Below are 113,700 nucleotides of genomic sequence, written 5' to 3'. Positions count from 1 at the left end.
AACCCGGAGGCGCCTTCGCCTCTTCGCCGCTGTGGGCTTGCTGTGCCGGTCCGCCGATGTCCGGGGTGCTGGTTTCCTGGCTGTTGTCCTGGCCGTGGACTGCGTCCCGGAGCCCTCCCATTGCCCGGAGGGCCCTGACTGCTCAGAAAGCCCGGGCGGGAGGATCGACGGCTGCCGGGCAGGCAGCGCAGGGAGGACGCGGGTGGGTTCCTCGGCAAGCTCTGCGGGTGCGGATTCGGGTGACACTAGGGCGTGCCGAAGCGCCACTTCCAGGTCTCCGGCGGAGGGCCGCTCCAGCGGCTCGAGGGCCGTCATGGAGGCCAGCAGGTGCTGCCATTCCGTGGGCAGGTCGTCAGGGATTTCCGGCGCCCGGTGCAGCCGCGCGACCGCCGATTCCACAGCGCTGCCAGGATACTCGACTGTGCCCTTAATGCATTCCAGCAGCACGAGTCCCAGCGAATAGATGTCCGACGCGGGGGATAGCGGGGAACCCATGGCCTGTTCGGGGCTCAGGTACGCTGCCGTGCCCACCATGGTGCCGGTGGCCGTAAGCCGGGTACCGTCCACGATGCGGGCTATGCCGAAGTCTGTCAGTTTGGGCCGCACCGGCTCGCCGGGACGAACCTGGATGAGGAGAATGTTGGCGGGCTTGATGTCGCGGTGAATGATGCCCAGACCGTGGACATAGGCGAGGGCATCGGCCACCCCGGCGCCGATGACGGACAGTTCATCGAGCGGAACGCAGCTGTGCCGGATGCGGCTGCGCAGGTCCTGGCCCTCCACGAGTTCCATCGTCAGGAAAGGCCTGGGCTGGTCAGGGACGCGGGTATCCACACCGGCGTCGAACAGGGTTACGAGGCTGGGGTGGTTCAGCGTGGCCAGGAGCCGGATCTCGGCTTCCTGCCGCTTGAGTTCATCGGCATCCGCGGCCTGCGGCGCGAAGAGCTTCAGGGCCACGTCCCGGCCGAGGTTCTGGTCGCGGGCCGTATAGACCGACGACATGCCGCCGCGGCCGATCACCTCACCCAGCCGGTAGCGCCCGCCCAGTACATCCGTAGTCACCCCGCTGGGCGATTCTTCCAACACGTTGCCGTCCTTATCAGCTCTGGCTCGGTGTTAAGGATAATACGTGTACTTAGTACTTGAGGTTGTCGGGTGATTCTGGGCCGGATGGCGCAGGGCGGGGGCGCGGCTTCGCCGGCGGTCCAACATCTGGAAGTCCAGATGCCGGACCGCCGACGATAGGCGTTTATTGCTGACCGGAAAGGACCGGACTGTTAGGCCTTCTTCCTCCGGATCACCAGCAGTGCTCCGATAGCGAGCAGGACCAGGGCGAGCGGCAGCAGCCCGGCGTCAGCTCCGGTGTTGGCGAGCGTCTGCTGTGCAGTGGCTACGTTTCCGTTGGCCATAGTTGCGGCGCTCGCCGGCGCGGAGGCGCCTGTGGTCACCGAACCGGCGGGCAGGATAGCGGCGCCCGTCGTGGTGCTCACTGTGCCAGCGCCCGCAGCGGCGCCACCGGCCGAGCCGGCGCCGGAACCGCTGCCGTCGGTACCGGTGGTGCCGGTGCCGTCAGTGCCAGTTCCATCACTGCCGGTGCCTTCAGCTCCCGTTCCGGCTCCGTCGGTGCCGGTTCCATCCGTTCCCGTGCCGGCGCCCGGATCAGAGCCGTTGCCGGTTCCATTGCCCGGTTCAGTAGCGGGAGGCGTCGTCACGGTTCCTGTGCCAAGGCCGATGCCCAGATCGACACCCAGCTCCACCAATGCACCGGTTCCCGTGCCGAGCCCGAGGTCGACAGCGCCTTCGGCGCCGGTTCCCAGGGAACCTGTGTTGCCGAGATTAAGGTCGACGACGGCTGCCAGGTCGGGGACGGTGGTGCCTGTGCCTGTGCCGGTGGTGTTGCCGAGGTTGACGTCGAGAGTAGCTGTCACGTCGGTTGCAGGAACAACGGTGTCGGTTCCTGTCACCGCGGTGTTGCCGAGGTTGACGTCGAGGGCGGCGGCTGCGTCGGTTGCAGGAACAACGGTGTCGGTTCCTGTCACCGCGGTGTTGCCGAGGTTGACGTCGAGGGCGGCGGCTGCGTCGGTTGCAGGAACAACGGTGTCGGTTCCTGTCACCGCGGTGTTGCCGAGGTTGACGTCGAGGGCGGCGGTGGCGTCGGTTGCAGGAACAACGGTGTCGGTTCCTGTCACCGCGGTGTTGCCGAGGTTGACGTCGAGGGCGGCGGTGGCGTCGGTTGCAGGAACAACGGTGTCGGTTCCTGTCACCGCGGTGTTGCCGAGGTTGACGTCGAGGGCGGCGGTGGCGTCGGCGGCGCGAGCGGTGGTGTCTGTTCCGGTGCCGGTGGTGTTGCCGAGGTTGACGTCGACCACGGCGGTGGCGTCTGCGGCGGGAGCGGTGGTGTCTGTTCCGGTCACTGCGGTGTTGCCGAGGTTGACGTCGACCACGGCGGTGGCGTCTGCGGCCGGAACAGCGGTGTCGGTTACGGTCACTGCGGTGTTGCCGAGGTTGATGTCCGCGGCTGCTGCCACTTCGGCAGCGGGGGCAGTGGTGTCTGTTCCTGCGACTTGGGTGTTGCCGAGGTTGATGTCCGCAGCGGCTGCCACGTCGGCCGTGGGAACGGCGGTGCCCGTTCCGGTTGCGGCGTTGCCGAGATTCACGTCGGCGGCGGCAGCCACGCTGGCTGCGGGAGCAGCCGGAGCGGTACCAGTGGTCGTGTTTCCAAGGTTTACGTCCACCACGGCCGTGGCGTCAGCCGCGGGGGCTGCCGTCCCGGTTGCGGCATTACCGGGGTTCACGTCCACCACGGCCGTCGCGTCCGGTGCCACGCCGGCAGTGCTGCCGTTCGAGGCGCCGCTGTTGAGGTTGAGGTCGGCATTAACGCTGACCGCAGAAGAATTCGACGGCGCTGGGCCACCCAGCAGACCCAGCGACGTCGAAGCATTGAGGTCCGCCGAAGCGGCTTCAGACGCGACGTTGACCGCGCCCGTAGCAGTGGCGTCCGCGGCGCTCGCCGCGGTTGCGCCGAGGGCAAGTAACCCTCCGGCAAAGAGGGTGCCTAGTAGGCCCCTGCGAATTGTCTGGTGCATTGTGATGTCTCCTGAAAAGTTGTTGTCAGGTGCTCATGGCGACCTGATTGGCCGTGTGTCTGCCCCAGGGAGGCAGAAAGGGCCCAACTAGTCAGGAGAGGAGCCGGGGTCGATGGCCACCGGCGAAGGAACATGCTGAAGGGGTCCGCTGACAGGGACAAAGCCCATGAGCGGCAGGTATTCAAACGGGCTGTTCAGCCAGGCGGCAGAAGCGGACGGGCCACCAGAGGACGTGCCGCTGCCCGAGCCTGAGGCCGGCGATGGAAGAAGTGCCTCGTGCGATGGTGTGTTGTCTCCACCTGAAGGTGAGTCTCCGCCCGCAGGAATCTTCGGAGCGCCCGCGGGGTTAGCTGCAGCAGCTTTGGGCGCGGGGGCGTGGCTGAAGGGAGCATGAGGCCTGACGGCCAGCTGCGCAGGAACCGCGGACACCACAGAAGGCACGCCCGCAACGCCCAGCGGCGCCCCTGGACTTGCGGAAAGTTGTCCCGTGAGGTCAACTGCGGGTAGCCGCTTCGGAACCGGGACTGTGCCCGCCACGACGTCGGCGACGGGGGCAACGATCGGAGCCGTCAGAGAAGGTGTTTGCGTGAGTACTTCGGTGACCTGATCTACGGGAAGCTCGACGGGCAGGGCCTCAGTCACCGGGCTCACGGCGTCGGTTACTGGTTTCACGACCTCGGTTACGGGCTTAACAACCTCGGCCACCGGCGTCACGACAGCTTCGGCCGTCTCCGTCAGCGCTCCATCAGCGACGGAGGTAACGGGATCGGTAACCCCGGCCAAGGCGTCGTCGGGAATCGCCCCGCCAAGGGGCAGTCCGCCGAGGGCGTCGTCAATGGGCCCGACAATGTCCGTCACGACCGGGGCAAGGACGGCCACAGGTGCCGGCGCCGCAGGCGTGGAGGAAACGGGAGTCACCGGTGGAGGCGCAGCAACCGAAGGCTCTGGGGCCGGCGCAACTGTCGCCGGCAATGCTGCCGGGATGGCGGCGGGATCGACGGCTGGAAGAGGCGGGGGCACTACAGCCAGCGTGGACTGTGCAACGGCCCGGGCTTCGTGCGCTTTCGAGGAGACCAGCGCACCAACGCGTCCCGCCACGCTGTCAGCACTGCCTTTGACGGACGAGACAGCCGAGGAGGTACTCCCGCCCAGCGAGTCGGATCGGTGTGAATCGGCATCGGCGGCCGGGGCAGATACAGCCAGCCAGGCCACAGCAGCGGCGCCGGCTAACAGAACCGGGCGCAACGGGCGCAGCGCAGACCACGACAAAGTCGCAATGGTCATGCTTAACACCCCCAAGCTCACCGATTGAATCGACGATCGACTACAGCCTAAGCCTGCCCCAAAGTGAGAGTCCAGACCCGGGAGAATAATTATTCCGATTCGATGAAGCCCGGAAGAGGTACTCAGTGGGCGTCGTTGGGGTACGCGACACCGAGCTGGGCGCGCACGCCGTCGAACAGCCGCATCGTATTAAGCGAGTCCTCGAGGGGCATGACCTGGCTCTCCGTCAGGCCCTGCTGGATGCACCGCGTTACTTCACGAAGCTCGTACGTGTAACCCCGCCCCGTCACCTCAAAGTGTTCCGTCCGCGGCGTTTCCTGTCCGATCCCCACCACCAGCTTTTTCGGGTTGTTGATCGAGCCGAGTGTCTGCAGATACCCCAGGCTGCCGGCAACCGTTGCGGTCCGGGGTCCGTGGGCCAAAAGGGACGAGGTGAGCTGTGCCTGCGCACCGTGGTGGTAACCCAGCGTGAGTGCATTCTGGGCGTCAACGCCGTCGTCATTCAGGGTGCCCATGGCACTGACCGTCTGCGGGAAACCCAGGGTGCCGAGGGCCCACAGCAGCGGGTAGACGGTGATGTCGAGCAGGGCGCCGCCGCCGTCCTGGACGGCCCAAAGCCTGGCGGTGGGGGAGTAGGGGGCCGGGAAACCGAGGTCTGCCGTGACCCACTGGACGGTTCCCAGTTCGCCGGAATGTGCGATCTCGAAGGCCCGCTGCATGCTGGGCAGGAAGCGGCTCCACACGGCTTCCATCAGGAAGAGCTTCTTATCGCGGGCGACGTCGATCAGCTCGGCAGCCTCACGGGCATTGATGGTGAACGCCTTTTCGCAGAGCACATGCTTGCCGGCCCGGAGAGCAGCCAGCACCACCCGGTGGTGCTGGGCGTGGGGCGTGGCCACGTAGACCACGTCCACCGAATCGTCGGCGAGAAGCCGTTCGTAACCGTGCTGTCCGCCGTCGTCCCCGTAGGCCACGGCAAAGCCGAACTCGCCCGCGAACGCGTCCGCGGTGTGCTGGGCCCGGGAGCTGACGGCGTACAGCTCAGCGTCTTCGAGAAGGACCAGGTCCTGCGACACCAGGGAGGCGATCCGGCCGGTGGCGATGACACCCCACCGCAGCCGGCGACCCGTCGCGGCAAGGGGATCCTGGTTGGACTGGCTGAAAAGCCACGGCTTGGCGATCGGTGACGTCATGACGCCATCCTCTCACCCGGGTGCGAGAGCGTCGGGTCAAAACCTGCGGGAAGTGATAGAGCGTCGGGTCAAAACCTGCGGGAAGTGATAGAGCGTCGGGTCAAAACCTGCGGGAAGTGATAGAGCGTCGGGTCAAAACCTGCGGGAAGTGATAGGGCGTCGGGTCAAAACCTGCGGGAAGTGATAGGGCGTCGGGTTAAAACGTGGGGGAGGTGCGGGAGGGTTGTGCCCTGCCCGCACCTCCCGTGCAATCTGCTCCGACGCTGGCTTGTTAGACCGACGCTGCCTGCACCGACGCCGGCTCTGCAGCTCGGCCGCGGACGGGTTCCTCGGTGAGCTTGCCCTGCTGGAGGCGGAACCGGCGGTCCGTCTTGTTGGCGAGCGTGCGGTCATGCGTGACCACGAGGATGGTGGTGTTGTGGTCGCGGCTGAGCGAGCTGAGCAGTTCGATGATGTGCTCGCCCGTCTGCTCGTCGAGGTTGCCCGTCGGCTCGTCGGCGAGAATCAGCTTGGGTTCATTGGCGAGGGCACGGGCGATGGCCACGCGCTGCTGCTCGCCGCCGGAGAGCCGGTTGATGCGGCGGCCGTGCTTGTCCGGATCGAGCTGCACCTGCTCCAGCAGCGCCCGTGCCCGCTCGGCCCGGACGGACTTCCGCACCCCGGCGAACTCCATGGGCAGCATGACGTTGTCCAGCGCGGAGAGGTTGGGGACCAGGTTGAACTGCTGGAACACGAAGCCGATGTCCCGGCGCCGGTATTCGGTCAGCTTGCCGTCCGGCATGGCCGCCAGGCTCACACCGTTGACGACGACGTCTCCGCTGGTGGGCTTGTCCAGCGCACCCAGGAGGGAGAGCAGCGTGCTTTTGCCGCTGCCGCTCTTGCCCACAATGGACGCCAGCGTGCCCTGCTCCAGCTCGAAGCTGACGCCGTTGACCGGCTTAATGGTGCGGTCGCCGGACTTGAACGTGCGGACCAGATCCTTGACTTCAATCATGGCTATTCTCCTCGGAGGACTTCGATGGGGCGGATGCGGGCGGTGAGCAGGGCCGGGACCAGGGCGCCGATGATGGCCACGCCGAACACTGCCGCGATGCCGGCGGCGAGGATCTCGGGGGACACACTCGCGGTGACGGAGGTCAGCAGCTGGGAGGCGCCGCCGAACGGTCCGCCCTGGCCGCCGGGGAATCCACCGGCACCGCCGGCGAACCCGCCGCGCCCGGTGGGTGCCGCCGTCGTGCTTGTACTGGAGCTGACCAGGGCGGAGGCGATGCCGCCGCTGGCGAACGAGGCGATGACGGCGCCCACGACGCTGCCGAGGGCCACCAGGACCAAGGCCTCGAGCACGAATTGCAGGCCTATGGTGCGGTTCGGTGCGCCGATCGCCTTGAGGACGCCGATTTCGCGGCGGCGCTCGCGGACCAGCATGACCATGATCAGCAGGATGATCAGGCCCGCGGTGCCAAGTGCCGCGATGAACGCCACCAGGGAGATGTTCTTGACGCTGTCCAGCGAGGTGACGGCGGTTTCAAGGTTGCGCTGGCCCTGCGTGACGTCAGCCTTGTCGGTGCCGAGCGCGTCCTGCAGAGCCGTTTTTGCGGCGTCGACGTGCTCCATGCTGTCCACTGTGACGATCATCGTGGACAGCTCGCCGGGCAGCTCCGCCAGGGTCTGGGCCGTGGGGAGCGTGATGTAGAGGGCGTTGTTGCCGAACGCGGTGCCGGCGTCGAAGAGGCCGGCGACGGTGAAGGTCTTGCTGTTGATGCTGAAGGTGGAGCCGACCTTGAGGTTGTTCTTTTCGGCGAGGGTGGTGCCCAGCAGCGCCTTGGTGGACTCGGCCGTGTAGTCACCCAGGCCGGTGCCCGAGGTCAACGTCAGTGCCTTGCCGGTGCTGTCCACCTCTGCACCCGTTCCGGTGGCCGTGATGGGAAGGGACCGCGCAGGCTGCGTGGTCCCGGTGGTGCCCGTGGTCCCGGTTATTCCGGTACTTCCCGTGGTCCCGGTGCCGTCCTGGTTGCGCGCGCCGAGCGTTCCGGCGTCGACGGCGGCGGTGAGGCTGGTGGTCAGCGTAGTGGTGGTCTGGCCGCCGGGGCCGCCCTGCCCGCCGCCGGGGCCGGCCTGGGTGCCGGCTGCCGCCTGAGCGGCGGCTTCGGTGGCGTTCCGCAGCCGCAGCGCTTTGGTTCCGACGACGGCTGTCACGTTGGGGACGCCCGCTGCGGTCGCCGCCTGCTCGGCAGTAAGCGGCTCGCCGCCGCCTTCGAAGCCCTGGCCGCCGGCCGGGTTAACCGTCAGCACGGTCCCCACCGAAGCGTTCAGCTCCTGGACTTTGGCGCCGACGGCCTGGTTGGCCACCAGCATGGCCAGGGCCAGGCCAATGGCGACCGCCAGCACGGCCACAACCGCGGCTGTTCGGACCTTGTTTCTAAACGCATTGCCTACACTTCGGGCGAGGACGCTCACTGCACTCCTTGGGATCACATGCCGGGGGATTGGCCGGCTTCGGATCCCACACTGGTGCCCGCTGCTGTGCAGGAAACGGGCTGAACCTATGTTTCCGCTGTGAGGCCCGGCGGGCGAAAAAGAAGGGCCCCGGCCCTCCCGGGTGACCTGGTCACTTGCGGGAGGGCCGGGGCCCTGTGGTGTCTGCGGTGTTACTTGGTGATCGGGCCGAGAACCGGATCGTCCACGTAGGCCGTCTTGACGTTTTCCTTGGTCACGATGACCGGCTCCAGCAGGTAGGCGGGAACGGTCTTGACCTTGTTGTTGTAGGACTTGTCGTCGTTGATCTCGGGCGTCTTGCCTGACTGGATGTCCTTGACCATGACGATCGCGTGCTCAACGAGCTTGCGGGTGTCCTTGTTGATGGTGGAGTACTGCTCGCCGGCCATGATGGACTTGACCGATTCCACCTCGGAGTCCTGCCCGGTGACCACCGGAAGCGGCTTGCCGGCACCCTTCACCGACGTCAGGACGGCGCGGGCCAGGGTGTCGTTCGGGGAGAGCACACCGTCGATCGCGGCGCTGGTGTACGTGCCTGCGAGCAGGGTATCCATGCGCTTCTGGGCGTTCTCTGCCTTCCAGCCCTGGGTCACGGCCTGCTCGAAGGACTTCTGGCCGGACAGCACCTTCAGTGTGCCGTCGTCGATCTTCGGCTGCAGCACGCTCATGGCGCCGTCGAAGAACACCTTGGCGTTGGCATCGTCAGGGGAACCGGCGAAGAGCTCGACGTTGTACGGACCGTTCGGCTTCTTGGCCTTCATGCCGTCCAGCAGCGCCTTGCCCTGCAGTTCGCCCACCTTGAAGTTGTCGTAGGCCACGTAGTAGTCCACGTTCGGGGTGTTCAGCAGCAGCCGGTCGTAGGCGATGATGGTGGCGCCGGCGTCCTTGGCCTGCTTCAGCTGGGTACCCAACTGGGCGCCGTCGATCGCGCCGACGATGATGACCTTGTCACCCTTGGTGATCATTGCGCTGATCTGGTTCTGCTGCTCCGAGACGCCGCCGTTGGCGAACTGGACGTCCGGCTTGAACCCCGCCTGGCTGAGGCCGTCGTTGAACAGCTTCTCGGCAAGGACCCAGTTCTCGCTGGTCTTCTGTGGAAGTGCGACGCCGATGGCGGAGTCCTTGGGGAACGCCTCGCCGCCGGAGCTGCCGCCGCTGGTTGTGCCGCTGTCTGAACGGCCGCAGGCGGTCAGCGCCAGTGCCGCAATGGCAGCGATTGCTGCCGCCTTTCCTGCCTTACCAATCATTCGCATTTGCTCGGTTCACTTTCTATAGGGGTGGGAAATGCATCCAGGGAGGGGCGGTGCTCAGGCTTCCCGGGAGATGGTTTCTTTGGTGGAGGTCACTTCGTCCGGCTGGTTGGGCGCGCCGCCGCTGGGGCGGTTGAAGCCCTGGGTCAGCATGCCGATGATGGAGCGCTTGCCCTGGCTCTTGTTGTAGACGTCGAAGGCGACGGCGACGAGCAGGACCAGGCCCTTGATGATCTGGGTCAGGTCGGCGCCGACGCCGAGCAGCTGCAGGCCGTTGTTGAGCACGGCCATGACCAGGCCACCGACGATCGAGCCGATCACGGTGCCAACACCGCCGGTCACTGCTGCGCCGCCGATGAAGACTGCGGCGATGGCGTCGAGTTCCCAGCCGACGCCGTCGAACGGTCCGGACGCCGTGGAGCGGCCCACGAAGATCATGCCGGCGAGGCCGGCCAGGATGGACATGTTCATCATCACCAGGAAGTTGACCTTCTTGGACTGGACGCCGGAGAGCTCGGCCGCGTGGCGGTTGCCACCCACGGCGTAGATGTGGCGGCCAACAACGGTCTTGGAGGAGATGAAGCCGTAGATGAGCACCAGGACGGCCAGGATCAGGCCCGGGATGGGGAAGGACGTGCCGGGCCGGCCGGTGGCGAACAGGTATGTCGCGTAGAGAATGGCGCCGCAGACCAGCACCAGCTTGGTGATCATCACCCAGCCTTCGGGGACTTCGGCACCGAGGGCCTTGGCAGTGCCGCGGGCGCGGAGTTCGCCGAAGATCACGAACGCGACGGCCAGGAGGCCGAGCAGCATCGTCAGGTTGTTGTAGCCGGTGTTGGGTCCCACCTCGGGCAGGTAGCCGGATCCGATGTACTGGAAGTCCGCCGGGACAGGGATGGTGTTGGATTTGCCGACGAACTGGTTGAAGCCGCGGAACAGGAGCATGCCGGCCAGCGTCACGATGAACGCGGGGATACCCACATACGCGGTCCAGAACCCTTGCCAGGCTCCGATCACGGCACCCAGGACGAGACCAAGCAGAATGCCGGCGTACCAGGGGACATTCCAGTCCTGCATGATGAGGGCCACCGTGACGCCGACGAACGCCGCAACGGATCCGACCGACAGGTCGATGTGGCCGGCGATGATCACCAGGACCATGCCGATGGCCAGGATCAGGATGTAGGAGTTGCCGTTGAAGAGGTTGATCACGTTGCCGGGCGTCAGCGTGCGGCCCGCCGTGGCGAATTGGAAGAAGATGATCAGGGCGACCAGTGCGAAGATCATGCCGAATTGGCGGGTGTTGCCGCCAAACAGCTTCTTAAGCGCGTTCATTTTGTCAGTCCTTGTTCTGGAAGGTTCTGGAGGGTTTCCAGAGGGTCAGGCGTTTTTCGGGCGGAAGTCATGAGTTTCATGAGGCTTTCCTGGCTGGCGTCGTCTTTGTCCAGGACTCCGGTGATGGAGCCCTCGAAGATGGTGTAGATGCGGTCGGAGAGACCCAGCAGTTCGGGGAGCTCGGAGGAGATCACGATGACGCCCTTGCCCTGATTGGCGAGTTGCTGGATGATCCCGTAGATCTCGTACTTGGCGCCGACGTCGATGCCGCGGGTGGGCTCGTCCAGGATCAGCAGGTCCGGGTCGGTGAACATCCACTTGGCCAGGACCACCTTCTGCTGGTTCCCGCCCGACAGCTTGGCCACGCCCTCCTCCACGGACGGCGTCTTGGTCCGCAGCGACTTGCGGTACTGCTCGGCGATCGTGAATTCCTTGTTCGCGTCCACGACGAAGTGCTTGCTGATTTTGTGCAGCGCGGCCGAGACAGTGGTGGTCTTGATGTCGTCCAGCAGGTTCAGGCCGAGCGACTTCCGGTCCTCGGTGACGTAGCCCAAGCCGGCGTCGATGGCCTGTTTGACGCTCTTCAGGTGGAGCTCCTTGCCGTCCTTGTAGATCTGGCCGCTGATGAAGCGGCCGTAGGAGCGGCCGAACACCGACCGTGCCAGTTCGGTGCGGCCTGCGCCCATCAGCCCGGCGAAGCCAACGATCTCGCCGCGGCGGACGAAGAAGTTGGAGCCCTTGCAGACCAGGCGGTCCTGGACCTGCGGGTGCCCCACGGTCCAGTCCTTGACCTCGAACAGGACGTCGCCGATCTTGGGCTCGTGGTCCGGGAAGCGCGACTCCAGCGTGCGTCCCACCATGCCTTTGATGATCCGGTCCTCGTCGACGCCGTCGGCCTTCACGTTGAGCGTCTCGATGGACTTGCCGTCGCGGATGATGGTGATGGAGTCCGCGATCTGCTCGATCTCGTTGAGCTTGTGGGAAATGATGATGGACGTGATGCCGCGGCCCTTCAGGCCCAGGATCAGGTCCAGCAGGTGCTGGGAGTCGGATTCGTTGAGGGCGGCCGTGGGCTCGTCCAGGATGAGCAGCTTTACCGACTTGTTCAGGGCCTTGGCGATTTCCACCAGCTGCTGTTTGCCGACGCCGATTTCCTTGATGGGGGTGTCCGGGTCCTCGCGCAGGCCCACCCGGGCGAGCAGCTCACGGGAGCGGGTGCGGGCCTCGGCCCAGTCGATCACGCCGCGCTTGACCGGTTCGTTGCCCAGGAAGATGTTCTCCGTGATGGAGAGCTCGGGGATGAGCGCAAGCTCCTGATGGATGATCACGATGCCCGCGTGCTCGCTGGCCCGGATGTCCTTGAACTGCTGCACGTCGTTTTGGTACACGATGTCGCCGTTGTAGCTGCCGTAGGGGTACACGCCGGAGAGGACCTTCATGAGCGTGGACTTGCCGGCGCCGTTTTCCCCGCAGATCGCGTGGATTTCCCCGGCCTTCACCACCAGGTTCACATCGGACAAGGCTTTAACGCCGGGGAATTCCTTGGTGATCGAGCGCATCTCCAGGAGAACCGGCTCGCTTTGCGTGTTGAGGGACGTCATTTGCCCTTACGCCTCCAATGCATTGACTTCGTTGTCTTCCCTGCAAACCACAGGGCCGTCTGATGAAAAAAGTAGATGGCGCATGCCCTTGTCGTCAAGTCTTTAACGCAACGGCGGGATAACGAAACGCTACGTGCGCCGGATTCCGGCGTGCTGGAAGACCAGGGATGCGGCGCCCAGTGCCTCCGCGCGATCGTTCAGTGAGGACATGGTCAGCGTGGTGGTTTCGCCGATGACGGGCACGGCGTGGCGCACCAGTCCGCGCCGGATCGGATCCAGCAGGATGTCGCCCAGCCCCGCCAGCGGGCCGCCCACCACGATGACCTCGGGGTTGATCAGATTGGCCACATTCCCGAGCGCCCTGCCCACTGCGAGGCCCGCGTCATCCACCACTCGCAGGGTGGCCGCATCCCTCGCCAGCGCCTTGCGGACGATGTCCTCGGGCGTGAGCGGACGCTCCTCGCCCCGGCTCAGCAGCTCGATCATGGTGGTGGTGGAGGCGATGGTTTCCAGGCACCCCCGGTTGCCGCAGCGGCAGATCAGGCCGTGCTCGTGGATGGTCGCATGGCCGATTTCGCCGGTGATCCCGACGTTGCCGTAGTACGGGTTGCCGTTGAGGATCAGGCCCGCGCCGATGCCTGAGCCGATCTTCATGAACAGCAGGTTGCTGATGCCGCTGTGCGGTCCCCACGTGACCTCGGACAGGGCGCCCAGATTCGAGTCATTGTCAATGAATATCGGGAACTGGAACGCCTCCTCGAGGCGTTCCTGGATGTCGATGCCCACCCACTCGGGCAGGATTGCCCCCTGCGCCACAGTGCTGGTTCTGCGGTCGATCGGGCCGGGGATTCCGACGCCGGCACCCACCACCGCGGTGCGCTCCACCCCGCTGTCCGCCAGCAGCTTGTCGAGCAGGGCGACGGCCGCCTGGATGCCCTGTTCCGCCTGGTGGCCGAGGGGAAGGAGCACCGATTCCTCGGCGATGATGTGGTAGCTGAGCGAGGCGAGAACCACTCTCAGGTGCCTCCGGCCAAAGTCGATGCCCACGGCCACTGCGCCGTTGCTGTTCAGCCGGACGTTCAGCGCGCGGCGCCCGGAACTGGTGGTCGGCTCCGTGGAGGCGAGGCCTGAATCCTGCATGATTTTGACGATGTTGGACACTGTCGCGGTGGACAGGCCCGTCTGCCGCGCCAGCTCCGCCTGGGTCGAAGGGCCGTTCAGCAGGCACTCGATGATCCGCTGCTGGTTCAGGCTCCTGAGGGCGGACTGCGACCCGGGGTTTTTGGTTCGGCTCCTCGTTGAGCGCGATGGTGAGGGCATGAAATGAACATTGCACCATCGGCAGCCTTGTAGTCAAGAAGTTAACGCAATGCGCCGGCATACGGAAGTGCGGAGGCGCCGGGCAATCTGTCCCGCGGGCAGCGCAGGGCGGTGCAAATGGACCGGATCACCGGCCGCCGTCCGCGGATACGCTGGGTGAAACGACGTCCGGTGTTGGGCGGACGTCCACGAAGACTTGAGGTGATCACGGTGAAGCTGGCGCTGATGCAGGCGAACTCCAGTGTGTTGGATATCGAACGGAACTGCGCAGCCATCGACCGGGCGGCTCAGGCGGCCGCTGAAGAGGGTGCCGCCGTGCTCCTGACCCCTGAACTTTTCCCGGTGGGCTACGCCCCGCTGCGGGTCAGGGCAGAGCTTGACCCCCAGGCGCTGCCCGGCATCCGGAAGACCCTTGCCGGTATCGCGGCCACGCACGGGATCGCCCTGGTCTACAGCCTGCCGGCCGTGACGGCCGAGGGGGAGTGGCGGATCACCGCGACGGCCTTGGACGAGCGCGGGGCCGAACTGCTGAGCTACGCGAAGGTCCACCTCTTTGGCCCAGAGGAGCGCAAAGCGTTCAGCCCCGCGGAAGCAGCCCCCGCCGTCGTCGATCTGGGTGGCATCAAAACTTCGCTGGCCATCTGCTATGACGTGGAGTTTCCCGAAACCGTGCGCGCCGCTGCCACGGCCGGGGCCGATCTGCTCCTGGTTCCGACGGCGCTGGCGCACGGCTTCGACTCGGTGCCGCAGGTGCTGCTGCGGGCGCGTGCACTGGAGAGCCAGCTGACGGTGGCCTATGCCAACCACTCCGGGGATGAGGACGGCTGCACGTTCCTGGGCGGAAGCGTCATTGCCGGCCCCGACGGCGAACTGCTCGCCGCCGCCGGTCCCGGCCCGGAACTGCTGTTCGTCGAGGTCAGCGCCGAGGCGGCCCGCCGGGCCCGGGATGCCGTGCCCTACCTGCGCGAGCGGAGGCCGGACGTTTACCGCGCCTGGGATGGGACCGGACGGCCTTAGTCAGGGCCGGCCGGCAGCTCGTCGACGTACTGCAGTGCAATCCAGAGTTCGGCCCGGACCTGCGCCTGGTTCAGGTCGGTGTCCAGCAGTTCGGCCACCGCGTTGATCTGCCGCCTGACGCTGTTGCGGTGCAGGCCCAGCGCCTTGGCCGTGGCATCCCAGTTCCCGTTCTCGCCGAGCCACGCCCGCAGCACCGAGAGGTGGCCGGCCCGGCGTTCGCTGTCCTGGCTGAGCACAGGCTCCAGCAGCCGGCCCGCCAGCATGGTTCCGGCCTCCTGCCCCAGGAGCCCGGCGACCGTCCACGTCACTTCGCCCACCCGGGCGCTCCTGCCGGTGGTCTGGACGCGCTGCCGCAGGGCGGTCACCCGCTGGTAGGCGCTGCTCAGGTCGGTGAGCTCGCTCGCGTCGCCAATGACCAGCCGCCAGCCGAGCTTTTCCACTTCGGCCAGCAGTGCCTCGTCCACCCTGAGCCGGGTGATGGCGGCGAAGCCGTAATCCGTGAGCTCCACGAGCTTGGTGTCGAACAGGCGGCGCCACTGCAGCAGCTCCCGCACCGGGCTCTCCGCGGTCCGTCCGGCAGCCTGCCCCACCCTGATTCCCTGCACAACGCGCAACGCGCCGGAGCGCGTGGAGGAAGTGCTCTGGGCCAGCAGGTCCCGGAGCCCGTTGATGTGCCGCGCCCCGCCGGAGGCCAGGCTGTCCGGGTGAAGCAGCAGCGACGTCGCCAGCTGGCTCGGTGCCAGGGAGCCGCTGGTCCGTTGCCGGACCAGCAGTTCAAGAAGTCCGACGGCGGAGGAGACAACGTTGTTTTGCGCCGGGGTCAGGGGCGCATCAGTGCCCAGCACCAGCGCGCCAAGGTTGGCGTCGCGCGTGCTGCGCAACGGGTGCCCGAAGACGAGCGCTGATCCAGGGACGTTGTACGAATCCATCTCCACCCGGGGCCCGCTGCCGCCCAGCAGCCGGTCAAGCAGCGGCTGCAGGGTGGCGGCCTCGACGCCGGAGCCAGCCCGGGCGCGCACCCGCCCGTCCGCGCCGACCAGCATTGCCCAGACGGGGACGCGCTGGACCAGCGCGGTTAGGAGCTCGTGTTCGGGCCGGGCGGACAGGACGGCGCGCATCAGCTGCCGGTTCGTGTCCGCGAGGTGGCGGAACACCTTGGCGTTCTCCGACTCCAGCAGCTGGGAGAACTCGAGCCCGATGGCAGCGAACGGGACCGTGCTGGGCACTCTCACCAGGGTCAGGTTGTGCCGGACACAGGCCTCCACCACCGCGTCCGGGACCGCGCTGAAGTACGGTTCCAGGCCAAACCCCAGTGCCCCCACCCGGGCCTTCACCAGGCGCCCCACGTAGGCGTCAACCCGGCCGGCATCACCTGCGTCGCCGACGAAGGGCAAGCCTGCCGTGAGGAGGAATTCGCCGTCGAGCAGGTACGGTGTGGGGTCCTCCAGCTCACTCGGCTCAACCCACCGCAGCAGTCCCGAACCGTTGCCGCCGTCGTGAAGAACGGTGAGCTCCGGCGGCAGCTTCGCCAGGAACTGTTCCAGGGTGACGACGCTCAGCCGCTCCGCCGCAGCACCGGCTGCCGGAACCGTCCGCGTCCCTGCCTCAGGCGACATCCGGCGCACCGTTCCCGGGCTCCTCGTAATCCGGGCACTCGTGTGCCTGCGGCAGGCGGTAGGCCCGGGGGCAGGCGCGGGGCGATCCTGTTGATGATCTCGTCCCCATGGCTTCCGATCGCGGCGCCCCACTCATCGGCGCTCGCGGCCCCGCTCCGGGGATCGCCGAACAGGACGGCCGTGTCGCCAACAATGACGCCGCCCGGCTCTGGACCCAGATCCACCATGAACTGGTCCATGCACACCTTGCCGATCACGGGAACCCTCCTGCCGCCCAGCTGAACCACGCTCCGGCCGGAAATTCCTTTCGGGATGCCGTCGGCGTAGCCCAGCGGGATCAGCGCCAGGGACCTCGGCTCATGGGTGATGGCCTGGTGCTCATAACTAACGCCGGTGCCGGCCGGCACTTTCTTCACCAGCACCACGGGGGCGGTCACCGACAGGGCGGGCCGGAGTCCATAATCGGCCGGATCCAGGTGGTCCGCCGGAGCGAGACCGTAGATGGCCAGGCCCGCCCGCACCATGTCGAACGCGAATTCCGGCCGGTCCAGGATGTTCGCCGAACTCGAAACGTGCCGCAGTTGCGGGTCCAGTCCTGCCTCGCGCGCCTGGCGGACGGCCGCCTCGAAGGCGTCCACCGCGGCCGCGTTCCCGGGGTGGGCGGGAACGTCGGCCCATGCCAGGTGGGTCCAGATGCCGCGCACCACCAGGTGCCCTGCGAGTTCCGCTTCCCGCGCTGCCGCCACCAGGCCGGGCCAGTCCTCGGCGCGGGCTCCTCCACGGCTCAGACCGCTGTCCAGTTCGAGGTGGACAGCCGCGGGTCTCCGCAGGGACCGCGCGATGCCCGCCACGATATCCAGTTGGGTGACACTGCCCAGGGAGATGTCGACGTCGTGGCTGACCGCCTCGCGAATCGTTTCGCTGGACGCGGTGGCGAGGTACAGCCACGACAGCACCGGTGCGGTGATGCCCGCCTGGCGCAGCGCCAGGGCCTCGGTGAGCTGCGCGGTACCCAGCCAGTCGGCGCCGGCGGCAAGGGCTGCCCTGGCGACGTCGATCAGGCCGTGGCCGTAACCGTTGCCCTTGACCACGGCCATGAAATGCGGCGCCGGTGTGAGTGCCCGGAGGGCCCGGACGTTGTCTGAAATGGCGGACAGATCAACGCTGACCTGCCCGGAAAGGACCGCCTCAGGCGTCCCCGTCTGTTGTGCATTACGTCTCATGCCAGAACACTATAGGTCATTTTGCACAACCGTGAGATCCGGCTCACACCCTAGGCTGGAAGCACGGAAAGCCCCCAACTACCCACGAACGGACGTCAACGATGACTGTGCCCACCCAAGCAGGAGAGCGGCCTCCCATGCAGGCCGGCCGCCCCGGACTGGCAGCCCAGCTGCTTCGCCGCAAGCCGATCGGACAGATGGTCCAGGAAGCCGAATCGGGCCACGGCGGAACCCGCCTGGTCCGCAGCTTCGGCGTTACGCAGCTGACGATGATCAGCGTGGGCGCCACCCTCGGCACCGGCATCCTGGTGATCCTGGGCGAGTCAGTGCCGCTGGCCGGTCCGGCCATCTGGATCTCATTCGCCATCGCCGGCCTGGCCGCGCTGCTCTCCGCCGTGTCCTACGCCGAAATGGCCGGCCTGGTGCCTGCCGCGGGCTCCAGCTACTCCTACACGTACGCCACCATGGGCGAGGGCATGGCCTGGATCTGCGGCTGGTGCCTGGTACTCGAATACGCGGTTTCCGTCGCCGCTGTGGCAGTGGGCGCCGGCCAGTACGTGAACGAAACGCTGGCCGTCTTCGGGCTGGCCCTGCCGGACGGGGTGTCGCAGCCCCCGGGCGACGGCGGCCTGGTCAACATCCCGGCCATGGTGATCGTGGTGCTGGCCATGGTCCTGCTCGTCCGGGGCGCCAAAGAAAGCGCGTGGATCAACACGGCGATCGTGTTCATCAAGGTGGGCATCCTGGTCTTCTTCTGCGCCGTGGCCTTCACCGCCTTCAACGGCGGCCACTTCGAACCGCTGCTGCCGATGGGGGCCGCCGGCGTCTCGGCTGCCGCCTCCCGCGTGTTCTTCTCCTACATCGGCTTCGATGCCGCCTCCACCGCGGGCGAGGAAGCCCGCAACCCCAAGCGTGACCTGCCCCGGGCCATCATGCTGTCCATGCTGATCGTCACCACCATCTACGTGCTGGTTGCCGTGGCAGCAATCGGCGCCCGCCCGTGGGGCTGGTTCGACGGCACCGAGGCTGCACTGGTGAAGATCCTGGAGGAAATCACCGGCCAGCCGTGGATCGCGCTGGTGTTCGCTGTTGGTGCTGTGCTCGCCATCGCCAGCATCGTGCTGACCGTCCTCTATGGCCAGACCCGCATCCTTCTCTCCATGTCCCGCGACGGGCTGGTTCCACGCATCTTTGGCCGCGTGTCCCACCGCACCGGCACCCCGGTAGCTGGAACGCTGATCGTGGGGACCGCCGTCGCCCTCACCGCCGGGCTGGTTCCGCTGGGTGCGCTCGCTGACGCCACCAGCATCGGAACCCTGTTCGCCTTCGCCCTGGTGAACCTGGCCGTCATCCATCTCCGCCGCACCCGGCCGGAGCTCACGCGGACCTTCCGGGTTCCGCTCTTTCCGCTGACCCCGATCCTGGGCGCGCTGATGTGCGTCTACCTGATGGCCAACCTGGGCGCCGAAACGTGGGTGACCTTCGGCGTCTGGATGCTCGTGGGACTGGCCGCCTACTTCGGCTACGGCAGGCGGCACTCGCGGGTGGCCGCGCTGGGCCTGGAGGAATACCGTGAACTATCCGGCCGGAACTTTTCCCCTGCTCCCGCATCCGCTGAACAGACCATCTCCCGCCACTAAGACAACACACGAGACCACGGAGACAGACCTTCCATGACAACCGCTACCGAACTGCCGGCATCCGACCCGTCCAGTGCCGTCACAACCGCACCCGGACTTCCCGGGGCAGGCGCGCCGGACCAGGCCCCGGTGACCATGCTGAACCCGGACTTCCCGTTCAGTTACGACCACTACCTGTCCCACCCGGGCGGACTGGGTTCGGTGCCGCCGGAACTGCACGGCACCGAAGTTGCCGTGGTGGGCGCCGGGCTGTCCGGGCTGGTGACCGCCTACGAACTGATGAGGCTCGGGCTGCGTCCGGTGCTCTACGAGGCTGACCAGCTTGGCGGACGGCTGCGCACCGCCAGCTTCCCGTCGGCACCGGACGTGGTGGCAGACCTTGGCGGCATGCGGTTCCCGGTTTCCGGCAAGGCGTTCTACCACTATGTGGACCTGCTCGGACTGGAGACGCAGGACTTCCCCAACCCGCTGGCCCCGGCCACCTCCAGCACCGTGATTGAGCTGGCGGGCCAGAAGCATTACGCCACCACGTCGGCCGACCTGCCGCCGTTCTTCCGCGAAGTGGCCGACGCCTGGAAGGCGGCCGTGAACGACGGCGCGCAGTTCACCCAGATGCAGGAGGCCATCCGGGCGCGGGACACCGCCCGGATCAAGGAACTCTGGAACGAACTCCTTCCCGAGCTCGACGAGGAGACCTTCTACGGCTTCATCGCCGGCAGCCAGGCCTTCCGGAAGGCGGGCTTCGCGCACCGCGAGGCGTTCGGACAGGTTGGCTTCGGCACCGGCGGCTGGGACACCGACTTCCCCAACTCCATCCTGGAAATCCTGCGCGTCGTCTACACCGACGCCGACGACCAGCACTGCCTCATTGCCGGGGGAGCGCAAAGGCTCCCCGAGGCACTCTGGCGCCACGCGCCGTCGGGCATGGTGCACTGGCCGGACGGGACGTCCCTGGCGTCCCTGCACTCCGGTTCCCCGCGCGGTGCGGTGGAACGGATCAGACGCGACGCGGACGGCAACCTCCGCATCCGTGAGCGGTGGGGGAGGGAAGCCTCTTACCCGGCAGTGGTCACCACCTGCCAGTCGTGGCTGCTGTCCACCCGGATCCACACCGAGGAGGCGCTATTCCCGGCGGAGCTGTGGACGGCGATCGAGCGCTCGCACTACATGCAGTCGTCCAAGACGTTCGTGATGGTGGACCGGCCGTTCTGGAAGGACATCGATCCGGAAACCGGCCGGGAGGTGCTGTCCATGACCCTGACGGACCGGCTCAACCGCGCCACTTACCTGTTGGACAATGGCCCGGACCGGCCTGCCGTGATCCTGCTGTCCTACACCTGGAACGACGACGCGCTGAAGTGGCTGGCGCTCGACGCCGACGAACGCGTGGAGCTGATGCTGCACTCGCTGGAGCAGATCTACCCCGGTGTGGACATCGCCAGCCACATCGTGGGCCAGCCGATCACTGTCTCCTGGGAGGCCGACCCCAACTTCATGGGCGCGTTCAAGGCGAACCTGCCCGGGCACTACCGCTACCAGCAGCGGCTGTTCACGCACTTCAAGCAGGACAAGCTGCCGGAAAACCAGCGCGGCATCTTCCTCGCCGGCGACGACGTGTCCTTCACCGCCGGCTGGGCCGAGGGCGCCGTGACCACCGGGCTGAACGCGGTGTGGGGCGTGGTGAACCACCTCGGCGGCTCATCGGCACCCGGCAACCCCGGCCCCGGCGACCTGCTGGACGAGCTGGGCCCGATCAGCCTGGACTAGCCTGATCAGCCTGGCGGGCCCAACTAGGTAGCACTTGAGGGCGTTCCCAGCGCTGGGAACGCCCTGTGCTGCTACCTACTTGCCTGCGTGCATCTCGCGGTGCGCTTGGGCGAGCTCGCGGTAGCGCGCGGCGTTGGCCTTCACGCCGTCGAACTCCTCATCGGTGAGTTCGCGGCGGACCTTGGCCGGGACCCCGGCCACCAGCGAGCGGGGCGGGACCACCGTCCCTTCCAGCACGACGGCGCCGGCCGCCACGAGCGAGCCGGCGCCGATCACCGCGCCGTTGAGGACGGTGGCGCCCATGCCGATGAGGCAGTCGTCCTCGACGGTGCAGCCATGGACGACGGCGCTGTGCCCGAGGCTGACGCGCGCCCCGACACTGCAGGGGAAGCCCGGGTCGGCGTGCAGGACCACGTTGTCCTGCAGGTTGCTGCACGTGCCCACGGTGATGGCCGCGGTATCGGCACGCACGGAGACGCCGTAGAACGCGCTGGCGTCCTCGGCGAGTGTGGCGCGGCCGATGACGGACGCCGTCGGCGCCACGAAAACGGAGGGGTGGATGTCCGGCGTGTCACCGGCGAAGGAGTAAATGGGAGCCATGCCACAAGCCTAGGACACCCCGGCCCGATGCCCCTTCCTTTGGAGTTTTTGTCCATTTGTCGCGACTTCCGGGGCGTCTAGGTCGCGACAACTGGACAAAAACTCAACCGGAGGGGGTGAGGGTGCGGGCCAGCTGGATGAAGTCCGCCGCCACGGCGTCCCAGTCTGAGGCCGGGGCCAGGTCCGTGGCCTGCCCCGGCCCATGCTCGGTGGCCCGCGGAACGAACGCGGTGGCCAGCCCCGCTGCCCGGGCAGCGGCAAGGTCACCGTTGTGGGCGGCAACCAAGATGACTTCGCCGGGGTCGAGCCGAAGGACCGATGCGGCGCCGAGATAGGCGGCGGGGTCGGGCTTGTACACCCGGAGCAGGTCAAGCCCCACCACTACATCCCAGGGGAGCCCGGCGTTCTTGGCCATGTTGACCAGCAGGGCGGTGTTCCCGTTGGACAGCGGCCCGATGACGTAACGGCTCTTCAGCCGGTGCAGGCCAGCGCGGACGTCCGGCCACGCGGGCAGACGCTCCCAGGCGCGGTTGAGTTCCTCGAGGTCCTGTGTTGCGAAGCCGGCGGGGGAGTGCCCGCTCCGCTCGAGGACGCGCTTCAGGTTTTCCAGGTGCAGTTGGTCCAGCGGCACGTAGCCGCGTTGGCCGGAACGGACCATTTCCATGGACGGCTGGTACTCCGCCCGCCATTTGTCCGCCAGCTCGAACGGGTCCAGTGCGGGCCCGTGCCTGTCCGCGAACCTTTCAACCTCTGCGGCAACGCCGGACCGCCAGTCGACCACAGTTCCGAAGGTGTCGAACAGCACAGCTTTGAGCTGCCGCCCCGTGGACGGTGAAACGAATGCAGGCGAATCGGAAGCCGCCATGGGATCTCCTGCCGGGGCGTCCGTCAGTGTGCTCCGCCGACGTTGAGGACGACGACGCCGGCGACCACCAGTGCGATCCCGAGGACCTTGATCAGGTTCAGTTCCTCGCCGAGGAAGACGGCCCCGATGGCCACGATCGCAACCGTTCCGAGGCCTGACCACAGGGCATACGCCACCCCGACCGGCACACTCTTGATCACCTGCGACAGCAAGGCAAAGGCTATGCCGTAGGATGCCAGGCACCAGACGCTGGGCCAGAGCCGACTGAATCCTTCTGTCGATTTCAGGAGGCTGGTGCCCAGGACCTCCGCGGCAATCGCCAGTGCCAGATACACGTAGCCCAAGAAGCTGTCCTTTCGTATCGCGGTGGCCTTGGCTGGCGTGCTGCCGGCGCTGTGCACCTAAGACACAGCGCACCCAAAGGCGCTGTGCACCTAAAGGCGTTGCGGCACCCAGGCCACTCCCATCCTAGGGGCCCGCGGAACAACGAAATTACCCGGGGGCCCGCGAGAGCTCCTGGCCGAGGATCCGGGCGCCTTCGCCGAAGGCGCCCGGATTGGGACCCGCATAGTTGAGCCGGATGAACGGCCCCGCCGGTTCGGCGGGGAACCACTCCGTTCCGGCGGCAATGATCACGCCGGCACGTTCGCAGTTGCGCGCCAGCTGTTCGACATCGGTCCCGTCGGGAAGGCGTGCCCAGAGGTTCAGCCCGCCCTTGGGGACATTCTCGATGTGGGCGTGCGGTGCGTGCTGGATCAGGCTTGTGAGCAGGAGATCGCGGCGGGACTGAAGCTGGTGCCGGAGGCTTCTCAGGTGCGTTTGCCAGGCCGGCTGCGTGACAACGTCGAGTGCCGCGGCCTGGAGCAGGCCACTGACATACATTGACTCTGCTGCCCGGTCGGCCAGGATGCGGTCGCGCGCCGGGCCACGGGCGATGACGGCGGCCACGCGGACAGCGGGGGAGACGCTCTTGGTCAGCGAGCGGAGATACACGACGTGGCCGGAATCGTCGCGGGCCGCCACGGGCTGGGGTGTGGTGGTGATGCCGAAGTCGTGTGCCCAGTCGTCCTCGAGGAGGAAGGCACCGTTTCTGCGGACGACGTCCAGCACCTGTTCTGCGCGCCGGGCGTCCCACTGCGCGCCGGTTGGATTGGCGTAGTTCGGCTGGGCATAGAACATCCGTGCCCCCGTCTCCTCGAAGGCGCGGGCCAGCTCGTCCGGGTCCGGTCCGCCGGCGCCGCTGGGCACGGGAATGACCCGGACGCCGGCCTGCGCCGCGGCCAGAATGGCTCCCCAGTAGGTCGGGGACTCCAGGAGCAGCGGCTGCCCGTAGCCGACCAGTGCCCTGAAGATGGAGCTGAGGCCGCTTTGGCTGCCGGGAAGTACGACGACGTCACTCGGGGTTGGCGGGGCAACGCCGGCCGGGGTGGAACTTCCGAGCTCGTGGGCAAACCAGGACTGCAGTTCGGGCAGCCCCGCCGCCGGGGGCCGGGACAGCGCTGCCTCGCCGCGGACCGCCCGCGTGAGCGCTGCACGCACCAGCCGCTCGGGCAGGAGCTCACGGTCCGGATAGCCGGAATGGAAGGCGATGACATCGTTCGGTGCGGTGCGCATCGCAGCAGAGCCGGGACGAAGCGGCGCCTGCGGTGAACGGAGGGCCGCCGTCTGCCAGCCGTAGTCCGACGGCCGCGCGGTCCGGATGGCGCGCACGAACGTCCCCACGCCTGGCCGGCTTTCGATGACGCCCTCCCGCGTGAGGGTCTGCAAAGCCTTCTGGACGGTCACCGGGCTGGCCTGGTACTCCGAAACGAGCGACCGGGTGGACGGCAGCCTCGATCCCGGCGCCGCCGCGGCGACCCATTGCCTCAGCCGCGACGCAATCCGAGAACTGCTATCGTTGTTCATGAGAGACAATAGTAGCGCTACTGTTCCAGTCCGCCCAGTGATATCGTCCCGGGCCGGATCATCCCCTGCCGGATCGTCCCCTGCCGGGCCCGTCCGCAAGCGCGCCGGAATCTGGTGGGGCCTCCTGGGGGTGGCGGCTTTCTCCTTCACCGTTCCCTTTACCCGCCTCGCGGTCGAGGGGCTGTCGCCGCTGTTCATAGGCTCGGCCCGGGCAGTGGTGGCGGCTGTCCTGGCGGCCGCCGCCCTCGCGCTGACGCGGCAGCGGCTGCCCCGCGGCACCGAGTGGCTGCGCCTGGCGATGGTAGCCGGCGGGGTCGTCGTCGGGTTCCCCATGCTCACGTCCTTCGCACTTACCGCTGCGCCGGCCAGCCATGGGGCCGTGGTGATCGCTCTACTCCCGGCCGCGACGGCGACGATGGCGGTACTCCGCGGCCGTGAGCGTCCACGGGCAGGGTTCTGGATCGCGACCGGAGCAGGCGCCGTTGCCGCCGTTGGGTTCGCCCTGGCGCAGCCGGGTGGCTTCGGGCAGTTGCAGTGGACGGATCTGCTGTTCTTCGGTGCCGTGCTGGCCGCGGCCGTGGGGTATGCCGAGGGCGGTCTGCTGGCCCGCGAACTTGGCGCGTGGCAGACCATATCGTGGGCCCTTGTCCTGACCGCGCCCGTGATGGTCGGTCTCGTGGCTGTTTCCGTGTCCCAGCAGCCGCCCGCAGGCACGCCGGCGCAGTGGGCTGCCTTCGCCTACCTCGGCGTCGTCAGCATGTTCCTCGGGTTCTTCGCCTGGTACCACGGCCTGGCCATCGGCCCCATGGCGCAGGTGAGCCAGGTGCAGCTCGCCCAGCCGGTGATGAGCATCTGCTGGGCTGCACTGCTGCTCGGCGAGCAGCTGACCTGGGCCACCGTCGTCGGCGGACTCGCGGTCATCCTCTGCGCCGGCGCCGCCGTCCGCGGGCGGCTGCGGCCGCCCGCATCCTAGCGGGAACTGTCAGGTCCGGCGGCAGTCAGGGAAGGGCGACGGCAATCGGCGCACCCGGTTTCGCCACCCGCTCAAGCTCGCGCACGACGTCGTCCGCCTGGTCCGCCGTGAGCCCCTCCAGTGACTGGACCGCCCAGACCGCCGGGAACGTATTCGCGGCGAAGGGCAGGCGCGCGGGCTCCGCCACGGACACGCTCAGGCGGCGGGCCACGGCGTACCGCACGTTGCCGTCGAACGGATCAACGCCCGTGTAGTGGATGCCGGCCTGGACGAAGCGCAGGCCGTCGTCGCCCGGGCCGCAGCACACGTCCAGCACGGCGTGCCTGCCCTGGGCCTTGAGCAGGGCGATGAAAGGTTCCAGTGAGGTTTCTGTCAGCAGGGTCATCGTGTTAACCAGTCTTGGTTAAAACCCGCTGCGTGTGAACCGTCCCGTGGACCATAACCGCCGCGGGCATTCTGCCCGCGGCGGTTGAGTTCAGGCCGGTCAGTTGAAGACGACGGTCCGGTTGCCGTCCAGCAGCACGCGGTGTTCGGCGTGCCACTGCACGGCCTGGGCGAGGGTGCGGCCCTCCACGTCCCGGCCCATCTGCACGAACTGCTCCGGCGTCCGGGCGTGGTCCACGCGGATGACTTCCTGCTCGATGATCGGTCCCTCGTCCAGCGCGGCGGTGACGTAGTGAGCGGTGGCGCCGATCAGCTTCACGCCGCGGGCATGGGCCTGGTGGTAGGGCTTGGCGCCCTTGAAGGACGGCAGGAAGGAGTGGTGGATGTTGATGGCCTTGCCGGTCAGCTCGGTGCACAGGTCATCCGAGATGATCTGCATGTAGCGGGCCAGGACGGTCAGTTCGACGCCCTCCTCGGCGATGATCTTGCGCAGCTGGTCCTCGGCCTGCTCCTTGGTGTCGGGCGTCACCGGGATGTAGTGGAACGGGATGCCGTAGAACTCGGCCAGGCCGGCCAGGTCCCGGTGGTTGGAGACGATCGCCGGGATCTCGATGGGCAGGGTGCCCGAGCGCTGCAGGAACAGGAGGTCGTTCAGGCAGTGGGCGGACGTGCTGGCCATCAGCAGGGTGCGGACCTTGCGGCCGACGGGGTTCAGGTTCCACTGCATGCCGAAGGCTTCGGCCACCGGCTCCAGGGCAGCAACCACTTCGCTCTGGGAGGCGGTGGTGGTGGCTTCCACGCGCATGAAGAAGGTGCCGGTGGACTCGCTGCCGTACTGCTGTGAGTCCGTAATATTGCACCCCGCCACGAGCAGGGCGCCGGCAACGGCGTGCACAATTCCGGGGCGGTCAGGGCAGGACAGGGTTACTACGTACGATTTGGCGAGCTGGTCTTCATTCACGAAGAACAGCCTACCCGCGCGTCGGTCCCGGTTTTGATAGTGTGGTGGCGTCGCAACTGGCGTTTGGGTGGCTAACCACCAGGGAGCGGCACTCACGAAGACCACGGATCGTACGCCTGGGCCGAGGGTCATGTTTTGCCGGTAGCGCTGCGCTTCTCGAAGAGCAGCCACCCACTGCGCTGCGGCGCCCTAAGAGACCTGCGTCCGGATGCGTTTCCGGATGATGGTCATCGACGGGCGGAGCAACGTTCCAGCCGGTAGCCTGACCTTTAGCAGTGCCCATCCCTAGCCAGGAGTTCTTCGTGACTACTTCACCGACTTCCGTTAGCACCTCCTCCGTCAGCAACCAGCCGCTGGCTGAACTCGATCCCGAGATCGCCGCAGTACTGGACCAGGAACTCGGCCGCCAGCGCGGCACCCTGGAAATGATCGCCTCCGAAAACTTCGCGCCCCGCGCGGTCATGGAAGCCCAGGGCTCCGTTCTGACCAACAAGTATGCCGAGGGCTACCCGGGCCGCCGCTACTACGGCGGCTGCGAATACGTGGACGTCGCCGAGCAGCTGGCGATCGACCGAGTCAAGGACCTGTTCGGCGCCGAATACGCCAACGTCCAGCCGCATTCCGGCGCCCAGGCCAACGCCGCAGCCCTGCACGCCATGATCACCCCGGGCGACAAGATCCTGGGCCTCTCCCTGGCCCACGGCGGCCACCTTACCCACGGCATGAAGCTGAACTTCTCCGGCAAGCTCTACGAAGTTGCCGCCTACCAGGTCGAGGAAGACAACTTCCGGATCGACATGGACAAGCTGCGCGAGCAGGCCATCGCCGAAAAGCCGGAGGTCATCATCGCCGGCTGGTCCGCCTACCCGCGCCACCTCGACTTCGCAGCCTTCCGCTCCATCGCCGATGAAGTCGGTGCACTGCTCTGGACCGACATGGCGCACTTCGCCGGCCTGGTCGCCGCCGGACTGCACCCGAGCCCGGTGCCGCACTCCGACGTCGTCACCTCCACCGTGCACAAGACGCTTGCCGGCCCGCGCTCCGGTGTGATCTTGGCCAAGGAGCAGTGGGCCAAGAAGCTCAACTCCGCCGTCTTCCCGGGCCAGCAGGGCGGCCCGCTCATGCACGTCATCGCCGCCAAGGCCGTGGCCTTCAAGATCGCCGGCACCGCTGAATTCAAGGAGCGCCAGGAGCGCGTCCTGGAAGGCGCCAAGATCATCGCTGACCGCCTCAACCAGTCCGACGTTGCCGAGGCCGGCGTCTCCGTCCTGACCGGCGGCACCGACGTCCACCTGGTGCTGGTGGACCTGCGCAACTCACAGCTGGACGGCCAGCAGGCCGAGGACCTCCTGCACTCCGTGGGCATCACCGTCAACCGCAACGCCGTGCCGTTCGACCCGCGCCCGCCGATGGTCACCTCCGGCCTGCGCATCGGCACCCCGGCCCTGGCCACCCGCGGCTTCGGCGCCACCGAATTCACCGAGGTGGCCGAGATCATCGCCACCGCGCTGAAGTCCGGTTCCGCCACCGACGTCGAGGCCCTGCAGGCCCGCGTGGACAAGCTCGCTGCCGACTTCCCGCTGTACCCGCAGCACGAGCAGTGGTGATCCGTGACTGAAACCGCAAAAACCGCGCAGATCCTTGACGGCAAGGCTACCGCCGCTGCCATCAAGGCCGAGCTGACCGAACGCGTGGCCGCACTCAAGGCCAAGGGCGTCACTCCGGGACTGGGCACCATTCTGGTGGGGTCTGACCCCGGCAGCACCTGGTACGTGGGCGGCAAGCACAAGGACTGCGCCGAGGTGGGCATCAACTCCATCCGCCGCGACCTGCCCGAGGAAACCACCCAGGACGAGCTCCTGGCCGTGGTCCGCGAACTGAACGACAACCCGGAATGCACGGGCTACATCGTCCAGCTGCCGCTGCCCAAGCACATCGACCAGGACGTCATTCTGGAGGCCATGGATCCGGACAAGGACGCCGACGGCCTGCACCCGATGAACCTGGGCCGGCTCGTGGCCAACATCAGCGGCCCCATGAAGTCCCCGCTGCCCTGCACCCCCAAGGGCTGCGTGGAACTGCTTAGCCGCCACGGCATTGACCTGAAGGGCAAGCGCGTCCTTGTGGTCGGCCGCGGCGTCACCATCGGCCGGCCCGTAGGCCTGCTGCTGACGCGCAAGGACGTCAACGCCACGGTCGTGCTGGCGCACACCGGCACTGCCGACCTGCCCGCCGAACTCCGGCAGGCCGACGTCGTGATCGCCGCGGCCGGCGTGCCGCACCTGGTCAAGGCGGAGGACCTCAAGCCGGGAGCCATCGTGCTCGACGTCGGCGTGAGCCGTGTTGACGACGGCACCGGCAAGGCCGTGGTCACCGGAGACGTGCACCCCGACGCCGCCGACGTCGCCGCCTGGCTGTCCCCGAACCCGGGCGGCGTGGGTCCGATGACCCGCGCCATGCTCCTGGCCAACGTGGTGGAAACCGCGGAACGCCAGGCGGGTATCGCGTAGCCTGCTGAGATGGGCCCACCCCCGCAGGGTTCCCTGACCGGGCTTGCCAGGTTAGGGCGCGGGTGGGCCATAGGGCGTCTACTCCTCCGGGAGTAGGCGCCCTACGCCGTTAAGCCGACGACGCGTGCGGCCTTCCCGGCTAGGCTCGGACCTATGCAGCGCCGTTTCCGGGGACCGCCCACAGCAGCCATCGTGGTTGCCGTGGCCATCTTCGAGGTGGTGGGCACCGTCTTCGCTTCCGCCCGGCAGCCGGACCACCGGCCGCTGGATGCCCTCGCGTTCGTCCTGCTGCTGGCGGGACCGGCCGCCCTGTCGCTGCGGCGCCGCGCCCCGCTGGTGATGCTCCCGGCCGCCGCGGCGTCCGTGGCGGCATACCTGGCCCTTGGCTATGCGTGGGGTCCGGTGTTCCTGGCGCTGGCGCTGGCGATCGTGCTCTCCGCCGCGGCCGGGAAGCGCTGGCAGACCTGGGCCGTGGCCGGCGCATGCGCAGCTGTCCTGGTGGCCGGCGCGGCAGCCAGCGGCGACGAGTTCGCGGTGATCCGGGCCTTCGCCGGCACGTCGTGGCTGGCCATTCTGGTGCTGATGGGGGAGGGCATCCGGCTGCGCACCGAACGCGTCGCGGAACGGCACCGCCAGCGGGAGGCACGCGAGCAGGCCGCCCGCGACGAATACCGGCTGGCCCTCGCCCGCGACATCCACGACGTCGTTGCGCATTCCCTGTCGCTCATCAACGTCCGCGCCTCCGTGGCGCTGCACCTCGGGGAAAAGGACCCTGACCAGTTCCGCCCCGCGCTGGAGGCCATCAAGGCGGCGAGCAAGGATTCGCTGGCCGAGATTCGCCAGCTGCTGGGCGTGCTCCGCGAGGATGCCCCGCTCAGCCCCGCGCCGCCGCCGCGGCTGGACCGGATTCCCGGGCTCGCCAACGACGCCCGCCGGGCGGGCCTCGAGGTCAGCCTGACCCAGCCGGAGGCGGCTGCCGCGCAGCAGCTGCCCGGTGCCGTCCAGGAAGCGGCGTACCGGATCGTCCAGGAGGCCCTGACCAACGTGGTGCGGCATTCCGGCGCCCGGAAGGCCGCCGTCGTTCTCGCCTTGGAGGGCACGACGCCGACTTCCGGAAGTCAGCTCACCGTGACCATTGACGACGACGGCGCCGGGGCCGCCGGGGTGCCGGAAGGCAACGGAGTGACTGGGATGCGGGAGAGGGCGGCCGCCCTGGGCGGTTCCCTGCACCTTGCGACGCTGAACCTTGCGCCGCCCCACCCCGGCTGGCGGGTCCGGGCCGTGATTCCGGTGGCGTGGCCGCCGGCCGGACCTGAACGGGAGGCGCCGTGATCCGCATCCTGCTGGCCGACGACCAGACCCTCATCCGCGCCGGCTTCCGGGCCCTCCTGAACGCCGAACCGGACATGGAGGTGGTGGCCGAGTGCGGCACCGGCCGCGACGCCGTCCGCCTGGCCGCCCGGGAGCGGCCCGACGTGGTGCTGATGGACATCCGGATGCCCGGCACGGACGGACTGGAGGCCACCCGGAAAATCATGGCCGACCAAGGCCTCACCGGCACCCGCATCATCATCCTCACCACCTTCGAACTGGACGAATACATCGCGGAGGCGGTGCGCGCCGGGGCGGCAGGGTTCCTGGTGAAGGACACCGAACCCGAGGAGCTGCTCCGCGCCGTCCGGGTAGTGCACGACGGCGACGCCCTGCTCTCGCCGTCGGTCACCCGGCGCATCATGGCGCAGATGGCGCTGCAGTCCCGGGCGACCGCGGCTCCGGTGTCGCTGGCGAACATCACCGAACGCGAACGTGAGGTCCTGCGGCTCGTGGGGGAGGGCCTGAACAACGCGGAGATCGCGGAACGGCTGGTGATCACGCCGCTCACGGCCAAGACCCACGTCTCCCGCATCATGACCAAGCTGCTGGTCCGCGACCGCGCGCAGCTGGTGGTGCTGGCCTACGAATCGGGCCTCGTCCGGCCCGGCTGGGCGGGCTAGGGCTGCAGATCCGGCTGAGCGGGCCAGGGCTGGAGATCCGGCTGCGGCAGCAGACCCTCTTTCGCAGACGCCCAATCACCTCCTGCACCAAATCCACCGATCCTCTCTCACCTCCTGCAGCTTTCCTGACGACCATCTATCACTAGGTACAGGCGAACGAGGTGCTCGGGCCGGCAAGGAGTGAGAGAGGGTGCGCTTGAAACCGGTAGGAAGTGAGAGAGGGTCGGGTTGAAACCGGCAGGGAGTGAGAGAGGGTCGGGTTGAAACCGGCAGGAAGTGAGAGAGGGTCCGTTGGTTGGGCGCAGCAGGCCCGGGACTCCCGGTGGAGTACGCGGGGCACTAAAGGTGACTCCCGGCGTCGGACGACCCGCTGGCGTCGGACGGCCAGACTCGAACCAGAGCCGAAAGCCGGCCCTTACCGAGATTTTGGGAGCATGACATGACTTCATCCCTAGCCACCACGTTCGCGGTCCAGTCCGCGCAGCTGCTGGCCGATCCCGTCGCCCACGGCCCGTGGGCCGGCGGATTCTCGCCATGGTTCCTGCTGTTCCCGCTGTTCTGGATCCTGGTGATCGGACTGTTCATCTTTTTGTTCCGGCGCACGTGGCGGCGGAACCACGAGTGGGCCACCGCCCGCGGCGGCGAAAGCGTCCTGCGTGAGCGTTACGCACGCGGCGAAATCGACGAGACCGAATACCGCCAGCGGCTGGAGGTCCTCCGCAGCGACGCGCGCGGGGGCAACCGCCGGTAACGCCAACCGCCACGGGGGCGCGCGGGGGCAACCGCCGGTAACGTCAACCGCAACGGGGGCCCACGCCCGCCGGGTTCCCTGGCCGAGCTTGCGAGGCAAGGGGGCGGGCGGCAGGGTCAGATATCGCCCAATAATGCCGCCGCAATGGGCGATATCTGACCCCGCGTTGCTGTTCCGGGTTTTTTGAGATTTAGCTATTCCTTTGGCCAACACCGCGTACTAGCGTAATGGGGTGCCCGAACTCCATTCCGCCGAAGGAACGTCCAAGAAGCCCGTGCCCCACAAAGACGAAGGGCCCGATAACGAGACAGGGGCCGCCCAAGACGCCGGGCCCGCCGCGCCGCGGTACGTGATCACCGCCGAGAACCTGACCAAGACCTACGGCGATGTGACCGCCGTCGACGGCATTTCCTTCAGCGTTCCGGCGGGGGAGTCGTTCGGGCTGCTCGGGCCCAACGGTGCGGGGAAGTCCACCACCATGAAGATGATCGGCGGGGTGTCCCAGCGGACCTCCGGGAACCTGACCATCATGGGCCTGGACCCCGAGCAGAACGGTCCCGAGGTGCGCGCACACCTGGGTGTGGTGCCGCAGCAGGACAACCTGGACGAGGAACTCAAGGTCCGCGACAACCTGCTGGTCTACGGCCGCTACTTCGGACTGCCCATGAGCTACCTCAAACCCAAGGCGGACGAGCTGCTCGAGTTCGCCCAGCTGACGGACAAGGCCAAGTCCAAGGTGGACGCCCTGTCCGGCGGCATGAAGCGCCGCCTCACCATCGCCCGCTCACTCATCAACGAGCCCCGCATCCTGCTGCTGGACGAGCCCACCACGGGCCTGGACCCGCAGGCACGGCACATCCTCTGGGACCGGCTGTTCCGGCTGAAGGAGCAGGGCGTCACCCTGATCCTCACCACGCACTACATGGACGAGGCCGAGCAGCTGTGCGACCGGCTGATCGTGGTGGACAAGGGCCGGATCATGGCAGAGGGCTCGCCGGCCTCGCTCATCCGGGACTACTCCACCCGCGAAGTCCTGGAGCTGCGGTTCGGCTCCGAGCGCAACGCCAGCATCGGTGCCGAGCTCGAGGGCATCGGCGAACGCCTGGAAACGCTCCCGGACCGCGTGCTCATTTACACGCACGACGGCGAGGCGGCGCTGGAGGAAGTCTCCGCGCGCGGGCTGCGGCCACTGACGTCGCTGGTGCGGAGGTCATCGCTGGAGGACGTGTTCCTCCGGCTCACCGGCAGGAGCCTCGTTGACTGAGCCGTCGCCTGCTGTGCCGGCCGGCGGGCGCGCCGCCGGGGCAGCCGCCGGGCCCGCCGCCGTCGGGAATTCACCGGAGGGCCCGACGGCGGGACGCACCCTGCGTGCCCACCCGCCGGAGGTGTCGGCCGCCAGGGCGCGGCGCTGGGGCGCCTTCTACTACGCCGAGCAGGTCCTGCGCGTCATGAAGGGCTACGGCTGGTCCATCTTCCTGTACAGCGTGGGCCAGCCGGCGGCGTACCTGTTTGCGATGGGAGTCGGCCTGGCCACGCTGGTGGATACCAGCAGCGCCACCGCGTTCGGCGGGGTCAGCTACATCGCCTTCATCGCGCCGGCGCTGCTCGTCTCCGCCGCGGTCATGACGGCAGCCAACGAATTCACGTTCCCGGTGATGGACGGCTTCAAATGGCGCCGCGTCTACTACGGTCCGCACGCCTCCCCGCTGACCCCGGAGCAGATCGCGGCCGGTCAGATCATCGCGGTGACCCTGCGGTTCCTGCTGCAGTCCGTCATCTACTTCGTCATCGTGGCCATGTTCGGGGCATCACCGAGCGGCTGGGGCTGGGGCTCCGTGCTGGTGGCAACCCTGGCCGGGCTTTCATTCGGGCTGCCGCTCATGGCGTACGCGGCGCACATCAAGGAAGACAAGGGCCAGTTCGCCATGGTGATGCGGTTTATCGTCATGCCGCTGTTCCTGTTCTCCGGCACGTTCTTCCCGCTGGACACGCTGCCGGTGCTGGTCCGCTGGGTCGGCTGGATTTCGCCCATCTGGCACGGCACCGAGCTGGGCCGGGTGATGACCTTCGGCTACGAGGAATCCCCGGTGCTGACCATCATCCACGTCGTGTTCCTGCTGGCCCTGGCGTGGTTCGGCTGGGTCCTCACCAAGCGCCAATTCGCAAGGAGGATGGGGCAGTGACAGTCCTGACCCAAGGCCACGCCGTCACGGACGACGCCCGGAACCGGCGCTTCGGCCCGCTGTACTCACGCAACGCCCGCGCGGTGATCGGGCGCGGGCTGATGGCCACCAAGAGCAGCAACTGGCTGGTCATGCTGTCCGGGTTCTTTGAGCCGGTGCTGTTCCTGATTTCCATGGGCGTCGGGATGGGCGCCGTGGTGGGTTCCGTCGCCGGGCCGGGCGGCCAGGAAATCAGCTACGCCGCGTACATCGCACCGGCGCTCCTGGCGGTTTCGGCCATGAACGGGGCGGTGTACGACTCCACCTGGAACGTCTTCTTCAAGATGAACTTCGCCAAGCTCTACCAGGGAATGCTGTACACCTCGCTCGGACCGCTGGACGTGGCCATCGGCGAGATCTTCCTTGCCCTGCTGCGCGGCCTGCTGTATGCCACCGGATTCACGGCGGTCATGGCGGTGATGGGCCTGATCACCACCCCGTGGGCGCTGCTGATGATTCCGGCCTCCGTGCTGATCGCGTTCGGGTTCGCCAGCTTCGGCATGGGCATCACCAGCTTCATGAAGACCTTCCAGCAGATGGACTGGGTGAACTTCATCATGCTGCCGATGTTCCTCTTCAGCGCCACGTTCTATCCGCTGAGCGTCTACCCCGGGTACATCCAGTGGCTGATCCAGGCCATGCCGCTGTGGCACGGGGTGGAACTGCTGCGGCAGATCAGCGCGGCCTCCTTTACCCCGGCCACAGCCATCCACGTGGGCTACTACCTGGTGATGATCGTGCTGGGCCTCATGCTCACCACCGGAAGGCTGCGGAGCCTGTTCCTGAAGTAGGCAGGTGTTCGCCGCCGGTGGAAGCGTCCTGGGGCGCTCCGGGGATTTGAGAGAATAGCTTCATGCAATCTCTGGGCAGCTCCAAGTCGTCATCCACCCCGGGCCGGGGCGGATTCTCCATGTTCCGCATCAGCGGTCCGGGCCTGCTGGTCCTGGTCACCGCCTTCCTGGTGGCCGTGATCTTCGCCGCCAACCAGAACGACGTCGTCGGCTGGGTTGTTGCTGTCATCGCGCTGTTCTGGCTGGCGCTTGCCTCCTTCGTGGTTTTCAGCATCCAGCGGGCGGCCAAGAAGGCCGGCGCCAAGATCAACGAGGCGCACAACGCGTTCAACGCCGCCACCGGCCGTGCGCCCTCGGCCGCTTCGGCCGACCACGGCGGAACCCGCCTTGTCCGCGAACGCAGCGAGGCGGAGGAACTCCGCGACATGAAGCTGGACCACTCCTTCAAAATCGTGCAGGTTCAGGTGCGTGTGGTGGAGCAGGAACGGGCCAAGGGCGCAGCCGCGGACCAGGACACAATCCGCCGTGCCCTCGAGACCATCGAGATCACCGCCACCAACGCCCGTGACATGATCAAGTCATCCGGCGGCTCCGGCGAGCCCGTGACCGGAACCATCATCGACTAGAGTGGAACGGGTGAGCTCGGCATTGAAGAAGGACCACCTTCGCATCGCAACAGTCAACGTCAACGGCCTCCGTGCTGCCTACAAAAAAGGCATGTCGGAGTGGCTCGCGACCCGCGAAGTGGACATCCTGACCCTGCAGGAAGTGCGTGCACCTGACGCCATCGTCCGCCAGCTCATCGGCGAAGGCTGGTACATCCTGCACGCCGAAGCCGAGGCCAAGGGCCGCGCCGGCGTGGCCATCGCCTCCCGCGAGGAGCCCCTCGTCACCCGTGACCACATCGGGGACGACTACTTCGCCACCGCCGGCCGCTGGGTGGAGGCGGACTTCCGCGTCCGCGACGCCGCAGGCAACGCCTCGCAACTTACGGTCGTGAGCGCCTACGTGCACTCCGGCGAGGCCGGCACCCCCAAACAGGACGACAAGTACCGCTTCCTGGATGTCATGAGCACCCGCCTGCCCGAGCTCACCAAGCACAGCGACCACGCCCTGGTCACCGGTGACCTGAACGTCGGCCACACCGAGCTGGACATCAAGAACTGGAAGGGCAACGTCAAGCGTGCCGGCTTCCTGCCCGAGGAGCGCGCCTACTTTGACCGCTTCTTCGGTGAGGAGATCGGCTGGAAGGATGTTCACAGGGGCCTGGCGGGTAACGTCAACGGCCCCTACACCTGGTGGTCACAGCGCGGCCAGGCCTTCGACAACGACACCGGCTGGCGCATCGACTACCACCTGGCCACCCCCGACCTCGCGGCCGCAGCAGTGCAGGCCGTCGTGGACCGGGCACCCTCGTGGGACACCCGCTTCTCTGACCATGCCCCGCTGGTAGTGGACTACCGGCTCTAGTTCCAAAGGCCCCGACGAATGACCTCCACTTCCACCGTGACCGACGCCGCAGCTGTGCAGCCCGAAGCAGCCAACGGAACCCAGCCGGCTGCCGGCATCCGGCACCGCATCCTGTCCGGCATGCAGCCCTCCGCCGACTCGCTGCACCTTGGCAACTACCTCGGCGCCCTCGTGAACTGGGTACGGATGCAGGACGAGTACGACGCCGTCTTCTTCATCCCCGACCTGCACGCCATCACCGTCCCGCAGGACCCGGCCGAGCTGGCCCGCCGCACGCGGGTGACCGCGGCGCAGTACATCGCCGGCGGCGTGGATGTGGACAAATGCACGCTGTTCGTCCAGTCCCAGGTGCCCGAACACGCCCAGCTGGCCTGGGTGCTGAACTGCATCACGGGCTTCGGCGAAGCGTCCCGCATGACGCAGTTCAAGGACAAGTCCCACAAGCAGGGCTCCGAGCACGCCAGCGTGGGCCTGTTCACCTACCCCATCCTGCAGGCCGCGGACATCCTGCTCTACCAGCCGCACGGCGTCCCCGTCGGCGAGGACCAGCGCCAGCACGTCGAGCTCAGCCGCGACCTCGCTGCCCGCTTCAACTCCCGCTTCGGCGAGACCTTCACGGTGCCCAAGCCCTTCATCCAGAAGGAATCGGCGAAGATCTACGACCTGCAGCACCCCACGGCCAAGATGTCCAAGTCCGCGGAATCCCCGGCGGGCCTGATCAACCTGCTCGACGAGCCCAAGGTCACGGCCAAGCGGATCAAGTCGGCGGTCACGGACACGGAGACGGAGATCCGCTTCGACCGGGAGGCCAAGCCCGGCGTGTCCAACCTGCTCACCATTTACTCGGCCATCACCGGTAAGTCCGTGGACGCCCTCGTGGGCGAATACCAGGGCAAGATGTACGGCCACCTTAAGGTGGACCTTGCCGAAGTGGTGACCGAGCGGCTGACGCCGATCCGCGAACGCGCCAACGAGCTGCTGGCGGACCCGGCGGAGCTGGACCGGCTGCTGGCCCACGGCGCCGACAAGGCCCGCGCGATCGCGTCCGCCACGCTCCAGGATGTCTATGCCAAGACTGGCTTCCTGCCGTATGCCGGAGCCCGCTAGCGAGATGCCGGCCCCCAAGCCCGCCAACAGCGGAGTCAGCGACGGAATGAGCCTCGGGGTCATTCTGGGCTTCCCCCCTGACATCGCCGAGGAACTGCAGCGGTGGCGGGCTTCTTTCGGGGACCCCATGGCCACCGTCATTCCGGCGCACATCACCCTCGTCACCACCACGCCCACACATGACTGGGATGCTGCCCGGGACCACGTGCGCGAGGTGGCCCGGACACAGGCCCCGTTCATGGTGACCATCTGCGGAACGGGGTCCTTCCGGCCCGTCTCGCCGGTAGTGTTCATCAACGTGGAGGACGGCTTCCAGCAATGCGTCGACCTGCACGAAAAGCTCCAGACCGGACCGCTCGAACGCGAGCTGCCCTTTGCCTACCACCCGCATGTGACCATCGCCCACGACGTCGCGCCGGAAAGCCTCGATGAGGCCGAAACGGTGCTGAAGGACTACAGGGCAACCTTCCCGGTGGTTAGCATGGGACTCTACGAGCACGACACCGACGGTATATGGCAGCTACGGGAAGAGCTTGACTTTGGTACCGAACCAGACGACGAACGGGACGCCCTCCGAGCAACAAACGCCGACGGAGCCACCGCTCCCCACTGAGCGTGCGCGGCTCAAGCTTGAGGTCATCCGCAAGCAGGTGGAATGGGGCAAGGCCCGCAGGTCCGGCCAGGGGACGTTTCCCCAGCTCATGGCGCTGGTCCAATGGCTGCAGGCCAGGCTGAACGCCTTCCGGCCCATGCGGGCGTGGCAGCACTACACGCGGCAGCACGGCCCGCTGATGAGCGCGGGCACCGGTTTCAACATGTTCTTCTCCATCACCGGCCTGCTGACCACAGGCTTCTCCATCGCTGGCCTGGCGCTCCGCGGCCAGCCCGCACTCCTGGACCGGATCGTTGCCAGCGTGGCCGAAAGCGCCCCGGGCCTGCTGAAGGTCGACGGCGGCGACGGGCTGGTGGATCCCAAGGACCTCCTCAACCCCGACGGCCTGGGCTGGACGGCAGTCATCGCCGCCGTCGTCACCGTCATCACTTCCCTGGGCTGGATCGCCGGCCTCCGCGAGGGCCTCCGCGGCGTGATGATGCTGGGGCCGCTGAAGCTCAATCCCGTGGTCATGAAACTGCACGACGCCGGAACGCTGCTGCTGCTCGGCGTCGCCCTGGTCATCAGCTCGGGTGCGTCCCTGGTGTTCGGCACCGCGGCGGGCTGGGCGATGGAGCAGCTCCGCCTGGACCCCGCAGTGGCCGGGCCGGTGGCGGCACTGATCAAGATCGCGGTGCCGCTGGTCCTGAACTGGATCACGGCGCTCATCATGTTCCGTCTGGCCGGCGGCCTCAAACTTTCCAGGCAGGCGCTGCTGGAAGGGACCATCCTTGCGGGCGTGGGGACCACGGTCCTTCAGGTGTTCAGCACCGAACTGCTGGCCGGCGCCGGGCGCAACCCCATCCTGGCGCCCTTCGCCATCATCATCGGGCTGCTGATCTGGTTCAACCTGGTCAGCCAGGTCTATCTCGTTTCCGCGGCCTGGTCGGCCATCCGCGAGGAGGACGTGAAGGCCGCTCCGGCGGCGAAAACCACGGGCTGGGGGTCACGGCAGGTGCAGCCCGGAAAGACGCCGGTGGAGCGGCACCACCCGGCCGAGCACCCGCGCCCCGTGGGCGTCAGTGTCCGGCGTCGAGGTACTGGTCGGCCCACGCCGCGATAATCTTCGCGGCCCGCGCGGCCTGCCCCTTGCCGGTGAGCAGGTGGTCGCTGCCCTCCAGCGAGACAAAGTTCCGCGGGTGGCGGGCGGTCTGGAAGATCGTGCTGGCGTTCTCGATGCCCACGGTGTTGTCCGTGGGGGAGTGCAGCACCATCAGGGGTTTGTGCAGCCGCCGGATGCAGTCCGTGAGGTCGGCGTTCTCCAGGTCCTCCACGAAGTGCCGGCGGATCTCCACCCGCTTGCCGCCCAGGTCCACCTCGGCGCTGCCCTCGCTGAGGATCTTGTCCAGGGCCGCGTCGAAGACGTGGGCGACGTGCTTGGGGGAGAAGGGTGCCCCAACGGTGGCAACGGCATCCAGCTCCGGGATCTCGGATGCGGCAGCGAGGACGGCGGCGCCGCCGAAGGAATGCCCCACCAGCAGTGAGATGGCGCGGCCCTCGGCCCGCATGAACTCCGCCGCCCGGACGGTGTCCGCCACCTTGTGGCTGAAGGACCCCGCGGACCACTGCCCGGCGGAGCCGCCGAGGCCCACGTTGTCGAAGCGGAGCATGCCGATGCCGTTGTCCGCCAGAGCCTTGCAGATCCGGGACGCCGCGGGGCTGTCCTTGCCCAGCGTGAAGCCGTGGGAGAAGACGCCCCAGCCCTTGACCGGCCCGTCCGGCACGTCGAGGATGCCGGAGAGCAGTTCGCCGGTGGTGCCTTCGAACGAGACTTTTTCGGAGTGGTGCATCTGTTCCTCCTTAAAACGACGGCGGCGCCGCTCACCGTACGTTTCCGCACGTGGTGAGCGACGCCGTCGTCCGCGTTGAATCCTTAGATCTTGCGGGCCAGGATGGCCTGCTTGACCTCTGCGATGGCCTGGGTGACCTGGATGCCGCGGGGGCATGCCTCCGAGCAGTTGAAGGTGGTGCGGCAGCGCCACACGCCTTCCTTGTCGTTGAGGATCTCCAGGCGCATGTCGCCGGCGTCGTCACGGGAGTCGAAGATGAACCGGTGGGCGTTCACGATCGCTGCCGGGCCGAAGTACTGGCCGTCGGTCCAGAACACCGGGCACGAGGACGTGCACGCGGCGCAGAGGATGCACTTGGTGGTGTCGTCGAAGCGCTCACGGTCCTCGGCGGACTGCAGGCGTTCCTTGGTGGGCTCGTGGCCCTTGTTGATGAGGAACGGCATGACCTCGCGGAAGGACTGGAAGAACGGCTCCATGTCCACGATCAGGTCCTTCTCCACCGGCAGGCCCTTGATGGGCTCGACCGTGATGGGCTTGGACGTGTCGAGGTCCTTCAGCAGGGTCTTGCACGCGAGGCGGTTGCGGCCGTTGATGCGCATGGCATCGGAGCCGCAGACGCCGTGGGCGCAGGAGCGGCGGAAGGAGACGCTGCCGTCAATTTCCCACTTGATCTTGTGCAGGGCGTCCAGCACGCGGTCCGTGCCGTACATCGTCAGCTTGTAGTCGTCCCAGCGGGCTTCGGCGGAAACCTCGGGGTCGTAGCGGCGGACGCGCAGCGTGATGTCGAACGTCGGGATTTCCCCGCCGCCGCCAACACCGGCGGGAAGTTCGATCTTGGAGGCTGGCTCAGCAAGTTCAGCGGACATATTAGTACTTCCTCACCATCGGCTCGTAGCGCGTAAAGACAACCGGCTTGGTGGCAAGCCGGACACCGGCGATTGCCTCCTCCGCGGAACCGTCGGCCGGTGCGTGGTCTTCTTTGTACGCCATGGAGTGCTTCATGAATTTTTCGTCGTCGCGGTCCGGGAAGTCCTCGCGGAAGTGGCCGCCGCGGGATTCCTCGCGGTGCAGGGCAGCAACCGTCATGACCCGGGCCAGTTCCAGCAGGAACCCGAGCTCAACGGCCTCGAGCAGGTCAAGGTTGAAGCGCTTGCCCTTGTCCTGGACGTTGATGCGGGTGTACCGCTCCTCGAAGGACTCGATGTCCTTCAGGACCTGGTTGAGCGTGTCAGCCGTACGGAACACCTGCATGTTGGCGTCCATGGTGTCCTGCAGTTCCTTGCGGATCGCGGAGACCTTCTCGGTGCCGTTCGCGTTGCGGGCCACATCCAGCAGGCTGATGGTGAAGTCTTCCGGGTTCTCCGGGAGCTCCACGAAGTCAGCCGTCTTGGCGTACTCGGCGGCGGCAATGCCGGCGCGCTTGCCGAACACGTTGATGTCCAGCAGGGAGTTGGTGCCCAGGCGGTTGGAGCCGTGCACTGAAACGCAGGCCACCTCGCCGGCGGCGAACAGGCCCGGAACCACGGTGTCGTTGTCCTGCAGGACCTCGGTGGCGATGTTGGTCGGGATGCCGCCCATGGCGTAGTGCGCCGTCGGGAAGACGGGGACCGGCTCCGTGTAGGGCTCCACGCCGAGGTAGGTGCGGGCGAACTCGGTGATGTCCGGCAGCTTGGCGTCGATGTGGGCCGGCTCAAGGTGCGTCAGGTCAAGGAGCACGTAGTCCTTGTTCGGTCCGCAGCCGCGGCCTTCGCGGACTTCGTTGGCCATGGAGCGGGCCACGATGTCACGCGGGGCGAGGTCCTTAATGGTGGGGGCGTAGCGCTCCATGAAGCGTTCACCCTCGGAGTTACGCAGGATGGCGCCTTCACCGCGGGCGGCTTCGGACAGCAGGATGCCCAGGCCGGCGAGGCCGGTCGGGTGGAACTGGAAGAACTCCATGTCCTCCAGGGGGATGCCGCGGCGGAACGCGATGCCCATGCCGTCACCGGTCAGGGTGTGGGCGTTCGAGGTGGTCTTGAAGACCTTGCCGGCGCCGCCGGAGGCGAACACCACGGACTTGGCCTGGAAGACGTGCAGCTCGCCGGAGGCGAGGTCGTAGGACACGACGCCGGCAACGCGCTTCTGCTTGAACGGCGTGCCGTCCTCGCGCACGGCGTCTTCCTCGACGGTCAGGAGGTCCAGGACGTAGTACTCGTTGTAGAACTCAACGTTGTGCTTGACGCAGTTTTGGTACAGGGTCTGGAGGATCATGTGGCCCGTGCGGTCGGCGGCGTAACACGCGCGGCGCACCGGAGCCTTGCCGTGGTCGCGGGTGTGGCCGCCGAAGCGGCGCTGGTCGATGCGGCCCTCGGGCGTGCGGTTGAACGGCAGGCCCATCTTCTCGAGGTCCAGCACCGCGTCGATGGCCTCTTTGGCCATGACCTCGGCGGCGTCCTGGTCAACCAGGTAGTCGCCGCCCTTAATGGTGTCGAAGGTGTGCCATTCCCAGTTGTCTTCCTCGACATTGGCCAGGGCTGCACACATGCCGCCCTGCGCCGCACCCGTGTGGGAGCGGGTGGGGTACAGCTTGGTCAGTACTGCTGTTCGCGCACGCTGACCGGACTCGATCGCGGCGCGCATCCCGGCGCCACCGGCACCGACGATGACGACGTCGTACTTATGGACCTGCATACCAGACGCTCTTTCTCTCAAAATTCGCAATAAAACAGCGGGCGGTCGAAGCCGTCTCCGCACAAAATTGCGGCCCGCCAATGGATGGCGGGCCGCCACGGGATGCTACGCGGGGCAGAAGCCGCCGGGCAGCTGGACACCGTCCACTACGGGGCACGGGTTGAAGGTGAAGATCACCAGGGTGCCGAGGATGATGATGACGGCGGAGGCTGCGTAGAGGACCATCTTGAGCCAGAAGCGGGTGGAGTCCTTCTCGGCGTAGTCGTTGATGATGGTGCGGACGCCGTTGGTGCCGTGCAGCATGGCGAGCCACAGCATGGCCAGGTCCCAGAACTGCCAGAACGGATCTGCCCACTTGCCGGCAACGAAGCCGAAGTCGATGGCGTGGATGCCTTCGCCCACCAGGAGGTTCACGATGAGGTGGCCGAAGATCAGCACAACCAGGACCACACCGGAGAGGCGCATGAACAGCCAGGCGAGCATTTCGAAGTTGCCGCGCGAGTTGCCGTTGCGGCGGTACTTCGGGGCGATCCTGCCGGACTCGGGCTTGCCGCCGATCTGACCGCTGCGCGGGGACTGGATCTCAGTTGCAGACATGGCTTAGTGACCTCCGAGCGCGAGGGACAGGTGGCGGATGGCGAAGGCGACCATGGTGACGACCCACAGGCCCAGCACCACCCACAGCATCTGGCGCTGGTACTTGGCGCCCTTCTTCCAGAAGTCGACGGCGATGATCCGCAGGCCGTTGAAGGCGTGGAACACGATCGCTGCGACGAGGCCCGTTTCACCCAGGGCCATCAGCGGGTTCTTGTAGGCACCGATTACTGCGGTGTAGGCCTCAGGCGACACCCTCACCAGCGAGGTGTCCAGCACATGGACCAACAAGAAGAAAAAGATCACTACACCAGTAATGCGGTGTCCAACCCAAGACCACATGCCTTCACGGCCGCGGTACAAGGTGCCAGCTGGTTTCGTCGGCACTGAATAAACCTCCCTGCGACACAGCGGCGCTGGCGTGGGATCCACGCGGGGGGAACGCCTACTGCGAGAGCACTCGTAGCTCAGGCCTAAATCTAGGCTTCGCTCACAGCTTATTCAATTCAGGCGTTCCTTGCCCGCCAGCTACTGTACGGATTTTCGGCTATTTTGAGACCAAGACCACATCTGTTGCCACTGTATCCGGATGCTGCCCGGCCGTGAAAGGCCGCCTTGAGGTGCGTCGGCTAAAGTAGGGCCTGATGAGTAACGACAAAGTGACAAGCCAGGATTCACCTCTCAGCCGTTTTATCGCTGTGATTCCTGCGGGCGGTGTGGGGACCCGCCTCTGGCCTCTGTCACGTGCAGCAGCTCCCAAGTTCCTTCACGACCTGACCGGTTCCGGCAGCACGCTCCTGCGTGCCACCTACGACCGCCTCGAACCGCTGGCCGGAAACCGCGTCCTCGTGGTCACCGGCGTGGCGCACCGCAATGCCGTGTGCAGCCAGCTTCCCGAGGTTGAGGACGGCGACCTCGTGCTCGAGAGCGAGCCCAAGGATTCCGGCGCCGCCATCGGCCTGGCCGCAGCCATCCTGCACCAGCGCGATCCCGACGTCATCATGGGGTCCTTCGCCGCGGACCACGTGATCAGCCCCGACGGGCTCTTCCAGGACACCGTCCGCGAGGCCATCCACACCGCCGCCGCCGGCAAGATCGTGACCATCGGCATCAAGCCGACGCACCCCTCCACCGGGTTCGGCTACATCCGGTCCGGGGATTCCCTGCGCATTCCGGGAGCCCCCAACGCCCAGGCTGTGGTGGAGTTCGTGGAGAAGCCGGACGAGGACGTTGCCCAGCAGTATGTGGACAGCGGCGACTATGTCTGGAACGCGGGCATGTTCGTGGCGCCCGTGTCCCTCATGCTCAAGCACCTGGAAGCCAACCAGCCCGAGCTGTTCACCGGCCTGCAGGAAATCGCCCAGGCATGGGACACCCCGCAGCGTGACGAAGTCACCGCCCGGATCTGGCCCACCCTGCCCAAGATCGCCATTGACTACGCAGTCGCCGAGCCCGCAGCGGCAGCCGGGGACGTCGCAGTCGTGCCCGGCTCCTTCCGCTGGGACGACGTCGGTGACTTCGCCTCCGTGGGCCGGCTGAACAGCGCCAAGGAAGTGGACGAGGTGACCGTCCTCGGCGAGGGCGCACGCGTCTTCACCGAAAACGCCAGCGGCGTGGTGGTCTCGGACACCAAGCGCGTCATCGCGCTGATCGGGATCAAGGACGTCGTCATCGTGGACACCCCGGATGCACTGCTGGTGACCACCAAGCAGCACTCGCAGCGGGTGAAGCAGGCCGTGGACGCGCTGAAGGCCAGCGGCGACACCGACGTCCTCTAGCGGGCACCGCCTTCCAGCCACACGTAAACCGGAGACGGCCAACACGTAACGCGGAGAAGGCGATGCCGCTAATCTTTCCGGCCTCGCTACAGTTGAGGTGTGCGCAATTACACTACTGAAGCTGAGCCCACCGCCCTGGTGGGGCCGTGGCTCGAGCCCCTGCTGCCGGAACTGATCGATTTTCGCCGTGACCTGCATGCGCACCCCGAACTGTCCTTCAGGGAATTTCGGACCACGGACAAGCTGGCCGAGCGGCTCGAGGCTGCCGGCCTCGAGCCCCGCCGGCTCGAGGGCACGGGCCTGACCGTCGACATCGGTGAGGGGCCGATCGCCACCGCGCTCCGCGGTGACATCGATGCCCTGCCGATCATCGAGGAAACGGGACTCCCGTTCGCCTCAAAGAACCACGGCGTCACCCATGCCTGCGGCCACGACGTCCACACCACCACCATGCTGGGCATCGCCCTGGTGCTGCACCGGATGCACCAGGAATCCCCGCTGGGCGGGACGGTGCGCATCATCTTCCAGCCCGCCGAGGAAACCATGCCCGGCGGCGCGCACTCCTGCATCGAGCAGGGCGTCCTGGAAGGCGTGCCCCGCATCCTGGCGCTGCACTGCGACCCGCGCATCGAAGTGGGCAAGATCGGCACCCGCATCGGCGCCATCACCTCGGCGTCGGACACCATTCGGATCGAACTCTCCGGCCGCGGCGGTCACACCTCCCGCCCGCACCTCACCGAGGAGCTTGTTTTCGCGCTGGCGCAGATTGCCGTGAACGTGCCGGCCGTCCTTTCCCGCCGGGTGGATGTCCGCAGCGGCGTCTCGGTGGTGTGGGGACACATCTCCGCCGGGTCCGCGCCCAACGCCATTCCGGGCACCGGGTACATGGCCGGCACCATGCGCTGCCTGGACCGCGATGCCTGGCACAGCGCCGGCGAGCTGCTGGACGAAGTGGTGCACCAGGTGGCCGCTCCCTACGGAGTTGACGTGCGGCTGGAGCACACCCGCGGCGTTCCTCCGGTGGTCAACTCCGAACATGAGACGGCGCTGATCGAGGCCGCTGCCCGTGCCGAGATCGGCGAGAGTTCGGTGGTGCTGACGCCACAGTCCATGGGCGGGGAGGACTTCGCCTGGTTCCTGGCCGAGCTGCCCGGGGCCATGATGCGCCTCGGCACCAAGACCCCCGGCGGCGAGGAATACGACCTGCACCGCGGCGACTACATCCTGGACGAGCGGGCCCTCGGCTACGGCATCCAGGTCCTCACCGCCGCCGCCCTCCGCACCATCCGCGACCTCTAGACCCGCCCCGGCTAGGCACGGCCCGGCACACCCCACCTGAGCGCGAACGGACACCTGATATGTAGATCGGGTTGTCAATAGGCATACGTGAGCGGTTCCTGGGATTTTTCTTTCCTGGGAGCCGCTCACTTTTTGCCGGGCGGGTCGTAGCCTCGGGTGACTATGGCGGGTCATTGTTCGACAGGCATTGTCAGACTGACATTCGCGGGTTGGTTACCGCATGACGATTGTTCGGCTGGAGGCGTATCGGTGTCTAAGATCGAGCGTCGCCGGTGTTCCGTCTGCTCATAGGCGTGTCCCGAGTTAGCTCCGCGTGCCTGCCACGCCACTTCCACCACGTCTCGGCCGGCAGGTCAGGCTACGTTCATCCGTTCTCCTTGCTGGAGTGGGGCGGCCAATGACCAGCACCAGCCGGCGAGCTCACGGGCAATTGCGATGTTGGCCTTCACCGACATTTTGTGGCGTTCATCGAAGTGTTCCCACTTGTGGTGGAGCCGGTGGTTCCCTTCGAGAGCGCGGATGCGGGTCGCCGGGCCGACCACATCGAGCTGGCGAAGCAGCCGTTCCCCAGGCCGTGCGTAGGGGCGCCGGTGGACCCACGCGGCCTCGATGAGTAGTTTACGGGCGTATGTGTTCCCGGCCTTGGTGATCGGGCCCTGATGCCGGGACTGGCCGGAGGAGCTTTCACTGGGAACCAGCCCGAGATAGGCGCCGATGGACGAGCCGGTGAAGCGGGTCCAGTCCCCGATCTCTACAGCCAGCCCGAAGGCGGTCGTCATCTGGATGCCCCGCAGGCACATCAGGGCGTCGATCACGCGGGAGTACCGGCAGAGCCCTGCCGTGGCGGTGATCTGTTTGTCGATGCGTGCCAGATGCGCGGCGAGCAGCTCGGCCTGCTCCACGTCGGCGTCGTACGTAAACTGCAGCGCCGGTTCGTCAAAGCGCTGACGGTGCAGCCACAACCGGTGTTCCTTGGTCCATCTGCTGTCGTTGGGGTAGCGGATGCCGTGGCGCAGCAGGATGGCGTTCACGTGCTGGCGGGCGTGGGCTAGGTCCTTCGCAGCGCCGGAGCGCAGCCGGGCCAGATCCCGCAACGCCTCCTCGTCAGGGTCCGGGATGTGCACCTGGACCACTGAACCGACTGCAAGCATCTCGGCAAGTACCCGGGCGTCGCGACGGTCGGTCTTCACTCGGTCCCCAGGGGCGCGCAGCAGCTTCGAAGACGCCGCGACCACGCAATTGATGCCTGCAGCTTGGAGGTACCGGGCCAGAACGAACCCTGTCGGGCCGGACTCGTAAGCGACCTTGACGGGCGGCTCGAACCGGCGGACCCACTCCAGCACCATGGCCGGGTCGGCAGCCATGGTGTGAGCGCTGATTTCTCCGGTGCCCGGGTTCAGCGCATGGCCCGCCACATTAACCGCGTGAACATCCAGACCAATGAAAGTATGCTCAAACATAGCCGGGACCTCCCAAACCTCACATGTGGCACTACCATTGCACCCCCGAAAGACCCTCGCAGGCCACGGGTACCGCTAATGGCAACCCACGGACCCTGTGAAACAGAAGGCCCCGGCCCCCGCCCGGGCGTCAGAGCCTGGCCGTCCGGGATAAAGGACATCACCGCCGCGTGCAGGCCGGGCAGCGCCACTTCCTCGCATCCGGCAACCGAACCACGACAAGCTGGCGCTGCACGACCGTACCGGCGATACTGGGCCGCGCCCCGGACCCCGCAAGCGGGGCCGCTCCACTTCATATCGTCTAAGCCCCGGCTTCCAGCGCGAACGTACACTTGTGGCCCCCACATGAGGGCTCTTTAGGGCCTCAAGTGTCCGTTCGCGCTCTCGTTTGCATAGGTAAGTTGTGCACAATTGAATTGCCCATTACTGTTAAGGTCATGCCCGATGCTCCCCGCCTTGACCGCCAGGTGTGCTTTGCCCTCTACTCCGCGTCGCGGGCTGCCACCGCCGTTTACCGTCCGCTCCTGGACGAGCTCGGCCTGACGTACCCGCAGTACCTCGTCATGCTGGTGCTCTGGGAAAACGAGCCGCGCGGCGTCCGGGAACTGGGGGAGGAGCTTGGGCTCGACTCCGGCACCCTCTCACCCCTCCTGAAGCGGCTCGAGGCGCTGGGCCTCGTCGAGCGGCGGCGCTCCGCCGAGGACGAGCGCCGGGTTGCCGTGCACCTGACCGACGCCGGCAAGGCCCTGAGCAGCAAGGCCTCCGGCGTGCCGCAGCACCTCGCTGCGGCGGCTGGCCTGAGTCCCGCCGAACTCGATCAGCTCCGCGAAACCCTCGGCAAGCTCACCGCGGCCCTGCACAGTTCGCTCTGACCCGGCGTCAAAGACCACAAACGCACCCCACACCTCCCAACCGGAAGGACATCCATTGAAGACCCTCTACACCGCCGAGGCTCTCGCGTCCGGCGAAGGCCGCGACGGTTCCGCGCGGACCAACGACGGCAAACTCGACGTCAACCTCGCCAGCCCGGTGGAGCTGGGAGGCAGCGGCCAGGGCACCAACCCCGAACAGCTCTTCGCCGCCGGCTACGCTGCGTGCTTCCACTCCGCCCTCCGCGTGGTGGGCCGGCAGACCAAAGCGGACCTCACGGACTCCGCCGTCGCCGCCAAGATCCACTTCGGCGCCCTCGAGGACCGCGCCGGCTACGGCCTCGCCGCCGAGCTGGAAATCGCCCTCCCCGCACTGGACCGCAGCACCGCCGAGGCACTCATGGCCAAGGCACACACCATCTGCCCGTACTCCAACGTGACGCGCGGCAACATGGACGTCGCCCTGACGCTCGTGGAGTTCGCAGCGTGAGCGCCGGGGCAGCGTTGCCGGTGACCACCCGCGAGATCCAGCTGGCCTCCCGGCCGCAAGGCAGGCCGGTTCCGGAAAACTTCCGGCTCGCCGAGGCGGCAGTCCCGGCCCTCAACGAGGGCCAGGTGCTGGTCCGGAACCTGTTCATCTCGGTGGACCCCTACATGCGCGGCCGCATGAACGATGCCAAGTCCTATTCAGCGCCGTTTGCGCTGGACAAGGCGCTCGACGGCGGTGCGGTGGGTGAGGTGATCGCGTCCCGGTCCGATCAGCGCAAGGTGGGGGACGTCGTCGTCCATCAGCTCGGCTGGCGGGAGCATGCGGTGGTGGACGCTGAGCGGACCACGCCCGTAGACACGGAACTCGCCCCGGCCTCGGCGTTCCTGGGTGCCCTGGGCATGACCGGACTCACCGCGTACGCCGGCCTGCTGAAGGTCGCCGAGTTCAAGCCCGGGGACGCGGTATTCGTCTCGGGCGCCGCCGGCGCGGTGGGCTCGCTCGTGGGGCAGATCGCGAAGGCGATGGGAGCCTCGAAGGTGATTGGCAGCGCGGGCACGCCGGAGAAGGTTGCCCGGCTGCTGGACCTGGGCTTCGACGCGGCGTTCAACTACCGTGACGCGCCGGTCCTGGACCAGCTGAAGGCCGCCGCGGGCAGCAACGGCATCGACGTGTACTTCGACAACGTCGGCGGTGACCATCTCGAAGCGGCGCTGTCCGTCCTGAACGTCGGCGGCCGCGTGGCCATGTGCGGCGCCATCGCCCAGTACAACTCGACCGAACCGCCCGCCGCGCCGCGCAATTTGGCCGTGGCGATCGGCAAGCAGCTCACGCTGCGCGGGTTCCTGGTGGGCGGCCAGCGGCAGCACGCCGCCGAGTTCGCCGGTCGGATGGCCGGCTGGCTGGCCGACGGCACCGTCCGGTACGACGAGACGGTGGTCGACGGGCTGGAGAACGCGCCAAGGGCCTTCATGGACATGCTCGACGGCGGCAACACCGGAAAGATGCTCGTCCGCCTCTAGCCCGAACAACAGTCCGCCGCTGAGAGTCTTCAGCACCGAGCGCGAACGTACACTTGAGGCCCCTGGGAAACGGTTCCCAGGGGCCTCAAGTGTACGTTCGCGCTGGGCGTGTTAACCGGACCGTGTTACTTGGACGCGGGGCAGGACACTAAAGTGGGCACAGAAGTGCGCTTCGACGCACCCGGGTGCCGGCCAGCGGCATCCCGTACGCCAAGGGGTGACGGCCGTGCAGAACGACGCCAACGAAGCGGGCGCCATCATTGACTGGACGGCCCTGGAAGCCGCCGCGCTCGAGGCCATGAAGAACGCCTACGCGCCCTACTCGAACTTTCCGGTGGGAGCCGCCGCCTTCACCGCGGACGGCAGGATCGTCAGCGGCTGCAACGTCGAGAACGCCAGCTACGGCCTGACGCTGTGCGCCGAGTGCGTCCTCGTGGGAAACCTGCAGATGACCGGCGGCGGCCTGCTCCGCGCCTTCTACTGCGTGGACGGGGCCGGCAACGTGCTGATGCCCTGCGGACGCTGCCGGCAGCTGCTGTACGAGTTTCGGGCGCCCGGCATGGAGCTCATGACCGCGCTGGGGATCAAGACCATGGACCAGGTGCTGCCCGACGCATTTGGCCCCGAAGACCTGGAGGGAACCCGGTGACCCAGAAGAATCAGGCGTTCGACGCCGTCGAGATCATCAGGGCCAAGCGCGACAAGCACGCGCTGAGCCCGGAGCAGATTGCCTGGATCATCGACGCGTATACCCGTGGCGTCGTCGCCGAGGAGCAGATGGCCGCCCTGAACATGGCCATCCTGCTCAACGGCATGGACCGTGCCGAGATCTCGCAGTGGACCGCAGCGATGATCGCCTCGGGGGAGCGGATGGACTTCTCCGGCCTCCGGCGGCCCGACGGCGGCGTGAAGGTCACCACCGACAAGCACTCCACGGGCGGGGTGGGGGACAAGATCACCCTGCCGCTGGCACCCCTGGTCGCGGCCTTCGGCGTGGCGGTGCCGCAGCTGTCCGGGCGGGGGCTGGGCTACACCGGCGGCACGCTGGATAAGCTCGAATCCATTCCGGGCTGGCGGGCCTCCCTGGGCAACGACGAAATGCTGGCGCAGCTCCAGGAGGTGGGCGCGGTGATCTGCGCCGCCGGTGCGGGGCTCGCCCCGGCGGACCGGAAGCTCTACGCGCTCCGCGACGTCACGGGCACCGTCGAGTCGATCCCGCTGCTGGCGTCGTCGATCATGAGCAAGAAGATCGCCGAGGGCACGGGTTCGCTGGTGCTGGACGTCAAGGTGGGCAGCGGGGCGTTCATGAAGGACGAGGCCGGCGCCCGCGAGCTGGCCGAGACCATGGTGGCCCTCGGCAAGGACGCCGGCGTGGAAACCGTGGCCCTGCTGACCAACATGGGCACCCCGCTCGGGCTCACTGCGGGCAACGCCATCGAGGTGGCGGAATCCGTTGAGGTACTCGCCGGCGGCGGCCCGGAAGACGTCGTCGAACTGACGGTGAGGCTCGCGGAGGAGATGCTGCAGTGCGCGGGTGTGTCCGACGCCGATCCGGCGGCCGCGCTCAAGGACGGCAGGGCGATGGACGTCTGGAACCGGATGATCGCGGCGCAGGGCGGCGACCCGCGGGCCAAGCTGCCGGTGGCCAAGGAATCGGAAACCATTTACGCGCCCGCGGACGGAGTCCTCGTGGAGCTCGACGCGTTCGCCGTGGGTGTGGCGGCCTGGCGCCTCGGCGCCGGCCGGGCGCGGAAGGAAGACACGGTGCAGGCAGCCGCCGGCGTCCGCCTGCACGCCAAGCCGGGCGCCGCCGTGCGTGCCGGTGAGCCGCTCATGACCCTGCTGACGGACACGCCGGAGAAGTTTGCCCGGGCCAAGGAGGCGCTGGACCACGCCGTCACCATTGCGCCGGAAGGTTCCAAGCCTGCCCAGCAGCTCATCATCGACCGCATCGCCTGACCGTGCAGGCCATCAATGACTTCATCCTGGCTGCCGCCGGCCAGCCGTGGGTCCTGTTCATCGTCCTCGCCTGCTGCGTCATCGACGGTTTCTTCCCGCCCATCCCCAGCGAGTCGGTGGTGGTGGGGCTGGCCGCCGTCGCCGCGACGGCGGACGTCCCCAACCCGTGGCTGCTTGCGGCCGTGGCGGGGCTGGGCGCCTTCACCGGCGACAACGCCGCCTATCTCATCGGCCGCGGTGTGGGCACGCAGCGCTGGGGCTGGATGCGCGGGCCGCGGATGCAGCGGGCGTTCCGGTGGGCGGGGCGCGAACTGCGCAAGCGGCCGGCGTCGCTGATCCTTGTGGCGCGGTTCGTCCCCATCGGCAGGGTGGCCGTCAACCTGACCGCGGGAGCGACGCATTATTCGCACGCGCGCTTCATCGGGCTGACTGTGCTTTCTGCCACCCTCTGGGCCTCGTATTCCGTGGCCATCGGGCTGTTCTTCGGCCAGTGGTTCGAGCAGAACCACCTGCTGGGGGCCGTAATCGCCATTGTTTGCGCCATTGTGCTGGGGATCCTGGTGGACCTAGGCATCAACAGGCTCCGGGGCCGCATTCAGGATCCGCTCGAAGAAAGTTGACTTTCCATTCAAGGCGTAGCGGACTATCCTCCGGCCGTGCGACACTAAAGAGCGATTTGCGTCACTTCCTGTCTTGTTATATTGCCGAGGAGCAACACCCGCGTGGAGTTTATTAATGAGGCCGTGCTCCATGCAGCGGGTCAGTGGTGGATTTACCCCGTTTTGCTCATGTTCTTCTTCGTCGACGGGTTCGCGATGGTGGTGCCCAGCGAGACGCTTATCGTTGCGCTCTCGGCCTTCTCCCGGCACAGTGGTGAGCCGAACCTCTGGATCCTCGGCCTGACCGCCCTCACCGGCGCCATGGCCGGAGACAACATGGCCTACATGCTGGGCCGGAAGATCGGCCTGGAGCGCTGGAAGTGGATGCGCCGGCCCAAGGTGCAGAAGGTCTTCGGCTGGGCGCGGTACGAACTGGAGAAGCGCGGCGCTGTGCTGATCTTCACGGCGCGCTACATCCCGTGGGGGCGCGTGGCAGTGAACTATGTCGCCGGCACCACCGGATACCCGCACCGCCGGTTCTTCCTGCTGGATGCCTTCGCCTGCTTCACGTGGGTGGGCTACTCGATAGGCATCGGCCTCGTGGCAAGTTCCTTCCCGTGGCTGCACCACAACCCGCTGATGGGCGCCGGCATCGCCGTCGTGTTCGCCATCATTCTGGGGATCATCATCGATCACGCCCTCCGCTGGTGGCACAAGCGGCTGGGACGCAACGACGCCGCCGCTCCGGACCAGGGCAACGCGCCGGAAGAGAGCCCCGCACCGCAAACGGGTAGTGTCCCGGAACAAAGCAGCCGCGTGGCCTAGCGGGGTGGCTGGCAGCACGCCAGGGGCCCTTCAGGCCGCCGTCACCATGGAGTGCGCGCGTTGGCATTGCCGCCGGTCCAACCCTAGAGTTGGTACGTGACTGAGCCAATCGTTGACGCCGCCCCTGCCCTTGACTTCGACCTGAAGAGCCTGCCCAAGGTATCCCTTCACGACCACCTGGACGGCGGCCTGCGCCCGGCCACCATCATTGAGCTGGCGGAGGCGGTGGGGCACACCCTCCCGTCCACAGACCCCACCGCGCTGGGCGAATGGTTTCGCGAATCCGCCGATTCCGGCTCGCTGGTCCGCTACCTCGAGACGTTCGACCACACGGTGGCCGTGATGCAGACCAAGGAAGGCCTGTTCCGCGTCGCCAAGGAGTTCGTTGAGGATCTGGCGGACGACGGCGTGGTGTACGGCGAGGTGCGATGGGCACCTGAGCAGCACCTCCAGAAGGGACTGACGCTGGACGAGGTTGTGGAGGCAGTCCAGGAAGGCCTCGAAGCCGGCGTGGAAGCTGTGGCCGAGACCGGCCGCGAGATCCAGGTGGGCCAGCTGATCACGGCCATGCGCCACGCTGACCGCGGCCAGGAGATCGCCGAACTCGCCGTCCGGCACCGTGACAAGGGCGCCGTCGGGTTCGACATTGCCGGCGCCGAAGACGGCTTCCTGCCCTCGCGCTTCCGGGACGCCTTCACCTACCTGGCCGAAAACAACTTCCCTGCCACCGTGCACGCCGGCGAAGCCGCCGGGCTTGACAGCATCCAGTCCGCCCTCGTTGACGGCCGCGCGCTGCGCCTGGGCCACGGTGTCCGGATCGCCGAGGACATCATGGTGGAGTTCGATGAGGACGACGCCGACGACGAGGACAACGACAACATTGGCCTGGTCACCCTGGGCAACCTGTCCAGCTGGATCCGCGACCGCGGCATCGCCCTGGAAATTTGCCCGTCCTCCAACCTGCAGACCGGCGCCATCGCCGGCTTCGGTGAGGGCATCGAAAGCCACCCGCTGGACATGCTCTACCAGCTGGGTTTCAACGTCACCATCAACACGGACAACCGCCTCATGAGCGGCGTGACGCTCACCGACGAGTTCGAGCTGCTGGTGGAAACCTTCGACTACGACCTCGACGACCTGCTGGAGCTCACGCTCAACGCCGCCGAGGCCTCCTTCCTGCCCCTCGAGGAAAAGGAAGCCCTCGTGGAGTACATCAACGACGCGTACGGCGACCTTGGCTGAAACCCCCGGGCCGGCTGAACCCGCCGACCCCGTGGGGGAGCTGGTCTCGGTCATCGCTGCGCTCCGCGAGCACTGCCCCTGGATGGGCGCCCTCACCCACGAATCGCTCGTTGAGTACCTCCTGGAGGAGGCCTATGAAGTGGCCGAAACCATCGAGACGGGCGCGGACGAGGCTGAACTGAAAGGCGAGCTGGGCGATGTGCTGCTCCAGGTGGTGCTGCACGCCCGGCTCGCCGAGGAACGCGGCGTGTTCGGCTTCGGCGACGTCGCACGCGGCCTCACGCAGAAGATGATCCGCCGCAACCCGCACGTGTTCCGTCCGGACGGTTCCCTGCAGGACTCCTTTCCGGCCACTGTGGAGGAGATCGTGCTCAAGTGGGATGCCGTGAAGAAGGCCGAAAGCCCGGAGCGGAGCACGCCCTTCGAAGGCATCCCGGTAGCCCTGCCCGCACTGGCCCAGGCCCAGAAAACCCTGGACCGGGCGGAACGGGCCGGGCTGCCGCCGGTTGAGCCAGGCCCGCCGGCTGAGTCCGTCGAAACCGGGCTCACCGAAAAAATGACGACCGAAGCCGAACTTGGCGAGCTGCTGCTCGCCGTCGTCCGTTCTGCCCGGAACAGGGGGTTCGACGCCGAACGCGCCCTCCGCGGGGCCGTCCGGCGTTACCAGAACCGCCACCTTTGAAACATCCGCGCCCGGATCATGACGTCCGGGTTCTGGATAGGTTTCCGTAACGTGCACCACTCTCGACTACGCTAGTGCCTGACGAGGACGTCGAGATTTTTTCCCCTAGAGTCCCCAGTAAATCGCCCACAAGGAGCACATCCATGGCGCTTATCGATGCCATCCACGCCCGCGAGATCCTCGATTCCCGTGGCAACCCCACCGTCGAAGTTGAAGTTCTCCTCTCCGACGGCCAGATCGGCCGCGCTGCCGTTCCGTCCGGTGCCTCCACCGGCGAGCACGAGGCCGTTGAACTGCGCGACGGCGACAAGGGCCGCTACCTCGGCAAGGGTGTCCAGAAGGCCGTTGACGCCGTCATCGACCAGATCGCACCAGCCCTGACCGGCTTTGACGCCACCGACCAGCGCAGCATCGACCAGGCCATGATCGACCTGGACGGCACCGCCAACAAGGGCAAGCTGGGCGCCAACGCCATCCTCGGCGTCTCCCTGGCAGTCGCCAACGCCGCAGCAGCCTCCGCTGACCTGCCGCTGTACAAGTACCTGGGCGGCCCGAACGCCCACGTCCTGCCCGTTCCGCTGATGAATATCCTCAACGGCGGCTCGCACGCGGATTCCGACGTCGACATCCAGGAATTCATGATCGCCCCGATCGGCGCCGAGACCTTCTCCGAGGGCCTGCGCTGGGGCGTTGAGGTCTACCACAACCTCAAGTCCGTGCTGCAGCAGAAGGGCCTCTCCACCGGCCTCGGCGACGAGGGCGGCTTCGCCCCGAACCTGCCGTCCAACCGCGCGGCGCTGGACCTGATCCAGGAAGCCATCCAGAACGCCGGCTACACCCCGGGCACCGACATCGCGCTGGCCCTGGACGTTGCCTCCTCCGAGTTCTTCAAGGACGGTGCCTACCAGTTCGAGGGCAAGTCCCTGAGCGCCGCCGAGATGAGCGCCTATTACGCCGAACTCGTTGCCGACTACCCGCTGGTTTCCATCGAGGACCCGCTGGACGAGAACGACTGGGAAGGCTGGAAGATCCTCACGGACACCATCGGTGACAAGGTCCAGCTGGTGGGCGACGACCTGTTCGTCACCAACCCCGAGCGCCTGCAGCAGGGCATCGACGCCGCCACGGCCAACTCCCTGCTGGTCAAGGTCAACCAGATCGGTTCGCTGACCGAAACCCTGGACGCCGTTTCCCTGGCCCAGCGCTCCGGTTACACCACCATCACCTCGCACCGCTCCGGCGAAACCGAAGACACCACGATCGCCGACATCGCGGTTGCCACCAATGCCGGGCAGATCAAGACGGGTGCTCCGGCCCGCTCCGAGCGTGTTGCCAAGTACAACCAGCTGCTGCGCATCGAAGAGGAACTCGACGACGCCGCACGCTACGCCGGCCGCAGCGCGTTCCCGCGTTTCAAGGCCTAGTAGCCAAGCAAACAGCTGACCGGTGGCTATGGTGGAAAGACCATAGCCACCGGTTTTGTTTTTGGCGCCACACGTTACAGGAGTGTCATGGCTACCCGCCGTCCCAAAGTTCCCAGGGTGACCCCACCAGCACAACAGTCCGCCGCCGGATCGGCCGGGGGAGACGTCATCCAGGCGGACTTCGGCGGCCCGCGATCGGCGCCGGCCAGCCATGACACCGGAACGGGACGCGGACACGCGCTCCCCGGCGTGAACGCGGCGGGCAGCGGCGCCGGTGCGAAGACGGGCGCCGGCAACCAGTCCGGCGCGGGTGGCAGGACAGGCGCGGGTACCGGCGGTTCGGGCTCCTCGGGTGCAGGGTCAATGGGTGCGGGGACAAAGCCCGCTTCCACCAAAACCAGCCCCGGTTCCAGGTCCGGCACCGGCACCAAGTCCGGCACCGGAAAGACCGCCGCGGGAAAGGCGGGCAGCGGCCGCGGGAAGTCCGGATCATCAGCCGTGGGCACCGAGGACGAGAACCTCGACCCCGTTCCGGCCAAGGCGTTCTCCGGCCGCATGCTGGCGCTGGCCGTGGTGATGGTTGCCATCACCATCATGCTGGCCCCCACCGTGAAGATTTTCATCGACAAGCGGGCGGAAATCGCGGCCCTGGAGTCGGACATAGCGGACAGCAAGGCGGCCCAGGACAACCTCAAACGGCAGGTCTCGCGCTGGCAGGATCCCAACTACGTCAAGCAGCAGGCCCGCGACCGCATTAACATGGTTATGCCGGGAGAGACCGGCTACTGGGTGTTCGGCAGCGATGTGCCGGCCGGCGCAACAGGCAGCCAGCCCAGTGCAGCAGAAACACAAGACCCCGCCGACGTGCCCTGGGTGGATTCCCTCTGGGAGTCCATCAGGCGCTCGGCAACAGACTAGCGGCGCCCGCCGCGGGACTGCCTACCGATTTTCGGGGCAGCCAGAACCGGGCAGGAAGGACGGCCACGCCAGTGGACGACAACACGGCAACCGCCCCCGGTGAATCCAGGCAGCCCTCAGCGCAGGACCTAGATGTGCTCAGCCGCCAGCTGGGGAGGCCGGTACGTGACGTGGTGGAGATCCCGGCGCGCTGCGTCTGCGGCAACCCGCTCGTGGCGGCAACATCCCCGCGGCTCAGCAACGGAACTCCCTTCCCCACCACGTTCTACCTGACGCACCCGGTCATCACGTCTGCGGTCTCCCGCCTTGAGGCGGCCGGCCTCATGAACGAAATGAACGACCGGCTTGCCGCCGACGAGTCCCTGGCCGCCTCCTACCGGGCTGCCCACGAGGCGTACCTCGCTGCCCGCGCCGACATCGGGGCACGATCGGGGATCGGTGACGTTCCCGAGATCGACGGCGTCTCCGCCGGGGGCATGCCCACCCGCGTCAAGTGCCTGCACGTCCTGGTGGGGCACTCGCTGGCCGCCGGGCCGGGTGTGAACCCGCTGGGCGATGAAGCCATCGCGGCCATCAGCGAATGGTGGACCGCCGACCGCTGCTACTGCGACGGCGCCTGGGACACGGCAGGTGAAGCGCCGTCCCGGGACCTCAGCCGCCACGGCCCGCAGGGCCTGCCGGCGATTGTCGGCCGTCCGGCGCCCGTTCGTAAATCAAAGACCGACGCAGCAGCGACCGACGCGACCGCCACGGAGGCAGGCGCATGACCCGGGTGGCCGCCATCGACTGCGGAACCAACTCCATCCGCCTGCTCATCGCCGACATTGACCGCAGCAACGGCGCCACGAAACTCACCGACGTCGTGCGTGAAATGCGCGTGGTGCGGCTCGGCCAGGGCGTTGACGCCACCGGCGAGCTGGCGCCCGAGGCGCTGGAGCGTACCTTCGCGGCCACGGCAGACTACGCCGCGCTGATCCGCGAGTACCAGGCCCGGAAAGTCCGCTTCGTGGCCACCTCGGCCAGCCGGGACGCCCGGAACCGCCAGGTCTTTGTGGACGGCATCCGGAACCTCATTGGCGTGGAGCCTGAGGTGATCACCGGCCACGAGGAGGCCGCGCTGTCCTTTGCCGGTGCCAGCAGCGTGCTGCCCATCTCGGCCGAGGACAAGGTCCTGGTGGTGGACCTCGGCGGCGGCAGCACCGAGTTCGTGCTTGGCGACGCCAACGGCGTGATCGCCGCAAAGTCCGTGGACATCGGCTGTGTCAGGCTGACCGAACGCCACCTGACTTCGGACCCGCCCACGGCCGAACAGATCGCCGCAGCGGAGGCCGACGTCGACGCAGCCATCGCCGAAGCGAAACTGGACGTTCCGCTGGAACGCAGCACCGCCGTCGTCGGGGTTGCCGGCTCAATCACCACCATCACGGCGCACGCGCTCAAGCTGCCTGAATACCTGCCGGGAGCCATCCACGGCGCCGAACTGTCCATCTCCGCCGTGCAGGCGGCGGCCACCGATCTGCTCCAGATGACGCGGGCGCAGCGGGCCGAACTGCCGTACATGCACCCCGGCCGGGTGGACGTCATCGGGGCCGGTGCCCTGGTCTGGCGGCGTATCCTCACCCGCATGGGCGAGCTCAGCGGCGGCCGCATAATTACGGCCACGGCCAGCGAGCACGATATTCTGGACGGAATTGCCCTGAGTGCCGAGGCACCGAAGTAACCGAGTATTGGATCCTGAATGACCAGAGCAACAGCCCGGCTTAGCCGGACGGTCTCGGCCCTTCTGTCCGCGGTGCTTGCCGGTGGCATCGCCGCGTCCGCCGTCGCCACCGCACCCGCCGCACAGGCAGACACCTGGCGGGACAAGGAGTACTGGCTCAAGGAAGCCGGCATCACCAAGGCCTGGGAGGTCTCCAAGGGCGCCAACGTGAAGGTCGCTGTGATCGACAGCGGCGTGGACGGCAACCATCCCGACCTCAAGGGCGTGGTGGCCGGCGGCCATGACGTCTCCGGCGCCGGAGCCGCCGACGGCGAGAAGAGCATCGGCGCCAAGCCCGAGCACGGAACGCTGGTGGCCACCATGCTCGCGGGCCGCGGGCACCAGCCGGCGAAGAAGGCCTCGGCCAGCGCCAAGCCGGTCCCGAGCGGCACCGCAACCGCGTCCAAAGCCATGCCGGACGGGATCATGGGCGTGGCGCCCGAGGCGCAGATCCTCTCCGTTTCCACCTGGCTGGGATCGGCCAACCCCGGCGGCAAGAGCGACCAGGACCAGATTCCCGAGGCCGTGCGCTGGGCCGTGGACAACGGCGCCAAGGTCATCAATATTTCGCTCGGCAGCACATCGCCCGAGTGGCCGCAAAGCTGGGACGCCGCCTTCCTCTACGCCGAGCAGAAGGACGTGGTCATCGTGGCCGCTGCCGGCAACCGGGTGGGCGGAAACGTCCAGGTGGGGGCTCCGGCCACCATCCCGGGCGTGCTGACCGTGGCGGGCCTGGACCGCAGCGGCCAGGCCAGCACCGATTCCTCCTCCCAGGGCATCAGCATCGGAGTGGCAGCGCCGGCGGAGAAGCTCGCCGGCGGACTGCCCGGCGGCAGTTACGCGGAGTGGGCCGGCACGTCCGGCGCCACGCCCATCGTTTCCGGTGTTGCAGCGCTGATCCGCTCCAAGTGGCCCGCGATGAGCGCCAAGCAGGTCATCAACAGGATTGTCTCCACCGCCAAGGACGAGGGCACACCGGGTAAGGACCCGCTGTACGGTTTCGGCGTCCTCAACGCGGAGGCTGCGCTCAAGGACGATGTGGCCGAAACGAAGACCAATCCGCTGGGTTCCATCGCGGACTGGATCCGCGTCCACCGGCGCGGGAACCTCGCCACGCCCGCTCCCGAGCCGACGGCCCCGGCGCACACAGCGCAGCCCACGCTGCCCAAGGCGACTGTGCCGGTTGCCGTGCCCCCGTCGCAGCTGGACAGCGCGCTGCCGGCCGCGGTGGTCATCGGGTTCGGCGCGCTCTTCATAGCCATTATTGCGGCGGGTGCGGTGCAGCTGCGGCGGGCCTACCGGGCATCCGGAGGGGCCTCCGGAGGGGCCTCCGGCGGGGGAGTGGAGGAGCCGGAAACCGGGGCCGTGACGAGGGTGGATCCGGCAGACCGGCCAAGTTAGTGAAGATTTTCACAAAGTACTGTACTCTGGAGTTATGGCAACCACCCCACAGCTCCAGGATCGTCCGCGTGTGCTCGTCGTCGGCGGCGGGTACGTCGGCCTCTACGTAGCCCTCAAACTGCAGAAGAAGATCGCGAACGCAGGCGGCATCGTCACCGTCGTTGATCCGCTGCCCTACATGACTTACCAGCCCTTCCTGCCGGAAGTTGCCGGCGGAAACATTGAAGCGCGCCACGCCGTGGTCTCGCACCGCCAGCACCTCAAGCAGAGCGAGCTCATCCAGGGCCGCGTCGTCTCCATCGACCACGCCAACCGCACGGCCGTGGTTGCCCCGGCTGACGGTGGCGACAACTTCGAGGTTCCGTACTTCGACGTCGTGCTTTCCGCCGGCGCCATCACCCGCACGTTCCCCATCAAGGGCCTGGCGGACAAGGGCATCGGCCTGAAGACCATCGAGGAAGCCGTTGCGCTGCGCAACAAGGTCCTCGACCGCATCGAGCGCGGCTCCACCATGACCGATCCCGCAGAGCGCGCCCGCGCCCTGACCTTCGTGGTGGTGGGCGGCGGCTTCGCCGGCATCGAGTGCATCACCGAAATGGAAGACCTCGCCCGCGCCGCCGTACGGAACAACCCGCGCGTCAAGCAGGAGGAAATCCGCTTCGTCCTCGTTGAGGCCATGGGCCGCATCATGCCCGAGGTCACCGCCCAGCAGGCCGAATGGGTCGTGGAGCACCTCCGCAGCCGCGGCATCGAGGTCCTGCTGAACACCTCGCTGGACAACGCCGAGGGCGCCCTGAAGCTCATCAACCTGCCGGACAAGACGCTGGCCCAGGAATTCGAGACCGACACCCTCGTGTGGACCGCCGGTGTCCAGGCCAACCCCATGGTCCGCTCCACCGACTTCCCGCTGGAACCCCGCGGCCGCGTCCGCGTCCTGCCCGACCTGCGCATCTCCGGCGACGAAGGCATCATCGACAACGCCTGGGCTGCCGGTGACATCGCCGCTGTTCCCGACCTGTCAGGCGGCGGACTGCCGGACGGCACCTGCGTTCCCAACGCCCAGCACGCGCTGCGCCAGGCCAAGCGCCTCGCCAAGAACCTCTGGGCCTCCCGCTGGAACAAGCCGCTGGTGGACTACAAGCACAAGAACCTCGGTGCTGTGGCCGGCTTCGGCGAGTGGAAGGGTGTTGCCAACATCAACCTGCTCGGCCGCATCGGGCTCAAGGGCCCGCTCGCCTGGCTGGCACACCGCGGCTACCACGGCATGGCCATGCCGACGTTCGAGCGCAAGTTCCGCGTGGTCTTCAACTGGATCCTGAGCTTCTTCGCCGGCCGCGACACCACCCAGCTGCTGGACCTGGACAACCCGCGCGGCGCCTTCGTGGCTGCGGCCACTCCGGCGCCCAAGCCCGCTGCTCCGGCTCCTGCCGCACCGGCTGAGAAGGCGCCTGCCCAGGCCGGCGCCAAGGATGCTGTAACGGCTGAGGCCAAGTAGGTCCCCACCGCCTCCCTAGCTTCGCTCCGCTCAGCGAGGGGGTCCCCTCGGCAGCGTGGGCCCAGGCTGCCCACAATACGACGACGGTGGCCGTTCCCTTCCGGGGAACGGCCGCTTTCGCGTTTCCCCGGCCGGTGGCCTCCGCTCCCGGCAGGGTGCCCACATAGACTGGCTCCCATGACGGGTGAAAAAAACCTCCAGGCTCTCCTTGCCTCGATGCGTCCGGTGCTCCGGGAAGGGGAGTACGTCTATGTCCTCTGGCCGCACGGCAGGCCGCTGGCCGGCCACATTGAAGCCGCCGTCCGGGAAGCCGAGGGGCTCACGGTGGTCCTGCCCCGCACCGAAGCTGATGCGCTGGACCTGCCGTACGATTTCGTGGCTGCCTGGATCACGCTGGAGGTCCACTCGGCACTGGAGGCGGTGGGCCTGACGGCGGCCGTCAGCAGGGTCCTGACCCAGGCCCGGATCAGCTGCAACGTGCTGGCCGGATTCCACCACGACCACCTGCTGGTGCCGGTGGCTGACTCGGCGCGGGCACTGGAGGTCCTGGCCGAACTTTCGGCCGCCAACGCCCCCGTGCCGGAGCCCGTGCGGGAAGTGGTGCTGCGCAGCGAGCAGCCCGGGGACCGCGACGCGCTCCTTGCCTTGACGGCCGAGGTGTTCGCCGTTTCCCCGGTCACCGGATTGCGGGTGGAGGGGGAGCCGGTTGAGGTCCGGGTGCTCCGCGGGCTGTTCGTCGCCGAGGAGTACCTGCCGGAGTTCAGCATCGTTGCGGAGCTCGACGGCGAAATCGTCGGCCATGTGATCAGCACCCGGGCCTGGGTGGAGGACCTCGAGCTGCTCGGCCTCGGGCCCATCGGCGTCACACCCCGGCTGCAGCGCCACGGCATCGGTTCGGCGCTGATGCGCGAAACCGTCATCCGTGCCAACGCCGCGGGGGAGAAGGGCATCGCTCTGCTGGGAAGCACCGAGTACTACCCGCGGTTTGGCTTCGTTCCGGCGTCTTCCCTGGGCGTCGAGGCGCCGGACAAGAACTGGGGCGACCATTTCCAGCTGCTGCCCCTCGCGCTGTGGCCGGGCGGGGTCCACGGCACATTCCGGTATGCCGGGCCCTTGGCCGCCGTCTGAGGCGATACGATTGACCGGGCGCCCCAGTAGCCCAATTGGCAGAGGCAGCGGACTTAAAATCCGCGTGTTGTGGGTTCGAGTCCCACCTGGGGTACTACTTTTCTCCTCCGCGTCGCCGGTGTTCCAATATGCAACGAGTGTTATGAGGATGTGACCTTAGTCACTTATGTTCCCGCTGGAATTGGATTAGCTTGAACTTAGCTCAGGAACCCCTGACCAAAAATCGCATCAAAGGCCGTTCGCACCTTTCGATCGAGGAGACTCTAAATGATTTCACTCCCCCAGGCGGCGCCAAGGGTCGCTAAGCTCACAGCGCTTAGCATCGGCGTCGCCCTTCTGGCCACGGCTTGTGGTGGCGGTTCCACCCCAAGCGCGACCGAATCCTCCGCAGGGGCGTCAGGCGGCATATCCTGCCCCGCGCCCAGTGCCACGGCCGGGGCAACCAGCACCGCCACCGAGACCGGCAACGTGCCGGCAGCAACCACCACCACCCCCACGCCGCTCAAAATTGGATCGCTCCTGCCGACGACGGGGTCGCTGGCGTTCCTCGGCCCGCCCGAAATCGCCGGTGTTAACCTCGGCATCAAGGAAGTCAACGATGCCGGCGGCGTGCTCGGCAAGCCGGTCCAGGTGGTCCACCGCGACTCCGGCGACACCAAGACGGACATCGCCACGCAGTCCACCACGGCACTCCTGGGCCAGGGCGTCAGCGCCATCATCGGCGCTGCGTCCTCGGGTGTGTCCAAGACCGTGATCAACCAGATCACCGGCGCCGGCGTCATCCAGTTCTCGCCCGCGAACACGTCCCCGGACTTCACCACCTGGGATGACAAGGGCCTGTACTGGCGGACGGCCCCGTCCGACGTGCTGCAGGGCAAAGTGCTGGGCAACTACATGGCCACCTGTGGTGCCCAGACCGTGGGCATGATTGTCCTCAACGATGCCTACGGCACGGGCCTGGCCAAGAACGTCAAGGCCGCCTTCGAGGCAGCCGGCGGCCAGGTTGTGGCCGAGGAACTCTTCAACGAGGGCGACTCGCAGTTCAGCAGCCAGGTGGACAAGGTCATCGCCGCCAAGCCGGATGCCATTGCCCTGATCACCTTCGACCAGGCCAAGAGCATCGTTCCGCTGATCACCGGCAAGGGCATCAAGCCCACGCAGCTGTTCATGGTGGACGGCAACACGTCCGACTACAGCAAGGACTTCAAGGCCGGCACGCTGAAGGGAGCGCAGGGAACCATCCCCGGCACCTTCGCCAAGGATGACTTCAAGAAGAAGCTCCTCGCCATCGATCCGGCACTGAAGGACTACAGCTACGCCGGTGAGTCCTACGACGCCGTGAACCTGATCTCGCTGGCAGCCGAAGCCGCCAAGAGCACCAAGGGCACTGACATCGCCAAGCAGCTCAAGGCGGTCTCCGAAGGCGGCGAGAAGTGCTCGGACTTCCCGTCCTGCGTCACGCTGCTCCGCAATGGCAAGGACATCGACTACGACGGCGAGTCCGGTCCGGTGACCTTCTCGGATGCCGGTGACCCGACTGAGGCCTTCATCGGCATCTACCAGTACGGCGACGACAACAAGTACACCCCGTCCCGGGAAGAGTTCGGCAAGCTGTAAGCCGCTTCCCGCCGCACAACAGAAAACCCCCGTCGTGGCAGGACGGGGGTTTTCTGTTGTGCGGCTTAGTCCTCGTCGGCCAGCGTGCCGAGGTACAGCTGGATGACCTTGGGATCCTTCATGAGCTCACGGCCGGTGCCGGTGTAGGCATCCCTGCCCTGGTCCAGGACGTAGCCGCGGTCGCAGATCTGCAGGCAGCGGCGGGCGTTCTGTTCCACCATGATGACGGACACACCGGCACGGTTGATCTCGTGCACCCGGAGGAAGGTCTCGTCCTGCTTCACGGGGGAGAGGCCGGCAGAGGGTTCGTCCAGCAGCAGGACTGCCGGCTCCATCATCAGTGCCCGGCCCATCGCCACCATCTGCCGCTCGCCGCCGGAGAGGGAGCCCGCCCGCTGCGCCCTGCGTTTCCCGAGCTCCGGAAACAGGCTGGTGACAAACTCGAAGCGCTCGGCAAAGTCCTTGGGCCGCTGGAACATGCCCATCTGCATGTTCTCCTCGATGGTGAGCGTGGCGAAGACGTTATTGGTCTGCGGCACGAAGCCGACGCCCTGGGTCACCAGCTTGTTGGCCTTGAGCCCCGTCAGGTCGCGGCCACGGACCATCACGGATCCGGAATGCACCTTCACCAGCCCGAACATAGCCTTCAGCAGTGTGGACTTGCCGGCCCCGTTCGGTCCGATGATGCCGATCAGCTCGCCCTTCCGGGCCTCGATGCTGCAGCCGTTGAGGATGTTCACGCCGGGGAGATAGCCGGCCACCAGGTCTGTGACCTTGACGACGGCGCCGTCCTCGGCTGCGCTGCTTGCGGCCGGGGCCGCGCTCGTGGCACTCATGCGTTGTCCTTGTCTGTGCGTCCGGCATCCGTTCGTTGGGCATCCGTGCGTCCGGCGTCCGTGCGTGCGGTGTCCGGGCCGGCTTCGGTGATGGTGGGCACCGTGGCGTCGAGCGCGATCATGCCCGCGTTCTCGGTACCGACGATCGATTCCTCATCCGCCGCGAGTTCCTGCTCCAGTTCCCTGATGCCCTCGGTGTCGCCAAGATCGACGTCGTGGTGTGCGCCCAGGTAGGCGTCGATGACGGCGGGGTCCTTCATGACTTCGCCCGGGGGGCCCTCGGCCACGATCTTTCCTTCGGCCATCACCACAACCCAGTCGGCGATGTGCCGGACCATGTGCATGTCGTGTTCCACGAAGAGGACGGTCATGCCCTCGGACTTGAGGTTCTTGATGTGGTCCAGCAGCGACTGCGTCAGCGCCGGGTTCACCCCTGCCATCGGTTCGTCCAGCATCACCAGCTTGGGCCGGACCATCAGGGAGCGGGCCATTTCCAGCAGCTTGCGCTGGCCGCCGGACAGCGACGCCGCGTAGTCATCCTTCTTGGTGTCGAGCTTGAACTTCTCCAGCAGCACGTTGGCGTGCTCGGTGATTTCCTTCTCGCGGCCGCCCCAGATGTTCTTGAACAGGGCTTTGGACAGCCGCTCGCCGGGCTGGTTGGACGCGCCGAGCCGCATGTTTTCCATGACCGTCAGCTTGCCCATGACCTTGGTCAGCTGGAACGTGCGCACCATGCCCATCCGGGCCACCTTGTAGGAGGACACCCCGGCGATGCTGTGGCCCTCGAACTGCCACTTGCCGGAGTTGGGCGTATCAAAGCCGGTGAGCAGGTTGAACAGGGTGGTCTTGCCGGCCCCGTTGGGCCCGATCAGGGCGGTGATCTTGTGCCGCGGGATCTCCAGGTAATCGACGTCGACGGCGTTGATGCCGCCGAAGCTGCGGGTGACGTTCTCGGCGACGACGATCGGATCCCGCTTCTTGCAGCCGGGGGTGTTCTCCCCGACGGCGATCGGCCGGGTGTCCGTCATGTAGTCGACGCCCGCTTCCATTGATTCTTCGCTGTGCTTGCTCATGCGAACGCCAGCTCCTTCTTGTTGCCAAAGACACCCTGCGGCCTGAAGATCATCAGCAGCATCAGGGCGATGCCCACCAGGATGTAGCGCAGCTGGCCGGCCTGGACCGTGGTCAGCCAGGTCACCGCGCCGGACTCGATGAGGCCGTACAGGACGCCCTGTGTGAGGGACAGGACCACCCAGAAGATCATGGCCCCGATGACCGGCCCCAGGACCGTGGCCATGCCGCCCAGCAGCAGGCAGGTCCAGAGGAAGAACGTCAGCTCGGTGCCGTAGTTGGCGGGCTGCACGGCGCCGCGGGGGAGCGTGAAGATCATTCCGGCCAGGGCACCGAAGATGCCGCCGATCACCAGCGACTGCATCTTGTGGGCATAGACGTTCTTGCCGAGGGAGCGCACCGCGTTCTCGTCCTCTCGGATGCCCTTCAGCACCCGGCCCCAGGGGCTGCGCATCAGGAGCCAGACGAGGACGCAGCCGACGGCCACCAGCCCCCAACCGACCACCCGGATGAAGAAGTCGCGGTTGTTCATGCCGAAGTAGGAGCCCTCCGGGAACGGGTTCATCGTGTAGAAGCCGCCCTCGAAGGCGGCGAGCCCGTTGGCGGAACCGGTCACGGAGGTGAGCTGGTTGGTGGTGACGACGTAGCGGACGATTTCCGCCGCCGCGATGGTGACGATGGCCAGGTAGTCCGCCCGGAGGCGGAGCGTGGGGATGCCCAGCACCAGTGCAAAGAGCACAGAGCACACGACGGCGATCAGCAGGCCCACGAAGAACGGCACCCGGAAGGTGAGCGTTGAGATGGCGAAGCCGTAGGCACCCACCGCCATGAAGCCGGCCTGGCCGAAGTTCAGCAGGCCCGAGTAGCCGAAGTGCACGGCGAGGCCGAGTGCGGCGAGGGCGTAGGCCGCCGTCGTCGGGCTGAAAAGTTCGCCAGCCGCGCTGGTAAGGATAAATCCGAAGTCCATGCCTGTCTCCTAACCCACGCGCTCGCGACGGCCCAGGATGCCCTGGGGCCGGAACAAGAGGACAACGATCATGATGAAGAGTGCTCCCACGTACTTGAGGTCGGCCGCGAGGCCGAACACGGTGGTCAGTTCGACGAAGATACCGACGATGATTGATCCGACGAGGGCGCCGAACACTGTGCCCAGGCCGCCGAGGGTCACCCCGGCGAAGATGAGCAGCAGGATCTGCGAACCCATGTCGAAGGTGACGCCGGGACGGTAGTAGGCCCAGAGGATGCCGCCCAGGGAAGCCAGCACACCGCCGACGATCCAGACCAGGCGGATGACGCCGTCGACGTCGATTCCGGAGGCGGCGGCCAGTGCCGGGTTGTCGGCCACCGCGCGGGTGGCCTTGCCGAGCCTGGTCTTCAGCAGCACGATGCCGAGGAGGGCGATCACGACGGCGCTGATGACCAGGGACCACAGGTTGTTGGGCGAAATGGAGATGGGGCCGATCTGGATCTCCGCACTCTGTGCGAACGGCAGCTGCTGGGTGGCCCCGCCGAAGTAGAACTGGATGATGTAGCGGATGGCAAGGGCCAGGCCGATGCTGACGATCATCATGGGCACCAGGCCCGTGCCGCGGCGGCGCAGCGGACGCCAGAGCCCGGCGTCCTGCACGTAGCCCAGGAGACCGCCGCCCAGCAGGGCCAGGACGATCGCCAGCCAGAACGGCAGGTTAAGGGCGCTGAACCCGAAGACCAGCACGGCGCCCAGGGTCACCATCTCGCCATGTGCGAAGTTGGTGAGCCCGGTGGTGCCGAAGATCAGGGACAGGCCTACCGAGGCGAGTGCCAGCAGCAGGCCGAAGCTTAGCCCGGCCACGAGCCTGTTGAGCAGGTTCTGGCCGAAGTCCTGCTGCTGCACCACGATGCCTTTGCCGAAGGCGAAGATGACCGAGAGGTTCGACGTCTGGCTGAAGGTCACTGTCCGGGGATTCTGCTGGCCTTCGGCGAGCTTGATCCCTTTCGGAAGCGTGGATTCGTCCAGCTGGATCTCGTAGGTGCCTTGCTGGGGAACACCAATGCTCCAGGACCCGTTGGGGCCTGATTTAGCCTCGCCGGTGAATGATCCGCTCTTGGCGGTGATCTTGACGCCCTCGAGCGGGCGCCGTGAATCGTCTCGGAGGAAGCCGCTGATGGTGTCCTGGAACTGCTGGTTCGACGGGGGTGGTGTCGGAGCTGGAGTGCCTGCCTGCGATGCCGGTGCTGCCACCAGCAGAAGTGCCACGACGGCGGACGCGATGGCCCCCCATACCTTCAGCAGCCCGGCCGGCCGCCGGATAAGCAGCCCTCTCGGTGTGCGTCTCAAATTGAAAACCTCCACGTGGGGGTGGTTGCGGCTGCCTCATTGCAGCCGCTGCGAACAGAGGACGGCGGATATCCTTGCTGGTGGAGCGGGTATTGACTAGCTGTGATATCCGTCACCCTGACCCGCTTATCGTACAGCGCAAGCAGTACAAACCGCGTGGGGGGAGCTGGCCATCAGATAGCGATCCGGTAACAACTCAAATGCTCCGTCACCAGCAGGAACTTTCCGTGCCCCTGGTCCGTGGAAATTGATAGCGTGACCCGTAGATTCATCACTCAACCCCATACATGGAGGACACCCGCAATGGCACTTGGCGGAAACCCGATCTTCAACGGAAAAAATTTCCGTGGAGCCACCCAGGCACCGCCTGTCCCGCAGGCGTACGGCCATAACAACTACGGTCAGAACCAGTTCGGCCAGCCGGGTTACGGCCAGCCCGGCTACGGCCAGGGCCGCGCCCCGGGCCAGGTCATGGACGGCCAGTCCGGCTGGATGTCGCAGCAGCAGAACATGACCAACGACCAGCTGCAGCAGATGTACAACCGGCCTGCGGCCGGACCGTCCGAAACCGGGCGGATGACCTTCGACGACGTCATCGTCAAGACCGGCATCTGCCTCGCGGCAGTGGTGGTTGGCGCTGCCGTCACACTGACTGTGAGCCTGCCGCTCGCCAGCATGCTCATGATCGTCGGCGCGCTGGGCGGCTTTGTGCTGGCCCTCGTCAACACGTTCAAGAAGCAGCCTTCGCCGGCCCTTATCCTTGCCTACGCGGCCCTCGAAGGATTCTTCCTCGGCGGCCTGACCCGCATCCTTGACGGGATGTACCCGGGCGTCGGCCTGCAGGCGGTCATCGGCACGCTGTCCGTCTTCGCCGTGACCCTGGTGCTCTTCAAGAGCGGCAAGGTCCGCGCCACGCCCAAGGCGATGCGCTTCTTCATGATCGCCACCATCGGCTACGCGGTCTTCGCCCTGATCAACATGATCATGATGTGGACCGGTGCCGTGGATTCCCCGTTCGGCCTGCGCACCAGCATGGAGATCGCCGGCATTCCGCTGGGCGTCTTCATCGGCCTGCTCGCGATCGGCCTGGCGGCCTTCTCGCTGATCATGGACTTCACCAGCATCGAGGCCGGCGTCCGCGCCGGGGCGCCGGAGCGCTTCTCCTGGACCGCCGCCTTCGGCCTGACCGTCACGCTCGTGTGGCTGTACGTGGAAATCATCCGCCTGCTGGCCATCCTCCGCGGCGACGACTAAACGCCGCAACCTAAGCCGGCATCCCGCCGTCGTAATTAGTTAGCCACCAGGGAGTGGGCCCCGCCAACCGGCGGGGCCCACTCGCGCTTTAAGGACAGGAGTTTTTGTCCACGTATCGCGACTTCGGGGGCCCTAAAGTCGCGACAAGTGGACAAAAACTCCAAAGGAGGGGCTAGGTCAGGCGCTCCAGCACCACGGCCATGCCCTGCCCGCCGCCGACGCACAGGGTGGCGAGGCCCAGCGTCCCGTCCGTCTCGCGCAGGCCGTTGAGGAGCGTGGTGGTCATGCGGGCGCCGGTCATGCCGAACGGATGACCCAGCGCGATGGCGCCGCCGTGCACGTTGAGTTTCGCGGGGTCGATCTTCAGTTCGCGGGCGCTGGCCACCACCTGCACGGCGAAGGCCTCGTTGAGCTCCACGAGGTCGATGTCGTTCATGTCCAGGCGGGCCCGGGCCAGCGCCTGCCGGGAGGCTTCCACCGGACCCATCCCCATCAGTTCGGGGGACAGCGCGGTGGCCGCGGTGGAGACGATCTTGGCCAGCGGCTCCAGCCCCAGATCGCGGGCCAGGTCGTAGCTCATGACCACCAGGGCGGCCGCGCCGTCGTTGAGCGGGCACGCATTGCCTGCCGTGACCGTCCCCTCCCGGCGGAAAACCGGCTGCAGGGCGCTGACGGCGTCGAGGGTTACCCCGGGCCGCGGCGAATCGTCCTTGTCCACCACCGTGCCGTCCCGCCGCTCGTACGGCGTGATTTCGCGGGCATAGAAGCCGGAGGCGATCGCGGCCTCGGCCCGCTTCTGGCTCAGCACGGCCCACTCGTCCTGGTCCGCGCGGCTGATCCCGTAGGACGTGGCCACGTTCTCGGCCGTCTGGCCCATGGCGATGTAGATGTCCGGCATCCGGCCGCCCAGCCGCGGATCCGTCCACGGCGTGTTCGACTCGGCGCGCGCGGCCGTGCGCTGGCGGGCCGGCTCGAACAGCGGGTTGTGGTTTTGCGCCCCGGTCTCGCCCGCGCCGGCCCAGTCCTGGTAGCGCGACACCGCTTCGACGCCGGCCGCGACGAACGCCTGCCCCTCACCCGCGCGGATAGCGTGGAAGGCCATCCGCAGGGTCTGCAGGCTGGAGGCGCAGAACCTGTTGACGGTGGCGGCCGGAACGTTGTCCAGGCCGGTGAGGATGGTGACGACGCGGGCCATGTTGGAGCCCGCCTCGCCGCTCGGTTCGGCGCAGCCGAGGTACAGGTCGTCCAGGCCCGGCCCGCTGTCCCCGGTGGGGTCGAACGCCGGCAGTTTGGCCAGCGCTGCCCGGACCATGGCGGCTGCCATGTCGTCCGGCCGCTCGTCCTTCAGTGAGCCCTTGAAGGCGCGGCCGATCGGGCTCCTGGCGGTTGAAACAATAACTGCTTCGGGCATGCGACCAGCCTACGCCCGCTGCCGGGTCTCTTAACAGCGGGGGGCTACGCCAGCCGCATGGCCCCGGCCGCCGGGGTGACCGTGAAGATGTCCGGTGCCGTGTACCCCGCCTCCGAGAAGGCACGGACGACGGCGGCACGCACCTGCTGCTCCTCGCTCACCGGAGTCAGGGCGATGGCGGCGCCGCCAAAACCTCCGCCGGTCATCCGGGCGCCGATGGCGCCGTTCGCCCGGGAGGTGTCGACGGCGAGGTCCAGTTCGGCGCAGGAGATCTCGAAGTCGTCGCGCATGGACACGTGGCTGGCGTCGAGCAGGGCGCCGATGGCCGAGGGGCCCTGCTGCCCCAGGACTTCGACGGTCTGCAGAACGCGGTCGTTCTCGGTGACGATATGCCTGACGCGGCGGAAGGTCACCTCGTCCAGCAGCCCGCTGGCCTCTTCCAGGTCGCCCGGTGTGACGTCCCGCAGCGCCTTGACGCCCAGCACTTCGGCGCCTAGCTCGCAGGACGCCCGGCGGGAGGCATAGCCGCCGTCGGCATGGGAGTGGGACACCTTGGTGTCGATGACCAGCAGGACCAGGCCGGCGGCCTCCGCCTCGAAGGGGACCAGCTTCACGCTCTGGTCGCGGCAGTCCAGGAACACGGCGTGGCCCTTTGAGCCGCGCAGCGACGCGGACTGGTCCATGATGCCCGTGGGGGCGCCGACGAAGTCGTTCTCCGCGCGCTGGGTGGCCAGCACCATGTCCTCCGGGGCCAGGCCTGCACCGGTGAGGTCGTTGAGTGCCGAGATCACCGCGCATTCAATGGCGTGCGAGGAGGACAGCCCGGCGCCGAGCGGCACATCGGAATCCAGCAGCAGGTCCAGGCCGGGGACGGCGATGCCGCGCTGCTGCAGGGACCAGATGACGCCCAGCGGGTACTTGGTCCAGCCCTTGGCAGAACCGACCTCCAGCGAATCGGCGTCCGCCGTGGTGACTCCCTGGTCGCCGTAGGTCGAGAGCAGCCGGATGGTTGAGTCCGGGCGGACCCCTACGGCCACGCGGGCGGTCCTGTCGATGGCGAACGGCAGCACGAAGCCCTCGTTGTAGTCCGTGTGCTCGCCGATGAGGTTGACCCGGCCGGGGGCCTGCCACACGCCGTCGGGCCGGCGGCCGAACGCGGCAGAGAACCGGGCCTCGAGGTCGGTGGCGGTGGCGGGGGCGGTCATGCGCGGGCTCCTTGGGTTAGGTCAGGTTCGATCAGGCCGGGTGCAGCCGGAGCGAGCGCCTCGGCCGGGGACGCCGGAACGGTCACCGAGCGGAGCCGCTCGGCCACCTGTTCCGGGGTGGTGTCGTTGATGAAGGCGCCCATGGCCGCCTCGGAGCCGGCCAGGAACTTCAGCTTGTCCGCCGCGCGGCGCGGGGAGGTCAGCTGCAGGTGCAGGTAGCTGGCGGGCCGCAGCAGGTCGTCCACCGGGGCCTGGTGCCAGGCCGAAATGTAGGGCGTCGGAGTGGGGTAGAGGGCATCGAGGCGCTTGAGCAGGTCGAGGTAGACATGGGCCAACTCGTCTTTCTCCTCCCCGGTCAGGCCGGCCAGGTCCGGGACCTGGCGGTGCGGAACGAGGTGGATCTCCAGCGGCCACCGGGCAGCGAACGGAACGTACGCGCTGAAGCTGTCGCTTTCCATCACCATCCGGCCGCCGTCCTCCCGCTCGGAGCGCAGCAGCGAGCCGGTCAGCGTCTGCCGCCCACCGGCGTCGTCATAGAATTTGCGCGCGGCGGCGCCCATCACGGCGCCGCGCGGCGTGATGTAGGGATAGGCGTAGATCTGGCCGTGCGGGTGGTGCAGGGTGACGCCGATGTCTGCGCCGCGGTTCTCAAACGGAAAAACCTGCTTGATGCCGGGCAGTGCGCTGAGGGCCGCCGTCCGGTGCGCCCATGCCTCCACCACTGTGCGGGCGCGGGTTTCGCTCAGGCCGCTGAAGGATCCCGTGTGCTCCGGGGTGAAGGTGACCACCTCGCACCGCCCGAAGGCCGGTCCCGTGGTGCCCCAGCCCGGGTTGGCGGGGACCGGGCCCAGGGCAGGACCGAGGGAGGGGAAGCGGTTCTCGAACACCACTACGTCGTAGTCCGGCGCCGGGATCTCCGACGGGTTGGCGTCGGTGGTGGGGCAGATGGGGCACTGGTCCGCGGGCGGCAGGTGGGTGCGTGTCTGGCGGTGCGCTGCCACCGCCACCCACTCGCCGGTCAGCGCGTCGTACCGGACTTCGCCGGGCTCCCCGCGGGGCGGAAGGTCCCTGCGGTCCGGGGCCTCTTCAACGGACCGCGCTCGGGTTGAGCCGGCGTCGTCGAAGTAGAGCAATTCACGGCCGTCGGCGAGCTGGGTACTGGTGATGTGGGTCATGCGTCGTGTCCTTTGAACGCGATGGCCGACGGCGGCTGGCCGTCAGGGAGGCCGGGCGGGGGAGTAGTTGGGTCGGGTGCTGAGGGAGATGGTGGTTTCAGGGGTGCCAGGCGCAGCTCGCCGACGGACTGCCGGAGCAGCTTCTCGGCGTCGGGGCCGGCGGGGCTCATGCTGATCCGCTCGTCGGTGATGAGGACGCCGACGGCAGACAGCGGGGCAATTTCGGCAAGCGCCACGGTTCCGTACTTGGTGGCGTCGGCGAGCACAGCCAGCTTGTCCGATGCGGCGATCATGGCGGCGTTGACCTCGGACTCGAGCAGGTTCGGTGAGGTGATGCCGGCCTTCGGGTCGAATCCGTGCACGCCCATGAAGCAGAGGTGGGCGTGCAGGCTGTCCAGGGCGTGCACCGCCACCGGACCCACCAGGGCCTCGGACGGCGTGCGCTGGCCGCCCAGGACCACGGTGCGGATTCCGCCGGCCGCGCGGGTGCCTCCCTCGCTGTCCGGCGCCAGCGCACTGGCCACCATGAGGGAGTTGGTGGCCACCGTGAGCCCGAGATCCCGCGGGAGCAGCCGTGCGAGTTCGTGGGTGGTGGTGCCGCCGGAAACCAGCAGGGTCATGCCGGGCCGGAGCAGCGTCAGCGCCTCCGCGGCGATGGCCCGTTTCGCGTCCGCCTCCCGGGCCGACTTCGCGCCGAACCCCGGTTCAACGGCGCTGAAGACGGCAGGGCGGGTGGCGCCGCCGTGGACCCGCAGCAGCAGGCCCTCGGCGTCGAGCGCATCGATGTCGCGCCGCACGGTCATCTCGGAGACGCGGAGCAGCTCCGCGAGCTCGGCCACCCGGACGGTGCCTTCGGCGTCGAGTTCCTGCAGGATGAGGTGCTGCCGCTGTGTTGCGAGCACGTGCTCCTCCTTCCTGTTGTTCCGGCGTTCCTGTTGAGCCGGCCGCCCACTGGGCCCGGCTGCCTGTGGGCCCATGCTGTCCGTCCGCCGGTTCCCGTGTGGGGCCAGTCACTGTTTTGTGCCTGTTCCCATTGTGACACAAAAAGCTCAAAAACAAATAGTTTCTAACAAAAGGCAACAATCCTTCGTTCTGCAGGGGTAGGCGTCCAGGGTCTGCGTGCGTTGTACGGTAGGTCCATGACTTCCGGCGCGACTTCAGAAACCAGCGATTCCCCGACGACCCAGCGGCGCTATGCCACGGGCAGGCAGTACGAGCTCAGGCGGGGCGACGCGCTCGCAGTGGTCACCGAGCTGGCTGCCGGGCTGCGGTGGTACAGCCGCGGGGACGTCCAGCTGACGGAGTCCTACGGGGATTCCGACATTCCGCCGGGCGCCACGGGCATCACCCTGGCGCCCTGGGCGAACAGGGTGGAGGACGGCGTCTGGCACCTGAACGGCAAGAAGCAGCAGCTGGACGTCACCGAGGTTTCCAAAAACAATGCCAGCCACGGGCTCCTGCGGAATGCGTCGTACTCCCTCGTCGCTGAATCCGAGTTTGCCGTGACCCTCGAGGCGCCGGTGTTCCCCCAGCACGGCTACCCCTTCCTGGTGCGGCACCGCGTGGAGTACTCCCTGGCCGAGGACCTGGGCCTGGAGGTGCGGCAGACGCTGGTCAACGACTCCGAAGCCGAGGCGCCGTTCGTGCTGGGCGCCCACCCGTACCTCCGGATCGGCGAGGTCCCCTCCGAGGAGCTCACGCTGACGGTGGACGCCGCAACGCGGCTGGTGGCGGACGAACGCCTCATCCCGCGCAGCTCCGAACCCGTGTCCGCGGACAGCGACCTTCGGCAGGGAAGGACCGTGGGGGACCTGGATCTCGACGCCGCCCTGACGGATCTGAGGTTCGACGGCGGGATCGCCCGCCACACGCTGACGGCACCGGACGGCCGCAGCGTCAGCCTCTGGCAGGACGAGACGTGCCCGTTCGTCCACGTGTTTGTCAGCCGCATCTACCCTGGCCGGACCGCGGCTGTGGCACTGGAGCCGATGACGGGGCCGGCGAATGCCTTCAACTCCGGGGACAGCCTCCGCTGGCTGGCGCCCGGGGAATCGTTCACCATCACCTGGGGTATCAGCGCCGACCTGTCTGCTGCCTAAACTGGCCGTGGCGCGTTTCCCATAGCCGGGCGGCTAGGGAAGTATTGGGCTATGACGCCAGCAAAGGACGCCACACCAGACGACGCCGCCAACACAAGCGCCACCGCGGCAGGCAGTGCCGGCGCAGCCACGACGAGCGCCAGCGCCACGGGGAGGGCAAGCACAACAAACCCCGTCCGGCCCTTCGGCCGGCTGGAGCCGCGGCGCATCCGGACGGACCGCGACCTTGAACAGGACATCCCCTACGGGGTGCGCATTGCGGCGGCATGGGCGTGGCGGCTGGGCCTGATCCTGCTGATGACCGGGGCCCTGGTCTGGCTGCTGGCCAAGGTCAGTTTCCTCATCATTCCCGTCATGGTGGCGGCGCTGCTGGCCGGCCTGCTGAGCCCCGTGGTGAGGTGGCTGCGGAAGTCGCGCATCCCCAACGGGGCCGCCGTGGCCATCACGGTCCTGGGCTTCATCGGACTCATCGCCGGCTCCCTGGCCCTCGTGGGCCGGCAGCTGGCCCTCGGATTCCAGGAGCTGTGGAGCGAGGCGCTGACCGGCGTCCAGCAGGTCCAGGACTGGCTGGCCGAGGGCCCGCTGCACCTGACCGCAGCCCAGATCGACCAGTACATCCAGGAGGCCACGGCCGCGCTGCAGAACAACAGCAGCAGCATCCTTAGCGGCGCCCTGTCGTTCGGGAGCACGGCCGGCCACTTCGCGGCGGGGCTGGTCCTGGCGCTGTTCATCCTGATCTTCTTCCTCCTGGAGGGCAGCCGCATCTGGTCCTTCCTGGTCCGGCTCCTGCCGCGGCAGGCGCGCATCCCCGCCGACGGCGCCGGCCGGCGCGGCTGGACCTCCATGGTCAGCTACGCGCGGATCCAGCTGTTCGTGGCCTTCGTGGATGCGGTCGGCATCGGCGCCGGCGCCGCGATCATCGGGGTACCGCTGGCCCTGCCGCTGGGCGTGCTGGTATTCATCGGTTCCTTCATCCCCGTGGTCGGTGCCCTCGTCACGGGCGTCATCGCGGTGCTGCTCGCCTTGGTGGCCAACGGCCCGGTCAACGCGCTGATCATGCTGGGCATCGTGCTGCTGGTACAGCAGCTGGAAAGCCACATCCTGCAGCCGCTGGTCATGGGCAAGGCCGTCGCCCTGCACCCGGTGGCCGTGATCCTGTCCGTCGCCGCCGGTTCCTACCTCGCCGGCATCCCCGGAGCGCTGTTCTCGGTGCCCATCCTGGCCGTAGCAAACTCGGCGATTCGGTATGTTGCCGCCAGAACGTGGGAACATGAACTTGTGCCGGCTGCCGCGGGTACCGCAGACCTGGCCGATGAGGACAACACCTTCAGGGAAGTCCGGCTGCCGGGCTCGCATTCCAGCCACGGCAACCCTGCCGGCACTGCACACGGCGCCCCGGGCAGCAACGCCGCCCCCGGTGCCGACGTCGAATCACCCAAAGGAGAATAGTTCGTGAACACCCCCGAAAGCCTTCCCGTCACGCTGGACGATGTCCTTGAGGCGCAGAAGCTGCTGGACGGGATTATTGCGCGGACCCCGGTGGAGTCCTCCCGGGCCCTGGGCGGAATGGTGGGCGGCGAGGTCTACTTCAAGTGCGAGAACCTGCAGCGCGCCGGCTCCTTCAAGGTGCGCGGCGCCTACGTGCGGATGGCACGCCTCTCCGAGTCTGACAAGAAGCGCGGCGTGGTGGCGGCCTCCGCCGGCAACCACGCACAGGGCGTGGCCGTCGCCGCCAAGAGCCTGGGCATCAAGGCCCGGATCTACATGCCGCTCGGCGTCGCGCTGCCCAAGCTCGCCGCCACCCGCAGCCACGGCGCCGAAGTGGTCCTGCACGGCCACAACGTGGATGAGGCCCTCGCCGAGGCCCAGCGTTACGCCGACGACACGGGGGCCGTCTTCGTCCACCCCTTCGACAACGTGGACGTCGTGGCCGGCCAGGGCACCCTCGGCCTGGAAATCCTCGAGCAGGTGCCCAACGTGGACACCATCCTGATGGGCGTCGGCGGCGGCGGCCTGCTCGCCGGCGTCGCGGTGGCCGTCAAGGCCCGCGCCAGGGAACTCGGCCGCGACATCCGCATCATCGGCGTGCAGGCAGAAAACGCGGCCGCCTACCCGCCGTCGCTGGCAGCAGACGCCCTGGTGCCGCTCAAGAAGGTGTCCACCATGGCCGACGGCATCGCGGTGGGCCGGCCCGGGCAGCTGCCGTTCAGCATCATCCGCGAACTGGTGGACGATGTGGTCACTGTCAGCGAAGACTCCCTGGCGCGGGCCCTGATCTTCCTGCTCGAACGCGCCAAGATGGTGGTTGAGCCCGCCGGTGCGGTGGGCGTGGCTGCCCTCATGGACGGCAAGATCGAGAACCCGGGGACCACCGCCGTCGTCCTCTCCGGCGGCAACATCGACCCGATGCTGATGCTCAAGGTGATCCAGCGCGGCCTCTCCGCCGCCGGCCGGTACATGACCGTGCGGATGATGCTCGATGACCGCCCAGGTTCGCTGGCCACCATCGCGCGCATCATCGCCGAGAACGACGCCAACGTGACCGGCCTCGACCACACCCGCGTGGGCGGCTCCATCAGCATGGGCGACGTCTCCATCACGGTGAACCTCGAAACCAAGGGCCACGAGCACGGCGAACAGGTCCTCGGCGCCCTCCGCGCGGAGGGCTTCCAGCCGATCGTGGTGCACTAGGAGCCGGGATGCTGCACAGCCCCGGCGAGGCGCCCGCCACCAGGGAAGCGGCCGCCGCCCGCGCGAAGGCCGGGCTGCTGGTGGTGGGATCCTTCGTGGTGCTGCTGTTCGCCATCGAGCTGCTCAACACGGTGCTGCTGCACTCGCTGAATGGCGTCTTCGGGCTCCGGCCCAGAAGCGCCGACGGCATCCTGGACATGTTCACCTTCCCGCTGCTGCACGCCAACCTCAACCACGTGCTGTCCAATGCCCTGCCGCTGATCATCTTCGGGTTCCTGGTGTTCCTGTCCGGACTCCGGGTTTTCCTCACGGCTGTGGCCTGCAGCTGGCTGGGCTCGGGACTCGCCGTCTGGCTGTTCGGCGCCGGCGGGGTCACCGTGGGCTCGTCCGGCCTGGTCTTCGGCCTGTTCGCGTTTCTCCTGGTGCGCGGGTTCTTCAACCGCAGCTGGTGGCAGATCCTGCTCTCCGTGGTGCTGTTCCTGGCCTACGGCAGCATCCTTTTCGGGATCATTCCGAACGTGGCAGGGTACGTGTCCTGGCAGGCCCACCTCGGCGGTGCCGCGGGCGGCGTCTTGGCCGCCGTCGTGCTGCGGGCACGGGCCTCCCGCCGCTAAGCGGCACAGGCGGCCCAAGCGGCGCGCGGCCGCGCCCGGCGGCGAACGATAACCAAGGCGATTAACGCACGACGCCGGCCGTCCCGGAATGGGGGAGGCCGGCGTCGTGCGTTTGCTGCGACCGCGGACGGAAGCGGTACTAGCCCGAGTAGGGCTTGGCGGAAATGATCTCCACCGAGATGTCCTTGCCGTTCGGGGCGGTGTAGCTGAGCTTGTCGCCCTCCTTGTGGCCCATGATCGCGGCACCGAGCGGGGACTTCTCGCTAAAGACGTCCAGATCGGAGTCGCCGGCGATTTCGCGGGAGCCGAGCAGGAAGGTCTCCTCGTCGCCGGCGATGCGGGCGACGACGATCATGCCGGGCTCGACGATTCCGTCGTCGGCCGGTGCCTCGCCGACGTGGGCGTCGCGCAGCAGCACGGTCAGCTGGCGGATGCGGGCCTCGATCTTGCCCTGCTCTTCCTTCGCAGCGTGGTAACCGCCGTTCTCCTTGAGGTCTCCCTCCTGACGCGCAGCATCGATCTTCTGGACGATTTCCGCGCGGCCGGGGCCGGAAAGGTGGTCCAGCTCTGCCTTCAGGCGGTCAAAAGCTTCCTGGGTAAGCCAAGCTGCAGGCGCGCTGTTAGTGGTAGACACGGACTTCTCCTCTAGTGGGTGTACAAGCGGTCTTACAAACAAACACCCCGCCACGGTGGCCACCTGTGGAACTCAGTAACCATCTCAGCGGGGTAAAGGTATTGATCCATTGTAGTCAATCCTGTGGAGTAAACCCAATAACCAAGCGGCGTGGGTCACATAGGTTCTTCTGCTGCCCGTTTGCCGTGGGCGTTGGGTGGGTCCGGGACGGACCTAGGAGGCCGCGGGCTTCGGGATCCAGCAGCTGTCCACGACGCCCGAGACCGCCTGCGATTCGGTGCGGAGGACAACCCGCTGGGCGAGGGTGCGCCCGCCGTCGGCACTCTGGCCCTGCGCTGACTGGTCCACCGGCGGAATGTCGACCACCTTCCAGCCGACCACTGCGAATTTGGAGTCGAGGGCCTTGATGGCGCACTTGACCGCGGTGCCGGGCTCCCTCGTCACCTGGAAGTCCACCTCCGCCTGGGTGGCATCCGTGGTCCGGTAGCCGATGTCCTTGAAGGTCACCGACGCCATGGAGTTGGACGTGGAGACCCAGGCCAGGAAGCCCATCCCGATTACCAGGGCCGCGATCACCGCCCAGCGCCCGGCCTTCCGGGACAGCCTCCGCTTTGGACGGCCATAGCGATTGGCTAGGCTAATGTCTGCAGGCTGGGAAGTGCCCGACTTGTCCTCGGTAGTCACCCTTCCAGTTTAGTGGCGATCAACCGGGGAAAAATCCGGCGCCAGCATTGCAGTCAGCCCCAGGAGAAAGAGGAGCAGTCCCAGATGACAGCGTCCACCAGCCAGTCGTCCACGCTTCGCCTGCTGGCAGTCCACGCCCACCCGGATGACGAATCCAGCAAGGGCGCAGCCACCATGGCCATGTACGCCGCGGCCGGTGTGGACGTGATGGTCGCGACCTGCACTGACGGCTCGCGCGGCGACATCCAGAACCCGGCAATGGAGGCCGAGCCCCACCCAAAGCGCGACATGGCGGGCGCCCGCCGCCTCGAAATGAACGAGGCCGCCCGGCTGCTGGGCATCCGGCAGCGCTGGCTGGGATTCGTTGACTCCGGCCTGCCCGAGGGCGATCCGCTGCCGCCGCTGCCGGCCGGATGCTTCGCGCTGATGCCCCTGGAACGGGCGGCCGCCCCGCTCGTCCGGCTGGTCCGGAACTTCAAGCCGCACGTCATCGTCAGCTATGACGAAAACGGCGGCTACCCGCATCCGGACCACATCATGGCGCACCGGGTTGCGGTGGAGGCCTTCGAGGCCGCCGGCGACCCTGCGCGGTATCCGGGTACCGGGGAGGCATGGGAGCCAAGCAAGCTCTACTATGACCGCGCCTTCAGCCCCGAACGCTTCCGTGCCCTGCACTTTGCGCTGGAGGAGGCAGGGCTCCAGTCGCCCTACGCCCAGCGGCTGGCCGCCTGGCTTGAGGCCGACGCCGAAGGGCATACCCCGCCGCCGCCCACGCATGAAACCACCACCCAGGTGGACTGCGGTGACTTCTTCGAAACGCGCGACGACGCCCTCCGCGCCCACCGGACCCAGGTGGACCCGCTGGGCTTCTTCTTCGCCGTGTCGGCGGAGATGCAGGCGCGCGTCTGGCCCTGGGAGGACTACACGCTGATCCAGTCCAAGGTGTCCTCCGAGCTGCCGGAAAAGGACCTGTTCGCGGGGCTAAGATAGAGACAAGAGATATTTTCTATCCCCTGTAGAAAAAATCAGCAGAATCCTTGTAGAAATACCCTGCAGAAGACCCGCGCAGTGGGCCGGCGGCCGGAACGGCCGCGGCCGCGCGCGTACCCAACGGGCCGGACGTTAGCCCACGCGGCGGACGGCGGCCCCAGCCTTGAGAAGGTTTGAACTGTGCACCATTTGCTCATCGCCCTGGCATCGTCCCCGGCACCCTCGCCGTCGCTGCGCCCCGGCCTGTCCCAGGACCAGGTCACGCCCGGCCTGCTGGGCTTCCTGCTGACCGCCTTCATCGTGGTGCTCACCGCGCTGCTGATCGTTGACATGGTGCGCCGCATCCGCCGCGTCCGGTACCGCGCCCAGGTGGAGGAGGAACGCCAGGCTGCGGCCGAGGCGGCCGATATTGCCCGCGACGATGCCGCCAACGGCAATGCAGGCCGCGCCGACACCTGATTCCCGATCGGGGCGGCCCGCATCAGGGCAGCCCGGGCCGGGGGAGCCCGCACGGGGGGAGCGCAATGCCCTCGGCGCGGAACCCTCTGCCTACCTTCGCCAGCACGCCGGCAACCCGGTGCACTGGCAGCCCTTTGGGGACGCCGCCTTTGCCGGGGCCGCGTCCCGGGACGTCCCCGTGTTCCTGTCCATCGGCTACGCCGCCTGCCACTGGTGCCACGTCATGGCCCGCGAATCCTTCGAGGACCAGGCCACCGCTGACTACCTGAACAGCCACTTCGTGGCGGTCAAGGTGGACCGTGAGGAACGTCCCGACGTCGACTCCGTCTACATGGCTGCCACGCAGGCCATCAGCGGCGAGGGCGGCTGGCCCATGTCCGTCTTCCTGACGCCCGGCGGCCTCGCCTTCCATGCCGGCACCTATTTCCCGCCCCGGCCCATGCCCGGGCGTCCCTCCTTCCGCCAGGTCCTCGAAGCCGTGCATCAGGCGTGGACCGAACGCCGCGACGCTGTGGAGGAGAATGCCCGCTCGCTCGCGCAGAACATGGGGCAGGTGCAGCTCGCAGCGGCCGTGGACGTGTCCCGTCCGCCGGAAGGGCTCGACGCCGGGCTGTTGCCCGCCGCCGTCCGCTCCCTGGCTGGGTCGGAAGACCCCGGCGACGGCGGGTTCGGCACCGCCCCCAAGTTCCCGCCGTCGGCCGTCCTGGAGTTCCTGGTCCGGCACGCGGCGGTGCCTTCGGAGACCGCCGACGAGGCCAGGGAGATGGCCGGGCGGACCCTCGCGGCGATGGCCCGTTCGGCTCTCTTTGACCAGCTCGACGCCGGCTTCGCGCGGTATTCGGTGACGAGCGACTGGTCCGTTCCGCACTTCGAGAAGATGCTTTACGACAACGCCCAGCTGCTGCGCGTCTACGTGCACTGGATCCGGCTGGGCGGGGCGGCCGGGTTCCCGGCCGCCGAGGCCGCGGACACCGCGTCGCGGACCGCGGACTGGATGCTCACCGCGCTGGGGCTGCCCGACGGGGGACTGGCGTCCTCGCTGGATGCCGATTCCGTGGTGGACGGTGAGCACCATGAGGGGGCCAGCTACCTCTGGACCACTAACGATCTGGAGCAGGTGCTCGGCGCGGAGGATGCCGCTGCCGTCGCCTGGATGATGAACGTCGCCTCCCGCGGCACCGTGTCGGAGTTCGGGTCGCCACTGCACCCCGGCCGGGCGCTGGATGGCGACGAGACCCGGCTCTGGCAGGCCGTGCGGCCCCGCCTTCAGGACGCCAGGGCACGCCGGCCGCAGCCCGAGCGGGACGAGAAGGTGGTGGCGGGCTGGAACGGGCTCGCCGTGGCTGCGCTCGCTGACGCCGGGGCGGTCCTGGACCGGCCGGACCTTGTGGCGGCGGCAGCCCGGATTGCCGGCTACCTGGAACGGGTCCACTGGCGGCCTGGACCGGGGAAGCCGACGCCGGGGAAACAGGCACCGAATCGGCCGGCCGCGGGGGAACTGGTCCGTGTTTCGCATGGCGGTGCGGCGCGGGGAATCGGCGGCCTGCTCGAGGACTATGCGTTCTGCGCGGACGGCTTCCTGGCGCTGTACTCGGCCACGGGCGATTCCCGCTGGTACACCCTGGCCGAGGCGCTGATCCGGGCGGCCGGCGCGCGGTTCGTGGATGGTGGAAGGCTCGCAGACTCGGCCGGGGAGTCGGAGCAGGTGGTCAGCGCCCAGGGCGGAACGCCGGGCCTGGACCCTTTCGACAACGCCACGCCCAGCGGCGCGGCCGCCTTCGCCGGCGTCCTGCTGGGCTACGCCGCGCTGTCCGGCTCCACGGCCCACCGGATCATGGCCGGGAACATCCTGGCCCTGGTGCCCCCGCTCGCAACGCGGGCGCCGCGCGTGGCGGGCTGGCTCCTGGCCACAGCGCAGGCCGCGCTGGCGGGGCCGCTGGAGGCCGCCGTCGTCGGCCCTGCCGGACCGGAACGGGACGCCCTGCACCGCGCGCTGCTGCTGTCCCCGAGCCCGGGGCTGGCAGTTGCGGTGGGTGAGGCGGAGGCGGACGGCGGCGGGAAGCCGGCCGACGTGCCGCTGCTGCGGCAGCGTCCGGCAGGGCCGGGCGGCGCGCCGCTCGTGTATGTCTGCCGCGGCATGGTCTGCGACCGGCCCGTGGCAACCGTTGCGGAGGCGCTGGAACGCGTCAGCTCAGCACTGCGATGAGGATGGCCGCGAAGTGCGCGGCAAAGGCCAGCACCGTGAAGGCGTGGAACAGTTCGTGGAAGCCGAAGTGCCGGTAGCTGAAGTTGGGCTTCTTGAGGGCGTAGAACACGGCCCCGGCGATGTACAGGGCGCCGCCTATGCAGATGAGCAGGGCCGCCGGAACGCTCGCCGCGAAGAAGGCGGGCAGGTAGAACAGGGACCCGCAGCCCAGGCCGATGTAGATGGGCACGTACAGCCAGCGTGGCGCGTCGGTCCAGAGCAGCCGGAAGAGGACGCCCAGGATCGCTGCGGACCAGATCAGCCAGAGCAGGAACTCCGCCGTCGGCCTGTCCAGCAGGCTCCACGCCAGCGGAGTGTAACTGCCGGCGATCACCAGCATGATGTTGGTATGGTCCAGCCGCTTGAGGACGCGTTTGACGCCGGGGGACCAGTTGCCGCGGTGGTACACCGCGCTGACGCCGAAGAGCAGCACGCCGGTCAGGGCGTAGATGGCGGACGTGACCTTGCGGTCCGCGGTGGGGGCTGCCGCAACCAGAACAATCCCGGCGGCCAAGGCGAACGGCGCGGTGACGGTGTGGATCCATCCCCGCCACTTGGGCTTGATGGTCAGCAGTTCCGCGATGCGCGCCGCGGCGTCGTCCACGGCGGTGGGTTCAGCCTTCGAGGGCTCCGGTCCGCCTGATGTGCCATCCGGGGCGTTGCTTTTCATGTCATCCAGAATAACCTACGGTTCAGTAAGTTACCTTCGAGTAACGTCTCTGCTGGGGGACGCCTGCGGCTCCGTTGGCGGGCTGTTGGACGGCCGGCTGCACGCGGCCGCCGCCTCCGGGCGGTAGCCTAGGACTTGCACAAAAGTCGTACAGAGGAAGTCAGGTGAGTCTCCGGATGGAATGGCCCGGGTTCCTCTATGGCTTCTACGAGCGCAAGCTGCTGCGCTCCCTGGAGCCGGAACGGATCCCCCGGCACATCGGCGTCATGGTGGACGGAAACCGGCGCTGGGCCCGGCAGTTCAATGCCCCCACCAGCCAGGGCCACCAGGCCGGCGCGGACAAGATCCACGAGTTCCTCGGCTGGTGCCAGGAACTCGGCGTCCGGGTGGTCACCCTCTACATGCTCTCCACGGACAACATGAGCCGCTCCGGCGAGGAGCTTGACCTGCTCATGGGCATCATCGCCAATACGCTGGACCGGCTCGACGAGGACGCCGACATTTCGGTGCACGCCATGGGCGCCCCGGAGCTGCTCCCGGACTACCTGGCGGAGCGTCTGACCAAGCTCACGGCCCGGACGCCGGTGCGCGAAAAACTCCACGTGAACGTCGCCGTCGGCTACGGCGGCCGGCGCGAGATCGTGGACGCGGTGCGCGAGCTGCTGCACGACGCCGTGGCGCACAAGGCGGACATCAGCGAGCTGGCCGACTCCCTGAGCGTGGAGGACATCTCGCGCTTTCTCTACACCCGGGGCCAGCCCGATCCGGACCTGGTGATCCGGACCTCCGGCGAGCAGCGGCTCTCCGGCTTCCTGATGTGGCAGAGCGCCTACAGCGAGTTCTACTTCTGCGAGGCCCTCTGGCCGGCCTTCCGGAAGGTGGATTTCCTCCGGGCACTGCGCGACTACGCCGGCCGACAGCGGCGCTTCGGCTCGTAGCTTTCCGGTTTCTGCCGGCCGCCCGCTGGGCCGCCGCCGTTCACTCCGAATTCACACACCGGCAACAGGAATCGCCGGAAGAAGACGTTGGAAATTAGTTCGGGGCGATTTACGTTAAATCCATCAGCAGGCAAACCGCCGGCTGATCGGGGAGGCCAGTACATGGAGCGATTCTTCGCACCGGTTGTATGGGAGGCCGGATCCGGCCTCGTGGCCGAGCCGCCTCACCAATAACAATTCCGGGCATGTGCCCCGGGGCTGGAGTCGATGTGGCTATTTCTGAACAACTGCCCGAAGTCATCACGGACAAGGGTGAGAAGGCTACCTCTCGCGCCAAGCGAGCCAATTCAAAGACCGGTGCGGACACGAAAGACGCCGCAGCCGGTCTTGCTGTTTCCGGCCCAATGACTGAAACCCAGCCGTCAGTATCCACGTTCGTCATCGACACCTCCGTGCTGCTGTCCGACCCCCGCGCGCTGCTGCGCTTCGCGGAGCACGAGGTCGTTGTGCCGATCGTGGTGATCACCGAACTTGAAGGGAAGCGGCACGACCCCGAACTCGGCTACTTTGCACGGAAGGCGCTCCGGCTCCTTGATGACCTTCGCATCCAGCACGGCGGGCTGAACCGGCCCATTCCGCTGGGTGACGCGGGCGGGACGCTCATGATCGAGCTGAACCACATCTCGGCCGAGGTCCTGCCGGCCGGATTCCGCGCCGGGGACAACGACAGCCGTATCCTGGCCGTCGCCAAGAACCTCTCCAACGAGGGGCGCAACGTCACCGTGGTGTCCAAGGACCTCCCGATGCGGGTCAAGGCCTCGGCCATGGGCCTGCTGGCCGACGAATACCGCAATGAGCTCGTCAAGGATTCCGGGTGGACCGGCGTCGCCGAGATCGATGCGAGCGACGAGGAGATCTCCACGCTGTACGGCCACGAACCGGTCTTCATCCCGGCGGCCGCAGAGCTGCCGGTCAACACGGGCCTGGTGGTGCTCAGCAGCCGGGGCTCGGCCCTGGGCCGCGTCGGCGCCGACAAGCAGGTGCGCCTGGTCAAGGGGGACCGCGATATTTTCGGCCTCCACGGGCGCTCCGCGGAGCAGCGGCTCGCCATCGACCTGCTGATGGACCCCGCCGTGGGCATTGTGTCCATGGGCGGCCGCGCCGGCACCGGCAAGTCCGCCCTCGCCCTCTGCGCGGGCCTTGAGGCCGTGCTGGAACGCCGCGAGCACCGCAAGGTGATCGTGTTCCGCCCGCTCTTCGCCGTCGGCGGCCAGGAGCTTGGGTACCTGCCGGGCTCGGAGCAGGAAAAGATGAACCCCTGGGCGCAGGCGGTCTTCGACACCCTGGGCGCGCTGGTGAGCCAGGAAGTCGTGGAGGAGGTCATGGACCGCGGCATGCTGGAGGTCATGCCGCTGACCCACATCCGCGGACGCTCCCTGCACGACGCCTTCGTGATCGTGGACGAGGCCCAGTCTCTCGAAAAGAATGTTCTGCTGACCGTCATGAGCAGGATCGGGCAGAACTCGAAGATCGTCCTCACCCACGACGTTGCCCAGCGTGACAACCTCCGGGTCGGACGGCACGACGGCATCGCAGCTGTCGTCGAAACCCTGAAGGGTCACCCGCTCTTCGGCCACATCACCCTCACGCGGTCCGAACGCTCGCCCATCGCGGCGCTCGTCACGGACCTGCTCGAAGGGGCGTAGTTCTGGGGCGGGTGCCGTTGCCGCGGCTGACGGCGCCCCGCCGTCGCTTAGCGCGACGCCGACGTCCTTTTGCCAAATGTGGCCGCATAGAACGGAGTTCACGCGGCCATTTTTGGTAACGCGGTCGAGGGGCGGGCCAAGCTCAACCAGGTGCAACCCCAAGCAGGAACTTCGCCGTTGGTTCGTGGCCTTCTACCTTTAGGTGCCAGTCGGGGCGGCGGAAGCCTTCCGGGGTGAGGCGTACACGTTGGACTGTTTCCTGCTTGCCGCCCCACGACATGCGGGTGACGCCGTTCAGTTCGTAGCCGAGCGACCGGGAGACGCCCAAAGAAGCGGCGTTCCAGTCGGCGGCTTCGGATTCGCAGACTTCGGCGCCCAGCCAGTCAAAGGCGTAAAGCGCGACGGCGGCCCGCATCTCCCTGCCGAAGCCGCGGCCCTGCGCGCTCCTCCGCAGCCATGATCCCGTAGTGACCGTGCGGAGGACCGAAAAGTCCCGCGCGGCGATGTCCTGGCAACCCAGGAAGCTGCCGTCATGCCAGATGCCCAGGGTCAGCGTCCAGGACTCCGGCGTGGAGGCGGCGCGGCACTGCCAGTACCAGCGCGCCATGTTGGGTCCCAGCTCCCCGGCGGGGACAGCCGTCCAGGGTGTGCTGAACGGGTTCCGTCTCTCGTCGTGGATGCCGCTGGTCGCCGCTTCAACCGCGGCGGGGATGTGGTCGTCGCGCAGCGGCCGCAGCGTGAGCCGGGGAGTGGCCAGGGTGAGGGCGAACGGGGGCCACACGGAGGTCAGCTCGGTCATGCGGGAAGCCTAACGGATGGGCACCACGGGCCGGGGATGCGGGGCAGCCAACATGCAGGTCCGGCCTAAACCAGCAGCGCCGTCAGCTCGTGTGGTGCGACAAACCGAGGGACAGCCGGGTGTTGCCGGGTCCTTCCAGCACGAGGGCGATCGCCTGGTTGGGCAGCTCGAAGACCATGGTGGCGTCTGCAGTATCGCCCGGCTTGAGCTGTGTCTTCCCGGGTGATGTCCACAGCGGATGGATGCTGTTGGCACCCAGCCCGGTCACCGAGAACTGCGACGTGTCCACCGCGACGCCTTCGCCTTCGAGGGCGGTGAACTGCACCAGTATCCGCACCCGGTGGGTTCCCGCTGACGGGCCCTCGTCCAGGACCTGGACGCGTTCCGGCGGAAGCCAGCCGTCCTTTTCCAGCGGGATGATGCCATTGACCCGCGCCGTGCCGCCGGGGATGGCCGCGCTTGCGCCCAGCGGCGTACTCGCCTCCGGCTTGGCCGTAAGGAAGAGATATCCGAGCACGAGTCCCAGGGTGCAGAGCAGGGAGAGCGGGATCAGCAGCAGCTTCCTTCGGCGCCCCGCACCGGTCCTGCCGGTGACGGCCGTGTCAGGTGTCGATACGTCTGGAGCCATGGTTGACATGGCACGAGTGTGAAGCCGCCAGGTTGGAAAAAACCTGCACGGCCCCCCGCATTCCGGGTGGCCTGCCGGGCCGGGTTGGCTATTCCGGGTGGCCTGCCCGGGCGGGTTGGTCGGGCGCGGTTTGTCAGGCGGGGTTGGGCCGCAGCGGCCACTGGATGTGCTCGCGCACATCGGTGAGGTTCATGGGCTCGGCCACGAAAAGATCGTCCAGCATGTATTCGTCCACTCCCAGGATCCGGATGCGGTGCCCGGGAAACTGCGCCTCGCCGTCGACCGGTTCGGCGGACACGCACACCCCGGTCCCGGCATCGATGCGGATCCTGGTCCGTCCGGGGCCGCAGAGTGGTGCCGTCGCATCCAGCGGCCGGTAACCGGGATTCGGGGAGACCACGGTCTCCAGCGCGGGACGGCCTTCATGCGTCACCTCCTGAACGGGCTCCAGCACCTCGACGGCGTTGGCGTTGGGGAACTCCAGCGGCACCGGCGCGTTTCCCGCCAGCTCCACCGGATCCAGGGCGGCCGCGAAGCGGCCGTTGCCGAACGACGGTTCGCCGTACGCGGCCTCAGGGCGGCGCCGCACCAGCCCGCCGTCGTCGTACACCGGGGTCACCAGGTGCGCAGGGAGGAGCCACGACTTCCGGGTGGCGCTGATGTACAGGCCGTCGCGGGAATCGTTGATGCCGGTGGTGCTGCCGAGCAGGGTGCCGTCGCCGGATTCCAGGCGAAGCGCGCCGGGGCGGCGCAGCCAGGCGCGGACCGTGCTGCCCGGAAGCCCGCTGCCGGGTGTCTCGGTGTATTCGAAGCGCAGGGACTGCCATTTCCACGGGGACGAGCGGCAAAGGTTGCGAAAGGAGGCGGCCGACGTGGGCGTCGCACCGCCGCCGTGTTCCTGCCGGTGTTTGGCGTCCCAGGTCCCCATATCCACAGTTTACGCGCGGCCCCCCAGCGCCAGGCCGGGCGATCCAGTAGCATCCGAGTGTGATCCAACGACTGGGGGACTTGTGGGAAGCGGCACCGCCGGCTTTCTGGCTGCTGCTGGCCGCTTGCGCCTACTTCGCCGTCATGGCGGTTCGGCTCACGGTCATCGATGTCCGGCACCATCTCCTGCCGGACCGGATTGTCTTCCCGTCCTATGGCGTGGCCGGGGTGCTGCTGCTGGGGGCGGTGCTCATTCTCGCCGTCGGGGATCCGTCGGGAGTGCCCGACGGCGCGGCCCGCCTTTTCGGCGTGCCGGCACTGAGGATTGCGGCCGGGGGAGCGGTGCTGTGGGTCTTCTACTTCGTGCTGCGGCTCGTGTACCCGCCGGGCATGGGGTTCGGTGACGTGAAGCTCGCCGGCGTCCTGGGCCTCTATCTGGGTTATCTGGGCTGGCCACACGTTTTCGCGGGGACCTTCGCTGCGTTCCTGCTCGGCGGACTCTGGAGCATCGGCCTGCTGGCGCTGCGGCGCGGGACCCTCAAGTCGGCTATTCCGTTCGGGCCGTTCATGCTGGCCGGCGCAGCAGCTGCGATGGTCCTGCTGCCCGCCTAAGTCCCACAGTGCGCGAGCTGGCAGTTAATGCCCTCAAATCCTCGGTTTGTGGGCATTAACTGCCAGCTCGCGCACTGTGGTTCCCGCGGCAGTAGCCCGGGAGAAGGTCAGCGGCGCTGGCCGGCGAGCTCGCCGTCGTCGTCCTTCACACCGTCAGCGTCACGCAACGCTGTCTCAAGTACTTCCACCTCACGCAACGCCGGCTCGGGGACGGAGGCCTCGCGCAGGGCTGCCTCGAGAAGCTCCGCCTCCTCGCCGCCCACGGCCTCGCCGCGGGCAACCATCCCGGCCGTGTCGGAGAGCGGGATCTGCTTCAGCGTGATGGCCAGGACAAGTGCCACGGCGATGAACGGGACGAGGTACCAGAACACCGGTGCCAGGGAGTCGGCGTAGGCGTTGACGATCGCGTCCCGGAGCTGCTCCGGAAGCTGGCCGAGGGTCTGCGGATCCAGCGTCCTGGTGGACTGTGAAGCCTGGCTGGCCGATGCTCCGGCGCCGGTGAACGCGTTTGTCAGGGACTCCGCCAACCGGTTCGTGAAGATCGAGCCGAACACCGCCACGCCCAGCGCAGCCCCCACCTCGCGGAAGTAGTTGTTGGTGCTGGTGGCTGTGCCGATCTGGTCCGCCGGAACGGAGTTCTGGACCACGAGGACGATGACCTGCATGATCAGGCCGAGACCGGAACCGAACAGGAACAGCTGGACGCAGATGACCCAGATGGGCGTCTCGGCCGACAGCGTGGTGAACCAGAGCATGGCGGCGATGGTCAGGCTGGCGCCGAGGATCGGGAACATCTTGTACTTGCCGGTTTTGGAAATCCGGATGCCGGAGTAGATCGACGTTCCCATCAGGCCGGCCATCATCGGGAGCATGAGGAGCCCGGACTCGGCGGCGGAGGTGCCCGAGGACATCTGCAGGAACGTGGGCACGAAGGCGATGGCGGCGAACATGCCCAGGCCCAGAGTGAAGCCGATGGCGGTGGAGTTCACGAAGATGCGGTTCTTGAAGAGGCTCAGCGGAATGATGGGGTCTTCCGCCCGGCGCTCCACCATGACGAAGGCCGCGGCGGCGAGGACCAGGCCGGCGCCGAAGGCCCACGTGACGGGTGAGTCCCAGCCCTCGTCCTTCTTGCCGCCGAAGTCGGTGAAGAAGATCAGGCAGGTGGTGGCGACGGAGAGGAACAGGACGCCCAGGATGTCGATCCGCTTTTCGGCCTTCTTGTTCGGAAGCGTCAGGGTGAACCAGGCGATGGTGAAGGCGGCGATGCCGATGGGGATGTTGATGTAGAAGGCCCACTCCCAGGTGAGGTGGTCCACGAAGAAGCCGCCCAGCAGCGGGCCGGCCACGGCCGAGAGGCCGAAGATGGCGCCGAGCGGGCCCATGTATTTGCCGCGCTCCTTGGCGGGGACGATGTCCGCGATGATGGCCTGCGAGAGGATCATCAGGCCGCCGCCGCCCAGGCCCTGGATGGCACGGAAGATCACGAAGCCCCAGAAGTCCGTGGCGAAGGCGCAGCCCACCGAGGCAAGCGTGAACAGGGCGATAGCCACGAGGAACAGGTTCCGGCGGCCCAGGATGTCGCCGAACTTGCCGTACACCGGCATGACGATGGTGGTGGCGAGCAGGTACGCGGTGGTGATCCAGGCCTGGTGCTCGACGCCGCCGAGCTTGCCGACGATGGTGGGCATCGCCGTGGAGACGATGGTCTGGTCGAGGCTTGAGAGCAGCATGCCGGCGATCAGCGCGGAGAAGATGATCCAGATGCGTTTCTGGGTCAGCAGCAGCGGTCCGGCTGCGGCTTTGGAACTGACGGCGGTGCTCATGGCTGTCCTTCTGCGGAGGGGGCTTCAGTGGGGGAGAGGTCGGAGGCGGGGCGGGAATACGGCTGGGAGAGCAGCAGCCTGGCGGCCTCGAAGTTTTCGAGCAGCAGGTCGCGGTATGTGCGGGTGTTGCCTTCGGAGAAGTAGGCGAGGCTGGTGTGCCGGGCGATGTTGCCCATGACCACGACGGCCATCCGCACCACGGGGTGGTCGGCCGGAACACCTTCGCGCTGGGCCAGGAGCTGGGCGAAGTGGGCTTCCCGCTCCTCCGTGGCGCCGATGATCTTGAGCATCAGCTGCGGTTCCTTCTTGATGACGCCGATCAGCTGGCGGGTCTCCTCCTCGGAGCTGCTCATCCGCTCGGACATGCTGAGCGAGAGCTGGAGGAGGTCCTGGAGCAGGGTGGCCGAGATCTCGCCTTGAGTGGAGCCCTGCCCGCCGTGGAGGAACTCCTCGAAGACGTCCCCGGGCAGCTCGTCATCCACGTGCCCCAGGATGGCGTCTTCCTTGGTGGGGAAGTAGTTGAAGAACGTCCGCCGCGAGATGCCCGCCTGCTCGCAGACGTCCTCCACGGTGTAGCCGCTGAGGCCCCGCTCGGAGGTCAGGGAACGGGCGACGGCGGTAATCGCCGCCCGGGTCGCGGCCCGCTTGCGCTCGCGGAGCCCGCCGCCAATAGTTGCACTCTCATTCACAAAGTAAAGTTTTGCACTCAAGTCATTTTAGTGCAAATTTTGACTCGGGCGGCAGGCGGACGGCGCGGAGAGGTGTCCCAATCCGGTTGGAGGGGCTTGGAGTTTTTGTCCACGTATCGCGACTTAAAGGCCCTCCAACTCGCGACATCTGGACAAAAACTCCGCGTTGGGCGGCGGGAATTAAAAAAGTACGACGGCGGCCGCCCGCCTTCGCTGTGAAGGTGGGCGGCCGCCGTCGTACTTGAGGGAGGCGGTGGGACCTAGGACTTGTGGGCCGGCGCCGTCATGGTGGTGACGTCCAGTGCCTTGTCCAGGTCGGCCTCGGAAACCTTGCCCTCGCCGTCGCCGACGAAGCCGAGCTTTTCGGTGGCCTGGCGGACGGTGAGGCCCTCGGCAACAGCCGTCTTGGCGATCTTGGCGGCGTTTTCGTAGCCGATGAACTTGTTCAGCGGGGTGACGATGGACGGCGAGGCCTCGGCGAGGAAGCGGGCGCGCTCGACATTGGCGGTGATGCCGTCGATCATCTTGTCGGCCATGACGCGGCTGGTGTTGGCCAGCAGGCGGACTGACTCGAGCAGGTTGGCGGCCATGACCGGGATGCCGACGTTCAGTTCGAAGGCGCCGTTGGTGCCGGACCAGGCGATGGCGGTGTCGTTGCCGATGACCTGCGCGCAGACCATGATGGACGCTTCGCAGATGACGGGGTTGACCTTGCCCGGCATGATGGACGAGCCCGGCTGCAGGTCCGGGATGGCAATTTCGCCGAGGCCGGTGTTGGGGCCGGAGCCCATCCAGCGCAGGTCATTGTTGATCTTCATGAAGGAGATCGCAATGTTGCGCAGCTGGCTGGAGGCTTCGATGAGGCCGTCGCGGTTGGCCTGTGCCTCGAAGTGGTCGCGGGCCTCAGTCAGCGGCAGGCCGGTGTCCGTGGCGAGCAGTTCGATGACGCGCTCCGGGAAGCCGGCCGGGGTGTTGATGCCGGTGCCCACGGCGGTGCCGCCCAGGGGAACTTCGGCGACGCGGGGGAGGGCGGCGTTGATGCGCTCGATGCCGTAGCGGACCTGCGCGGCGTAGCCGCCGAATTCCTGGCCGAGGGTGACGGGGGTGGCGTCCATGAGGTGCGTGCGGCCGGACTTGACGACGTCCTTGAACTCAACGGCCTTGCGCTCCAGGGATTCGGCGAGGTAGCCGAGGGCCGGGATGAGGTCGTTGATCAGGGCCGAGGTGGCCGCAACGTGAACGGACGTGGGGAACACGTCGTTGGAGGACTGGGAGGCGTTGACGTGGTCGTTGGGGTGGACCACCTTGTCGCTGCCAGCCGCCTTGAGGGCGCGCGAAGCCAGTTCGGCCAGGACCTCGTTGGTGTTCATGTTCGAGGACGTGCCCGAACCGGTCTGGAAAACGTCGATGGGGAAGTCGCCGTCGTACTTGCCCGTAGCCACCTCGTCGGCAGCATCCGCGATCGCCTTGGCCAGCTCGCCGTCGAGCACACCCAGTTCAGCGTTGGCCTGGGCAGCGGCCTTCTTGACCCGGGCCAGCGCCTCGATGTGCGCACGTTCCAGGGTTTTTCCGGAGATCGGGAAGTTCTCGACTGCACGCTGCGTCTGTGCGCGGTACAGGGCGTTCACGGGGACGCGGACTTCGCCCATCGTGTCATGTTCAATGCGGAACTCTTCAGTGGAAGTCATGGGGCTAGCTTAGGACGCCCGGGCGCCGCATCGAAAACCGTGAACGGCTTGCTGCCGGCGGCCCGCCCGGGCGCTTCCTGGCTGGTTTTAGAGCTCGCCGATTCCGGAAACAAGCTCCGCGTGGCCCTCGGCGAGGCTGTAGGAGAGGCCGACGACCGCTGCCTTGCCGGACTCGATTGCGTCCGAAATCACACGCGAGCTGTCCACAAGGCGCTGCGAGGTCTGCTTGACGTGTTCCACCACCATGTCGTTGACCTCCGTCTGCTCGTTGCGCAGGGAAGTGAGGACCGACGGCGTAATGCGCTCCACGAGGTCGCGGATGAAACCCGTCGGCATCTCGCCGGTTTCGACGGCGGACTTCGTGGCGCTGACCGCGCCGCAGCTGTCGTGGCCGAGGATCACGATCAGCGGCACGCCCAGCACGCCGATGCTGTATTCGAGCGAGCCGAGGACGGCGTCGTCGATGACCTGGCCGGCGGTCCGGACGACGAAAACGTCACCGAGTCCGACGTCGAAGATGATTTCAGCGGCGAGCCGCGAGTCCGAGCAGCCGAAGATCACCGCGAACGGGTGCTGGTTCTCCACCAGTGAGGACCGCCGCGAGGCATCCTGGTTCGGGTGAGATGATTCGCCGCTTACGAAGCGTTCGTTGCCTTCGCGCAGACGGCGCCAGGCCAGGGCAGGAGTCAGGTATGTCGTCACGGCCCCACCTTACGGTGTGGGGCCCGCCGTGGGGGAAACAATGACAGTAGGGTTACTTTCCAGGGATTTGACGACGGCGGCCGCCAGGACCGCGAACTCCTCCAGATTGGCGTCGCCCGCCAGCACCACGGTGGTGCCCCGGTAGGCGAGGACCATGCTCTTCTCACCCTTGCCCGTGTCATGCAGTTCCCAGTCCTTACCGCCGGCGTTGCGCGTGCCGGTGACGGGGGCGTTCTTGGTCTGCTGCAGGAGCCAGGTGGGGTTGGCCTTGCTGGTCTGCGTCAGGCCGATGAATTTCTCCTTGGGGGTCACATACCCGACCTCCCAGGCCGCGACGCCGGTGCCGGTGGCGGCCGTCCAGCGTGCGTAATTCGGGTGGAATGTGTCGCCCGGCGCGGGGGCCACCGGTGTGAATCCCGCCACACCCGAGGCGTTCCCGGCCACGGCGCTGACATCGATGTTGGGGCGGAAGCCGTCCGACTTCGGGGACGGGTTCATCAGGACGATCGGCAGGAACGCAGCGACGCTCACCAGCAGGGCGATGATCATTCCGATCACCGAGGCATTGGCCCGTTTCGCGGCGGCCGCGGGGATTACGGGCTTAATGGGCTGGCCTTCGGTTGCCGGGGAGGGGGCGGGAGCCTGGAGGCGGCTCGAGGGGCGGACTGGTCCTGCGTATCACTCACCCTTCTATAGTCGCGCATGCGGGGTCCGAACTCACATTCGAAGCCGGCGGCGGTGAGGCCGCATGTCCGTTACGGGGCGTGGTCATCCGCCGCCCGGGGCCCTGCCGTGACGACTATGATCAGTTACAGAGGAATCACCGCGACGGTCGACTCGGGCCCCGCGGGTTCAATGATCGCCACTCGAAGAAGAGGTTCACGTGTCACCAGCGTCCATTACCCAGAAGTACTCAACGCTTTCCCCGTCGCTCGCTGTTGGAACCGACGAGCCGGACCGCAACCTCGCCCTTGAACTTGTCCGCGTCACCGAAGCCGCTGCAATCGCCGGCGGCCACTGGGTTGGCTTCGGCGACAAGAACAAGGCGGACGGCGCTGCCGTCGACGCGATGCGTTCCTTCCTTCACACCGTCCACTTCAACGGCGTCGTGGTCATCGGTGAAGGCGAAAAAGACGAAGCCCCGATGCTGTTCAACGGCGAACAGGTTGGTGACGGCACCGGCCCCGAGTGCGACGTCGCCGTCGACCCCATCGACGGAACCCGCCTGACCGCACTGGGCATCAACAACGCCCTGGCCGTCCTGGCCGTCGCCGAGCGCGGCTCCATGTTCGACCCCTCCGCCGTGTTCTACATGGAGAAGCTGGTCACCGGTCCCGAAGCCGCCGACATGGTTGACCTGCGTCTGCCGGTCAAGCAGAACCTGCACCTGATCGCCAAGGCCAAGGGCGTGAAGGTCAACCAGCTCAACGTCATGATCCTGGACCGCGACCGCCACCGCCCGCTGGTTGAAGAGATCCGCGAAGCCGGCGCGCGCACCAAGTTCATCATGGACGGCGACGTTGCAGGTGCCATCGCGGCTGCCCGCTCCGGCACCGGCGTGGACGCCCTCATGGGCATCGGCGGTACCCCGGAAGGCATCGTTGCCGCCTGTGCCATCAAGTCCCTCGGCGGCGTGATCCAGGGCCGGCTGTGGCCGACCAGCGACGACGAGAAGCAGAAGGCGATCGACGCCGGCCACGACCTCGAGCGGGTCCTGTCCACCAACGACCTCGTCACCAGTGACAACTGCTACTTCGCCGCCACCGGCATCACCGACGGCGACCTCCTCCGCGGCGTCCGGTACAACAAGGAGAAGGTCATGACGCAGTCGATCGTCATGCGCTCCAAGTCCGGCACCATCCGCTTCGTGGACGGCGAGCACCAGGCCAGCAAGTGGGAAGGCTACGCCCGCAAGAGCTAGCCCCCGCCTATAGCGCGAACGTACAGTTGTGGCCCCGAATCCATCCGGATCCGGGGCCACGAGTGTACGCTCGTGCATGTTTCAACAGGGGAGTCCTAGGCGCCCGACGCCTGGCGGCGGAGCTGTCCTTGCAATGTTGCCCTGACCTTCTCTAGAACGAACGGCTTGTCGCCCTCGAGATCGTCCTTGAATACTCTGAGCTCCGTCCACCCCAGTCGTTCCGTGATTTCCTTGCGCTTCCTGTCGCGGGCTGCCTGAATTGGAGCCGAATGGTGCCCGCCGTCGTATTGCAGTGCCAGGCGGTGTTCCGGGTAGGCGGCGTCCGGCCACACCGCCGGTTGGCCCCAGCTGTTGCGGATGACATGGTTCAGAACCGGTTCGCCGAGTTTGGTGCGGGCAAGAGCCAGCCGCATTTTGGTCTCCTGCGGCGAGTCGGCCCCTACGCGGATCTCGGGGAGTGCCAGCCGTGCTGTCTTGATTCCCCGCATGCCCGGGTGTGAAGCCACCATCCGGCGCAGGTCCTCAATTGCTGCCAGTGGAGCCCGCGGCAGCGGGAATTCGGGTCCGTGCGCAACCACCACCGAATCACCAGCGGCTACCAGTTCGTCGACGGTGAGCAGGCTTGCGAGATCCAGCCACGTCCTTGCAGGTGAGGTGACCCGGACGCCGTCGTGAATCACCACCTCGCCGGCTTTGAAAGTCAGGCGATGACCAACGACGTTCCGCCGGCGGGGCTTACTGCAGCCTCTCTCGCGTGCGACATGGATGCGCCAGTCTTCCTGCATCCAGCCGGGAAGGCCGAGATCCCAGATGCGTGCACCGGAGTGGTGGGTGAGGGTGGACGCGTCGTCCAATGCGGTATATGCGCGCAGGTTGGCGCCGGTGGTGGCATCTGCGCCGAGCGGGACGCGGATCCCGCGCGAGGGTATGGCCAGGTCCGGTTGCCGCTGGCGCTTCCGGGACACACCGCATGAGGCAGCTTCGGGGGTAGTGAATGACCCCGCCGCCAGTTGCTGGGGCAGTTCTGAGAGACCCATGCTCCAGTGTGTACCGGACGGAGGGCCATGGAGACGTTATCCACAGGCACAAATCCCGAAGCTAGCGCGAACGTACACGTGTGGCCCCAAAACCACAGGTATTTGGGGCCACAAGTGTACGTTCGCGCCCGGGGGAGGGGGCTTAAGTGTACGTTCGCGCTCAGGAGGCGGGGCGCTTGAGGAGGGACTTGATGGCGTCGCGGAGTTTGCGGGCCACCTGGTAGGCAGCGTAGCGGGGCCGGTTGACCGGCAGGTCCCAGGTGCCGGGGTAGGAGATCTCCCGCCCGCCGAAGGACTTCTTGAACGCGGTGAACCCGGCCCACTTGTGGTCGGGCTGGTCAGCCGGGGCAACGCCCCACAGGTCCACGTGCTTCAGGCCCTTCTCCTGGGCATCGGCCATGAGCGTCACCAGGAGGGGAATGCCCGCGCTGAGCTTGCGGTGGGTGTCATCCATGGCGGCGTGGGCGTACGTCCGGGTATCCGCGGAATCGTACGCCAGTGCTGCCGCCACCGGGCCGCCGTGCAGGTCGGCGATGAACAGCGTTGCTGCGCCGGCGGGCATGAGGGACTGGGCCACCTGCGTCAGGTACTCGTCGCTCTGCGGCTTGAAGCCGTTCCGCCGCGCCGTCATGTGCAGGAAGTTCAGCAGCACCCGGATGTCCTCGGGATCCTGCGTGGCGCGGAACGTAACGCCCTTCTTGTGGATGTTCCGGTACAGGTTGCGGTTAACCGGCTTCATCTCCGCCAGGACTTCCTTGAAGTCCCGGTCCAGGTCCACGATCCAGCTCAGCTCGGGCTGCTGGTTCACCGGGGCAGGCTGCAGGCCGCGGCTCCGCAGGGTCCCCGGCCCACTCTCAGGATCGAGGCCCACCGGCTCGATCCGCACAAACACGGCGCCGCAGGACCTGGCCAGCGTGCGGAGGGCGGCCAAGGCGTCGTCGAACGCCTCAACCGACCCGGCCACCGGACCGTAGGGCGCATACAGGACCTTGCCCGCCGGGTTCTTCTCCTCGATGGCCAGGAAACTCCAGCCGGGACCGGACTGCCGGTGCACATGGCGACCGATGGACTTCTGGAAATCCTCCCAGGCCTTCGTTTGCAGGAAATATTCCACAGCTGGTCAGGCCTTTGTCGAGGTGGTCACGGCGAAGGCCACGGCGGTTTCCGTGGTGCCGGATACGGGGTGGACGTTGACGGGGGCTTCGGCGGCCGGCAGGAAGGCGCTCGCGCCGTGGTCCAGCTGAAGGTCGCCCTTCGGCGAGTCCAGGATGACGGAACCGGCGACGACGATAATCACCGCAGCGCCCGACTGCGCCAGCGGCACCGGCTCACCGTCCGGCCGCAGTTCGATCCGCTGGAGCTGGAACTCGCGGAAGGGCGGGAAGTACAGTTCCTGTCCGAGTTCGGAGGTTTCCGCCCGGAGCATGGGGAGGCCCACCGATTCGAAGACGATCGTGTCCAGCAGCTCGGGAATGTCGATGAACTTGGGTGTCAGGCCGCCGCGGAGCACGTTGTCCGAGGACGCCATCACCTCGACACCGAGGCCGTGCAGGTAGGCGTGGACCTTGCCTGCCGGGAGGTACACGGCGTCGCCGGGCTGCAGGGACAGCCGGTTGAGCAGCAGGGAGATCAGCACGCCGGGGTCGCCCGGGTATTCGCCGTTGAGACTCAGGACCGTGGACAGTTCCAGCTGATAGGGCGCCATGGGCGCGCCGGAGGCCAGCACGTCGACCACCCGGGACGTGGCTTCGCTGACTGCCTCGCCGCCGGCGATCAGCCGTTCGAATGCAGACCGCAGCGCCTTCTCCTCCTCGGGCTGGGAGAGGTCGTCAATGACGTCCTTCAGGACCTGCGGGACGCCGTTGCCGGGAAGCTCCAGGCAGCCTGCCAGGTGGAGGAAGATGTCGCGGGACTTCTCCGGTGCACGGAACCCGCACAGCGACTCGAACGGGGTCAGCGCGAAAATCATTTCCGGCTTGTGGTTGTCGTCGTGGTAATTGCGGTTCGCCGCGTCGGCCGGAATGCCGGCCGCGTTTTCGCGCGCATATCCGGCCCGGGCCTGCTCGAGGCTCGGGTGCACCTGCAGCGACAGCGGCTTCGCGGCGGCGAGGACCTTAGCCAGGAACGGGAGCCGGGGACCGAACTCGGCCACCGAAGCCGCGCCCAGGAAATGCTCCGGGTCCTCGCCAATCAGTGCGTCCAGCGGCGTCGTCGTGCCGTCCGGCCGGATGGCCACGGACGGCGAGTCAGGATGGGCACCGATCCACAGTTCGGCTTCCGGACCGCCGGACTCCGGCCGGCCGAGCAGGCCGGCGATCGCCGTCGTCGAGCCCCATGCATACCGCCGCAGGACATTGTCTATCTGGTACACGCCTCGTGTCCCCCCTCGTTTGGTGTAAATGCTCAAAGCGGTGCGCACTGGCCGTTGGTGGCCACCAGGTCGCGGATGGCCTGTTCGTTGCCCTCGCGCTTGAACTGGTTCAGCATCGCTTCCGTGATCGGTTCCCCCTCAGGGGTGGTGGTGACCGGGGTGAAGTCCGACGACGACGACGGTGCCGGTGAGGGGGTGGTGGCCGGAAGCCCTGCCAGGGGACCTGCCGCGCCGGCGGCGGAGGGCCCGCTGCCGGGCACGGAACCGGGTTGCAGCACTGTGTCTTCAGTCGCGGCGGGTGCGGCGGCCGGCGATTCTGAACTGGCGGACGCGAGCAGCTTCTTGACCCGGTCATGGATCTGGTCGAAGTCGGGCACCGTGGAGAAGGACGCGTCGAAGTCCGGCGGCCCGATGGTGAGCCGCTTGATGTTCTGGCCCTTGGCCTTCATGGCCAGGTCCACGAAACTGCCGAGCTGGCTGGAGGAGATGTTGGACTCCACCACCTTGGTGCCGGCGTTGGCGATGTCCTCGAACTTCGCCAGCAGGGTTGCCGGGTCCAGCTGTTTCAGCATGGCCTGCTGGACGCACTGCTGCCGCGCGATCCGGGCGTAGTCGTCGACGAACTCGCGGGACCGGCCGTACCAGAGGGCGTGGTAGCCGTCGAGCTTCTGGTCGCCGGCCGGGATCCAGCCCAGCGGCATGCCGTGGATGCCGTTGGCCTCGTCGACCATGTCGCCGCTGATGGGAACCCAGCCGCCGGCCTTGATCCGGATGCCGCCCATCGCGTCAATCAGCTTCGCGAAGCCGTCCATGTCCACCAGCACATACGCCTGCACGGTGATGCCGAGCGTTCCGGAAACTGCCTCCAGGGTTGCCTGCGCTCCGGGATCGGCGACCCCGGGGTACAGGTCCTTGTGCTCGTTCGTGACCTCGGTGTTGATGGCGTTGATGAGGCATTCGTCGCCGCAGTTGTAGCCGTCCGGGTAGATCTTCCGCATCGGCGAACCCTCGCTGAACCGGGCGTTCTGCAGGTTGCGCGGCACCGAGATGATGGCGGTCTGGCCGGACTTGGCGTCAACGCTGAGCACGGACAGGCTGTCCGGGCGCCGGCCGGTGCGGTCGGCTCCGGCGTCGCCGCCCATCATCAGGAAGTTGTAGCGGCCGTCCACCGGGTCGATGGCCGGGCCGTTGGCGTTGAAGATGCTGCCGATGGCATTCCGGCTGACGTTAAGCAGGTACGCGGCGTAACCCAGCGATCCGCTGCTCACCACCATGGCGAGGACAAGGGCAACGACGACGGCGGGCCGCATCTTGGCGGGCAGCAGCACCGGCCGGATGAGCCGCAGGGTGTTGACGAACAGCACCAGCCAGCCCACTGCCAGCGCGGCAAGGACCAGGACGATGAGCAGCGAGGCAACCGGATTGGTGATGATGTTGATCAGCAGGGTCCGGTTGGTGAACAGCAGTACCAGGGCAAGGACCGCGAGCAGCCAGGCGCTGAGGGTAACGCGCAGGGCGATCCGGCCCAGTTTGCGGTCCCCGGCCACGATCTGGGCGCTTCCGGGCACCAGCAGCGTGAGCAGGATCAGCAGGAACGCGCGCTTGGTCCGGACGGGTTCAGCAGCGCTCGACGGGTTGCGGACGGGATCCGTCAGGGGGCCCATGGACGGCAGTTCGGTGTTGGACATGGCAGATCCCTATCGGCTGCTCCGGAGAGCCACGTTTGAGTCGGAGAAGACCTCGTTGACTTTCTGGCGAAGGTTGGCGCCCTTCCGGCTCGCCACGTCGTTGAGCTCCTGGGCGAAGTCCAGGAGCTCCGTGCGAAGGCGGGTGGCGAGGTCATCGGTGCCGGAGGCCAGCATGCGAACGGCCAGCAGGCCTGCGTTCCGCGCCCCGGCGATGGAAACCGTGGCCACCGGGACCCCGGCGGGCATCTGCACGATGGAGAGCAGCGAGTCCATGCCGTCCAGGGTCTTGAGCGGGACCGGCACGCCGATCACGGGCAGGGGAGTGACCGAGGCCAGCATGCCCGGAAGGTGCGCGGCGCCGCCGGCACCGGCAATGATCACGCGGAGGCCGCGCTCGTGCGCCGTCTGTCCGTAGCGGATCATCTCGGTGGGCATGCGGTGGGCGGAGACAACGTCCGCCTCGAAGGGAATGCCGAACTCGGCGAGGGCGTCAGCCGCCGCCTCCATGATGGGCCAGTCCGAATCCGAGCCCATGACGAGGCCCACAAGAGGGGCGGTGGCACCGGCGTCCGGGGCTGCTGCGGATTCGGGGCTCATGGGGTCTCCTCGGTGGTGCCTGTTGCGGCGGCCGGCAGGCGGCCGTCGCGGATGATGTTGGCCACAGTGGTGGCGCGCTGGCGGAGCGAGTCGACGTCCGCAGCGGACGCGCCCACCAGGTTGACGTGGCCGATTTTCCGGCCGGGGCGCACGGACTTGCCGTAGCAGTGCACCTTGGCGGCCGGTTCCGCCGCCAGCGCGGCCGGGAAAGCGGAAAAGAGGTCCTGGTTGTTGCCGCCCAGGAAGTTCTTCATCACGGCGACCTGGCCCAGCACGTCCGTGGCACCGAGCGGCAGGTTCAGGACCGCCCGCAGGTGCTGTTCGAACTGGCTGGTGACGGAGCCGTCCTGCGTCCAGTGTCCCGTGTTGTGGGGCCGCATCGCCAATTCGTTGATCAGGAAGCCGGCGCCGCTGCCGGGCGTCTCGAACATTTCCACGGCCATGACGCCGGTGACGCCGAGCTCGTTCGCGATCCGGAGGGCAGCCTCCTCGGCGGCTGCAGCCACCTCAAGGGAGATGTTCTGTGCCGGCGCGATCACTTCGTCGCAGACGCCGTCCACCTGGATGGTGTGGACCACCGGCCAGGCGCGGGACGCGCCATCCGGGGTGCGGGCAACGAGTGCCGAGAGCTCGCGGCTGAACTCGACCTTGGCCTCGGCGAGGAGCGGGCTCATGGACTCGAACCAGTCGGCGGTCTCTGCGGCTTCCTCGGGGGAGCCGACGATGCGGACGCCCTTTCCGTCGTAGCCGCCCCGCGGGGTCTTGAGCACCACGGGCCAGCCGATCCGGTGCCCGAAGCTGACGAGGCCGGCGACGTCGTCCACCGCGGCCCATTCGGGGTTGGGCAGCTCGAGCCGGTCGATGGCGGCGCGCATGACCAGCTTGTCCTGGGCGTTGACCAGCGCGTCGGGGCCGGGCTGGACGTTGACCCCGGCTTCGATCAGGGCATAGAGGTGGTCGCCCGGGACGTGCTCGTGGTCAAAGGTCATCACGTCGAGGCCCTTGGAGAATTCCATCAGGGCATCGAGGTCCTTGTAGTCGCCCACAGGGGCGTTGGGGACAGCGGAGACCGCGGATACGTCTTCGCCTTCGGCCAAAACACGGAGTTCAAAGCCCAGGGCGGTGGCGGCAGGGGCCATCATGCGCGCAAGCTGGCCGCCGCCAACCACGCCGATTACTGGAAAAGTCACATGTTCCAGCGTACAGAAAGAGAGCGCGGTTGCCGTCTTTCATGGCTGTGAAGCTCCCCAAGTCGCACGATTTTGGCGGCGCGGCCGCGGCTGGGGCCGTCCAGTGCCGGGGTGCTCTGAGGATACTCCCGGGAAACGGGGCTAAAATGGGAGCTTGGCCCAACGGCCCCCAGTATTCACACGGCCACGGAGGGTCATGATTAACACACTTGCAGAGCGCATCCGGGGACTCGCCTCGCTTTTCTGGCGCGAGGTGGCGAAGTTCGGTGCCGTGGGCGGTGTGGCGTTTGTCATTGACAACGGGCTGACGTACTACCTGATGCACGGACCCATGACGGACAGCGAGGCCAAGGCCCGCTTTGTGGGCGCCACGGTCGCCACCGTGTTCTCCTGGATCGCCAACCGACTCTGGACGTTCCGGCACCGCCGCCAGGCCAACGTGCTCCGTGAATTCCTGATGTTCATCCTCATCAACGGCATCGGCATCGGCATCTCCACCGGGTTTACCGCCCTGGCAAAGTATTCGCTGGGCGTCACGGACAAGAACATGCTCTTCGCCGCTGGCGTTGTTGGCATTCTCGTGGCCACGGTGGTCCGGTTCTTTGCCTACCGGTTCCTCGTCTTCAACCAGGAACTGGACCAGGAGCCGGAGTTCTCGCACGACCACGAGATCATCGAGGTCCACCACCATGCCGCCCAGCCGGCGGAGCGCGTCCTGGAACTGGACGTGGACGACCCCGAGCGGCCCGTCCGCCCGAGCTAGGTCCAGTCCAGCTCACTCGCCGTGGATGCGCTCCGCAGCGAGAAGCTTCTCCGTCAGTTCCACGTCGCCGTGGACCAGGACCACCGAGCCGTCGTTCTTCCACGCGCCGAGGGCGTTGGCCAGCGCCGACTCGAGGCCGTCGGCCGCGCGCACCAGGAGCCTGGCGCTCGGCTCGTGGCCGGCGGCAAACTCCGCCAGCAGGGCCTCGTGGCGGACGGCTGAACCCTCGGAGCTGCGGACGGCGGGAGCCCCCGGATCGGGGTCGTTGTGGGCCATGAAGACGTCGCCGTGGGAGCGGACCTCCGCGGCGTAGTCCAGGACTCCGGCCGGCAGGTCCCCGGGCCACCGCATTGCCAGCGCCGGCAGCGGAACGGCAACGACGGCGTCGAATCCGTCCTCTGCGGCGTCCGGCTCGGCGGTGGCGAGCAGGTCCGCGTCGCCGGATCCGAGCACCACCTCCATGCCCAGCTGCCAGGCGGCAAGGGCCCAGATGATGGATTTCCAGTGCGCGGGAAGGTCCAGCCGCAGCCGCATTCCCGGTTCCGCATCGAGTTCGTCCTGGAGCAGGTTGCTGGTCTTCGCGACCCAGTTGTCCAGCACGCGCCCGGAGAGTTCCACCCGCTCCGCGTCGGGTCCGTACCAGGTCAGGCGCGGCGATGTGGAGTGGCCCGAGCGCAGGGCCGTCATGAGGTCAGTGGCCGGGATGTTCATGGCTTCATCTTGCCACGCCTTTGGGCGTGATCTCCGGCACAACAGTTTGTAACGTCGTTTGCCTTAAACTCCTGGCGTGCGGAAGAATCGCCGGAATTGCGCCTGCGCCGAACCAGATACTAAGGTTGCTGTCAAATTCGCGGCGGGTTCCGTGCGGTGCCGCAAAATAATTCCCGGGCGTGGCGCGCCTGCTGATCGGCCAGGGTATTGATTATTATTCCGTCGCGGCTTGACTCCCCCTACTTACACGCGTGTAATTAGATATCGAAAAGCCGCGGCGAACTCTCAGGAACTCCACGTAGTGTCCTGAACGTCGGGCCGGGGGCCGCACTACTCAGGAGGGGACGCCATGGGGCAAGCGGAGCGTATGCATGATGATGCTGTTATGGCCGGCCAGGCCACAGCAAAGTACAGGTCTCGGGGGGTACCCAGCGACTGGTACGTAGATCCGGCAGATCCGGACGCCGCAGAGCGGTACAACCAGGACACGTCTGCCTCGCTGCAGGACCAGGCCACGGCCTTTCTGGCGCAGCATGACGCTCTCCAGAATGAATCCCTGCTGGCCGGTCAACCGGAGCAGGACGAGGACGATCTCGATCCCCCCATGGAGATCCGGAATCCGGCATCCTCCACCCTGGCGCAGCCGGTGTGGATCGGCTTGCCCCTGGGGCAGGATTTCGACGACGAAGGCGAGCTTGGGTGGCAGACTGACGCCCTGTGCGCACAGACAGATCCGGAGGCCTTCTTCCCGGAAAAGGGCGGTTCCACGCGGGACGCCAAGAAAGTGTGCGGAGCGTGCAGCGTGCGGTCGCAGTGCCTTGAATACGCGCTGGCGAATGACGAACGGTTCGGGATTTGGGGTGGCCTCTCCGAGCGTGAGCGCCGACGGCTGAGGAAGCGAGCGGTCTAATTCTTCAGGAAGTACACGTCACTGCCGTTGTGGTAGCCCACAACGGCAGTGATTATTTGCCCAGGACACTTTCAGCGCTGGCCGGACAGACCCGGCCGGCGGACACCGTGATCGGGGTGGATACCGGCTCGCAGGACATTTCGGCTGCCCTGCTGCAGCGCGCCCTTGGTGAGGCCAACGTCATCACCGCCAATGGCGGCAGGACGGGGATGGGCGCCGCGGTACGCGCCGGTCTCGCCGCCCTGGCCCCGTGGAAACCGCAGGGCACACATGACCGGTCGGAATGGATCTGGCTCCTGCACGACGACGCGGCACCTGCCCCTGAGGCGCTGGCCGAGCTGCTGCACGCCGTGGAGCGTGCCCCTTCCGTCACCGTCGCGGGCTGCAAGCAACTGGACTGGAACGCCAAAAGGCGCCTGATCGACGTCGGGCTTTCCACCAGCCGCTGGGCCGAACGGCTGACACTGATCGAGGCGGACGAGCTTGACCAGGGGCAGTACGACGGACGTTCCGACACCTTCGCCGTCAACTCCGCCGGCATGCTGGTCCGGCGGGACATCTGGGAACACCTCAAAGGCTTTGACCCGGCGCTTCCCGGCACGGGCGACGACGTCGACTTCTGCTGGCGCAACCGGCTGGCCGGACACCGGGTTGTGGTGGTTCCCAGCGCGCGGATGTTCCACGTCTCCCACCGGCCGCATGCCCTCGGCACCGCCTCGGCCGCGCGCCGGGCACAGGTTCACCTCCGGCTTAAGCACGCACCGCTGTGGGCGCTGCCGCTGCACGCCGTCGGCGCCCTCCTTGGCAGCCTGCTCCGGCTGGTCTTCAGCATCGCCGTGAAGGATCCCGGGTACGGTTTTTCGCAGCTCCTGGCCACCGCGGCGGCCCTCGCCAGGCCCGCCGCCCTCGCCCGCGGGCGGCGCAACGCTGCCCGCACCCGTCGCGTCCGGCGCTCCGTGGTCAAGGCGCTGCAGACCGAGCGGCGCGAGGTGTGGGGGCACCGGCGCTCCCTGATGGAAGCCCTGGGCGCGGACGATACGCGGGCCTCCGAGGACAGCAATGACCCGCTGGAGGAACAGCCCAGCGGCGATTCGACCGATGACTTCGCAGCCCTGTCCACGAACGGGCGGGGCTGGGTGGGCAACGGTGCCGTCGCCGCTGCCATCCTTGCCACCGCGGCCTCTTTCGCCGGCCTTGCCGCGCTTTTCCAGGCCGACGCTGCCGCCGGCGGGGCGCTCCTGCCGGTTTCGGCCCGGCTGGAGGACATCTGGCACCACGCCTCCAGCTGGTGGATCGGGCTGGGCGCCGGGCTTCCCGGGCACGGCGACCCCTTCGGCTATGTCCTCTGGATCCTCGGGCTGCTGGGCGGAGGCAACGCCAACGGCGCCGTCATCTGGCTGCTCCTGCTGGCCATGCCGCTTTCCGGCCTGACCGCCTGGTTCGCTTCCGGTGCCCTGACCTCCTACCGCCGCTTCCGGCTGGCGGCTGCCCTGGTCTGGGCGGCGGCGCCAGCGCTTCAGGTGGCCGTCAACCAGGGGCGCATCGGGGCCCTGCTGGCGCACCTTCTGATGCCGCTGCTGGTCCTGGCGCTGCTGCGGGCCACCGGCTCCGCCTTCGGCCGCGGCCGCTTCGCGCCTGTTCTGGCCGGCAGCCCTGCGGACCAGCCGCCGGCCAAGCCCGGAGTCAATGGCACGCCGTCATGGACGGCAGCCGCAGCCGCCGGGCTGGCGCTGGCGGCCATCACCGCCGCCGCACCGTCGCTCCTGCTGCCGGCCGCCGTCGTCATCATTCTCCTGAGCCTGCTGCTGGGGAAGCGCGGACGCACGCTGTGGTGGGCACTCCTGCCGAGCGCTGCGCTGTTTGTGCCGTTTGCGCTGTCCACCCTCGACCGGCCCAGGGCACTCTTGGCTGACCCTGGACTTCCGCTGCCCTTCGACGGCGCGCCGGCATGGCAGCAGATCCTGGGCCAGCCGCTCAGCTTCGACCCCGCCGGCGGCCTTGCCGGGCTAGCGCTCTTTTCCGGCGGCTCCGTCCCCTGGGCGCTGCTGCTGGCCCTTCTGGTCGGAGCCCCGCTGCTGGCGCTGGCCGTTGCCGCGCTCTTCGTTCCGCTCCGTGTCCACGCGGACCGCCGCGGCCGCATCGCCAGGGCCCTCTGGGTGGCGGCACTCGTGGTCCTGGCCGGCGGGTGGCTGGCGGCGCACGTGGCCACCGGGGCCGGCCCCCAGTCGCTCGTGGTGCCATTCACGGGTCCGGCCGTTTCCGCCGCCGTGTTCGCGCTGCTGGGGGCGGCCATCATCGGCGGCGACGGCCTGCTGACGCTCGCCGGCGCCGGACCGGACGGCGTGACCCGTGACGGGGGAGCGCGGCCCAGTGCCGTGGCCCGCGGTGCCGCGGCGCTGGCACTGGTGCTCCTGCTCGCCGGACCGCTGGCCGGGCTGGCGGCCTGGACGGTGCAGAACGTGCTGCAGCCGGCCGACGCCGCGGTGCAGGCAGACACGGCGGACCTCGGGACGCCCCGGCTCGTGGGCCCCACTGACCCGCGGATACTGCCCGCCACCGCCGTGGACCGCGGCGAGGGCCCGGAGCGGACCCGGACGCTGCTGATCAGCACCGGGGACGACGGAACGTACAGCGCCACCCTGATGCGCGGGGGAGGCACTACGCTGGACAGCCTCTCCACCATCGCGGCCGCCCGGAATGTCCTGGGCAACCCCGGGCAGGAATCGGTCCGCGACGACGACGAGGTCACCTCGGCGCTGCGCACCAGCGTCGCCACCCTGGTGGCCGCCCGCGGCGTCGACCCGCGGCCCGAGCTGGAGCGTCTCGGCGTCGGATTCGTCGTCCTGCGCTCCGCGGACACGGCAGCCCAGCTGACCGCCAGCCGGATGGACGCGGTTCCCGGGCTGACCGCCGTCGGGCCTACGGACTCGGGCTGGCTCTGGCGTGTTACACCCCTGAACGACGCCGTCCTGCAGCCGGCCGATGTCGCCCACCGGGTGCGCATTGTGGACAGCAAGGGCGCCACGGTCGGGCTGGTTCCCTCGGACCTGACCGGCGCGCAGGCCTCGGTGCCCAAGGGGCCGGAGGGCCGGCTGCTGGTGCTTGCCGAGCGGGCAGATCCCGGCTGGACCGCCTGGCTCGACGGCCGCAAACTGACCTCCACCACCTCCGGCTGGTCCCAGGCCTTCACGCTGCCACCGCAGGCCGGCCAGGTGACGGTCAGGTACGAAAGCCCCTGGGCGCTCTGGGCCGGCATCCTGCAGGCCGCCGTCATTGGCCTGACCGTCCTGCTGGCGCTGCCGATGCCGGCGCGGCGCCCCAACACCGGCCTGTCCAGGGACGAAGGGTCCCTGCGTAAGGAATACCAGAATGCATGAGGAAGAGAACGACGGCGGGACGCCGGCCAAGCGGGGCAGCGGACGGGAAGCCCGGGCTAAGGGAAGAAAAGCTGCCGGCGGCAGCGCTTCCGGAACCGGCGCCTCCGGGTCCCGGTCCGGTGGCGCCACCCGTGTTGCCGGCCGGCGCGGCATCGTGGCGGGGGTACTCTCCGGTGTGGTCCTCGTCGCCGCCGGCGGAGGCGTTGTCGTAGGAGCCAGCCTGGCGCCGCAGCCGTCGGCGGCCAAGCCCCTCGCTGCGGCGGAAGCGGCCGTGCCGGCCGGAAGCGTCCAGGACGTCTGCCCTGCTCCGGCACGGCTCCTCGAAGGAACACCGGTAGGAACCGACCCCCAGTTCAGCCCCGAGTCCGCCACGGCCAAGAGCGCCGTGTCCGCGGCGGTGGTCAGCGGGGCGGGCGGCAGCCTTCCCGGCAGCGCGCTCTCCGCGCTGAAGGGGTCCGAGCTGCAGCGGATCGCCAAGGCGCCCGCCTCGGCGACGGCTCCGGCAGGCTCCTCCGGAGTGCTCGCCGGGGTTGTCGAGGGGCAGGCCGTGGACGACGTCAGCGTGCTGTCCGCCGACGCCCTCGCCAACCGGCAGCCTGCGGCCGCGGCCCTCATGGCCTCCACGGCAACTGACGGTGACCTGCAGGGTTCGGCGGCTGCCGCCTGCCAAACCCCCTCGAACGACCTTTGGCTCAGCGGCGCCAACACCGCGGTGGGCCGCAGCAGTGTCATCCACCTCAGCAACGCCTCCACCACCCCCGCCACGGTGAACCTTGAGCTTTACGGAAAGGCCGGCCAGATCAAGGCCTCGGGCAGCCGCGGCCTGCTGGTGGGACCGAAGTCTACCCGGTCGATCGTGCTCGCCGGTCTCGCTCCCGGAGAAGAACGGCTGAGCGTCCACGTCCGGAGCTCGGGCGGGCCCGTCAGCGCCTTCATCCAGCAGAGTGTGCTCCGCGGACTGACCTCCGGCGGCGTGGATTTCATCGCGCCCGGAACATCCGCGGCGCCGTCCCAGGTGATGACCGGCATCGACATCCAGGACGCCGGGGACGTGAAGTCACTCACCGGCGAATCCGGTTTTGACGACGCCGGCCCGTCGCTGCAGATCACCGTTCCCGGCCCGTCGGACGCCGTGGTGGAGGTGAAGCTGTTTGGCCGCGCCGGGCAGCAGGCCCTTCCGCGCGGGGGCGTTGTCACCGCGAAGGCCGGCACCGTTACCGAAGTCCCCCTGGCCGGCGTTCCCGCCGGCAAGTACACCGTTTCGGCGACGTCGGACGTCAGCATCGTGGCAGCCGCACGGGTGAGCCGGGGGCTGAAGGCCAGCCAGAGCCTGGACTTCGCGTGGTCGCCGGCCAGCGCCCAGCTCGGCAGCCAGCACGTGGTCCCGCTTCCCCAAAGCGGGGAGCGGCAGCTGGTCTTCGGCGCCCTGGACGACAGGGCCACCATCTCCTACACCCCGATCACGGCGGACGGAAAACTCCGTACCGCGGCCACCGCAGACATTGCCGCCGGCACCACCACCACCCTCACAGCGGCCGACGAGATCGGTGACTCGGCCGTCGTCGGCTATCTCGTGTCCGCCTCCGGCGGAGCGGCCTACGGCGCTGTGCTGCTCGAACGGGATGGCCGGAACGATGTGTCCACCGTGGCCATTGCCCCGGGCGCGGAGGGACAGGAAAAAGTGCCGGTGACGCTTGGCTACTAGCCGCCGGTATGAGGCGCGCTCAGTAGCGCCGGCGGTACACCGGGTCCAGGGTTTCCGGGGCCACGCCCAGCATCTCGGCGGTGTGCTCCACCACCACGTCATGCACCAGGTCCTGGAGTTCCTCCTTGACGGGGCAGGCCTGTTCAACCACCCGGCGGTACAGCGTGATGATGGGGCCCTCGTCCTCGGTGGCGGGGGTGTAGCAGCCCATCGGAGCGGGCGACCCTTCGGCCACGAGCTGTTCCAGGTTCGGCGGGATCTCATCGACCGCGAACCGGACGCCGTCGAGCGGTTTGCCCCAGATGTCGTGGAGCCGCTGGGCGGAGTCCATGACGAGTTCATCAAACCGGTCCGAGCGGCTTCGGTAGCCGGGCAGCGTGGGCAGCAGCAGTTCGCCCCGGAGGCCGCGGCCGTGCCGGTTGCGCCGGCGCTGTGTGAAGCTCCGGCCAGCGGGGGTCCCGGCAGCGTCCCGGGGCGTTTCCGGGTCAGCCAACCGGACCGTAAAACCCGAAGCATGGTGCGATGACTGCATATACAGACTTTAGACCCGCCGAATGATTTGCGCGACATAACCGGACCGGAGCGCCGCTGCCGTGGCGCGGGCCGGTCGTCAATGTCGGGAAAACTGCCTGAGGCGGAGTATTCTGTGTTTTCGTGGGTGCAATACGTCAATGTTCCAGGTCAGCCTGCCGCCAGTCCGCGGTGGCAACTTTGACGTACGTTTACGCGGACTCCACCGCTGTCCTCGGCCCACTGGCGACCTACGCGGAGCCGCACTGCTACGACCTGTGCGAGCAGCATGCCGGTTCGCTGACCGTCCCGCGCGGCTGGGAAGTGCTCCGCCTGGCCATGCCGTCGCAGCCGCCGCAGCCCGGTCCCGACGACCTCCTCGCCCTGGCCGACGCCGTCCGTGAGGCTGCGTCCCGCCCGGCGGCCCCGGCCGCAGGCCAGCGCGCCGCCCACTCGGCGCTGGAAGCGCCCGCCGCCACCGAGGGCACCCGGCGCGGCCACCTGCGCATCCTGCGCGAACCGTCCTGAGGCCGGCGGGGACCGTCCTGGCGCCGAACTGGCGGTAGGCTGGAAGCTGAAATCCGTCAGCCACAGTGCTTGTGCCCAGCAGGGAGCCTCCACCATGCCAAAGATCAGTTCTGAACTGTTGTCCGTTCTGCGGTGCCCGGTCACCGGATCGGCTCTGACCCAGGAGGGCGAGGAACTCGTCTCCACGTCGGCGGCGGAGGGCGGGGAACGGGTGCGGTACGCGATCGAAGACGGCATTCCGCTGCTGCTTCCCCCGGAACTGCGCGCCGCAGCCACGGCCGCCCGGTCGGACCAGCACGACGCCGGCCCCGCAGCGGCCGCCCCCACCGCCTAACACCCAGCCAGCACCGCAGAAGGCTAGACGCCGGATACAGCAAAGGATCCCCATGACGATCGATTACAAGGTTGCCGACATCTCCCTGGCCGAGGCCGGGCGCCACCAGATCCGGCTCGCGGAGCACGAGATGCCGGGACTCATGTCGCTGCGCCGGGAA

General features: G+C 67.6%; 106 protein-coding genes, 1 tRNA gene and 1 riboswitch (2 of these 108 running past the window's edge). Of the genes, 56 read left to right on the top strand and 51 right to left on the bottom strand.

What is annotated here, in order from left to right; all coding sequences use genetic code 11:
- The 10 genes from R5O87_RS07440 to R5O87_RS07395 form a co-directional block, all read right to left on the bottom strand.
- Positions 1-1,086: the 5' portion of a serine/threonine-protein kinase gene (locus tag R5O87_RS07440; protein WP_410558376.1), read on the bottom strand. The gene continues 156 nt to the left of window position 1, outside the view; only the first 1,086 of its 1,242 coding nucleotides appear in the window; the start codon lies at positions 1,084-1,086; the stop codon falls past the left edge of the window.
- 191 nt (positions 1,087-1,277) lie between these two features.
- Positions 1,278-3,086 carry a beta strand repeat-containing protein gene (locus R5O87_RS07435; protein ID WP_462836406.1) on the bottom strand — a complete coding sequence of 603 codons (1,809 nt, stop codon included), beginning with the start codon at positions 3,084-3,086 and terminating at the stop codon, positions 1,278-1,280.
- Positions 3,087-3,173: 87 nt separating this feature from the next.
- Positions 3,174-4,004, bottom strand: coding sequence for a hypothetical protein (locus tag R5O87_RS07430; protein ID WP_410558419.1), 831 nt, complete (start codon positions 4,002-4,004; stop codon positions 3,174-3,176).
- Between the two features lie 488 nt (positions 4,005-4,492).
- Positions 4,493-5,563 (bottom strand): Gfo/Idh/MocA family protein, encoded by a 1,071-nt coding sequence (locus tag R5O87_RS07425; protein WP_410558418.1) that lies wholly within the window; start codon positions 5,561-5,563, stop codon positions 4,493-4,495.
- A gap of 271 nt (positions 5,564-5,834) precedes the next feature.
- Complete coding sequence (locus tag R5O87_RS07420) at positions 5,835-6,557, bottom strand: ABC transporter ATP-binding protein (protein WP_410558417.1); 723 nt, start codon at positions 6,555-6,557, stop codon at positions 5,835-5,837.
- A gap of 2 nt (positions 6,558-6,559) precedes the next feature.
- The gene (locus R5O87_RS07415; protein ID WP_410558415.1) at positions 6,560-8,020 is read right to left on the bottom strand and encodes an ABC transporter permease; all 1,461 of its coding nucleotides are present in this window, start codon (positions 8,018-8,020) and stop codon (positions 6,560-6,562) included.
- 191 nt (positions 8,021-8,211) lie between these two features.
- A complete protein-coding gene (locus tag R5O87_RS07410) occupies positions 8,212-9,312 on the bottom strand; it encodes a substrate-binding domain-containing protein (RefSeq protein ID WP_410558414.1) in 1,101 nt (366 codons plus the stop codon).
- A 54-nt stretch (positions 9,313-9,366) separates the two neighbouring features.
- Complete coding sequence (gene mmsB / locus R5O87_RS07405; protein ID WP_410558412.1) at positions 9,367-10,644, bottom strand: multiple monosaccharide ABC transporter permease; 1,278 nt, start codon at positions 10,642-10,644, stop codon at positions 9,367-9,369.
- Complete coding sequence (gene mmsA, locus R5O87_RS07400; protein WP_410558411.1) at positions 10,641-12,245, bottom strand: multiple monosaccharide ABC transporter ATP-binding protein; 1,605 nt, start codon at positions 12,243-12,245, stop codon at positions 10,641-10,643. Before mmsA ends, mmsB begins: the two co-directional genes overlap by 4 nt.
- A 129-nt stretch (positions 12,246-12,374) precedes the next feature.
- On the bottom strand, positions 12,375-13,565 hold the full coding sequence (locus R5O87_RS07395) for an ROK family transcriptional regulator (RefSeq protein ID WP_377992448.1): 1,191 nt from the start codon (positions 13,563-13,565) through the stop codon (positions 12,375-12,377).
- A gap of 225 nt (positions 13,566-13,790) precedes the next feature.
- Between R5O87_RS07395 and R5O87_RS07390 the strand changes: the two genes are divergently transcribed.
- Positions 13,791-14,582 carry a nitrilase-related carbon-nitrogen hydrolase gene (locus tag R5O87_RS07390; RefSeq protein ID WP_410558424.1) on the top strand — a complete coding sequence of 264 codons (792 nt, stop codon included), beginning with the start codon at positions 13,791-13,793 and terminating at the stop codon, positions 14,580-14,582.
- On the opposite strand, the gene R5O87_RS07385 is transcribed toward R5O87_RS07390, so the two are convergent.
- Positions 14,579-16,198 carry a PucR family transcriptional regulator gene (locus R5O87_RS07385; RefSeq protein WP_410558410.1) on the bottom strand — a complete coding sequence of 540 codons (1,620 nt, stop codon included), beginning with the start codon at positions 16,196-16,198 and terminating at the stop codon, positions 14,579-14,581. The two genes, R5O87_RS07390 and R5O87_RS07385, sit on opposite strands and share 4 nt — an antisense overlap.
- Positions 16,138-17,421, bottom strand: coding sequence for an alanine racemase (gene alr / locus R5O87_RS07380; RefSeq protein WP_410558409.1), 1,284 nt, complete (start codon positions 17,419-17,421; stop codon positions 16,138-16,140). Before alr ends, R5O87_RS07385 begins: the two co-directional genes overlap by 61 nt.
- A gap of 137 nt (positions 17,422-17,558) precedes the next feature.
- Here alr and R5O87_RS07375 point away from each other — a divergent pair, with 137 nt between their 5' ends.
- Both R5O87_RS07375 and R5O87_RS07370 read left to right on the top strand, forming a co-directional pair.
- Positions 17,559-19,061, top strand: coding sequence for an amino acid permease (locus R5O87_RS07375; protein ID WP_462836405.1), 1,503 nt, complete (start codon positions 17,559-17,561; stop codon positions 19,059-19,061).
- A gap of 33 nt (positions 19,062-19,094) precedes the next feature.
- The gene (locus R5O87_RS07370) at positions 19,095-20,828 is read left to right on the top strand and encodes a flavin monoamine oxidase family protein (RefSeq protein ID WP_410558407.1); all 1,734 of its coding nucleotides are present in this window, start codon (positions 19,095-19,097) and stop codon (positions 20,826-20,828) included.
- A 75-nt stretch (positions 20,829-20,903) separates the two neighbouring features.
- On the opposite strand, the gene R5O87_RS07365 is transcribed toward R5O87_RS07370, so the two are convergent.
- From R5O87_RS07365 to R5O87_RS07350, 4 genes are all read right to left on the bottom strand, one after another.
- Positions 20,904-21,428 (bottom strand): gamma carbonic anhydrase family protein, encoded by a 525-nt coding sequence (locus R5O87_RS07365; protein ID WP_410558405.1) that lies wholly within the window; start codon positions 21,426-21,428, stop codon positions 20,904-20,906.
- A 103-nt stretch (positions 21,429-21,531) separates the two neighbouring features.
- Complete coding sequence (locus tag R5O87_RS07360; RefSeq protein ID WP_410558404.1) at positions 21,532-22,293, bottom strand: haloacid dehalogenase type II; 762 nt, start codon at positions 22,291-22,293, stop codon at positions 21,532-21,534.
- A 23-nt stretch (positions 22,294-22,316) separates the two neighbouring features.
- The gene (locus R5O87_RS07355) at positions 22,317-22,637 is read right to left on the bottom strand and encodes a DMT family transporter (protein ID WP_462836404.1); all 321 of its coding nucleotides are present in this window, start codon (positions 22,635-22,637) and stop codon (positions 22,317-22,319) included.
- Between the two features lie 148 nt (positions 22,638-22,785).
- Positions 22,786-24,198: an aminotransferase-like domain-containing protein gene (locus tag R5O87_RS07350; protein WP_410558401.1), complete on the bottom strand. Its 1,413-nt coding sequence runs from the start codon at positions 24,196-24,198 to the stop codon at positions 22,786-22,788.
- Between R5O87_RS07350 and R5O87_RS07345 the strand changes: the two genes are divergently transcribed.
- Positions 24,197-25,171, top strand: coding sequence for a DMT family transporter (locus R5O87_RS07345; protein WP_410558399.1), 975 nt, complete (start codon positions 24,197-24,199; stop codon positions 25,169-25,171). The two genes, R5O87_RS07350 and R5O87_RS07345, sit on opposite strands and share 2 nt — an antisense overlap.
- A 25-nt stretch (positions 25,172-25,196) precedes the next feature.
- Here the strand turns inward: R5O87_RS07345 and R5O87_RS07340 are convergent, their stop codons facing one another.
- Both R5O87_RS07340 and purU read right to left on the bottom strand, forming a co-directional pair.
- Positions 25,197-25,556 carry a class I SAM-dependent methyltransferase gene (locus R5O87_RS07340; protein WP_410558398.1) on the bottom strand — a complete coding sequence of 120 codons (360 nt, stop codon included), beginning with the start codon at positions 25,554-25,556 and terminating at the stop codon, positions 25,197-25,199.
- 99 nt (positions 25,557-25,655) lie between these two features.
- Positions 25,656-26,516, bottom strand: coding sequence for a formyltetrahydrofolate deformylase (purU, locus tag R5O87_RS07335; RefSeq protein ID WP_410558397.1), 861 nt, complete (start codon positions 26,514-26,516; stop codon positions 25,656-25,658).
- A 42-nt stretch (positions 26,517-26,558) separates the two neighbouring features.
- Positions 26,559-26,645, top strand: a riboswitch (ZMP/ZTP riboswitch).
- Positions 26,646-26,818: 173 nt separating this feature from the next.
- Here purU and glyA point away from each other — a divergent pair.
- The 13 genes from glyA (at position 26,819) to R5O87_RS07270 (ending at position 39,076) form a co-directional block, all read left to right on the top strand.
- Positions 26,819-28,123 carry a serine hydroxymethyltransferase gene (gene glyA / locus R5O87_RS07330; RefSeq protein ID WP_410558396.1) on the top strand — a complete coding sequence of 435 codons (1,305 nt, stop codon included), beginning with the start codon at positions 26,819-26,821 and terminating at the stop codon, positions 28,121-28,123.
- A gap of 3 nt (positions 28,124-28,126) precedes the next feature.
- Positions 28,127-29,026, top strand: a complete 900-nt coding sequence (locus R5O87_RS07325) for a bifunctional methylenetetrahydrofolate dehydrogenase/methenyltetrahydrofolate cyclohydrolase (protein WP_410558395.1) — start codon at positions 28,127-28,129, stop codon at positions 29,024-29,026.
- Between the two features lie 153 nt (positions 29,027-29,179).
- Entirely contained in the window at positions 29,180-30,358 is a 1,179-nt protein-coding gene (locus R5O87_RS07320) for a sensor histidine kinase (protein WP_410558394.1), read from the top strand.
- Entirely contained in the window at positions 30,355-31,020 is a 666-nt protein-coding gene (locus tag R5O87_RS07315) for a response regulator (protein WP_410558393.1), read from the top strand. Before R5O87_RS07320 ends, R5O87_RS07315 begins: the two co-directional genes overlap by 4 nt.
- 439 nt (positions 31,021-31,459) lie before the next feature.
- Positions 31,460-31,771, top strand: coding sequence for an SHOCT domain-containing protein (locus R5O87_RS07310; protein WP_410558391.1), 312 nt, complete (start codon positions 31,460-31,462; stop codon positions 31,769-31,771).
- A 349-nt stretch (positions 31,772-32,120) separates the two neighbouring features.
- Complete coding sequence (locus R5O87_RS07305) at positions 32,121-33,035, top strand: ABC transporter ATP-binding protein (protein ID WP_410558423.1); 915 nt, start codon at positions 32,121-32,123, stop codon at positions 33,033-33,035.
- 100 nt (positions 33,036-33,135) lie between these two features.
- Complete coding sequence (locus R5O87_RS07300; protein WP_410558422.1) at positions 33,136-33,954, top strand: ABC transporter permease; 819 nt, start codon at positions 33,136-33,138, stop codon at positions 33,952-33,954.
- The gene (locus R5O87_RS07295) at positions 33,951-34,784 is read left to right on the top strand and encodes an ABC transporter permease (protein WP_410558389.1); all 834 of its coding nucleotides are present in this window, start codon (positions 33,951-33,953) and stop codon (positions 34,782-34,784) included. Before R5O87_RS07300 ends, R5O87_RS07295 begins: the two co-directional genes overlap by 4 nt.
- Before the next feature lie 62 nt (positions 34,785-34,846).
- Entirely contained in the window at positions 34,847-35,410 is a 564-nt protein-coding gene (locus R5O87_RS07290) for a hypothetical protein (protein ID WP_410558388.1), read from the top strand.
- Positions 35,411-35,420: 10 nt separating this feature from the next.
- Positions 35,421-36,254 (top strand): exodeoxyribonuclease III, encoded by an 834-nt coding sequence (locus R5O87_RS07285; RefSeq protein ID WP_410558386.1) that lies wholly within the window; start codon positions 35,421-35,423, stop codon positions 36,252-36,254.
- Between the two features lie 18 nt (positions 36,255-36,272).
- Entirely contained in the window at positions 36,273-37,361 is a 1,089-nt protein-coding gene (trpS, locus tag R5O87_RS07280; protein ID WP_410558385.1) for a tryptophan--tRNA ligase, read from the top strand.
- A gap of 4 nt (positions 37,362-37,365) precedes the next feature.
- Positions 37,366-37,974, top strand: coding sequence for a 2'-5' RNA ligase family protein (locus R5O87_RS07275; RefSeq protein ID WP_410558421.1), 609 nt, complete (start codon positions 37,366-37,368; stop codon positions 37,972-37,974).
- A 37-nt stretch (positions 37,975-38,011) separates the two neighbouring features.
- Positions 38,012-39,076 (top strand): YihY/virulence factor BrkB family protein, encoded by a 1,065-nt coding sequence (locus tag R5O87_RS07270; RefSeq protein ID WP_410558420.1) that lies wholly within the window; start codon positions 38,012-38,014, stop codon positions 39,074-39,076.
- On the opposite strand, the gene R5O87_RS07265 is transcribed toward R5O87_RS07270, so the two are convergent.
- The 5 genes from R5O87_RS07265 to sdhC all read right to left on the bottom strand — a co-directional run bounded on the left by R5O87_RS07265 (position 39,033) and on the right by sdhC (position 43,409).
- Positions 39,033-39,803, bottom strand: a complete 771-nt coding sequence (locus R5O87_RS07265; protein WP_410558384.1) for an alpha/beta hydrolase family protein — start codon at positions 39,801-39,803, stop codon at positions 39,033-39,035. The two genes, R5O87_RS07270 and R5O87_RS07265, sit on opposite strands and share 44 nt — an antisense overlap.
- A gap of 83 nt (positions 39,804-39,886) precedes the next feature.
- The gene (locus R5O87_RS07260; protein ID WP_102970627.1) at positions 39,887-40,669 is read right to left on the bottom strand and encodes a succinate dehydrogenase iron-sulfur subunit; all 783 of its coding nucleotides are present in this window, start codon (positions 40,667-40,669) and stop codon (positions 39,887-39,889) included.
- 1 nt (position 40,670) lies between these two features.
- The gene (gene sdhA / locus R5O87_RS07255; RefSeq protein ID WP_410558383.1) at positions 40,671-42,473 is read right to left on the bottom strand and encodes a succinate dehydrogenase flavoprotein subunit; all 1,803 of its coding nucleotides are present in this window, start codon (positions 42,471-42,473) and stop codon (positions 40,671-40,673) included.
- Positions 42,474-42,578: 105 nt separating this feature from the next.
- Positions 42,579-43,070: a succinate dehydrogenase hydrophobic membrane anchor subunit gene (locus tag R5O87_RS07250; RefSeq protein WP_410558382.1), complete on the bottom strand. Its 492-nt coding sequence runs from the start codon at positions 43,068-43,070 to the stop codon at positions 42,579-42,581.
- 3 nt (positions 43,071-43,073) lie between these two features.
- The gene (sdhC, locus tag R5O87_RS07245) at positions 43,074-43,409 is read right to left on the bottom strand and encodes a succinate dehydrogenase, cytochrome b556 subunit (protein WP_043417639.1); all 336 of its coding nucleotides are present in this window, start codon (positions 43,407-43,409) and stop codon (positions 43,074-43,076) included.
- 302 nt (positions 43,410-43,711) lie between these two features.
- Between sdhC and R5O87_RS07240 the strand changes: the two genes are divergently transcribed.
- Together R5O87_RS07240 and R5O87_RS07235 are read left to right on the top strand one after the other, a co-directional pair.
- Complete coding sequence (locus R5O87_RS07240; protein ID WP_410558381.1) at positions 43,712-44,845, top strand: mannose-1-phosphate guanylyltransferase; 1,134 nt, start codon at positions 43,712-43,714, stop codon at positions 44,843-44,845.
- Between the two features lie 99 nt (positions 44,846-44,944).
- Positions 44,945-46,144, top strand: a complete 1,200-nt coding sequence (locus tag R5O87_RS07235) for an amidohydrolase (RefSeq protein WP_410558380.1) — start codon at positions 44,945-44,947, stop codon at positions 46,142-46,144.
- A 353-nt stretch (positions 46,145-46,497) separates the two neighbouring features.
- Here R5O87_RS07235 and R5O87_RS07230 read toward each other — a convergent pair whose 3' ends face one another.
- Entirely contained in the window at positions 46,498-47,604 is a 1,107-nt protein-coding gene (locus tag R5O87_RS07230) for an IS110 family RNA-guided transposase (protein WP_462836403.1), read from the bottom strand.
- A 437-nt stretch (positions 47,605-48,041) separates the two neighbouring features.
- Between R5O87_RS07230 and R5O87_RS07225 the strand changes: the two genes are divergently transcribed.
- The 18 genes from R5O87_RS07225 to R5O87_RS07140 all read left to right on the top strand — a co-directional run bounded on the left by R5O87_RS07225 (position 48,042) and on the right by R5O87_RS07140 (position 65,031).
- On the top strand, positions 48,042-48,476 hold the full coding sequence (locus R5O87_RS07225) for a MarR family winged helix-turn-helix transcriptional regulator (protein ID WP_410557956.1): 435 nt from the start codon (positions 48,042-48,044) through the stop codon (positions 48,474-48,476).
- 55 nt (positions 48,477-48,531) lie between these two features.
- On the top strand, positions 48,532-48,963 hold the full coding sequence (locus R5O87_RS07220) for an organic hydroperoxide resistance protein (RefSeq protein ID WP_410557952.1): 432 nt from the start codon (positions 48,532-48,534) through the stop codon (positions 48,961-48,963).
- Positions 48,960-49,982, top strand: coding sequence for an NADP-dependent oxidoreductase (locus R5O87_RS07215; protein ID WP_410557951.1), 1,023 nt, complete (start codon positions 48,960-48,962; stop codon positions 49,980-49,982). Before R5O87_RS07220 ends, R5O87_RS07215 begins: the two co-directional genes overlap by 4 nt.
- Before the next feature lie 298 nt (positions 49,983-50,280).
- Positions 50,281-50,631: a cytidine deaminase gene (locus tag R5O87_RS07210; protein ID WP_462836436.1), complete on the top strand. Its 351-nt coding sequence runs from the start codon at positions 50,281-50,283 to the stop codon at positions 50,629-50,631.
- Positions 50,628-51,941, top strand: coding sequence for a thymidine phosphorylase (locus R5O87_RS07205; protein ID WP_410557948.1), 1,314 nt, complete (start codon positions 50,628-50,630; stop codon positions 51,939-51,941). Before R5O87_RS07210 ends, R5O87_RS07205 begins: the two co-directional genes overlap by 4 nt.
- A 2-nt stretch (positions 51,942-51,943) precedes the next feature.
- Positions 51,944-52,561: a DedA family protein gene (locus tag R5O87_RS07200; RefSeq protein WP_410557947.1), complete on the top strand. Its 618-nt coding sequence runs from the start codon at positions 51,944-51,946 to the stop codon at positions 52,559-52,561.
- Positions 52,562-52,663: 102 nt separating this feature from the next.
- Entirely contained in the window at positions 52,664-53,365 is a 702-nt protein-coding gene (locus R5O87_RS07195) for a DedA family protein (RefSeq protein ID WP_410557945.1), read from the top strand.
- Positions 53,366-53,461: 96 nt separating this feature from the next.
- A complete protein-coding gene (locus tag R5O87_RS07190) occupies positions 53,462-54,607 on the top strand; it encodes an adenosine deaminase (protein WP_410557944.1) in 1,146 nt (381 codons plus the stop codon).
- An 82-nt stretch (positions 54,608-54,689) separates the two neighbouring features.
- Positions 54,690-55,289, top strand: a complete 600-nt coding sequence (locus tag R5O87_RS07185) for a MazG nucleotide pyrophosphohydrolase domain-containing protein (protein WP_410557955.1) — start codon at positions 54,690-54,692, stop codon at positions 55,287-55,289.
- Positions 55,290-55,432: 143 nt separating this feature from the next.
- The gene (gene eno, locus R5O87_RS07180; protein ID WP_331571480.1) at positions 55,433-56,713 is read left to right on the top strand and encodes a phosphopyruvate hydratase; all 1,281 of its coding nucleotides are present in this window, start codon (positions 55,433-55,435) and stop codon (positions 56,711-56,713) included.
- 87 nt (positions 56,714-56,800) lie between these two features.
- Positions 56,801-57,631 carry an FtsB family cell division protein gene (locus R5O87_RS07175; RefSeq protein WP_410557943.1) on the top strand — a complete coding sequence of 277 codons (831 nt, stop codon included), beginning with the start codon at positions 56,801-56,803 and terminating at the stop codon, positions 57,629-57,631.
- Positions 57,632-57,702: 71 nt separating this feature from the next.
- On the top strand, positions 57,703-58,398 hold the full coding sequence (locus R5O87_RS07170) for a DUF501 domain-containing protein (RefSeq protein WP_410557942.1): 696 nt from the start codon (positions 57,703-57,705) through the stop codon (positions 58,396-58,398).
- Entirely contained in the window at positions 58,395-59,351 is a 957-nt protein-coding gene (locus R5O87_RS07165) for a Ppx/GppA phosphatase family protein (RefSeq protein WP_410557941.1), read from the top strand. The genes R5O87_RS07170 and R5O87_RS07165 overlap by 4 nt, the downstream gene beginning before the upstream one ends.
- Positions 59,352-59,369: 18 nt before the next feature.
- Positions 59,370-60,791, top strand: a complete 1,422-nt coding sequence (locus R5O87_RS07160) for a S8 family serine peptidase (RefSeq protein ID WP_410557940.1) — start codon at positions 59,370-59,372, stop codon at positions 60,789-60,791.
- A 34-nt stretch (positions 60,792-60,825) separates the two neighbouring features.
- Entirely contained in the window at positions 60,826-62,286 is a 1,461-nt protein-coding gene (locus R5O87_RS07155; protein ID WP_410557939.1) for an NAD(P)/FAD-dependent oxidoreductase, read from the top strand.
- 177 nt (positions 62,287-62,463) lie between these two features.
- On the top strand, positions 62,464-63,414 hold the full coding sequence (locus R5O87_RS07150) for an N-acetyltransferase (protein ID WP_410557938.1): 951 nt from the start codon (positions 62,464-62,466) through the stop codon (positions 63,412-63,414).
- Between the two features lie 20 nt (positions 63,415-63,434).
- Positions 63,435-63,508: transfer RNA gene (locus R5O87_RS07145), tRNA-Leu, on the top strand.
- Positions 63,509-63,681: 173 nt separating this feature from the next.
- Entirely contained in the window at positions 63,682-65,031 is a 1,350-nt protein-coding gene (locus R5O87_RS07140) for an ABC transporter substrate-binding protein (protein ID WP_410557937.1), read from the top strand.
- Between the two features lie 65 nt (positions 65,032-65,096).
- Here R5O87_RS07140 and R5O87_RS07135 read toward each other — a convergent pair whose 3' ends face one another.
- Genes R5O87_RS07135 through R5O87_RS07120 form a run of 4 tightly spaced genes read right to left on the bottom strand, consistent with a single transcriptional unit; the run spans position 65,097 to position 69,255 of the window.
- Positions 65,097-65,867 (bottom strand): ABC transporter ATP-binding protein, encoded by a 771-nt coding sequence (locus R5O87_RS07135; RefSeq protein ID WP_410557936.1) that lies wholly within the window; start codon positions 65,865-65,867, stop codon positions 65,097-65,099.
- The gene (locus R5O87_RS07130; protein ID WP_410557935.1) at positions 65,864-66,940 is read right to left on the bottom strand and encodes an ABC transporter ATP-binding protein; all 1,077 of its coding nucleotides are present in this window, start codon (positions 66,938-66,940) and stop codon (positions 65,864-65,866) included. Before R5O87_RS07130 ends, R5O87_RS07135 begins: the two co-directional genes overlap by 4 nt.
- Positions 66,937-67,905, bottom strand: coding sequence for a branched-chain amino acid ABC transporter permease (locus R5O87_RS07125; RefSeq protein ID WP_410557934.1), 969 nt, complete (start codon positions 67,903-67,905; stop codon positions 66,937-66,939). The genes R5O87_RS07130 and R5O87_RS07125 overlap by 4 nt, the downstream gene beginning before the upstream one ends.
- A 9-nt stretch (positions 67,906-67,914) precedes the next feature.
- Positions 67,915-69,255 carry a branched-chain amino acid ABC transporter permease gene (locus R5O87_RS07120; RefSeq protein WP_410557933.1) on the bottom strand — a complete coding sequence of 447 codons (1,341 nt, stop codon included), beginning with the start codon at positions 69,253-69,255 and terminating at the stop codon, positions 67,915-67,917.
- 303 nt (positions 69,256-69,558) lie between these two features.
- On the opposite strand from R5O87_RS07120, the gene R5O87_RS07115 reads away from it, so the two are divergent.
- Positions 69,559-70,509, top strand: coding sequence for a Bax inhibitor-1/YccA family protein (locus R5O87_RS07115; protein ID WP_410557932.1), 951 nt, complete (start codon positions 69,559-69,561; stop codon positions 70,507-70,509).
- Between the two features lie 172 nt (positions 70,510-70,681).
- Here R5O87_RS07115 and R5O87_RS07110 read toward each other — a convergent pair whose 3' ends face one another.
- The 4 genes from R5O87_RS07110 to R5O87_RS07095 are packed head-to-tail and all read right to left on the bottom strand — an operon-like array spanning position 70,682 to position 75,202.
- Positions 70,682-71,920, bottom strand: coding sequence for an acetyl-CoA C-acetyltransferase (locus R5O87_RS07110; RefSeq protein WP_410557931.1), 1,239 nt, complete (start codon positions 71,918-71,920; stop codon positions 70,682-70,684).
- A 44-nt stretch (positions 71,921-71,964) separates the two neighbouring features.
- Entirely contained in the window at positions 71,965-73,125 is a 1,161-nt protein-coding gene (galK, locus tag R5O87_RS07105; protein WP_410557930.1) for a galactokinase, read from the bottom strand.
- Positions 73,122-74,300 carry a galactose-1-phosphate uridylyltransferase gene (galT, locus tag R5O87_RS07100; protein ID WP_410557929.1) on the bottom strand — a complete coding sequence of 393 codons (1,179 nt, stop codon included), beginning with the start codon at positions 74,298-74,300 and terminating at the stop codon, positions 73,122-73,124. Before galT ends, galK begins: the two co-directional genes overlap by 4 nt.
- Positions 74,297-75,202: a DeoR/GlpR family DNA-binding transcription regulator gene (locus R5O87_RS07095; protein WP_410557928.1), complete on the bottom strand. Its 906-nt coding sequence runs from the start codon at positions 75,200-75,202 to the stop codon at positions 74,297-74,299. The genes galT and R5O87_RS07095 overlap by 4 nt, the downstream gene beginning before the upstream one ends.
- A 237-nt stretch (positions 75,203-75,439) precedes the next feature.
- Between R5O87_RS07095 and R5O87_RS07090 the strand changes: the two genes are divergently transcribed.
- Genes R5O87_RS07090 through R5O87_RS07075 form a run of 4 tightly spaced genes read left to right on the top strand, consistent with a single transcriptional unit; the run spans position 75,440 to position 79,704 of the window.
- Positions 75,440-76,399: an aldose 1-epimerase family protein gene (locus R5O87_RS07090; RefSeq protein ID WP_410557927.1), complete on the top strand. Its 960-nt coding sequence runs from the start codon at positions 75,440-75,442 to the stop codon at positions 76,397-76,399.
- A 51-nt stretch (positions 76,400-76,450) separates the two neighbouring features.
- On the top strand, positions 76,451-77,848 hold the full coding sequence (locus R5O87_RS07085) for an AI-2E family transporter (protein WP_410557926.1): 1,398 nt from the start codon (positions 76,451-76,453) through the stop codon (positions 77,846-77,848).
- Positions 77,849-77,851: 3 nt separating this feature from the next.
- Positions 77,852-79,090 (top strand): threonine ammonia-lyase, encoded by a 1,239-nt coding sequence (gene ilvA / locus R5O87_RS07080; RefSeq protein ID WP_410557924.1) that lies wholly within the window; start codon positions 77,852-77,854, stop codon positions 79,088-79,090.
- Positions 79,091-79,098: 8 nt separating this feature from the next.
- Positions 79,099-79,704, top strand: a complete 606-nt coding sequence (locus R5O87_RS07075; protein WP_410557923.1) for a rhomboid family intramembrane serine protease — start codon at positions 79,099-79,101, stop codon at positions 79,702-79,704.
- Between the two features lie 139 nt (positions 79,705-79,843).
- Here the strand turns inward: R5O87_RS07075 and greA are convergent, their stop codons facing one another.
- Positions 79,844-80,338: a transcription elongation factor GreA gene (gene greA, locus R5O87_RS07070; RefSeq protein ID WP_377950090.1), complete on the bottom strand. Its 495-nt coding sequence runs from the start codon at positions 80,336-80,338 to the stop codon at positions 79,844-79,846.
- A gap of 213 nt (positions 80,339-80,551) precedes the next feature.
- Complete coding sequence (locus R5O87_RS07065; RefSeq protein ID WP_462836402.1) at positions 80,552-80,914, bottom strand: DUF4307 domain-containing protein; 363 nt, start codon at positions 80,912-80,914, stop codon at positions 80,552-80,554.
- 192 nt (positions 80,915-81,106) lie between these two features.
- Here R5O87_RS07065 and mca point away from each other — a divergent pair, with 192 nt between their 5' ends.
- The 3 genes from mca to R5O87_RS07050 all read left to right on the top strand — a co-directional run bounded on the left by mca (position 81,107) and on the right by R5O87_RS07050 (position 84,677).
- Positions 81,107-82,012 carry a mycothiol conjugate amidase Mca gene (gene mca, locus R5O87_RS07060; protein WP_410557921.1) on the top strand — a complete coding sequence of 302 codons (906 nt, stop codon included), beginning with the start codon at positions 81,107-81,109 and terminating at the stop codon, positions 82,010-82,012.
- 180 nt (positions 82,013-82,192) lie between these two features.
- Complete coding sequence (locus R5O87_RS07055; protein ID WP_387099803.1) at positions 82,193-82,471, top strand: hypothetical protein; 279 nt, start codon at positions 82,193-82,195, stop codon at positions 82,469-82,471.
- A complete protein-coding gene (locus tag R5O87_RS07050) occupies positions 82,449-84,677 on the top strand; it encodes a thioredoxin domain-containing protein (protein ID WP_410557920.1) in 2,229 nt (742 codons plus the stop codon). The genes R5O87_RS07055 and R5O87_RS07050 overlap by 23 nt, the downstream gene beginning before the upstream one ends.
- Here R5O87_RS07050 and trhA read toward each other — a convergent pair.
- A complete protein-coding gene (gene trhA / locus R5O87_RS07045) occupies positions 84,658-85,299 on the bottom strand; it encodes a PAQR family membrane homeostasis protein TrhA (RefSeq protein WP_410557954.1) in 642 nt (213 codons plus the stop codon). The two genes, R5O87_RS07050 and trhA, sit on opposite strands and share 20 nt — an antisense overlap.
- A gap of 263 nt (positions 85,300-85,562) precedes the next feature.
- Here trhA and R5O87_RS07040 point away from each other — a divergent pair, with 263 nt between their 5' ends.
- Together R5O87_RS07040 and R5O87_RS07035 are read left to right on the top strand one after the other, a co-directional pair.
- Positions 85,563-86,324: an isoprenyl transferase gene (locus R5O87_RS07040; RefSeq protein ID WP_306926727.1), complete on the top strand. Its 762-nt coding sequence runs from the start codon at positions 85,563-85,565 to the stop codon at positions 86,322-86,324.
- A gap of 269 nt (positions 86,325-86,593) precedes the next feature.
- Positions 86,594-88,030 (top strand): PhoH family protein, encoded by a 1,437-nt coding sequence (locus R5O87_RS07035; protein ID WP_410557919.1) that lies wholly within the window; start codon positions 86,594-86,596, stop codon positions 88,028-88,030.
- 142 nt (positions 88,031-88,172) lie between these two features.
- Here the strand turns inward: R5O87_RS07035 and R5O87_RS07030 are convergent, their stop codons facing one another.
- The 3 genes from R5O87_RS07030 to R5O87_RS07020 all read right to left on the bottom strand — a co-directional run bounded on the left by R5O87_RS07030 (position 88,173) and on the right by R5O87_RS07020 (position 90,385).
- On the bottom strand, positions 88,173-88,829 hold the full coding sequence (locus R5O87_RS07030) for a GNAT family N-acetyltransferase (RefSeq protein ID WP_410557918.1): 657 nt from the start codon (positions 88,827-88,829) through the stop codon (positions 88,173-88,175).
- A gap of 82 nt (positions 88,830-88,911) precedes the next feature.
- Positions 88,912-89,457 (bottom strand): hypothetical protein, encoded by a 546-nt coding sequence (locus R5O87_RS07025; protein WP_462836401.1) that lies wholly within the window; start codon positions 89,455-89,457, stop codon positions 88,912-88,914.
- 133 nt (positions 89,458-89,590) lie between these two features.
- Complete coding sequence (locus R5O87_RS07020; protein WP_410557916.1) at positions 89,591-90,385, bottom strand: hypothetical protein; 795 nt, start codon at positions 90,383-90,385, stop codon at positions 89,591-89,593.
- 59 nt (positions 90,386-90,444) lie between these two features.
- Between R5O87_RS07020 and R5O87_RS07015 the strand changes: the two genes are divergently transcribed.
- Complete coding sequence (locus R5O87_RS07015) at positions 90,445-90,996, top strand: prepilin peptidase (protein WP_410557915.1); 552 nt, start codon at positions 90,445-90,447, stop codon at positions 90,994-90,996.
- Positions 90,997-91,103: 107 nt separating this feature from the next.
- Here the strand turns inward: R5O87_RS07015 and R5O87_RS07010 are convergent, their stop codons facing one another.
- The 5 genes from R5O87_RS07010 to R5O87_RS06990 all read right to left on the bottom strand — a co-directional run bounded on the left by R5O87_RS07010 (position 91,104) and on the right by R5O87_RS06990 (position 96,447).
- Entirely contained in the window at positions 91,104-92,819 is a 1,716-nt protein-coding gene (locus R5O87_RS07010; protein ID WP_410557914.1) for an MDR family MFS transporter, read from the bottom strand.
- Positions 92,816-93,508 carry a TetR family transcriptional regulator gene (locus R5O87_RS07005; protein ID WP_410557913.1) on the bottom strand — a complete coding sequence of 231 codons (693 nt, stop codon included), beginning with the start codon at positions 93,506-93,508 and terminating at the stop codon, positions 92,816-92,818. Before R5O87_RS07005 ends, R5O87_RS07010 begins: the two co-directional genes overlap by 4 nt.
- A gap of 260 nt (positions 93,509-93,768) precedes the next feature.
- On the bottom strand, positions 93,769-95,196 hold the full coding sequence (locus tag R5O87_RS07000) for a class II fumarate hydratase (RefSeq protein ID WP_410557912.1): 1,428 nt from the start codon (positions 95,194-95,196) through the stop codon (positions 93,769-93,771).
- A gap of 87 nt (positions 95,197-95,283) precedes the next feature.
- A complete protein-coding gene (locus R5O87_RS06995; RefSeq protein ID WP_410557910.1) occupies positions 95,284-95,898 on the bottom strand; it encodes a carbonic anhydrase in 615 nt (204 codons plus the stop codon).
- 9 nt (positions 95,899-95,907) lie between these two features.
- Positions 95,908-96,447, bottom strand: coding sequence for a DUF4245 domain-containing protein (locus R5O87_RS06990; RefSeq protein WP_462836400.1), 540 nt, complete (start codon positions 96,445-96,447; stop codon positions 95,908-95,910).
- A 334-nt stretch (positions 96,448-96,781) separates the two neighbouring features.
- On the opposite strand from R5O87_RS06990, the gene glpX reads away from it, so the two are divergent.
- On the top strand, positions 96,782-97,819 hold the full coding sequence (gene glpX, locus R5O87_RS06985; protein ID WP_410557908.1) for a class II fructose-bisphosphatase: 1,038 nt from the start codon (positions 96,782-96,784) through the stop codon (positions 97,817-97,819).
- A gap of 95 nt (positions 97,820-97,914) precedes the next feature.
- On the opposite strand, the gene R5O87_RS06980 is transcribed toward glpX, so the two are convergent.
- The 6 genes from R5O87_RS06980 to R5O87_RS06955 all read right to left on the bottom strand — a co-directional run bounded on the left by R5O87_RS06980 (position 97,915) and on the right by R5O87_RS06955 (position 104,654).
- Positions 97,915-98,856, bottom strand: a complete 942-nt coding sequence (locus R5O87_RS06980) for an endonuclease domain-containing protein (protein WP_410557907.1) — start codon at positions 98,854-98,856, stop codon at positions 97,915-97,917.
- Positions 98,857-99,016: 160 nt separating this feature from the next.
- A complete protein-coding gene (locus R5O87_RS06975; protein ID WP_410557906.1) occupies positions 99,017-99,970 on the bottom strand; it encodes a lipid II:glycine glycyltransferase FemX in 954 nt (317 codons plus the stop codon).
- A gap of 6 nt (positions 99,971-99,976) precedes the next feature.
- Positions 99,977-101,227 carry a mannose-6-phosphate isomerase, class I gene (gene manA / locus R5O87_RS06970; RefSeq protein WP_410557905.1) on the bottom strand — a complete coding sequence of 417 codons (1,251 nt, stop codon included), beginning with the start codon at positions 101,225-101,227 and terminating at the stop codon, positions 99,977-99,979.
- Positions 101,228-101,259: 32 nt separating this feature from the next.
- Positions 101,260-102,915: an LCP family protein gene (locus R5O87_RS06965; RefSeq protein ID WP_410557904.1), complete on the bottom strand. Its 1,656-nt coding sequence runs from the start codon at positions 102,913-102,915 to the stop codon at positions 101,260-101,262.
- Positions 102,916-102,924: 9 nt separating this feature from the next.
- The gene (gene purE, locus R5O87_RS06960; protein WP_410557903.1) at positions 102,925-103,512 is read right to left on the bottom strand and encodes a 5-(carboxyamino)imidazole ribonucleotide mutase; all 588 of its coding nucleotides are present in this window, start codon (positions 103,510-103,512) and stop codon (positions 102,925-102,927) included.
- Entirely contained in the window at positions 103,509-104,654 is a 1,146-nt protein-coding gene (locus R5O87_RS06955; RefSeq protein WP_410557953.1) for a 5-(carboxyamino)imidazole ribonucleotide synthase, read from the bottom strand. The genes purE and R5O87_RS06955 overlap by 4 nt, the downstream gene beginning before the upstream one ends.
- Positions 104,655-104,898: 244 nt before the next feature.
- On the opposite strand from R5O87_RS06955, the gene R5O87_RS06950 reads away from it, so the two are divergent.
- A complete protein-coding gene (locus tag R5O87_RS06950; RefSeq protein ID WP_410557902.1) occupies positions 104,899-105,465 on the top strand; it encodes a GtrA family protein in 567 nt (188 codons plus the stop codon).
- A 12-nt stretch (positions 105,466-105,477) separates the two neighbouring features.
- Here the strand turns inward: R5O87_RS06950 and R5O87_RS06945 are convergent, their stop codons facing one another.
- Positions 105,478-106,176, bottom strand: coding sequence for a TIGR03089 family protein (locus R5O87_RS06945; protein ID WP_410557901.1), 699 nt, complete (start codon positions 106,174-106,176; stop codon positions 105,478-105,480).
- A gap of 349 nt (positions 106,177-106,525) precedes the next feature.
- Here R5O87_RS06945 and R5O87_RS06940 point away from each other — a divergent pair, with 349 nt between their 5' ends.
- The 3 genes from R5O87_RS06940 to R5O87_RS06930 are packed head-to-tail and all read left to right on the top strand — an operon-like array spanning position 106,526 to position 112,168.
- Entirely contained in the window at positions 106,526-107,086 is a 561-nt protein-coding gene (locus R5O87_RS06940; RefSeq protein ID WP_387099851.1) for a WhiB family transcriptional regulator, read from the top strand.
- A 29-nt stretch (positions 107,087-107,115) separates the two neighbouring features.
- Positions 107,116-110,463, top strand: coding sequence for a glycosyltransferase family 2 protein (locus tag R5O87_RS06935; RefSeq protein WP_462836399.1), 3,348 nt, complete (start codon positions 107,116-107,118; stop codon positions 110,461-110,463).
- Positions 110,456-112,168 (top strand): DUF5719 family protein, encoded by a 1,713-nt coding sequence (locus R5O87_RS06930; RefSeq protein ID WP_410555821.1) that lies wholly within the window; start codon positions 110,456-110,458, stop codon positions 112,166-112,168. Before R5O87_RS06935 ends, R5O87_RS06930 begins: the two co-directional genes overlap by 8 nt.
- A 19-nt stretch (positions 112,169-112,187) precedes the next feature.
- On the opposite strand, the gene R5O87_RS06925 is transcribed toward R5O87_RS06930, so the two are convergent.
- Positions 112,188-112,700, bottom strand: a complete 513-nt coding sequence (locus R5O87_RS06925) for a metallopeptidase family protein (RefSeq protein ID WP_410555820.1) — start codon at positions 112,698-112,700, stop codon at positions 112,188-112,190.
- 122 nt (positions 112,701-112,822) lie between these two features.
- On the opposite strand from R5O87_RS06925, the gene R5O87_RS06920 reads away from it, so the two are divergent.
- The 3 genes from R5O87_RS06920 to ahcY form a co-directional block, all read left to right on the top strand.
- On the top strand, positions 112,823-113,206 hold the full coding sequence (locus tag R5O87_RS06920; protein ID WP_354261938.1) for a DUF3499 domain-containing protein: 384 nt from the start codon (positions 112,823-112,825) through the stop codon (positions 113,204-113,206).
- Between the two features lie 94 nt (positions 113,207-113,300).
- Positions 113,301-113,540, top strand: coding sequence for a Trm112 family protein (locus tag R5O87_RS06915; RefSeq protein ID WP_410555819.1), 240 nt, complete (start codon positions 113,301-113,303; stop codon positions 113,538-113,540).
- A gap of 52 nt (positions 113,541-113,592) precedes the next feature.
- Positions 113,593-113,700, top strand: the start of a protein-coding gene (gene ahcY / locus R5O87_RS06910) for an adenosylhomocysteinase (protein ID WP_410555818.1). 1,374 nt of this gene lie beyond the right edge of the window; only the first 108 of its 1,482 coding nucleotides appear in the window; it begins with the start codon at positions 113,593-113,595; its stop codon lies beyond the right edge, outside the window.

This window comes from Arthrobacter globiformis, from assembly GCF_046536215.2.
Lineage (GTDB): Bacteria > Actinomycetota > Actinomycetes > Actinomycetales > Micrococcaceae > Arthrobacter > Arthrobacter globiformis_E.
Note: the sequence above shows the minus strand (reverse complement) of the source record. Positions and strands in the feature narration are given on the sequence as shown.

Excerpts from the sequence above, each read along its gene's own strand:
- R5O87_RS07310 (WP_410558391.1), top strand. The coding sequence starts at position 31,460 with ATGACTTCATCCCTAGCCACCACGTTCGCGGTCCAGTCCGCGCAGCTG.
- mmsA (WP_410558411.1), bottom strand. The coding sequence starts at position 12,245 with ATGACGTCCCTCAACACGCAAAGCGAGCCGGTTCTCCTGGAGATGCGC.
- R5O87_RS06980 (WP_410557907.1), bottom strand. The coding sequence starts at position 98,856 with ATGGGTCTCTCAGAACTGCCCCAGCAACTGGCGGCGGGGTCATTCACT.
- R5O87_RS07390 (WP_410558424.1), top strand. The coding sequence starts at position 13,791 with ATGCAGGCGAACTCCAGTGTGTTGGATATCGAACGGAACTGCGCAGCC.
- R5O87_RS07290 (WP_410558388.1), top strand. The coding sequence starts at position 34,847 with ATGCAATCTCTGGGCAGCTCCAAGTCGTCATCCACCCCGGGCCGGGGC.
- alr (WP_410558409.1), bottom strand. The coding sequence starts at position 17,421 with ATGAGACGTAATGCACAACAGACGGGGACGCCTGAGGCGGTCCTTTCC.
- galT (WP_410557929.1), bottom strand. The coding sequence starts at position 74,300 with ATGACCCACATCACCAGTACCCAGCTCGCCGACGGCCGTGAATTGCTC.
- R5O87_RS07140 (WP_410557937.1), top strand. The coding sequence starts at position 63,682 with ATGATTTCACTCCCCCAGGCGGCGCCAAGGGTCGCTAAGCTCACAGCG.
- R5O87_RS07275 (WP_410558421.1), top strand. The coding sequence starts at position 37,366 with ATGCCGGCCCCCAAGCCCGCCAACAGCGGAGTCAGCGACGGAATGAGC.
- R5O87_RS07130 (WP_410557935.1), bottom strand. The coding sequence starts at position 66,940 with ATGAGCAAGCACAGCGAAGAATCAATGGAAGCGGGCGTCGACTACATG.
- R5O87_RS07110 (WP_410557931.1), bottom strand. The coding sequence starts at position 71,920 with ATGCCCGAAGCAGTTATTGTTTCAACCGCCAGGAGCCCGATCGGCCGC.
- R5O87_RS07250 (WP_410558382.1), bottom strand. The coding sequence starts at position 43,070 with ATGTCTGCAACTGAGATCCAGTCCCCGCGCAGCGGTCAGATCGGCGGC.
- R5O87_RS07125 (WP_410557934.1), bottom strand. The coding sequence starts at position 67,905 with ATGGACTTCGGATTTATCCTTACCAGCGCGGCTGGCGAACTTTTCAGC.
- R5O87_RS07410 (WP_410558414.1), bottom strand. The coding sequence starts at position 9,312 with ATGCGAATGATTGGTAAGGCAGGAAAGGCGGCAGCAATCGCTGCCATT.
- R5O87_RS07090 (WP_410557927.1), top strand. The coding sequence starts at position 75,440 with ATGACTTCCGGCGCGACTTCAGAAACCAGCGATTCCCCGACGACCCAG.
- purE (WP_410557903.1), bottom strand. The coding sequence starts at position 103,512 with ATGAGCCCCGAATCCGCAGCAGCCCCGGACGCCGGTGCCACCGCCCCT.
- R5O87_RS07345 (WP_410558399.1), top strand. The coding sequence starts at position 24,197 with ATGAGAGACAATAGTAGCGCTACTGTTCCAGTCCGCCCAGTGATATCG.
- mca (WP_410557921.1), top strand. The coding sequence starts at position 81,107 with ATGACAGCGTCCACCAGCCAGTCGTCCACGCTTCGCCTGCTGGCAGTC.
- R5O87_RS07175 (WP_410557943.1), top strand. The coding sequence starts at position 56,801 with ATGGCTACCCGCCGTCCCAAAGTTCCCAGGGTGACCCCACCAGCACAA.
- R5O87_RS07320 (WP_410558394.1), top strand. The coding sequence starts at position 29,180 with ATGCAGCGCCGTTTCCGGGGACCGCCCACAGCAGCCATCGTGGTTGCC.
- R5O87_RS07165 (WP_410557941.1), top strand. The coding sequence starts at position 58,395 with ATGACCCGGGTGGCCGCCATCGACTGCGGAACCAACTCCATCCGCCTG.
- R5O87_RS07185 (WP_410557955.1), top strand. The coding sequence starts at position 54,690 with ATGGGCGCCCTCACCCACGAATCGCTCGTTGAGTACCTCCTGGAGGAG.
- R5O87_RS07385 (WP_410558410.1), bottom strand. The coding sequence starts at position 16,198 with ATGTCGCCTGAGGCAGGGACGCGGACGGTTCCGGCAGCCGGTGCTGCG.
- R5O87_RS07425 (WP_410558418.1), bottom strand. The coding sequence starts at position 5,563 with ATGACGTCACCGATCGCCAAGCCGTGGCTTTTCAGCCAGTCCAACCAG.
- R5O87_RS06990 (WP_462836400.1), bottom strand. The coding sequence starts at position 96,447 with ATGATCATCGCCCTGCTGGTGAGCGTCGCTGCGTTCCTGCCGATCGTC.
- R5O87_RS07370 (WP_410558407.1), top strand. The coding sequence starts at position 19,095 with ATGACAACCGCTACCGAACTGCCGGCATCCGACCCGTCCAGTGCCGTC.
- R5O87_RS07350 (WP_410558401.1), bottom strand. The coding sequence starts at position 24,198 with ATGAACAACGATAGCAGTTCTCGGATTGCGTCGCGGCTGAGGCAATGG.
- R5O87_RS06930 (WP_410555821.1), top strand. The coding sequence starts at position 110,456 with ATGCATGAGGAAGAGAACGACGGCGGGACGCCGGCCAAGCGGGGCAGC.
- R5O87_RS06915 (WP_410555819.1), top strand. The coding sequence starts at position 113,301 with ATGCCAAAGATCAGTTCTGAACTGTTGTCCGTTCTGCGGTGCCCGGTC.
- R5O87_RS07340 (WP_410558398.1), bottom strand. The coding sequence starts at position 25,556 with ATGACCCTGCTGACAGAAACCTCACTGGAACCTTTCATCGCCCTGCTC.
- R5O87_RS07395 (WP_377992448.1), bottom strand. The coding sequence starts at position 13,565 with ATGCCCTCACCATCGCGCTCAACGAGGAGCCGAACCAAAAACCCCGGG.
- R5O87_RS06925 (WP_410555820.1), bottom strand. The coding sequence starts at position 112,700 with ATGCAGTCATCGCACCATGCTTCGGGTTTTACGGTCCGGTTGGCTGAC.
- sdhC (WP_043417639.1), bottom strand. The coding sequence starts at position 43,409 with ATGTGGTCTTGGGTTGGACACCGCATTACTGGTGTAGTGATCTTTTTC.
- R5O87_RS07210 (WP_462836436.1), top strand. The coding sequence starts at position 50,281 with ATGAAGAACGCCTACGCGCCCTACTCGAACTTTCCGGTGGGAGCCGCC.
- R5O87_RS07420 (WP_410558417.1), bottom strand. The coding sequence starts at position 6,557 with ATGATTGAAGTCAAGGATCTGGTCCGCACGTTCAAGTCCGGCGACCGC.
- R5O87_RS07025 (WP_462836401.1), bottom strand. The coding sequence starts at position 89,457 with ATGGCTCCAGACGTATCGACACCTGACACGGCCGTCACCGGCAGGACC.
- trpS (WP_410558385.1), top strand. The coding sequence starts at position 36,273 with ATGACCTCCACTTCCACCGTGACCGACGCCGCAGCTGTGCAGCCCGAA.
- R5O87_RS07115 (WP_410557932.1), top strand. The coding sequence starts at position 69,559 with ATGGCACTTGGCGGAAACCCGATCTTCAACGGAAAAAATTTCCGTGGA.
- R5O87_RS06945 (WP_410557901.1), bottom strand. The coding sequence starts at position 106,176 with ATGAACATCCCGGCCACTGACCTCATGACGGCCCTGCGCTCGGGCCAC.
- R5O87_RS07240 (WP_410558381.1), top strand. The coding sequence starts at position 43,712 with ATGAGTAACGACAAAGTGACAAGCCAGGATTCACCTCTCAGCCGTTTT.
- R5O87_RS07360 (WP_410558404.1), bottom strand. The coding sequence starts at position 22,293 with ATGGCGGCTTCCGATTCGCCTGCATTCGTTTCACCGTCCACGGGGCGG.
- R5O87_RS07000 (WP_410557912.1), bottom strand. The coding sequence starts at position 95,196 with ATGACTTCCACTGAAGAGTTCCGCATTGAACATGACACGATGGGCGAA.
- R5O87_RS07020 (WP_410557916.1), bottom strand. The coding sequence starts at position 90,385 with ATGGGGACCTGGGACGCCAAACACCGGCAGGAACACGGCGGCGGTGCG.
- R5O87_RS07040 (WP_306926727.1), top strand. The coding sequence starts at position 85,563 with ATGGAATGGCCCGGGTTCCTCTATGGCTTCTACGAGCGCAAGCTGCTG.
- R5O87_RS06965 (WP_410557904.1), bottom strand. The coding sequence starts at position 102,915 with ATGTCCAACACCGAACTGCCGTCCATGGGCCCCCTGACGGATCCCGTC.
- R5O87_RS07375 (WP_462836405.1), top strand. The coding sequence starts at position 17,559 with ATGCAGGCCGGCCGCCCCGGACTGGCAGCCCAGCTGCTTCGCCGCAAG.
- R5O87_RS07050 (WP_410557920.1), top strand. The coding sequence starts at position 82,449 with ATGCAGGCCGCGCCGACACCTGATTCCCGATCGGGGCGGCCCGCATCA.
- R5O87_RS07365 (WP_410558405.1), bottom strand. The coding sequence starts at position 21,428 with ATGGCTCCCATTTACTCCTTCGCCGGTGACACGCCGGACATCCACCCC.
- R5O87_RS06950 (WP_410557902.1), top strand. The coding sequence starts at position 104,899 with ATGATTAACACACTTGCAGAGCGCATCCGGGGACTCGCCTCGCTTTTC.
- mmsB (WP_410558412.1), bottom strand. The coding sequence starts at position 10,644 with ATGAACGCGCTTAAGAAGCTGTTTGGCGGCAACACCCGCCAATTCGGC.
- R5O87_RS06940 (WP_387099851.1), top strand. The coding sequence starts at position 106,526 with ATGGGGCAAGCGGAGCGTATGCATGATGATGCTGTTATGGCCGGCCAG.
- R5O87_RS07155 (WP_410557939.1), top strand. The coding sequence starts at position 60,826 with ATGGCAACCACCCCACAGCTCCAGGATCGTCCGCGTGTGCTCGTCGTC.
- R5O87_RS07135 (WP_410557936.1), bottom strand. The coding sequence starts at position 65,867 with ATGAGTGCCACGAGCGCGGCCCCGGCCGCAAGCAGCGCAGCCGAGGAC.
- eno (WP_331571480.1), top strand. The coding sequence starts at position 55,433 with ATGGCGCTTATCGATGCCATCCACGCCCGCGAGATCCTCGATTCCCGT.
- R5O87_RS07010 (WP_410557914.1), bottom strand. The coding sequence starts at position 92,819 with ATGAGCACCGCCGTCAGTTCCAAAGCCGCAGCCGGACCGCTGCTGCTG.
- sdhA (WP_410558383.1), bottom strand. The coding sequence starts at position 42,473 with ATGCAGGTCCATAAGTACGACGTCGTCATCGTCGGTGCCGGTGGCGCC.
- R5O87_RS07160 (WP_410557940.1), top strand. The coding sequence starts at position 59,370 with ATGACCAGAGCAACAGCCCGGCTTAGCCGGACGGTCTCGGCCCTTCTG.
- R5O87_RS07260 (WP_102970627.1), bottom strand. The coding sequence starts at position 40,669 with ATGTCCGCTGAACTTGCTGAGCCAGCCTCCAAGATCGAACTTCCCGCC.
- R5O87_RS07030 (WP_410557918.1), bottom strand. The coding sequence starts at position 88,829 with ATGACCGAGCTGACCTCCGTGTGGCCCCCGTTCGCCCTCACCCTGGCC.
- R5O87_RS07075 (WP_410557923.1), top strand. The coding sequence starts at position 79,099 with ATGCTGCACAGCCCCGGCGAGGCGCCCGCCACCAGGGAAGCGGCCGCC.
- R5O87_RS07085 (WP_410557926.1), top strand. The coding sequence starts at position 76,451 with ATGACGCCAGCAAAGGACGCCACACCAGACGACGCCGCCAACACAAGC.
- R5O87_RS07265 (WP_410558384.1), bottom strand. The coding sequence starts at position 39,803 with ATGCACCACTCCGAAAAAGTCTCGTTCGAAGGCACCACCGGCGAACTG.
- R5O87_RS07225 (WP_410557956.1), top strand. The coding sequence starts at position 48,042 with ATGCCCGATGCTCCCCGCCTTGACCGCCAGGTGTGCTTTGCCCTCTAC.
- galK (WP_410557930.1), bottom strand. The coding sequence starts at position 73,125 with ATGACCGCCCCCGCCACCGCCACCGACCTCGAGGCCCGGTTCTCTGCC.
- R5O87_RS07435 (WP_462836406.1), bottom strand. The coding sequence starts at position 3,086 with ATGCACCAGACAATTCGCAGGGGCCTACTAGGCACCCTCTTTGCCGGA.
- R5O87_RS07230 (WP_462836403.1), bottom strand. The coding sequence starts at position 47,604 with ATGTTTGAGCATACTTTCATTGGTCTGGATGTTCACGCGGTTAATGTG.
- R5O87_RS06955 (WP_410557953.1), bottom strand. The coding sequence starts at position 104,654 with ATGATGGCCCCTGCCGCCACCGCCCTGGGCTTTGAACTCCGTGTTTTG.
- R5O87_RS07150 (WP_410557938.1), top strand. The coding sequence starts at position 62,464 with ATGACGGGTGAAAAAAACCTCCAGGCTCTCCTTGCCTCGATGCGTCCG.